Source organism: Micromonospora sp. DH14, assembly GCF_029809455.1.
Taxonomy (GTDB): domain Bacteria; phylum Actinomycetota; class Actinomycetes; order Mycobacteriales; family Micromonosporaceae; genus Micromonospora; species Micromonospora parva.
Map to the genome: position 1 here is coordinate 735261 of NZ_JARVKT010000001.1, position 115343 is coordinate 850603.

Sequence of the window (115343 nt, forward strand, 5' to 3'; positions counted from 1 at the left end):
CAGTCGAGCACGGCTGAGAACTGCGGCCGACCCACGCCGGTCATCATCCGGGTGGTGCACATCGCGCCGGGGCCGACGCCGACCTTGATGATGTCCGCCCCCGCCTCCACCAGGTCGCGTACGCCCTCGGCGGTGACCACGTTGCCGGCCGCCACCGGCACCCCCGGGTCCAGCTTGCGGACCGCCTGGAGTGCGGAGATCATCCGTGCCTGGTGGCCGTGCGCGGTGTCCACCACCAACGTGTCCACCCCCGCCTCCAGCAGCGCCGAGGCCTTGCCGGTCACGTCACCGTTGATTCCGACGGCGGCGGCGATCCGCAGCCGACCCCGGTCGTCCACGGCAGGCGTGTAGAGGGTGGCCCGCAACGCGCCCTGTCGGGTCAGCACCCCGACCAGCCGGCCCTCGGCGTCCACCACCGGGGCGAGTCGACGACGGCCCGCCGAGAGCAGATCGAAGCCGGTACGCGGATCCGAGTCCGCCGGGACGGTGTGCAGCTCGGTGGACATCACGTGCCGCAGCTGGGCGAATCGGTCCACGCCCGTGGTGTCCGCCTCGGTGACCACACCCATCGGCCGGCCGGCGTCGTCGACCACGATGACCGCACCGTGCGAGCGCTTGGGCAGCAGGTGGATGGCGTCGCCCACGGTGTCGGTCGGGCCGAGCGTGATCGGCGTGTCGTAGACGAGGTGGCGCTGTTTCACCCAGGCGACGACATTCGCCACCACCTCGATCGGGATGTCCTGCGGGATCACCGTGATGGCACCCCGGCGGGCGACCGTCTCCGCCATCCGCCGTCCGGCGACCGCCGTCATGTTCGACACCACCAACGGGATGGTGGTGCCGGTGCCGTCGCCGGTGGACAGGTCGACGTCGAGCCGGGAACCCAGGTCGGAGCGGGCCGGCGCCATGAAGACGTCGGTATAGGTCAGGTCGTGCGCGGGGACCGCGCCGTGAAGGAACCGCACCCGGCAATCATTCCCGCTCGCGGTCAGTTCCACCGCCGGTGGTCGTGGAAAACACTACCTCGACGTCCCGCTGTACTGGCAGCACTGGCGGCTGGAGTCGGATGTGCTGACCGCGCTGACCGCCGCCGTCCGCGCGGTCGCCACCGAAACCCTGCGTTGACCGCCCGTCGGGCGGGGGCTCAGGCGATGGTGCAGATGAGGGCTCCAGCGGTGATCACGGCACCGACCTCGGCACTGAGACCGCTGACCGTGCCCGCCTTGTGTGCGTGCAGCGGCTGCTCCATCTTCATCGCCTCCAACACCACGACCAGGTCACCCTCGGCCACGGTGTCGCCGTCCGCCACCGCGATCTTGACGATGGTGCCCTGCATCGGCGAGGTGAGCGTGTCGCCGCCGACCGGAGCGCCGGCCTTGGCGCCGCCGCCGCGCCGGGTCGGCTTGCGGGAGGCGGGTGCCGCGGTGGTCGTACTCCCGCCGAAGCCGGCGGGGAGGCTGACCTCGAGGCGCTTGCCGCCCACCTCGACCACGACGGTGTCGCGTTCGGCCGGCGCGTCGGCGGTGCCGGCGGCGGCGGTGAACGGCGGCACGGTGTTGTGGAACTCCGTCTCGATCCACCGGGTGTGCACTGTGAACGGCGCGGCGGTGAACGCCTCGTCCCGCACCACGAGCCGGTGGAACGGCAGCGCGGTGGCCATGCCGTCGAGGACCATCTCGTCCAGCGCGCGGCGGGCGCGCTCCAGCGCCTCGGTCCGCGTCTCACCCGTGATGATCACCTTGGCGAGCAGTGAGTCGAAGTTGCCGCCGATCACGTCGCCGGCCGAGATGCCGGTGTCGACCCGGACCCCCGGCCCGCTGGGCAGGCGCAGCGCGGTGACAGTGCCCGGGGCGGGCAGGAAGTTGCGGCCAGGGTCCTCGCCGTTGATCCGGAACTCGATCGCGTGCCCGCGCGGGGTCGGGTCCTCGGTGATCCGCAACTTCTCGCCGTCGGCGATCCGGAACTGCTCACGGACCAGGTCGATGCCGGCGGTCTCCTCGGTGACCGGGTGCTCGACCTGAAGGCGGGTGTTGACCTCCAGGAAGGAGATGGTGCCGTCGACGCCGACCAGGTATTCCACGGTGCCGGCACCGTGGTAGCCGGCTTCCCGGCAGATCGCCTTGGCGCTGTCGTGGATCTGGGCGCGCTGGGCGTCGGTGAGGAACGGCGCGGGCGCCTCCTCGACGAGCTTCTGGTGGCGTCGTTGCAACGAGCAGTCCCGGGTGCCCACCACGATCACGTTGCCGTGCTGATCGGCGAGGACCTGCGCCTCGACGTGCCGGGGCTGGTCGAGGTACCGCTCGACGAAGCACTCGCCCCGACCGAACGCGGCGACCGCCTCGCGGGTGGCCGACTCGAAGAGCTGCGGGATCTCCTCCATGGTGCGGGCCACCTTGAGGCCGCGACCACCGCCACCGAAGGCGGCCTTGATGGCGACCGGCAGGCCGTGGTCGACGGCGAACGCCATCACCTCGTCCGGGCTGCCCACCGGGTCCGGGGTGCCCGGGACCAGCGGCGCGCCGGCCCGTTGGGCGATGTGCCGGGCGGTGACCTTGTCACCCAGGTCGCGGATGGCCTGCGGGGTGGGGCCGATCCAGGTCAGCCCGGCGTCGATGACGGCCTGGGCGAAGTCGGCGTTCTCACTGAGGAAGCCATAACCCGGGTGTACGGCGTCGGCGCCGGCCCGAGCGGCGACGTCGAGCAGCTTGTCGATGCGCAGGTAGGTCTCGGTCGCGCTGTCCCCGCCGAGCGCGTACGCCTCGTCCGCGAGGGTGGCGTGCAGGGCGTCGCGGTCGGAGTCCGCGTAGACGGCGACGCTGCCCAGGCCGGCGTCGCGGCACGCGCGGATCACCCGGACGGCGATCTCGCCGCGGTTGGCGATGAGTACCTTGCGCACCTTCGTGGCTCCTCCCGGGCAGGTTACTGACGGGGAGTGTATCGGCCGCCCACGGCGGCCCTAACGATCGCTCAGTGTGGGATGCCGCACTGCGCCCGCCACGGTTTAGTCAAACTTGGCTATTACGCTTGTCGGGTGTCTTCGACTCGGATGATGATTCTCGGTCTGGTGCGGTGGATGCAGCCCGTGCACGGTTACGACGTGCGCCGCGAGCTGCTGAGCTGGAGCGCCGACAAGTGGGCGAACGTGCAACCCGGATCGATCTATCACGCTCTGCGCAAGCTCACCGAGGAGGGGCTGCTCCGCGCCGTCGCGACCGAGCAGGTCGGCGCCCGGCCGGCGCGCACCACGTACGAGGTGACCCCCAAGGGGGAGGACGAGTTCGAGACGTTGCTGCGCAACCTGTGGTGGAACATCAGCGAGCCCGCCGACCCGTTCGTGGCGGCCTTCTGCTTCCTGCCGGCCATGCCGCGCGCCGAAGCGGCCGCGGCCCTGCGTAACCGGGCCAACCTGCTGCGCGCCGGCATCGAGTCGATGCGCGCCTCACTCGAGTCGGACTGGGTGCGCAACCGCAAGCCGGCGCACGTGGGCTGGATGTTCGAGCTGTGGTCGGCGCGGGCCGAGGCGGAGATGAGCTGGTGCGAGCGGATCGCGGAACGGATCGATTCCGGAGTGTCGTACCTGCCTGCTGAGCTGGATGAAGCGCAGGGTTGGTCGGGGTGGAGGGACGGTCGGGAGTCCCCCGACACGGAAGCAGAATAATCAACGTTGACTAGAAAAGTTATATCGCGTTAGCCTGCTGGCGGCACTGCGGGGGAGTGCGCCGTCCGGCGTCGTCCCACTCGACGGCCGGCGCTACCGGCCCGAACGACCAGGAGCAGAAATGATCGAGACCAGGGGGCTGCGGAAGTCGTTCCGCTCCCGCGCGGGTCGAGAGACGAAGACGGTGGACGCCGTGCGGGGCGTCGACCTCGACGTCGCCAAGGGCGAGATCTTTGGCTTCCTCGGCCCGAACGGCGCCGGCAAGACCACCACGCTGCGGATGCTCGCCACGCTGATCGAGCCAGATGGCGGCGAGGCCACCATCGCGGGCGCCGACCTGCGCAAGGACCCGGCCGAGGTGCGCCGCCGCATCGGGTACGTCCCGCAGGGCGGCAGCACCTGGGACGAGTCCACCGCCCGTGAGGAACTGGTGCTGCACGCCCGGATGTACGGCATCAGCAAGGCCGACGCGCAGCGCCGCGCCGCCCGCGCTCTGGACGCCTTCCAGCTCACCGAGTATGCCGACCGCAAGTGCAAGACCTACTCCGGCGGCCAGCGACGCCGGGTCGAGATCGCCCTCGGCATCATCCACGAGCCGAAGATCGTCTTCCTGGACGAGCCGACCACCGGCCTCGACCCGCAGAGCCGCGCCCACATGTGGGACGAGATCCGGCGGCTCCGCAGCGACGGCATGACCGTCTTCATCACCACGCACTACCTGGACGAGGCCGACGCGCTCTGCGACCGGATCGCGATCATGGACAACGGCGAGGTGGTGGCCGAGGGCACCCCGGCCGAGCTCAAGCGGGAGATCTCCGGAGACGTGGTGCTGGTCGGTCTCGACCTGGCCGCCACCCCGCAGGCCGCCCAGGCACTCGACGGCGAACCGTACGTCAACAAGCTGGAGACCGCCGACGAGGGCGGCCTGCGCCTCTACGTCGACGAGGGCGCCACCGCCATTCCGCAGGTGCTGCGCCGACTCGACCACGCCGGGCTGGAGCTGCGCTCGATCGAGCTGCACCGACCCAGCCTGGACGACGTCTTCCTCACCAAGACCGGCCGCTCGCTGCGCGAGTCCTGACCCCGGAGACGACTCTCATGAAATTCGCCCGTGACACCTGGCTGATCTTCCAGCGCCAGACCCTGCTCCTGCTGCGCAACCCGGTCTGGGTCTTCGTCGGCGTCTTCCAGCCGGTCATGTACCTGCTGCTCTTCGCCCCGCTACTGAAGCCCGCACTGAACGCCCCCACCCAGGCCGCCGCCTACAAGATCTTCGTGCCGGGCCTGCTGGTGCTGCTGGCCATCTTCGGCGGCCTGTTCCAGGGCTTCGGCCTGATCGCCGAGCTGCGAGCCGGCGTCATCGAACGCTCCCGGGTCACCCCGATCAGCCGGCTCGCCCTGCTGCTCGGCCGCTCACTGCGCGACGTGGTCTCGCTCATGGTGCAGGCGGTCATCATCACCCTGCTGGCGCTCCTGTTCGACCTGCGGGTGTTCATCGGTGACCTGCTGCTGGCGTACCTGATGCTCGCCCTGATCGCCCTCATGACCTCGGCCGTCTCCTACGGTGTCGCCCTCAAGGTCAAGAGCGAGGACGCGCTGGCCCCACTGATGAACACCGTGGCGCAGCCGGTGCTGCTGCTCTCCGGCATCCTGCTGCCGCTGACCTTCGCGCCCGGCTGGTTGCAGGGCATCGCCAACTGGAACCCGTTCTCCTGGGCGGTCGACGGCACCCGGGCACTGTTCGCCGGTGAACTGGGCAGCGACAAGGTCTGGCAGGGCCTCAGCATCACCGCGGTGCTCGCCGCGCTGGGCGTCTACTGGGCCGCCCGCCAGTTCGCCCGCAGCGTCCGCTGACACTCGTCGTTCCCGGAAATCGGGGTGTCCCTCGACAAGGGACACCCCGATTTCCGTGGCCGGCGGCTGGTGCCCGGCGTTGCCCGGCGCACGCTGGTTGCCGGCTTTTTAGTGGTTCTCGGCGGGCGGCGCGGCCGACGTTCGGCATTGCCGGGGCATGCTGGTTGCCGGCCTTTGGTAGCTGCCGGCGGGGTCGGCGGTCAGCGGACCCGGGCGAGGGTCAGGCCGTCCGCGATCGGCAGCATCACCGGGTCCACCCGTACGTCGGCGAGGACCTCGTCGTTGAACGCGGCAATGGCCCGGTCACCTTCGTCCTGCGGGGCGATGACCCGCCCACCACGCAGCACGTTGTCGACGGCGATCACCCCACCCGGGCGCATCCGGGGCACCAGCTCCGCCCAGTAGATCGGGTAACCGGTCTTGTCCGCGTCGATGAACGCGAAGTCCAGGTGCCGCTCGTGCGGCAACGCCCGCAGCCCGTCCGCGGCCGGGCCGATCCGCAGGTCGATCAGATCCTGCACGCCGGCCCGCGCCCAGTAGCGCCGGGCGATGCCGGTGAACTCCTCGGAGATGTCGAAACAGGTCAGTCGCCCGCCCTCGGGCAACCCACGGGCGATCGCCAGCGACGACAACCCGGTGAACGTGCCGACCTCGACGGCCTGCCGTACGTCGAGCAACCGGGTGAGGAACGTGAGGAACGCGGCCTGCTCCGGCGCCACCTGCATCGAGGCGTGCTCCGGCAGCACCGACCGGGTCTCCTCGGCCAGGTCGCGGATGATCTCGTCGGGCGGGGAGCCGTGTGCGACCAGATAGGCGTGCAGCTCGTGCGTGAGCGGGATCGACTTGGTGGTCATGACCGGACGTTACCGAGCGGCTCGACGGATTGGTCGCCCGCCACGACAGGTTGGCCGCCGGGTTCGACGGATTGGCCGCCCGCCACGACGGATTGGCCGCCCGGCTCGACCTTGGTCCACAGGTCGGTGATCCGCAGATCCAACTCGGCGAGGAGCCGGCGCAGCAGCGGCATCGACAACCCGACCACAGTCCCCGGGTCACCCTCGATCCGCTCCACGAACGGCCCACCCAACCCGTCGATCGTGAACGCGCCGGCCACCGCCAACGGCTCACCCGTGGCCACGTACGCGGCGATCTCGTCGTCGCTGATGTCGGCGAAATGGACCGTGGTCGACGCGACCGCCTCCGCCCGCCGCCCCTCATCAAGATCAATCAGGCAGTGCCCGCTGTGCAGCACGCCACTTCGCCCGCGCATCCGCCGCCACCGCCGGGTCGCGTCGGCCGCATCGTCAGGCTTCCCGAGGATCTCCCCGTCGAAGGCCAGCACCGAGTCGCAGCCGATCACCAACGTCCGCTGATCAGCGGTCGGCTTCAGCCGGCTCACCACCGCCTGCGCCTTCAGCCGCGCCAACTCCAGACACAGATCCTCGGCCCGCTCGGTCACCACGAGGGACTCGTCCACCCCGCTGACCAGCACCTCCGGCTCAACACCGGCAGCCTGGAGCAACTTACGACGGGCAGGGCTCGCTGAAGCGAGCACGAGGCGGAGCGGCAAAGTCTCAGACACGAGCCCGACGTTACCGCCCAACCCCCACCAGGCCCGACACCCCGCCCAGCGCCCCGCGCCGGCGCCTTGTCGCCCTGCGGCGTGGCGGCCGTCGTGGCCCCGGCGGTTCGACCGCCGGCACCCTTGATCCACTCGCCTTTCAGGAAAACGCGCTATCCCATCACCCCAGACACCGCGGTTTCCTGAAAGCCGAGTGGATCACCGCCTCGTTGACCAATCACCGACTGATTCTGGGCGGCGGATCATCACCACGACGGCGACGTCGCGCCATCACGACCCATCCCACCCCGACGGCCACGATCACCCCAAGAGTGGCCAGGCCGCGCACGGTCGAACCATCATCCTGACCACCCGGCTGAGCGGCAGCCGTCGTGGTCGGGCCAGCACCGGCCGGAGCGCTCACCGATTCAAACCCCAGCGGCGGTACGTCTGCCGTCAGCGCCGCCACAAGATCGATCACTCCATAGCCGTACTCGTCGTCGCGCCCAGGAGGGCCCTTGTCGACGGCGGTAGCCGTGAGCCGGTGCGCCACCTCTCGCGCCGGCAGGTAGGGGTACTTCGACCTGACCAGTGCAGCCGCGCCCGCCACGATCGCCGTCGCACTGGAAGTGCCCGTCCCCTTCGAGTACTTTCCGCCGTAGCTGGTGCTGTAGATATCGACCGCAGGGGCGACCACATCGATCTTCGGCCCGGTGACCGAGATGGCAGCATGTCGGCCCGCGCGATCGACACCCCCAACCGCGATAACACCCTCTTCACTGGCCGGGTACCGAACATTGGTGTCGGGGGGTGAATTGCCTGCAGCGGCCACCACTACGATATTGGCATTCTGCGCTGCTTTTATCGCTTGCTGAAGCCGTATGCTGGCACCGGCGACCGCTGAAATGCTGATAACGTCGGCGCCTCTGGCGATGGCGAACTCAATTCCAAATGCGAGTGCATCAGGGTCGCCTACGTCATTAGAGGGAGTGTCCATTATTGGAAGGATCTTTGCTTTCGGTGCAATTCCGAGAGCGCCTCGGCTGTGTGTCCTTCCATGGGCAGCGACCAGGCCGGCCATTGAAGTCCCGTGACTATCTCGATCCTGGCGGCCATCGCCACTTCCCCCAGGAATAACGTCGGTTCCTGACAGTAGATTCTCGTGGAGGTCAGGATGAGGGTCAACGCCGGTGTCCGGCACCGCGACAATCACTCCGGATCCTTGGCTAAATCGATGCGCTTGCTCAATTTGAAGGTATGGCAGATGCCACTGATCGCCTCGTATTAGGTCGGCATCTTGAGGTGGAACGAACAAGCTGGCAGAAAGCAGGGTTCCGGCTATAGCGAGTCTTGTTGCGCCTACCAAGAGCGACCCAATCACCTGTTAAAGCCAATTGCTGGACCCGGATCGATTGGATTATCCCTGTCTGGAGGTCGAACTACCGGAGGGACGCCTTGGTCAGTCTCCCAAGGATTATCCGGGTCCCAATGCCGCGATCTCTCGTCACTTCCTGCTTCCGGCCCCGAGCGGCTGCCAGTGCCAGAAAACCCGGGTGCACCGCCAATCGGAAAGCCACTCGTGATTCCGTTGAGACTCCGTCCTCCGCCTGGCCGACTTCCAGCTGAACCGGTGGGCGCTGTCCCAGCACCACCGCCTCCAATTACCCCGCCGATCGGGTTGACTCTTCTGGGAGTGCCAGAGTTGTTGACTGGATTGCCTAAAGATGATCCCGGGACACCGCCGATTAATCCTCCACTGAAAGGGGATGGGCGGGCTGGCTGGACGGAATGTGCGCCGCCTGTATCCGTGGCCCCGCTTATTGGCTTTGAGAGGTTCCCGGGCTGGCTCGCTTTAATGGGAGGCGGCGTAGGTGAGCCAATGGGAGCGGGTAGCGGCTTTGGTGGCATGTCGGGGCTGATGGCGGTTGGTGAGGCATTACTTCCCGGTGCTTGGATAACTGGCGCGGTAGCCCCAGTGGGCGGCGAGGGGACTCCGGCAGTAGCTCCCCCGAGAACTGGACCCATCCCCGAAGTCGCAGGGGTGCTCGGGATCATCCGCTGAGTACTGGCGCTGCGGATGGGAGTGGTGGCGCTAGCGGGCAGTGGTACCGGGACTATCGGCGGAATAGCAGGTGTCACATAACCGCCATACGCGTCGGGATCGTCTGGCTGCCGAACGCTTCTGGGTGCTGCTGGTGGTTTTTGGAGGGTTGCTTGGGCTTGTTGGAGTTCGCCGCTCAAGCTGAACATCATCGACCGGGCCCGCACGTTCAGCTGTTCCAGTTCCCCATCGGCAACAGTCGGCTGAGTGGCCCGGTTGCCCATCACCGCCTTCGGGTCGGCGACCATCGCCTCGTACGCCTGTTTCTGCTGGTACTTGGTCGCGTACTCCTCATGGATCTTGCGGAGCGCGGCGCGGGTGGTGCCGATGGCCTGGGTTGCGGCGGAGAGGGCGGTGTAGTTCGCGGCGGCGGCGTCGTGGGTGCGTTGCACCTTGTCGATGAGTTCGTCGAGTTCGGCGAGGTACGTGCGGGAGGCGGCGCTGGTTTCGGGGGGCCATGCTGCGGCGAGGCCGCGCCGGTACTGCTGGAGGCGACCGAGGTGGGTTTGCGCGAGGTCGCAGACCTTGCGCCAGCCGGCGACCTGTTTCCAGTGGTTGGCGGTGTCGTGGTCTTGCAGGCAGGCCCACATGCTGTTGACGTCCATGAGTTGCCAGTCGGTGAGGCCGGTGGTCCGGCCGCTGCCCCGTTCGATCACGGCAGCACCACCGGCGGCTGGGCGTCGGGGCTGGTCGGGTCGGTCAGCACCGACGTGGGGCCGCCGGGCAGCATGTTCAAAGGGTTGGCGAGGGCTCGTTGCACGTCCACGACTCTGGCGGCGGTGAAGGCGTCGCTGTCGGCGTAGTGGGTGGCGACCTGGTCGGCGGCGGCGGCGAGGTGGCCGGTGGCGCCTCGGACGGCGTACACCATGTCGGCGGTGGCCTGCTGCGTCTCGTGGTGCGCGTGCAGGAAGGTGACCAGCTCGATGAAGGCGTCGCACGGGTTGGGCAGCTTCGCGGACATGTCTTCGGCGATGTACGACAGGTGCGGCGCGTAGTTGCTCTCGACGTCGGCGGCGAGCCGGTCGGCGAACTCTCTGAGCTGGCTGATGTCGGCTTCGATGCCGCCGTAACCGCGTAGCCAGGGTGCTGGCCGGTCCTCTTCGGGGATCATGGATCCTCCCTACCCGTAGCGGCACCGTTTCCCTGAGTGAGGTTAACGGCTCAACGCCACCCTGACAGCCCCCGTACGGCGGGTCTGGGGTCAGCGGGGCTGGCCGGTGGCGCGCCAGCCGCGGGAGCTGCCCGGTCGGCCGCTGCGCGCCCAGGCGGACGGGGCCGTCGGCGTGGGGACGGCGGCCGGGCGGGACCGGATGATGATCGCCCCCACCAGAGCGGCCAACTCCTCGGCGGTGGGCACGCCGCGGACGACCCGGAACAGCGGCTCTTCGGCAGACATGCCGTCAGGGTACGCCGCGCGAAGTTACCCGAAGCGCACAGTGGCGTGCCGGCGGTGTGAGCGTCAGCGGGTCCGGGTACCGTCTCACCGATGTCGAACGCGCTTCCCCAACTCGTCGCTGACCGATACCGGCTTCTGTCGCCGCTCGGCCAGGGCGGCATGGGCCGGGTGTGGAAGGCGCGCGACGAGGTGCTGCACCGGGACGTCGCCATCAAGGAGTTGGTGCCGCCGCCCGGTCTCACCGATGACGAGCGCCGCGAGATGCGCGAGCGCTCGCTGCGGGAGGCGCGGGCCATCGCCCGGCTCAACCACGCCAATGTCGTCCGCATCTTCGACGTGCTGCGCACCGACGGCGATCCGTGGATCGTCATGGAGTACGTGGCGTCGAAGTCGTTGCAGGACACGCTCGCCGAGGACGGCCCGGTTTCGGTGGCCCGCACGGTGGAGATCGGCCTGGGTGTGCTGGGCGCGCTCAGCGCCGCGCACAAGGCGGGCGTCATGCACCGTGACGTGAAGCCCGGCAACGTGCTGCTCGGCGAGGACGGCCGGGTGGTGCTGACCGATTTCGGTCTGGCCACGATCCCCGGCGACCCCAACGTGACCCGCACCGGCATGGTGCTCGGCTCGCCCGCGTACATCTCGCCGGAGCGGGCCCGGGACGGCACCGCCGGTCCGGAGGCCGACCTGTGGTCGTTGGGCGCGACGCTCTACGCGGCGGTCGAGGGCAAGTCGCCGTACGCCCGACCGTCGGCGATCGGCACCCTGGCCGCGTTGGCCACCGAGCCGATTCCGCCGCCGAAGAACGCCGGTCCGCTGAAGGCCGTCCTGAACGGGCTGCTGCGCAAGGACCCGAACGAGCGGATCACCGCCGAGGTGGCGGAGCGGCTGCTGCGCCGCGCCGGGGGCAAGCGGTCGCGCGGGATCTCACTGCTCGATGGCGTACGCCGGCCGGGGCCGAACGGTCCGCGCGAGCCGCGCCCGCCGCACGTGCCGGCGCCGCGACCTGCCGAGAGCGTCGACCAGCCGGTGTCGCCGCCGCCGGCCGCCGCCGCGAGCGCCTCGGCCGCCGCCACCAGTGCCGCTGATGCCACGCCGACGGCAGTGGTTTCTTCCGGTGCGGTAGCCGACCCGACCGCCGTGGTGTCCGCCGAGCCGACGGCCGTCCCGGCCGAGCCGACCGCCACTATCGACCGCCCGTCCGAGGCTGCCGCGTCCGGAGCCGCCGGGTCCGATACCGCCGCGTCCGGGGCCGAGCCGACCGCGACGGTCGCGGCCGCGCCCGACACGAGCGGCGACGGTACGACGAACGTCGACGACGAGCCGACGGTGGTCGACGGGCCGCCGGTGGCACCGGAGCAGCGCAAGCCGACCACGCCGACGTCGCTGATGCCGCCGGTGGGTCCGGCCGGCCGCGCGGCGGTGCCGCCCTCGGACGGCACGAAGCCGAACAACACCCGACGTAACGTGCTGATCGGGGCGCTGGTCGCGCTGCTGCTGATCGGCCTCGCGGTGGTCGTCCCGATGCTGACCAGCGGCGACGGCGACAAGACCCCGCAGGCCGACCCGACCGGTGCTGCCGCCACCTCGGCGCCCGCCCCGACCTCCGCTGCCGCGCCACCGCCGCCCACCACCGGTGCGCCGACGCCGTCGGCCTCAGCCACCCCCTCGGTCGACCCGAACGCGCTGCCGGCGGGCTGGAAGCTGCACAAGGATCCGGCCGGCTTCTCCCTGCCGCTGCCCGATGGTTGGGTGCGTAGCCAGGTCAACGGCAACACGGTCGTCTTCAACCAGTCCAATGGGCCGGGATTGCTGCTCGTGCAGTGGACCAACAGCCCGAAGAAGGACGCGGTCGCCGACTGGCGGGAGCAGGAGCCGAATCGCGCTAGCCGCGTCAAGAACTACCAGTACCTCAGCATCAAGAGCTGCGACTTCTGGAAGACATGCGGTGACTGGGAGTGGTTGGAGACCCGGGACGGGCAGCGGATCCACGTCCGCAACCGGGGGTTCGTGACGGCCAAGAACCGGGGCTACGCCCTGCGGTGGGAGATCGCGGAGAAGGACTGGCAGGCCAACCTGCCGAACTTCGACCGGATCGCCAAGGGTTTCGTGCCCGACCGTAAGGACTGAAACTCATTCGCATGACCTTCCGTCGTCGTGGGTAATTGACCTTCGACGACGGAAGGAGGCACGACATGGGTTACCGACGGAGGGACACTCGGCCCCGGCTGGCACTGTGGATGCTCGTGGCGCTCGGCGACGCGATTCTGCTGCTGGTCAGCGCGGGGGTTTCGGTGCTCGTCGCACTGCTCGGCGTCGTGATCGTTGCCGGCCTTGGCGTTGCTGCCTGGCGGATGACCCGCCGGGGCGCGCTGGCTCGTGAGGATGCCGTGGTGCCGGCCCTGACCCGACGGCGGGCCTGACCCGCACGCGGTGGCGTGGCGGCAGCCGGACCGATTGTCGACCGTGCTGTTGACCGTCGATCCCGCTGCCGCCAACGGCCCGGTCAGGTGTTGTTGGCCAACGCGATCAGGCGGCTCCGGTCGCCGTTCCAGTAGTTGCGGTCCACGTTGCCGCTGATCCCGGAGACCGCGCCGGTGCTGGTGTACTGCCAGAAGCTCCACACGGACGCGCCGGCCGGCAGGGCACCCGGGGTGCTCGACCAGCGGGCCAGCCAGAGCGGGTGGTTCGCCCACGGGCCGGTCCAGCTGCCGGTGCACTGGTTCCACCAGCTCGTGGTGGTGTAGATGACCGCGTACCGGCTGGTGCGGGAACGGTAGGTGTTCAGGAAGTCCTGGATCCAGTTGCGCATGCCGGTCGTGCTGAGGCCGTAGCAGTAGCCGCCGCTGTACGGGTTGCCCTCGATGTCGAGCGCGGCGGGCAGGGTGCGGCTGTCAGCGGACCAGGCGCCGCCGTTGGAGGCCAGGTAAGCAGCCTGGGTCGAGCCGGCGGAGATGTTCGGGCGGGCGAAGTGGTACGCCCCGCGGATCACCCCGGCGTTGTACGCGTTGACGTAGTTGGCGTTGAAGTTCGGGTCCTTGTAGCTGGTGCCCTCGGTCGCCTTGATGAAGGCGAACTGGATGCCCGCGTTGCGGACGCTGGTCCAGTTGATGCTGCCCTGGTAGCGGGACACGTCGATGCCGGGTGTGGTGGCTGCGGCCGCCGGTCCGGCGGTCGCTACCAGGGCCGCCGCCGCGGTGGCGAGGACGGTGAGGCCGGCCGCGAGTGCGCGGCGCAGCGTTGATGAGGTACGGGCCATGAGTGCCTCCAAGGACGTCGCTCTATCGACGTCCATCTTTGGAGGTAAGTGCCCTAGATCGCAAGGGCGGCTGAAAAAAGCTTCATCGATGGTTCATGAAGGTCCGCCGCCCGGGGTCCAACGGTTCAGCGCAGGGTGGCTGGGTCGAGCTGCCAGCGGAACGGCTCGACGACTGTCAGCGTCTCGCCGGGCTTGGCAACCTGGTCCTCGACGTAGTGCTCGCCGTCGAGCCGGAACAGCCGCAACGAGTGACCGTCCCCGTCCTGCTCGACCAGCAGGTACCACGGGATTCGCGCGATGGCGTAGAGCTGCATCTTGACCAGTCTGTCGGCGGCGGCGTTGCCGGGCGAGACGATCTCGCAGACGAGCAGCACCTCGGCAGCCTCCACCGCCGTGCCCTCGTCGTCGGTGTCCGCGACGACCACGTCGGGGATGGCGATCCGGTCCACCCCGAGCCGAACGTTGACCGCCTCGAAGACGAGCAGGGGTTGTGGTCGCACAGCTCGACGCAGGCTGTAGACGAGTTCCCACGACACCAACTGGTGCCGCTTGCTCGGGGCAGGGCTCACGATCAGGCTCCCGTCGAGCAGCTCGATCCGGTCCGGGGTTTCACCCAGGGCGAAGTAGTCGGCCTCGGTCCAGAGCCCGACGTGGTGTCCCAGGGGTTCCGCACTCATCAGCGCTCACCTCCCGCTTCACTCGCCACCCGATCAGTCTCACAGGATACGAGCCGGTGCCTCGGGAGCGACACGGAACGCCGCCGGTAGGCTCGCGCCCCATGATGTCGATCGACGGGCTGGGCGAGAAGTGGGACATGTTGTTCGGCGCGCAGCCGGACCCGCCCGCGCTGCTGGTGCTGATCACCGGGGCGGTGGCGCTGGTGGTGGTCTCCACCCGGCTGCCGTGGCGGATCGCCCGTAACGCCATCACCATCGCGCACGAGGGTGGGCACGCCCTCGTCGCCCTGCTCACCGGCCGCAAGCTGCGCGGCATCCGGCTGCACTCGGACACGTCGGGTCTGACGCTCTCCGCCGGTCGTCCCACCGGGCCGGGCATGATCCTCACCCTGCTCGCCGGATATGTCGCACCGCCGTTGGTCGGGCTGGCCGGCGCCTGGCTGCTCGGCGGCAACCGGATCACCCTGCTGCTCTGGGTGGCGGTGGCGCTGCTGCTGGCCATGCTCGTCATGATCCGCAACGCCTTCGGCGTGGTGTCGTTGCTGGTCACCGGCGCGCTGGTGTTCGCCGTCTCGTGGTACGCGACGCCGCAGGTCCAGGCCGCCTTCGCGTACACCGGGGTGTGGTTCCTGCTGCTCGGTGGGGTGCGGCCGGTGGTCGAGCTGCAACGGCTGCGTTCCCGGGGCCGGATGCCCGCCTCCGACGCCGACCAGCTCGCCGGGCTCACCCCGTTTCCGGCGTTCTTCTGGGTGAGCGTCTTCGCAGTGGTCAACCTGGCGGCGCTGATCGCCGGCGCGCTCCTGCTCGCCGGCCCGTTCCTCACCGATGCCGGCCTGACCAGCTGACGGAAGGCACGACGGCGCACCGGGCGGGTGGCGCGCGGGCGGGCAGAATGAGGCCCATGCGATACGTGATCATCGGGGCGGGCGCGGTCGGCGGCACCATCGGCGTACGGCTGGCCCAGGCTAACCGGGACGTGACAGTGGTGGCCCGCGGCGCCCACCTGGACGCGATCCGGACGCGGGGTCTGACCCTGCGGCAGCCCGACGGTGAGGTCACCGCCCGGCTCGCGGCGGTGGACCGGCCCGGTGACCAGCCGCTGCCAGCGGACACCGTGCTGATCCTCACCGTGAAGTCGCAGCACACCGCCGGCGCCCTGGCCGCCTGGGTGGACGCGCCGGTGGTCGGCGGCGGCACGGCCGGCGAACGTCTGCCGCTGGTGACCGCGCAGAACGGGGTGGCCAACGAACGGGCCGCGCTGCGGCTCTTCGCCGACGTGCACCCGGTCTGTGTCTGGCTGCCGGCCACCCACCTGGACCCGGGCGTGGTGGTCGCCAACGGGTACCCGCACCCCGGGATGCTCCACATCGGCCGGTACCCCGCAGGTGCCGACGACACCGACCGGGCGATCGCCGCCGACCTGACCGCCGCCGGCTTCGTCGCCCCGGTCCGCGCCGACGTGCTGCGCTGGAAGTACGGCAAGCTGCTCAGCAACCTCGGTAACGGCCTCCAGGCGCTGCTCGGCCGGGACATCCCGGACGCGCTGGCCGAGCGGGTACGTGCCGAGGGCGTGGCAGCGCTCGCCGCCGCCGGCATCGCGCACACCTCGCCGGAGGAGGAGAAGACCGAACGGGGCGACCTGGTCGGGCAGCGCCCCGTCGCCGGTGAGGACCGTTCCGGCGGCTCCACCTGGCAGAGCCTGGCCCGGGGCACCGGCTCGACCGAGGTCGACCACCTCAACGGGGAGATCGCGCTGCTCGGCCGGCTGCACGGCGTACCGACACCGGCCAACGTGGCGGTGCAGCGGGCCGTACGCCGGGCGGCCCGGGAGCGGATCGCGGCCGGCGCGTTCCCGCTCGCCGAGTTGGAGAAGATGGTCGCCTGACCGGGGCAACCGACCACCCCGCCCGGTGCGTGTTCCCAGCGACCGACACGGGGAGGTAGCTGGTGCCGGACGTCGACGGGTTCGACGAGTTCTACCGGGGGAGTCGACAACGACTCCTCGGGTTCGTCTACGCCCTCACCGGCGATCGGGGCGAGGCGCAGGACGCCGTGCAGGAGGCGTACGTCCGGGCGTGGCAGCGTTGGTCGACGGTCAGCGCGTACGACGACCCGGAGGCGTGGGTTCGGGTGGTGGCCAGTCGGATCGCGGTCAGCCGCTGGCGCAGTCTGCGGAGTAGGGCCCGTGCCTACCTGCGACACGGGGCCATCGAGAGCGTTCCCGGGCCGGGCACCGACACCGTCGCGGTGGTCGCCGCCCTGCGCCGGCTGCCCGAGGAGCAACGTGTCGCCATCGCCCTCTACTACCTGGTGGGTATGCCTGTCGCCGAGGTCGCCCGGGAGACCGCGGCCCCGGTGGGCACGGTGAAGGCCCGACTCTCCCGGGGGCGCGCTGCGCTCGCCGGTCTGCTCGCCGTCTCTGACCTGGAGGAGGCCACCGATGCGTGACGACCCGACCTTGGTCGAACAGATTCAGCGCGACCTGCAGGACGTGCGCTGGCTCGGCCCGGAGGAGATCCGTGCCCGGGCCCGTCGCCGCAGCCAGCGCAGGATCGTGGCGGCCACCGTCGTGCTGGCCCTCGCCGGGGTGTCCGCCGCCGCGGTCGCCGCGCCGAGGACATCTCCGCCGTCCACACCGGCCGCCTCGGCCGCGCCCGACGCCACGCCGACCCAGCACGAGATCACCACCGACGCCCTGCTCCAGCCGGCCGACCTGACGCGCCCGATCGAGGTGCAGCTCAGCCAGGCGGGCGTGGGGGAGCCGGTCCGGGTCGACGCGATGCTCGATCAGTGCCGGGCGAACCTGGGGCTGCCGGAGGGGTGGCGGTTCTCCCGCCTGTCCCGCTCACAGACCCTGATTCGGGCGCGTCCCGCCGGAACCGAGCCCGGCAACGCCGACGTCCTCGTGATGCAGGACGTCTACCGGATGGCAACACAGGACGAGGCGACGTTGGCCCTCGTGACCCTCCAGGGTCTGGTGGACCCGTGCGACGAGTGGCGCAGCCGCGGGCCGTACGAGCGGAAGGGGCAGACCGGTACGGCGGAGGCGGTGCACCGGTGGCAGGTCCGGCCGCTGGACTCTGGGGGGCAAGGCGGCGTCCTGCTGACACACACGGTTTCCCAGGCCCGGGACGTGAACACCGGCGCGACGCTCAACGACGAGACGCGCCCGACCAACACTGCGGTGGTGCAGGTCGGCGATCTCGTCTCGGTGCTCAGCCTCGGTCGCGACGGCACCGAGGGGGAACTCCAACAGTTCGCCGTCGCGGCCGTGGCGCGCCTGTGCCCGAATGCCAACGTCCCACCCCCGAACTGCTGAGGGCGCGGATCGAGGGAACCGGACCCCGCGTTACAGCGGGATGTTGCCGTGCTTCTTCGGCGGCAGGGTCTCCCGCTTGGTGCGCAGGACGCGCAGCGCCCGCACGATCTGGGTGCGCGTCTCGTGCGGCGGGATCACCGCGTCGACGTACCCGCGCTCGGCGGCCACGTACGGGTTGGCCAGGGTGTCCTCGTACTCGGCGATCTTCTCGGCCCGGACCGCCGCCGGGTCCTCGGCACCGGCCAGCTCGGAGCGGTAGAGGATGTTCACCGCGCCCTGCGCACCCATCACCGCGATCTGCGCGGTCGGCCAGGCGAAGTTCAGGTCCGCGCCGAGGTGCTTGGAGCCCATCACGTCGTACGCCCCGCCGTACGCCTTGCGGGTGATCACGGTGACCTTGGGGACGGTGGCCTCGGCGTACGCGTAGATGAGCTTGGCGCCCCGGCGGATGATGCCGTCCCACTCCTGGCCGGTGCCGGGCAGGAAGCCGGGTACGTCCACGAAGGTCAGCACCGGGATGTTGAACGCGTCGCAGGTGCGCACGAACCGGGCTGCCTTCTCCGAGGCGGCGATGTCCAGGGTGCCGGCGAAGTGCATGGGCTGGTTGGCGACCACACCGACCGGCCGCCCCTCGACCCGGCCGTAGCCGACCACGATGTTCTGCGCGTAGAGGGGCTGGACCTCAAGGAATTCCCCGTCGTCGAGGACGTGCTCGATGACGGTGTGGATGTCGTACGGCTGGTTGGCGGAGTCCGGGATGAGGGTGTCCAACTCCCGGTCCTCGTCGCTGACCTCAAGCGACGCGGGGGCCTCGACGACGACCGGCTCGTCGAGGTTGTTCGACGGCAGGTACGACAGCAGCGCCTTGACGTAGTCGACAGCGTCCTCCTCGTCGGTGGCGAGGTAGTGCGCGTTGCCGCTGCGGGAGTTGTGCGTGCGCGCGCCGCCCAACTCCTCCATGCCGACGTCCTCGCCGGTCACCGTCTTGATCACGTCGGGGCCGGTGATGAACATGTGCGAGGTCTGGTCGACCATCACGGTGAAGTCGGTGACCGCGGGGGAGTAGACCGCGCCGCCGGCGCAGGGGCCCATCACCAGCGAGATCTGCGGGATGACGCCGGAGGCCCGGACGTTGCGGAAGAAGATCTCACCGTAGAGGCCGAGCGAGACGACGCCCTCCTGGATGCGCGCGCCACCGGAGTCGTTGATGCCGACCACCGGGCAGCCGATCTTCATGGCCAGGTCCATCACCTTGACGATCTTCTCGCCGAAGACCTCGCCGAGCGAACCACCGAAGACCGTGAAGTCCTGGGCGAAGACGCACACCTGCCGGCCGTCCACCGTGCCGTAGCCGGTGACCACACCGTCGCCGTAGGGCCGGTTCTTCTCCAGCCCGAAGGCCGTGGACCGGTGCCGGGCCAGTTCGTCGAGTTCGACGAAGGAACCCTCGTCGAGCAGCATCTCGATCCGCTCGCGGGCGGTCTTCTTGCCGCGCGCGTGCTGCTTCTCCACGGCGCGGGCCGACCCGGCGTGCACCGCCTCGTCGACCCGGCGCTCCAGGTCCGCCAGCTTGCCCGCGGTGCTGTGCATGTTGGTCCCGGTCTCGGTAGTCACCCACGGAATATAACGATGGTTCAGGTGGGTGCCGCTGTGCAGTACGCCTCAGTGTCGATCAGGGCACCGCCGTAGGCTGGCGGAATGCCGGGTTCCCCGTACACCGATCTGGACCGGCCGCCGCTGTCGGCGGCCCGGCTGCGCCGCGCGTTGGTCGCGCCGAACGGGCCGTGGGCCCGGCTGGAGCTGCGCGCCGAGACCGGCTCCACCAACGCCGACGTGGCCGAGGCGGCCCGGACCGACGAGCCCGAGGGCCTGGTCGTGGTCGCCGAACGGCAGACCGCGGGTCGTGGTCGCCGTGGTCGGGTCTGGCAGTCGCCGGCCCGGGCCGGCATCGCGACGAGCGTGCTGCTGCGGCCCGGCGAGGCCGTGCCGGACCGCGGTTGGCTGCCGGCCGCACCCACGGGGTACGGGTGGCTGCCGTTGCTGGCCGGCGTGGCGCTGGTCGAGGCGGTGGCCCGGCTGGCCGAGCTGGAGGCCACCCTGAAGTGGCCGAACGACCTGTTGATCGACGACGCGAAGTGCGCGGGCGTGCTGGCCGAGGCGGTGCCCGGACGTACGCCGGAGCAACCGCCGGCCATCGTGCTGGGCATCGGGCTCAACGTGACGCTGCGCGCCGACGAGTTGCCGGTGAATCCGACCGGGCTGCCGGCCACCTCGCTCCAGCTGGCCGGCGCGGTGGCCACCGATCGGGATCCGCTGCTGCGGGCGCTGCTGCGGGCGGTCGCCGACTGGTACGACCGTTGGCGTTCGGCGGGCGGCGACGCGGTTGCCAGCGGCCTGCGCGACGCCTACCTGGCGGCCTGCGCGACGGTCGGCCGTGAGGTACGCGTCCTGCTCCCCAATGGCGACTCCCTGACCGGCACCGCCACCGGAGTGGACCCGGACGGCCAGCTCATCGTCACCGCCCCCACCGAAACCCGAGCCCTAGCAGCCGGCGACGTCCTACACCTCCGCTGACCCGCCCCACCCCAACCGCGCGATCTTGCACTTCCTGTCGCGGCACAAGGGGTGAAGCCACGTAACGGCGACCGGAAGTGCAAGATCGCGGAAGCTCGGGTGGGGGCCGCGTGGCGGATGTTGTGGTGGGGCTTGGGGGGTTTACCGTCTGCGCGTCTAGAAAATCGCGTTGGAGGTTCCCGTGGCGTTTCCTGAGGACGTGCTCACCGAGGACGAGCATGTCGTGCTGCACCTGCACCCGCACTGGAAGGCGTTGATCCGGCCGATCGCGGTGCTGGTGCTGGCCATCGCCGCGGTGGTGGTCGGCGTGGTCCTGTTGCCCGAGGGCAGCGGGGGTTCGATCGCGCTGGCCGTGATCGGGGCGATCGCCCTGGTCGCGGTGCTCTGGCTCGCGCTGTGGCCGTTCCTGGTCTGGCGCACCACCCACTACCTGTTCACGAACGAGCGGGTCCTGCTCCAGCAGGGTGTCTTCTCCCGGGACCGGCGGGACCTCCCGCTCGCCCGGGTCAACGACCACTCGATGAACCAGCGTTTCGTCGAGCGTCTGCTCGGCTGCGGAACGCTCACCATCGAGTCGGCCGGTGAGCGCGGCCAGTCGGTGCTCTCCGACGTGCCGGACGTCGGAAAGGTGCAGACCACCCTGTACGAGTTGGTCGAGGCACAGCACGACAAGCACTCGCTGGGCGATGGCGAGATGCGCGACATGCTCGCCGACATGCAGGACGGCAAGTCGCTGCGCGACACCACCACCTGACCGGTGCGGTTGACACCCGCCCCCTGCCACGGTGTCGGGGGCGGGTCAATCGTGTCGTTGCGCCTCGGCGGAGCCGCTGATCTCCGCCGGGTCGCCCTCGGACGGCGCGGCGGCGGACGGGTCCGCCGCGCTCGGGCCGTCGGCGTGCCGATCAGCTCCTGGCAGGTCAGCTCCGGGCCGGTCAGCGTCGCCCGGGGCGGCTTCGACAGCTTCGGCTTCGGCGGGGTCGGCCTCGACCGGCCGGACGGCGAACCAACCACGGAAGCGGGTCCGCAGCACCTCCTGCTCGGGCCGGTCGTCCGGGCCGAGGCGCAGCATGGTGCCGGTGAGGCTGACGGTGCCGAGCCCGGGACGGGCGGTCGACGGTCGGGCACCCATCACGTCGACCCGTACGGCGAGCCGGTCGCCGGCCCGCACGGGGGCGAGCCACCGCAGCTCCTCCAGGCCGGGGGACGCGTCCGCGGCGGCCCGGGACAGCAGGTGGTCGACGTACGCGCGCATGAACAGGCTGACCGTGTAGAAACCGCTGGCGATCACACCGCCGTGCCGGCTCGCTGCGGCCAGGTCCGGGTCGACGTGGTACCACTGCGGGTCGAAGCGGCGGGCGAAGGCGACCATCTCGTCGGCGTCCACGGTGACCACGCCGAGGTCGACGGTCAGCCCCGGGACGAGGTCCTCGAAGAACAGCTCGGCTGGTTGCCCCGTGCCGGAGCGGGCGTCGGGTGAGGTCACCGGCGGGGCGCGCGACGGGTGCCGACGTGCAGTTCCGCGGCGAGTTCCGCGTCCAGGTCGGCGGCGGGGCTGACGCTCAGGTGCGGGGGCCGGCCCTGGGTGGGTGTGCCGGGCGGGTAGTCGGCGCGTTGTGCGGGCTCCGACTCCTCCAGCTCGGACACGGATTCCGCCAGCTCGGCGACCGGGTCCATCTCCGCCATGGTGTCCCACTCGTCGCGCGGGATGCTGTGCCAGGTGGACTGGGGCTTAACAGCCTCGTCCGCTGCTGGTGCGACCGGTTGGAAGACGAAGGTCCGGTAGGACCAGAACCGGAACAGCGTGGCCAGCATGACACCGACGGTCTTGGCCACGTTCAGCGCCAGCAGGCCGTGTACGCCGAGACCGTACTTGGCGGCTGCCACGGCACCCAGCTCAATGAGCAGGCCGGCACCGTTGAAAAGGAAGAAGAGCAGATATTCCCGACGAAGCGCCGATTTCGGGCGATCGCGGTACGTCCAGTGCCGATTCATGAGGTACGACGTGATGGTCGCGACGATGGTCGCGATCACGGTCGCCTTCAACTGACCATTGACGAAAACAGTCAGTGCGAGGGCATTGAACACCGCGTAATTGATGACGGTGTTGATGCCGCCGACGATGCCGAACTTGAGCGCCTCGTGGATGAACTTCTGCCAGCGCTCAGGCAGCAGACGGACAAGACGCATGCGAAACACCTTAGGGCAGTCGGTACGGCCGGTGATCACCGGCCGAACGAGGTGGGCGGCAGGTCACGCCCCGTGGTCACGGTCGGGATTCACCTGCGGAACGGTCGGGGTTCCCGCTTCGACGAAGACGAACCGCCGGTAGGACCAGAATCGGAACAGCGTGGCGAGCCCCGTGCCGACGATGTAGCTGGCGAGGTTGTCGGCGAGACGGGTCTGGAACACTGCCGGCCAGATGGCCCCCAGCCCGTAGCGGCTCAGCGCCAGGCAGGCGACGGTGATGCCGAGGCCGACCGCATTGAAGAAGAAGAAGAGCGCGTACTCGCGGGCCGCGTTGTTGCGCTGACGGTGCCGCCACGTCCAGAACCGGTTGCCCACGAAGGCGACGGTGGCCGCGATCACTGTGGAGATCGTCTTCGCGGTCAGCTCCTCGACGCCGTGCCTGCTCGTCAGGTAGTTGAAGAGCGCGAAGTCGATGAGGAAGGCGAAACCACCCACGGTGGCGAACTTGCTCAGCTCGCGGAGGAGATGACCGAAGCGGTCGAGCAGTGTGCCGACGAGACCCCGTCGGGTCTGCGGGGAACCCGGTTGTTCCCCGGTCATCGTGGCGGCCACGCAGGGGAGCCTACCGGCTGCCGGCCAGTCAGAGGGGTAGCAACGGCGAGCAGGCGCGGTGTCCCGGAGGGGCCCAGCGTCTGCGTACGTGACCACTGCACAGAGCGTAGCCAATTGGGAGGACTGAGCCGCTGCGGAACGGGAATCCTCGCACCGGTCGGCGGGGCAGGTCCACGGCCCGACCGCAACAAGCCGCCGCCAGGGTGCACAACAAGATTTGCGTGAAACTGCGCGGGAAAGCGGGTATCAGCTCGTGATGCCGCAGCGAGGCCGTAGCTTGTGCAGTTCTTCACAACCTGTCCCACTGACTCGGAAGGCTGCCCGGTTTACGCTGAGGCCAATCCCAGGTTTCCACGAAGGCGACGCTTCGCGCCGCCGAGTCTCGTGCATCCCATAGATCGGTCAGCGTCGACCACAAGGAGATGTGTCATGGTTGCTCCGGCTGTTGTGCGGGGAATCGATCAGGCCCCGACGTCCCACCCGAAACTGCTCGCCTGGGTCCGTGAGGTCGCAGAACTGACCACCCCCGACCGTGTCGTCTGGGTGGACGGGTCCGACGAGGAGTGGCGCCGCCTCACCGATGAGCTGGTCGAGGCCGGCACTCTGATCCGGCTCAACCCCGAGAAGAAGCCCAACTCGTTCTACGCGCGCACCGACCCGACGGACGTGGCCCGGGTCGAGGAGCGCACCTACATCTGTTCCGTCGACGAGGCGGATGCCGGCCCCACCAACAACTGGATGGCGCCGGCCGAGATGAAGCGGACGATGACGGAGTTGTACCGGGGCTCCATGCGCGGTCGCACCATGTACGTCATCCCGTTCGTCATGGGCCCGGTGGAGGCCGAGTCCCCGATGTTCGGTGTGGAGATCACCGACAGCCCGTACGTGGTCGCCTCCATGCGGATCATGACTCGGATGGGCGCCCGGGTCCTTGAGGCCATGGGCGACGACGCGGACTTCGTGCACGCGCTGCACTCCATCGGCGCCCCGCTCGCCCCCGGCCAGGAGGATGTCGCCTGGCCGTGCAACGACACCAAGTACATCTCGCACTTCCCGGAGACCCGGGAGATCTGGTCGTACGGCTCGGGTTACGGCGGCAACTCGCTGCTGGGCAAGAAGTGCTACTCGTTGCGGATCGCCAGCGTGATGGGCCGGGACGAGGGCTGGCTCGCCGAGCACATGCTGATCCTGAAGATCACCTCGCCGGAGGGCCGGGTCTACCACATCGCCGGCGCGTTCCCGTCGGCCTGCGGCAAGACCAACCTCGCCATGGTGGAGCCGACGATCCCCGGCTGGAAGGTCGAGACCATCGGCGACGACATCGCCTGGATGCGGTTCGGCCCGGACGGCCGCCTCTACGCGGTCAACCCCGAGTACGGCCTCTTCGGTGTCGCGCCCGGCACCGACTGGAAGACCAACGCCAACGCCATGCGCACCCTGGACCGGGGCAACTCGATCTTCACCAACGTCGGCCTCACCGACGACGGTGACATCTGGTGGGAGGGCATGGGTGAGCCGCCGGCGCACCTGATCGACTGGAAGGGCAACGACTGGACGCCGGAGAGCGACAGCCTCTCGTCCCACGCGAACAGCCGGTTCTGCACCCCGATCACGCAGTGCCCGATCCTCGCCGACGAGTACTTCGACCCGAACGGCGTTCCGATCGACGCGATCCTCTTCGGTGGACGCCGTAAGGACACCGTCCCGCTGGTGACCGAGGCCCGCGACTGGGTGCACGGCGTCTACATGGGTGCCACGCTCTCCTCGGAGACGACCGCCGCCGCGTCCGGCGCGGTCGGCGTGGTCCGCCGGGACCCGATGGCGATGCTGCCGTTCATCGGCTACCACGCCGGTGACTACTTCCGGCACTGGATCGAGATGGGCAAGGGCACCGACGGCGACGAGGCGAAGCTGCCGAAGATCTACTACGTCAACTGGTTCCGCAAGGACCCGGACGGTTCGTTCCTCTGGCCCGGCTTCGGCGAGAACTCCCGGGTGCTCAAGTGGATCGTGGAGCGGATCGAGGGCACCGCCGACGCGGTCGAGACGCCGGTCGGCATGGTTCCCGCGCCGGACGCCCTGGACGTCGAGGGCCTGGACATGACCCCGGAGGATGTCCGGATCGCGCTGAAGGTCGACCCGGACGAGTGGCGCAACGAGCTTCCGATGATCACCGAGTGGTTCGAGAAGTTCGGTGACAAGCTGCCCGGCGTGCTCTGGGCCGAGCTGGACGCTCTGCGCGCGCGCCTGGACGCCGAACAGCCGCAGCGGTAGGTGTGAACGAGGCCCTTCGCGGGCAACATCGGATTTCATGAGGACGGCCGCCGAGACCCAGGTCCGGCGGCCGTCCGCCGTCCGGGTGCTCATCATCCTGCTGGCCACGACGGCGGCGGCCACCGTCGTGGTCGAGCTGCTCAATTGGTGGTACGCCCCGGAGCAGGGTTTCGGGTTGGCCGTCCGGACCGGCTGGGCCCTGCTGCGCTCGTTCGGTTTCCTGCTGCTGATCGGGCACGTGCAACGGGGTCGTACGGTGGCCCGCCCGTTCGGGCTGATCCTCGCGGTCACCACGATCTTCGCTGTCGGCCGGCTCATCGTGCCCCGGCAGGGGGTGCCGCCGTTGCCCGGCCTGCTCGGTTTCGCGATCCTCACGGCGCTCTGTGTCGCGGTGGTCTGGCTGCTCTACCGCTCGTCGGCGTTGGCCGGGCACCTGGTGCGGCACCGTCCGCGTCTCGTCATCGACCGGGACGGCATCTCCTGGCGGGAGACCCCGCCCCGCCGACCGCAGGCCAGCGCCTGGTTGTTGACCAGTCGGGTGGCGGCCTTCACCTACAGCCCGTTGATGCTGGTGCCGGCGCTGGTGGCCGGGGGCTCCATCCTGGACGGTCGGCTGACCGCGGTGCCGGCCGTGCTGTTCTGGTTCGGCGCTGGCATCACGGCCAGCTACGCCGTGCTGTTCTGCACCGCGTTCCTGATGCGGGGCAAGGACTGGGCCCGTGGCCTGCTGATCGTCGTCACGGTGGCCGTACTCGCAGTGGATCTGCCGCTGTGCTGGTGGCTGCTCGGGGTCGACGGCCTGGTCCGCGACGGCGGCCCCCTGGTCGCGGCGGCACTGTTGACCCTGTACGGCCTGCGCCGCGCCGCCCGCGCCCCCGATGCCGCCCAACCCCAACCCCAACCCCAACCCTGACCGCGGCCAGCCCCGCATCCATCCCGCTGGCTGGCTGGCGGCCGGTGAGCGCAGGCCCGGTCACGGCCCAGGCCCGGTCACGGCCCATTCCCCCCTTTGCTCTGCACCTCTATAAGCGACAGTGGCGGACGGTAACCGTCGCGTCCGCGGGTGCAGAGCAAAGGAGGGCGGTGAGACCTGTCGGTCCAGTGCGGGAACGATCTTCTCGGGCGGGCAGGGGGCAGGATGGCGGGTGGCGTCGGTCACAGCGATCGGCGTCGGGGCGGCTGCGGAGATCGTCGGTGTGGCTGGCCGGAGGGCCGACCAGGTCGCCTGGCGGGAGCGGCCGCGCCGCGTCGGACTGGAGGGAGGCGCGCGGTGGACGACGAGTTCGACGTGGTGGTGGTGGGGGCGGGGCCGGCCGGCGCGGCAGCGGCGCTGACCGCGCGCCGGGCCGGTGCCAGCGTGCTGCTGCTGGACCGGGCCGACTTCCCCCGGGACAAGGCGTGTGGTGACGGGATCGCCGCGCACTCGGTGGACGTGCTCACCGAGCTGGGGGTGACCGAGGCGGTGGCGGGTTACGCGCCGTTGCCGGCGCTCCGCATGATCTCGCCGGGGGGCGGTGCGGTGGCCCGGGCGCTGCCCCGACCCGCGTACACAGTGCCCCGGGAGGTTTTCGACGCGCGGCTGGTGGCGGCCGCGGTGGCCGCCGGCGCGCAGCTGCGCCGGCACACCGTGCGCCAGGTCGAGCCACGAGCCGACCGGGTGGTGCTCGACGGGCAGGTGTCCGGGCGGGTGGTGATCGGCGCGGACGGCGCCGGCTCGGTGGTGCGTCGGGCGCTCGGCCATCCGCAGAACCCCGACCGGCACCTCGCGCTGGCCATCCGGGGGTACGCCCCGGCGCTGCCCGGCCCGTCCGAGCAGCTCATCGTGACCTCGAAGGCGCGTTGGCCGGCGTACGCATGGTCCTTTCCGATCGGTGACGGACGGGCGAACGTCGGATACGGGGAGGTCCTGCGCGGTGAGCCGCTGAGCCGGGCGTACCTGCTGGACCGGCTGGCCGCGCTGCTACCCGGCACCGACCTGGCGACGGTGACCGCGTTGCGGGCCCATCACCTGCCGCTCTCCACGCACCGGCCTTCGCCGGGGCGGGGGCGCACGCTGCTGGCCGGGGACGCCCTGTCGCTGATCAACCCGTTCACCGGGGAGGGGATCTTCTACGCGTTGCTCTCCGGCGCGCTGGCCGGGTCGGCGGCGGCCCGGTCGCCCGAGGACGCCGCCGGCCACTACGCCAACGGGTTGCGTCGCCGTCTCGGCACCCACCTGCGGCACAGTTCGGTCGCTGCCTGGTTGGCCCGGCGACGCCGGGTGGTGGACGCGGCGGTCCGGGCGGCCCGTCGGGACGACCGGGTCTTCTACGACGTGGTCGAGTTGGGGCTGGGTGACGGACGCCTCACCGCTCGTACGCTCGCGATGATCGGCATCGGTCTGGGCGGCGGGGATGGGGCTCCGAGGCGGTGAACTGGCGCAAGGGTCGCTACGCTGCTAGGTGATGACGCTGCGGAACCTTATCTACTCCGTGTACGAGCGCCGGCTCACGGCGAAGCTCGCCGGTAAGCCCGTGCCCCGCCATGTCGGGGTGATGTGCGACGGCAACCGCCGCTGGGCGCGGGAGATGGGCTTCGTCGACCCGAACGACGGGCACCGGGTCGGCGCCGCGAAGATCAAGCATGTCCTCGCCTGGTGCGACCAGGCTGGCGTCGGGCACGTGACCCTCTACCTGCTGGCCACCGACAACCTGCGTCGCCCGGCGAGCGAGCTGGATCCACTGGTGAAGATCATTGAGGATCTGGTGGTGGAGCTGGCCGAGGAGGGCAACCCCTGGCGGCTGCGCATGGTCGGTGCGCTCGACCTGCTGCCGGCGCAGACCGCGGCGGCGCTCAAGGGCGCCGAGGAACGCACCCTCGACCGCAGCGGAGGGGCGGAGGTGAACATCGCGGTGGGCTACGGCGGTCGGCGGGAGATCACCGACGCGGTCCGCTCCCTGCTGCTGGAACACGCAGCGGCCGGCGGCACCCTTGAGGAGCTGGCCGAGGTGCTGGACGTCGAGCACATCAGCGAGCACCTCTACACGCGCGGCCAGCCCGACCCTGACCTGGTCATCCGCACCAGCGGTGAGCAGCGGCTCTCCGACTTCATGCTGTGGCAGTCCGCGCACTCGGAGTTCTACTTCTGCGAGCTCAACTGGCCGGATTTCCGGCACATCGACTTCCTGCGGGCCCTGCGCTCGTACGCCACCAGGCAACGCCGCTACGGCACCTGACCGGGCGGCGACGCCGTCGGTCGCCGCTCGGTCAAGGCAGGCCGGCACAGGGCAGGCCGGTCAGGGCAGGTGGGTCAGCGCCCGGGTGAGGAAGTCGCCCAGGGCGGCCGGCGACTCGATCGTCAGGTCGGCGGCGTTGGCCACCTCATGTCCGGTCTCCGAGTTGGCCACCGCCACGCACACGCCGAGGAAGTCCGGATCGGCGGCGGCGCGAGCGCGCAGCGCGGCGAAGGCCTTGATGTCGGAGACGTCGTCGCCGAAGTACCAGGCGCCGGTGGCGCCCTTGATCGCCTCGCCGATGACCATTCCCTTGTCCCGGTCGACCGGCGGCTTGAGCTCCAGCACCATCCGCCCGGCCTGCGAACGCAACCCCAGGCGGTCGGCCTGCGCCTGCCCCCACTGCTGCACGGTCGGGCCGAGTTGCGGGGCGGTACGCCAGTGCAGCGCGACCGAGAGCCGCTTGTACTCCACCAGCGTGCCGGGAGGCAGCTCCGCCCGGGCCAGGTCGGCCAGCTCGGCCATTGTCGGAACCCAGGGCAGCGCGGCCGGTTCGGTGACGGTCTCCCCGCCGGAGTGGCTGTGCTCCAGCCCGTAGAGACCGTAGAGGTCCACGCCGGCGAGCCCGCCGAGCTGGTCCCGAAGGAACTCGACGGGTCGGGCGGAGACGATCGCGACCCGCTGCACGACCGGGGCGAGCGCCTCGATCGCGGCCAACGCGTTCGGAGCCGGGCGTACCGCGGTCGGATCGTCGTCGACGGGCGCGAGCGTTCCGTCGAAGTCGAAGAAGAGCACGGTCCCGGCCGCCCGGCTGGCGGTTGCCCGCCAGGCCTGGTCGGCGTCCAACGGGGTTTTCGGCTGCTGATTGCCCAGATTCAACGGCGGCACGCGCGTCAGCGTACCCCGGCGATCCAGGCTCATTCCTGGCCGAGCGGACCCGTTGCGCGGTAGGCGATCAGCGTTCGGCAGCTCCTCGTCCGCGCCGGCCGAACGGCACCACCGCTGCCTCCTGGCCGTGGCTCAACAGGTAACCCTCCACGAACCCGGTGTTCCGATCGCCGGTGTGGTGTTCGATCTCGTTGAGCCGGGCCACCAGGAACTCGGTGAGCGCGCTGATCCGGTTGTTCAGGCGCTCGTGCAGCTCGGCGACGACGGCCAGGACGACCGCGGTGCCGGCGGTGATGAGCGCAAAGAGGTTGACGAGCAGCGGAAGCTGCCCGCCGTCGACCACGAGGGTCACTGTGTTGCCGGTCACCCACAGTGTCACCGACACCGTTGCGACCACGACTGCCAACCACTTCAGGGTCATGGACAGACCCCTCCTTCTGTCCCGCAGGGCTGGGTTCGGCCTTGTCCCGTCCCCCCGCCGATGACGAGCCCAAGCAGTACGAATAGGGACGCTAGCGTGCCCGTTCCAACCCCGGAGGTAAACGAATGAACCTGACCAGGCGTTCTTTCGCTATCTGAGGAACTAGCCTGCCCGATTACCCCTTTTTCGGACATCGACCGGCAACGTTGGGCGGTATGCGAGGTATCTGATGGTTTCGCGGATGTGGAACTTCTCCGCGTCCGACACCTGCGGATCGACCAGTCGGCGCAGCAGCGCCTCGACGTCGGGGTCCATCGGAGGGGCGGCCTGGCCGGTGCGGGGGCCGGTCGCGGTGCGGTCCCAGCCGAGGGCGGCGAAGGCGGCGGCCGGGTTCAGGCCCAACCCCTCGCAGAAGGCGACCACCCGTTCGGCCTCCGGGTCGCTGGCCCAGTCGCCCCGGACCCAGCGGTTGATGGTCTGCCGGGAGACGCCGGTGCGCCGGGACACCTCGGTGCCGCTCCAGGCTCGGGTCGCCCGTGCCTCGTCCAGGGCCCGTCGGACGAAGGTGGCGAAGGCGATCTTCCGCGCATTGGCCGTCTCGGTCACTCCGTGACGGTACGGCCAGCCGACGGAGGGTGGGTACGCCGGCTCGCCACTGTCACGCAGACGTGACGAGGAGTTCGGATTTCCGGTAAACGAGTCAGTGCCACTGTTGAGGGGTGTCACGCGGGCAGAATAGATGAACGTAGTGGCAAACGTAACCGGACGAAAAGCTGATACTGTCACGTCCATGGGACAATCTACGGTGTGTCACGTGCATGAGACGACTGGTGCTCACATGCGTCACGCCCCCGGTGCCAGGGGGCCGTGGTGACCGAGCTCGCCACCCGCGCCCAGGCCTTCGGGCTGATCGCCGAGGGGGTCGCCGCGGGGCTGACCGCCCCCTGGCGCCTCTACCTCGCCCGAGGCTGCCGCTACCTGTCGCTGAGCGTCGGCGATCGTGCCGAATGGAACGCCTGGCGTACCCATCTCGGTTGCCCCGAGCTGAGCGTCCGGGTCTACGACGCCGGCGGCGAGATCCGTCGGTCCTCGGTGGCCGAAGTCGTGCTGGACGGCTGCCGGATCAGCGTCGAGCTGGTCGAAGAGGTCAGCACGGACGACCTGGACCGACTGCTCGTCGCCGACCCCACCACGATCGAGCCGGAGGAGCGATGACCTGGCGTCCCGGCTGGGCCGGAGCTGCCCGATGAGCCCTTTTCTCGCGGTGTTCCTCGTCCTGGTGCTCGGCGCCACCAGCTACGCGGCCGGGCGGTTGCACGGGCAGCTCAGCTACCGCATCGGTTACCGCTTCGGCTACCGGCAGGGCTACTTCGACGGTGACCGGGGCGCCTGGAACCGGCGTCGTCGGGACGCCCAGGCGGCCATCGCCTCGGCCCTGTCGGTCTCGCCTGCGGGGGTGGTCCGCTCCGCTGGTGCCGTCGCCCGCCCCGGCACCACGTACACCGGCTCGTCGTTCAGCGCGCCGGCCGCCCCGATCACCGGGCGGCACCCGACCGGCACGCTCGTCCGACGGACCGGTTGAGGTCGATCGGCGGGGTCCGCCCCGCCGACTGGTGCCACGAACGCGGTGCGTCGTCCGCGGCGGACACGCACCGTCGGGGTCACGTCAGACCGGTGACGGTGGCCCCAACCGGCCGGGATGCGCGCAGGGGGCATGCATCCCGGCCGGTTCCGCCGTGCCCGCGACGGTGCCTTTCGGCTGGTGGGGGCGTCGGCGCGGCGCTGTTCACGAGCGCGCCGTGGGAGATCCACGTTCGGCCTCTAGCCGGGAAGGTCCGGCGGGGCTAGCGTCTAGGCATGGCACGGGGTTCTCCCGAGCCAGCCGGTCCGCCCGGATCTGCGACCTCGCGCACGGGGTTCCGCATCCGACCCCGTGTCCCCGGGCACCGGAGGAGGCGGAACACGGGTGGCGGGTGCCCATCCGTCGGAGCAGGCCTGTGACGACTCGCCGTACCATCGCCGGTGCCGACCAGACCCCGGCCGCGACTGCCACGACCCGCCGCGCCACCAGGAGCCGCCGTTCGGCGGCCGCCGCGCCGGCCGACCCCAAGGAGCCACGACCAGCCGGCCAGGCCTTCGTCCTGGACACGTCGGTGCTGCTCTCCGATCCGGCGGCATTCCACCGGTTCGCGGAGCACGAGGTGGTGCTGCCTCTGGTGGTCATCACCGAGCTGGAGGGCAAGCGGCACCATCCGGAGCTGGGCTGGTTCGCCCGGCAGTCGCTGCGGATGCTCGACGACCTGCGGGTCCGGCATGGTCGACTCGACCACCCGGTGCCCGCCAACGACGTCGGCGGCACCCTGCGGGTGGAGCTGAACCACACCGACGACGGTGTCCTGCCGCCCGGGTTCCGCACCGAGAGCAACGACGCCCGGATCCTCTCCGTCGCGCTGAACCTCGCCGCCGAGGGGCGGGAGGTGACCCTGGTCAGCAAGGACATGCCGCTGCGGGTCAAGGCCGCCTCGGTGGGCCTGCGCGCCGACGAGTACCGCCACGGCCAGGCCAGTGACCCGACCTGGACCGGCATGTCGGAGCTGGAGTTGAGCGAGGAGCAGATCGGCCAGCTCTACGCCGGCGAGACGCTCGACCTCGACGAGGCGGCCGGGCTGCCCTGTCACACCGGTCTGGTGCTGCACTCGGCGCGTGGCTCGGCGCTCGGCCGGGTGCTGCCGGACAAGTCGGTGCGGCTGGTCCGGGGCGACCGGGAGGCGTTCGGGCTGCACGGTCGCTCGGCCGAGCAGCGGATCGCTCTCGACCTGCTGCTGGACGAGTCGATCGGGATCGTCTCGCTGGGCGGCCGGGCCGGCACCGGCAAGTCGGCGCTGGCGCTCTGCGCCGGGCTGGAGGCGGTGATGGAGCGCCGCCGGCACAAGAAGGTGATCGTGTTCCGCCCGCTGTACGCGGTAGGTGGCCAGGAGTTGGGCTACCTACCGGGCTCGGAGTCGGAGAAGATGTCGCCGTGGGCGCAGGCGGTCTTCGACACGCTCGGCGCGGTGGTGCACGAGAACGTGCTGGAGGAGGTCACCTCGCGGGGCATCCTGGAGGTGCTGCCGCTGACCCACATCCGGGGGCGCAGCCTGCACGACGCCTACGTGATCGTGGATGAGGCCCAGTCGCTGGAGCGCGGGGTGTTGTTGACGGTGCTGTCCCGGATCGGGCAGGGCTCGCGGGTGGTGCTCACCCACGACGTGGCCCAGCGGGACAATCTGCGGGTCGGTCGACACGACGGGGTGACGGCTGTCATCGAGGCGCTCAAGGGCCATCAGCTCTTCGCACACGTCACCCTCAGCCGTTCGGAGCGGTCGCCGATCGCCGCGATGGTCACCGACCTCCTGGAGGACATTCCGATCTGACGGGCGCTTTGCGGGGTTTCGTCCCTATTTTCAGTGTGGCCCAGATCACAAACGGCCCGGTCCGTTTCCCATCAGCCTCACTGTGCGCAATCGTGTCCCACGAGCGTCCACGCACCAGAGGAATCGTTGGTGATCGAACGTCGCGAAACGGACGACATCAGCGAAGATCGGTGCGTCAGCGCGACCGGCAACCGGTCGGGGCGCTCGTGGCACGGCTGACGGCCCACCTGCGGCCCGCGCCGCGCCACGTCCTTGCTCCCGACGAAGGGACCACTTCGTGAGTCGGCTGTGGAGCCGGTTGGGCGCCCGTACGGCTGCTGTAGCGCTGCTCTCCGTGGGCGTTGCCGGTGGCTTCTACCTGGGCGAAGACCGGGAAACCCAGCAACAGGGCCTGACCGACAAGGTCAGCGTCGAGGTCGACCGGGCCGACCTCGCGTACCAGCGTGAGCGGCAGGCCGCCCACCAGGTGCAGTTCTCCAAGCAACGCGCCGCCGAGTACCAGGCGAAGCTGCGGGCGAAGCAGGCCGCGAAGGAAGCCGCCGAGCGGGCACGCCAGGCCGAGGCCGCCGCGGCGTCGCGCAAACGTGAGCGCGCGGCCGCGAACGCGGCCGCCAAGCCGTACGACGGGCCGATCCCGGCGTCCTGCGCCGAGTACAGCGGCAACCGCAAGACCGGCTGCGCTCTGATGATCGACGCCGGCTTCGGCATCTCCGAGTTCCCCTGCCTGGAGAAGCTCTGGACCAAGGAGAGCGGCTGGAACCACAAGGCCAGCAACTCCTCGTCCGGTGCGTACGGCATCCCGCAGTCGCTGCCGGGCAGCAAGATGGGCTCCGTCGCGTCCGACTGGCGAACCAACCCAGCCACCCAGATCAAGTGGGGGTTGGGCTACATCAAGGGCAGGTACAAGACGCCCTGCGGTGCCTGGACCTACTTCCAGAACAACGGGCACTACTGACGCTCCCGACGCGGGGCGGGTGGGCGACCACCCGCCCCACTGTCGCGCGTACCCCGGTCGGGACGTGAGTGGCGGTCGGCCGCTTTTGCTGATAGCAGTTGTGGGGTGACCCTGCACCCGTCAAGCGGCGACCCGTTCCGGTTCGGCACCGAGGCGTTCTACGCCTCGCTCGGCCGGGCCTTCGTCGCCATGTGCGCGGTGGTCCCGTTCCTGTTCCTCATCGAGGCCGTCGACCAGGGGCTGGCGTTCGGCCTGGACGCCACCGCCGGCATCATCCCGCAACGCATCGACGGGCTGGACGGGGTCTTCTTCTCCCCGTTCCTGCACCACGGCTTCGACCACCTCTACAGCAACAGCATCCCGCTGATCCTGCTGGGCACCTTCGTCCTCGCCGCCGGCGCCCGCCGGTTCCTCTGGTCGACCCTGATCATCATCCTGGTCAGTGGGCTCGGCGTGTGGTTCACCGGCTCGCCCAACTCGGTGGTGGTCGGCGCCAGCGGTGTCATCTTCGGCTACCTGGGCATCCTGCTCACCCGGGGCATCGTCGAGCGCAGCTGGTGGAACTTCGCGGTCTTCCTCCTGGTCGGGCTGCTCTACGGCTGGCAACTGGTCGGCATCCTCCCCACCGACGAGCGGATCTCCTGGCAGGGCCACCTCTTCGGCCTGCTCGGCGGGGTGGTGGCGGCGATCCTGTTCCGGCGGCGGCGACCGGCGGTGGACGGCCCGGACTACTCAGGTTCCACGCTCAGCCTGCCCTGAGCCGATTCTCCGGCGCGCCTCTGGGACGTGCTTGCCCGACTGTCGTCGCCCGCCTACGGTCGAGATCAGCACGCGTTGATCCGTAAGCGGAAAGCGACGGTACGCCATGCGCGAGGTCGATGTCGCCGTGATCGGGGCCGGTCCGGCCGGCCTCTTCGCCGCGTACTACGCCGGGTTCCGAGGGCTGTCGGTGGCGGTGATCGACGCGTTGCCCGAGCCGGGTGGCCAGGTCACCGCCATGTACCCGGAGAAGCTGATCCTCGACGTCGCCGGCTTTCCCGCCGTCAAGGGCCGGGATCTGGTGGCCAACCTGGTGGCCCAGGCGGCGCCGTTCAATCCGCGGTACCTGCTCGGCACCCGGGCGGAGAAGCTCTCGTACGCCGACGGCCGACCGGTGCTGGGCCTGGCCGGCGGTGAGCAACTCACCTGCGGCGCGATAGTGGTCACCGGCGGGCTCGGCAGCTTCAGCCCTCGGCCGTTGCCGTGCGCCGACGGTGCCCCCGGGGCAGGGATCGTCTACTTCGTGACCGAGCCGACCGAGTTGGCCGATCGGGACGTGCTGATCGTCGGTGGTGGCGACTCCGCCTTCGACTGGGCGCTGGCCCTGCAACCGCTGGCCCGGTCGGTGACTCTCGTACACCGACGGGAGAAGTTCCGGGCGCACGCCTCGACGGTCGCCCGGGTGCTCGCGCTGCCGGTGCGGGTCGTGGTCAACGCCGAGGTCACCAGGCTGCTCGGGGACGGCACGGTGACCGGTGCCGAGGTGACGGTGCGCGGCGGCGCGACCGAGACCCTGCCGGTGGACGTCGTGGTGGCCGCCCTCGGTTTCACCGCCGACCTGGGCCCGCTCGCCGAGTGGGGGCTACGGCTGGACCGCCGCCACATCCTGGTGGACAGCGCGATGGCCACCAACCTGCCCCGGGTCTTTGCGGCGGGCGACATCACCGAGTACCCGGGCAAGGTCCGGCTGATCGCCACCGGCTTCGGTGAGGCGGCGACGGCGGTCAACAACGCGGCGGTGGCCATCGACCCGAGCGCCCACCTCTTCCCGGGGCACTCCTCCGACGCTGGCTGAGCGTCGGTACCGGACCCAGACCGACCCGGGGATTCCCGGTGCGCTGACGGCGACCGCCGAGGCCCTCCGCGGCCGGTCTGCCGATCTCTCAGCGGCGGGCCGGCGGGGCGAGCGCGGCGATCAGCACTGCCACCATGGTCAGCGCCGCCCCCAGCAGGGTGTTCACCCCGGGGTGCGAGGCCGCCGTGGGGAGGACCAGGTCCAGCAGGACGGCGCCGACGATCTGCCCGGCGATGGTGGCCAGTCCGAGCAGCAGCACACCGGTGAAGCGCACGATCGCGGCGGCGATCGCGATGAACACGATGCCGATCGGGCCGCCCAGGTAGAGCCACGGCTCGGTCGGCAGGTGGCCGCCGGGCCAGCCGCGTACGGCGATGTCGATCGCGAACGCGACCAGCAGGGTGACAGTGCCGACGGCGAAGTTGACGAGCGTGGCGGTCAACGCGCTGTCGGCCGCCGCCCGGACCCGACCGTTGACGGCCTGCTGCCAGGCGATGCCCACCCCGGCGAGCAGCGGCAGCAGAGCCAGCGCCAGCGCGCCCGGGTCGCCCAGTCGGTCACCGACCGCCAGGCAGACCGCCAACACGGTGAGCACCGCGCCGGCCAGCCGCTGCCGGGTGACCGGCTGCCGGCCGGTCGGCCCGATCCCGGCCCGGTCCACGACAAGGCTGCTGCCGGTCTGGCCGGCCACCACCGCCACGGTGAAGACCGCCACACCCAACGTGCCGATGGTGAGCCCCTGGGTGGCCACCAGGAACGCCCCGCACATGCCGCCGAGGCACTGCCACGGCCGCAGCGCGCCCGTCCGCAGGGCCCGCCGGGTCGCGGCCAGCCCGCGCCGGCCACCAGGGGTCGCGGGCACCAGCACCAGCAGCACCAGCAGGCCGAGGCCGAACGACACCACCGCGGCGGCGAAACCGTCCTCGAGGCGTACCCCCAGCTCGCCGTTGATCCGCGACTGCACCGCCACCGCGACCCCGGAGGCCGACGCCAACGCGACGCCGGTGATCCGGCGGGCGGCCGACAGGGTCTGCGGGGTCGCCGTGTCGGTGATTGTCACTCCTGTTCAGCCAGCGGACGACCATCGAAGTCGACAGCGGAGTAGAGCGCCAGCTTCTCCAGCCGGTGGTACGAGTCGATCACCCGGATGGTGCCGCTCTTCGAGCGCATCACGATCGACTGGGTGTACGCCCCGCCCGCCCGGTACCGCACGCCGCGCAGCAGGTCGCCGGAGGTGACCCCGGTCGCCACGAAGAAGCAGTTGTCGCCGGTGACGAGATCATCGGTGCCCAGCACCCGGTCCAGGTCGTGCCCGGCGGCGATCGCCTTCTCCCGCTCCTGCTCGTCGCGCGGCCAGAGCTTGGCCTGCATCGCACCGCCCATGCACTTGAGCGCGCACGCGGAGATGATGCCCTCCGGGGTGCCGCCGATGCCCATCAGCACGTCCACGTCCGACTCGCCCCGGGCGGCGGCGATGGAGCCGGCGATGTCGCCGTCGGAGATGAACCGGATACCCGCCCCGGCCCGGCGGATCTGCGTGACCAGGTCGTCGTGGCGGCTGCGGTCCAGCACGCAGACCGTCACCTCGGAGACGTCGGTGCCCTTGACCTTGGCGATCCGGCGCAGGTTCTCCGCCACCCCGGCGTTGATGTCGATCACGTCGGCGTACGCGGGCCCGACGGCGAGCTTCTCCATGTAGAACACGGCGCTGGGGTCGAACATCGCACCCCGCTCGGAGACGGCGAGCACCGCCACGGCGTTCGGCATGCCCTTGCTCATCAGGGTGGTGCCGTCCACCGGGTCGACGGCGACGTCCACCTCCGGGCCCGTGCCGTCGCCGACATGTTCGCCGTTGAAGAGCATCGGGGCGTTGTCCTTCTCGCCCTCGCCGATCACCACCACACCGCGCATCTGGATCGAGTTGATCAGCTTGCGCATGGCGTCGACAGCTGCTCCGTCGCCGCCCTCCTTGTCGCCCCGACCGACCCACCGGCCGGCGGCCATCGCCGCGGCCTCGGTGACCCGGACCAGGTCGAGGGCAAGGTTACGGTCGAGATCCTGTGGGATCCGCGTCCTGGTGTTCGTCATGACGGCTACTCCTCCTCGCGACGGTGCGGGGACGACCGGCCGTGGGGAGGCCCCCACCGCCGGCTTTGTCGCTGATCCTCACACGATGGCCGACGGGGCGTCGGCGCGGGGCGGTGATGGCCCGGATACCGCCGGTCGGGCGGCTGCGAAGATAGCGGGGTGGAACCCGCACAGCCAGCTGACCGCGTACCCGCCGACAGCACGCCGCCCGACGGTCAGCCGCCGGCCGACGTCCCCGCCGGTGGTGAGCCCGCCGCGACCGATCCGACCCCGACCCCGACCCCGACCCCGACCCCGACCCCGACCCCGCCGCCGGCGGCGGCCGGCAAGTCCGAGCGGTCGCCGAAGGACATGGCGATCTCGTTGCTGGTGCTGCTCGTCCCGATCGCGCTCCTGCTGGCGTTCTACCGGGGATTCCTCGGCGGCGACCAGGCCACCACCGTCGATCCGGCGCCCGCGATCGAACAGGCCCGGTCGGCGAACGTCTTCCCGGTGAGCCAGCCGCAGGGGCTCGGCTCCGACTGGAAGACGGTCAGCGCCCGCTACCAGACCGTCGAGAACGGCGCGAACCTGCGGCTCGGCTACCTCACCCCGGAGGGGCGCGGCGTCCAACTGCTGCAGAGCAGCGTCCCGGCGGATCGTCTGCTCCCCGCCGAGCTGACCAGCCAGGGCCAGCCGCAGGGCCCCACCGAGCTGGCCGGGCGCACCTGGCAGCTCTACACCGCCCGGGGCAACCAACAGGCGCTGGTCCTGCTGGAGCCGACCCGCACGGTGATCGTCGTCGGCGACGCCCGGGACAACGAACTACGCGAACTGGCCGGCTCACTGCGCTGAGGGGACCTCGGCGATCGATGGACCCGCCGGCGCCGAATCTGGGCAACCAGCCCGAAGGGTGATTGTCCGACGCGTCGACAGGGAACAAGGAGGGGGTGATCCGGGCGCGCTGCTCGGCCCGGATCGCGCGACGCAGCCGACGGTGCTGCTGCGTCGCCCGGTTTCCGGCGCCGCCAAGGTCGTCGGGTGACCCCCTTGGGAGACACGTATGACTGTTCGACGACTTGGCGCCGGCCTGGTAGCCGCCGCTCTGATCACGCCCGCACTGGCCGCCTGCGCCAGCGGAACCGGCACCACCGGATCGACGCCGTCCCCGACGGTGACGGCGTCCGGCGCGGCGAGCCCGTCCGGTGCCCCGGTGGCGGGCGACGCCAAGCAGGCACTGCTCGACTCCACCAAGGAGATCAGCAACGGGAACTTCCGGTTCACGCTGGCCGGCGCCGGCTCGACGGCGGAGGGGCTGGTGCACCAGCCGAGCCAGAGCGCGGCGTTGAAGATCGCCATCGGTGGTCCCTCGTCCGACCTGGCGATGAAGCTCGACGTGATCCACTACAAGCCGGACAGCTGGGTCAAGCTGGAGCTGACCGGCCCCACCGCCAACGGCCTGCCCGCCATCAAGCAGCTCAACCTCGGCAAGTACCAGCACCTGGACCAGAACCGGATCAAGGGCAACCGCAACCTCGGCTTCGACTTCGACAAGGTCGACCCGGCCGGCAGCGCGGTGCTCACCCAGGGCATCACCGAGGTCCGCAGCACCGGCACCGGCACGTACGCCGGCACCATCGACGTCACCAAGGCCGCCGAGGCGGGCTCGTTGAACGCCGCCACGATCGCCGCGCTCGGCACCCAGGCGAAGACCGTCCCGTTCACCGCGAAGGTGGACCCGCAGGGCCGGCTCAGTGAGCTGGTGCTGCAACTGCCGGCCGCCGGGCAGACCGCCGCCCAGGAGATCAAGATGACGTACTCCGACTACGGTGCCGCCACCGCCGCGCAGAAGCCGCCGGCGGACCAGGTCGTCGAGGCGCCGGCCGAGCTGTACAGCCTGTTCAACTGACCTGCCCCGGTGGGGCGGCTCCGGCCGCCCCACCGCGGTCCCAGCCGCCGCGGCCACGGTCCCCGTGGCCCGCTGCGGCTCCAGTCGTCCCGGCTGCGGTCAGGAAGCTGGTTCCTGCCGGGCGGCGTCGATCCGCGCCCGCGCGCCATCCAGCCAACGTTGGCAGATCACCGCCAGCGCCTCGCCGCGCTCCCAGAGCGCCAGCGACTCCTCCAGGGACGTGCCGCCGGCCTCCAGCCGCTCCACCACCGAGGCCAGCTCGGCGCGGGCCTGCTCGTAACTGAGCCGCTCGTCCGGCCCGGCCTTCGTGTCGTCAGTCATCGCGTTCATCTCAGCACACCCCTCCCCGCTGCGGCGCGTCGCCACTCAGCCATCGACTGTGGCGGCCAGCTCGCCGTCGGCCAGTCGTACCCGCAGCGGGTCGCCCTTGCCGACCTCCGCCGCCGCGCGGACCACCTGGCCGTCCGCGCGCTGCACGATCGCGTACCCCCGGTCGAGGGTGGCGGCGGGGGACAGGGCGCGCAGCCGCGCGAGGGTGTGCCGCAGGTCACCCTCGGCCGCGGTGAGCCGGTGCTCCAGGCATCGGCCGGCCCGCTGCCGCAGCGCGGTCAGCTCGGTCGCCCGGTGCTCCACCATCACCTGCGGCCGGGCCAGCACCGGCCGGGACCGCAGCCCGTCGAGCCGGTGCGTCTCCCGGTCGACCAGGTTGCGCACCGCCCGTTCGAGGCGGTGTCGGGCCTGACCGATGAGGCGTACCTCCTCGGTGAGGTCGGGGACGACCCGCTTGGCCGCGTCGGTCGGGGTGGAGGCGCGGACGTCGGCCACGTAGTCGATCAGTGGCGCGTCCGTCTCGTGGCCGATCGCGCTGACCACCGGCGTACGACAGCCGAACACCGCGCGGCAGAGCGCCTCGTCGGAGAAGGGCAGCAGGTCCTCGATGCCGCCGCCACCCCGGGCGATGATGATCACTTCGATGCTCGGGTCGGCGTCCAGCACCTTGAGCGCGTCGACGATCTGCGGGACCGCCGACGGGCCCTGCACGGCCACGTTGACCGTCCGGAACTCGACCGCCGGCCAGCGCCGTCGGGCGTTGGTCAGCACGTCCCGTTCGGCTGCCGAGGCGCGACCGGTGATGAGCCCGATCCGGCCGGGCAGGAAGGGCAGTCGGCGCTTGCGGGCGCGGTCGAAGAGTCCTTCGGCGGCGAGCAGCTTCTTGAGCTTCTCCAGCCGGGCCAGCAGTTCGCCGAGGCCCACCTGGCGGATCTCGTCGGCGCGCAGGCTCAGCGTGCCCCGGGCGGCGTAGAACTCCGGCTTGGCGTGCAGCACCACGCGGGCGCCTTCACGCAGCTCGGGTGCGCCGGCGTCCAGGACGTCCCGGTTGGTGGTGACGGTGAGGCTCAGGTCGGCCGACGGGTCGCGCAGGGTGAGGAAGACGGTGCTGGCTCCGGGGCGACGGCTGATCTGCGCCACCTGCCCGTCCACCCACACCCAGCCCAGCTTGGCGATCCAGGCCCCGACCTTCTGGCTGACCACCCGTACCGGCCAAGGCTCCTCAGCGCTGCTGGCCTGACCGCTCCCCACCCGTGCCCCACCCTCACTCACCCGCCCACCCTACGACCCACCCCATCCGGCTCGTCGATCATGAAGTTATTGCCCTCCGTGCCGGCGTGTCGGGGCAACAACTTCATGATCAACGCCGAGCGGGGGTGGGGTCGCGGCCCGCTGCCGGTGGGAAAGCCGGCACGTACGATGGGGTGGTGACTGAGGCTCAGGCGACTCACCGGACCGGCAAGCGCGTGCTCCTGGCCAAGCCCCGGGGCTACTGCGCGGGTGTCGACCGCGCGGTGCAGACCGTGGAGGAGGCGCTGAAGCTCTACGGTGCCCCCATCTACGTGCGCAAGCAGATCGTGCACAACAAGCACGTGGTGCAGACCCTGGAGGCCCAGGGCGCGATCTTCGTGGAGGAGAACGAGGAGGTGCCCGAGGGCGCCACCGTCATCTTCTCCGCGCACGGCGTGGCGCCGGAGGTGTACGAGCAGGCCAAGGCGCGTTCGCTGAAGGCGATCGACGCGACCTGCCCGCTGGTCACCAAGGTGCACCACGAGGCGCGGCGCTTCGCGGCCGAGGACTACGACATCCTGCTCATCGGCCACGAGGGGCACGAGGAGGTCATCGGCACCGCCGGTGAGGCGCCCGCGCACATCCAACTGGTGGACGGCCCGGACGACGCCGACAAGATCACCGTACGTGATCCGGAGAAGGTGGTCTGGCTCTCCCAGACCACGCTCTCGGTCGACGAGACGCTGGAGACGGTGGCCCGGCTCAAGAAGCGGCTGCCGCTGCTGCAGTCCCCGCCCAGTGACGACATCTGCTACGCCACCTCCAACCGGCAGCACGTGGTCAAGGAGATCGCCGCCGACTGCGACGTGGTGATCGTCGTCGGCTCGACGAACTCCTCCAACTCGGTGCGCCTGGTCGAGGTCGCCCTGGACGCCGGCGCCCGCGCCGGTCACCTGGTCGACTTCGCGCACGAGATCGACGACGCCTGGCTGGAAGGCGCCACCACTGTCGGTCTGACCTCGGGCGCGAGCGTCCCGGACGACCTGGTCCAGGAGGTGCTGGTCCACCTCGCCGCGCGCGGCTTCGCCGACGTGGAGGAGATCACCACCGCCAACGAGCGGCTCACGTTCTCGCTGCCGCAGGAGCTGAAGCGGGACATGAAGGCCGCCGCGGCGCGCGGCTGAACACGGGAACGAACTCGGGTCGGCGTACGTCAGATTCGGCATGAGGACTCTTCGGTTCGCCGTCTCCGCGCTTGCTGTCTGCGTGGCGCTGAGCGCCTGCGGCAACCAGGGTGGTGTGGGCGGCACACCAACCCCCACCCCGACGGGAGCGCAGCCGGTGACCAGCCAGCCCACGCCCACCCCGGACCCGACCGGCTCGCCGGAGACCGTCACCCCCACCGCGCGACCCGGGGTGAAGACTCCGAAACCGGGCGGCCCGAGCACGCCACCGGGCGTCGGGGCCACCACGCTGAGCGGCACCGTGCAGGGCGGCGTGGAGCCCGGCTGCGTCCTGCTCGACGGTTACCTGCTCCTCGGCGGCCCGCGCGACGTGCTGACCCCGGGCGCGCGGGTCGAGGTCACCGGTCGGGTGGAGCCCGGCATGATGACCACCTGCCAGCAGGGCACCCCGTTCGTCGTCACGTCCGCCCAACGCTCCTGAGCACCCACCCCTGACACGCAGGAGCCCGCCCCCGGACGTGGGGACGGGCTCCTGCCGTGTTACCAGCGGATCAGTTCACGGCCCCGATGGACACGTTGCCGCGACCCACGATCGCGCCCTCGGACGTGACGATCGCCAGTTCACCGGAGAGCTGACGCCCGTCGGCCGGCACGGCCACCGCGGTCACCGTGCCGGTGATGGTGGCCGACTCGCCGTGCATCAGCGGCACCGCGACGGCCGGGGCGGTGATCGTCCCCAGCGACGCGGACGCGAACGCGTCGTAGTAGTCGTAGGCGGTACTCGTCCCCGGCCCGTCGACCCCGTACGGCTCCACCACGACGCGGTAGGTGCCGGCGGGCGGGTTGGTCACCGTCACCGCCTCCTCCGAGTCGCCGTCGGCGGCCCGACCAACCTCGGTGGCACCCCGGTAGACGAACAGGTCCAGGTCGGCGCCCGCGTTGGCGGGGTTACCGATCCGGGCGGTGAACGTCGAGGTGCCCGCCGGGATCTCGACGGTCCACTCCTGGTTGGGGCCGCCCTCGGTGATGGTCGGACGCTCGGTGCGGACACCGGTCAGCGCGCCGCTGCGACCGCTGACCGAGACCGGACCGAAGGCGTTGGTCACGTTCCAGCTCACCGTGGTCGGCTCGCCGGCCTCGACGCTGGGCAGCTCGACCAGCGCCGGCTCGACAGTCAGGCCCTGCACCCGCACCTGGAGCTTGAACGGGTTGTTCAGCGCCGGGGACGTGCGCCGCGACTCCACCTCGATCTCCCAGACCCCGGGAAGCGGGTTCTGGTAGTCACGCTCCTGCGGCTTGCAGACGTTGACGTCGGAGAAGTTGGTGTAGCAGACGGTGCTCGTGGTGGCCTCCACCGGCACACCCAGCGGGTTGATCGCGATGAACCGGGTCTGCGAGCCGGTGGCGATCCCGGAGAGGTTCACCTGGAGGGCCTTGGCACCCTCCGGCACCGTCACGAAGTACGACGTGAAGCCGTTCCGGTCGACCGAGCCCTCGTTGGCGTACGAGAAGCTGGGCTTCTTCACGTCGTTCGAGGCCACCACCACCGTGGACACCTCGAAGTCGACCACGTTCGTGGCCGGATCGTCGATCCGCATGATCGCCCCGTGCGCGCCCTCGGTGGCCGGCTTGGCGGTGACGTCGATGGTGACGGCCTTGTTGAGCGGCAACGCGACGGTCTTCGGTGCTTTGAAGGTGCCGTCGTTGCCCTGCAACGTGACGTCGTGCCTGATGGTGCCGGCCGGGCCGCTGGTACGGGTGATCTTGACCGGGTAGGTCTTGGCCTGTCCGACCTTGTGACCGCCGTCGGCGGCGGCGCAACGGTTGTAGACGCCGGTGCCCCGACCGGGGTTCGGCACGAACTTCACACCGTTCCAGATGGTCAGCTGGTCGGACAGCGGGCTGCAGACCGGCGCGTCCGAGACGTACGACCGGGTTTCGACGCCCTGACGCAGCAGCTGCCAGGCGCCCGGCACGTTGACCATGCCGTAGCCCTGTGCGTACGTCGGCACGTCAGCGATCGGCTTGGCGGAGCTGAACAGCGCCCGCCGCAGCGCGGCCGGGCTGACGCCCCGGTCGGTGGCCTTGGCGGCCGACAGCAGCAGTGCGCCAGCGCCGGCGGTCTGCGGGGACGCCATCGACGTGCCGTTCAGCATCGCGTAGCCCGGGGGCAGCGCGTATCCGGCCTCGGGGACCGGGGCGCCGAGCTGCCAGGTCGGTGCGGTGGAGATGGCCGAACCGGGGGCGGCGATGTTCGGCTTGAAGCCGCCGTCCTCGCGCGGGCCACGGGAGGAGAAGTTGAACAGGGCGTTCTTCCTCCTGACGACCGAGCCGTAGTTGGTCAGCCAGGTGTCCTTGCTGATGGAGGCGGCAACGCTGATCACGTTGCTGGCCACCGACGGGTCGCCGACGGTGTTGAGACCCGGGCCGGAGTTGCCGGCCGAGATGACCAACTGCACGCCGTACGTCTCGATCAGTTCGTTGTAGAGGTTCGCCCGCGCGTTGTTGCCGTCGTTCAGGCCCGGCAGGCCACCGATCGACATGTTGACGATGTCGACGCCACGGTTGGCCACCAGGTCGATCATGCCGGTCGTGAGGGCCGCCGCGGTGCAGCCGCCGCCCCAGGAGCAGGCCCGGGCGGAGACCAGCTTGGCGCCAGGTGCCGCGCCGTCGAAGGCCCCGTTGCCGAGCATGTCGTTGGCGGCGGTGATGCCGGCGACGTGGGTGCCGTGGGTGCTCTCGACGATGCCGATGTTGACGTAGTCGTAGGTGCCCGGCAGCCCGATCGGCGTGGTGTTCACGTTCTTGCGGAACTCGACGACGAAGGGCTGCCGCTCGGCGACGGGCGTCGCCGGGTTGTCGGTGCCGAAGTAGCCGATGTCGTACTTCTCCTTGTACGGCCGCATGATCGGGTCGTCGGTGAAGTTGAGGTTCTGGTTGGCGTCCACCCGGATGTTGTTGGTGGCCGGGTCGTAGAGCACACCCCAGGTGTCGGTGGTGTCGCCGTCGCGGTTGACGTCACCCCGGGCGTCGCTGTTGGTGGTCACCGACTCGCTGAACAGGTTGAACCGGTACGTGCCGGCCGGTGCCGTCCAGGTGCCCCCGGCGATGGTGAACGACGGGCCGGCGACCTCGGCCTGCATCCGCCGCCAGGTGCTGTCCTCCAGCGGGTCGGTGGCGGTGACCCAGTCGACGATCTTGCGCTCGCCGGTGGTGGTCTGCTGCAGGGCCGGGTGGGCCAGGTCCACACCGGAGTCCATGATGCCGATCGTGACGCCCCGGCCGTCCCACTCCGGGTGGGCGTCGGTGAACTTGACAGCGCCGGTCTCGTTGGTCGGCATGTACGGGTTGTCCGCCCGGGTGGCCTCGCCCGGCGCCGCGACAGTGGCCTGCCGTGCGCCGGCGGTGCCGGCGGGGGTCTTCTCCGGTGCCGGGTCGGGCAGTTGGATGACCTCGTCCAGGTCGACGGCCGAGACACCGGGCAGCCGCGCCGCCGTGAGGGCCTTGTCGGTCGGGACCTTGGCCAGCACGAAGCCGACAGTGTCCTGCCGCTGGCTGACCGTCCCGCCGAGCTTGGCCAGGCTGTCGGCGACGTCCCCCGCCTCGCCCTTCTCGGTGGAGACGATCAGGGTGACGGTCGGGGCCTTCTTGGCCCTGGCCTCGCTGAGCAGTTTGGCGTCGTGAGCGCCCAGCGTCTCGGCGGCGGTGGCCGGGGAAGCGTCCGGTGTGGTGACGGGGGCGGCGGCCGCGGTGGCGGCACCACCCGCGACGGTCACGGCGCCAGCCGCGAGGACCGACGCGAAGAGCGCGGCGGAGGTACGCCGACGCAGATCTCGGGGTTTGCTCACGTTCTCTTTCCTCCAGAGAACAGGGCCCTCAGGGACAAGGGCGCGTGGGTGAGCAGAATCTTTCGGTGTATCGATGAACACTGTCACTACTGGTCAGTCCCTTGTGACCACTTCGTGACATGCATGCATACGCACTGTCACATGGGTGGTCAGCGGGTCGGGACCTCGTCGTCGGCCGGGTCGACCAGCTCGGGAGCCTGCGGCTGCCGGGGCGTCAACTCGACCTGCGCGGGCGTCGCCAACTCGTCGTCCGAGACGCCCAACTCGGCGAGCTTGCGGGCGCTGACCAGCACCCGGGCCTCCAGCGAGCCGACCGCCCGGTTGTAGGCGGTCACCGCGCCCGCCAACGAGGACCCGAGCTTGCCCACGTGGTCGCCCAGGGTGGACAACCGGCCGTACAGCTCCCGGGCGAGGGTGTGCACCGCCAGCGCGTTGCGGGCCAGTGCCTCCTGCCGCCAGGAGTAGGCGACAGTGCGGAGCAGGGCGACGAGCGTGGCCGGCGTGGCCAGCACCACGTTGCGGGTGAACGCGTGCTCCAGCAGCGTCGGGTCGCGCTGGAGCGCGACGTCGAGGAACGGGTCGGCGGGCACGAACAGCACCACGAACTCGGGCGCGTTGTCGAACGCCGACCAGTAGGACTTGGCCGCCAACGCGTCCACGTGCCCCCGCAGGTGCCGCGCGTGCGCGTCGAGGTGAGTGTCCCGGCCGCGCTCGTCGCGGGCCTCCATGGCGGTCAGGTACGCGTCGAACGGGGCCTTGGCGTCCACCACCACCGAGCGGCCACCGTGCAGTCGGACCACCAGATCCGGTCGGACGACCTGCTGGTCGGTGGCGGCGGTGACCTGCTCGGCGAAGTCGCAGTGCTCCAGCATGCCGGCGGCCTCGACGATCCGGCGCAGCTGGTGCTCGCCCCAGCGACCCCGCACCTGAGGTGCGCGCAGCGCCGCCACCAGCTGTTTCGTCTCGGTGCGCAGCTCACCGGAGACCGCGGTCATGGAGCGGACCTGCTCACGCAGCTCGGCGTACGCGTCGACGCGGTCGTGCTCCAGCTCGGCCACCCGCTGCTCGTAGCGGCGCAGGGTGTCGTGCAGCGGCGCGACCGCCCGGGCCACCGCCTCCTGGGACTGCGCGGTGGCCTCGTAGCTCAACGCCCGCATGGACTGCTCCAGCCGGCCCTCGCCCTCCCGGGTGGCGGCCAGGGTGGCGTCGAGGCGGGCGATGTCGGCCGCCGAGCGGGACCGGGCCGCGAGCCAGCCCACCGCCCCGCCGACACCGAGGCACACGATCACCAGGAGCAGCGTCGAGACGTCCATCACCGGAGCTTGCCAGACGGATACGACGTGACACCCGGGGGTACGTTCGATGACATGGAACTTCTGCTCTGCCTCGCCGTTGTGCTGGTCGGCGCGCTGGGCGCCGCCGCGCTCATCCGCGCCCAGGCCGGTGCCCGCCGGCGCACCGAGCTCGGCGACGCCCGCGCGGAGGCGCAGCGGTGGTACGAGCGCCTCGGCGGCCAGCTGATGAACCTGCACGGCGACGAGCCGGCGGTGCGCCAGGCGCTGGCCGACGCCGGTGAGCGGTACAACGCGGCGGGCTCCCAGCTGGAGCAGGCGTCCACGCCGCACCAGTTCGCGCTGGCCCGGGAGACCGCGCTGGAGGGGTTGGCGTACATCCGGGCGGCGCGTACGGCGCTGGGCATCGACCCGGGCCCCGAGCTGCCGACCCTGGCCGCCGCCCGGGGCGTGGGGCAGCTCACCAAGGAGCGCGAGGTCGACGTGCAGGGGCAGACCTTCCGGGCCGGGCCGCAACCCGGCCGGGAAACGCCCTACTACTACCCCGGTGGGCGTTATCAGGGTCGACCGGTGCCCGCCGGCTGGTATTCGACGCCGTGGTGGAAGACGGCGCTGGGCGCCGGGGCCGGCGTGCTCGGCGGCATCCTGATCGCCGACGCGCTCTTCTCACCCGCCTTCGCCGACCCCGGGTACGGCTACGACGCCGGCTACCAGGAGGGCTTCGGTGACGGTGTCGACCAGGGCGGCGACCAGGACTTCGGTGGCGGCGACCAGGGTGGGGACTTCGGCGGGGACTACGCCGGTGGGGACTTCGGCGGCGGCTTCGGCGGCGGTGACTTCGGCGGTGGTGACTTCGGGGGCGGCGACTTCTGAGCGTCGTTCCGCCGACCTACGAACGACGGGCCCCGGTCGCAGTGACCGGGGCCCGTCGTCGTACCTGCTGATCAGCCGGTGTTGCGCATTCCGGCGGCGATGCCGTTCACGGTGGTGAGCAGCGCGCGTTCCAGGGCGGTGCCGTCGCTCGGTGCGCGTCGACCACCCGGGGCGGTGGCGACGGCCCGCCCGGCGGCGCCCGACTCCCGGTACTGCCGCAGCAGCGCCACCTGCAGGTGGTGCAGCGGCTCCAGATAGGTGTCGCGGACGGCCAGGGTGCGCTGGAGCACCGGCGAGTTCTCCAGCAGGGCCGGTGAGGCGGTGACCGCCAGCACCTCCCGCTTGGTCAGCTCGTACTCCCGCTCGATCTGCTCGAAGATCGGGTGCAGCTTCTTCGGCACCAGCGTCTCGACGTACCGGCGGGCGATGCTCAGGTCGGTCTTGGTCAGCATCATCTCGACGTTCGACAGGAACGTGCGGAAGAAGTGCCAGTTGCGGTGCATCTCGGCCAACACGTCCGCCAGCCCTGCCTCGCGGGCGGCGGCCAGCCCGGAACCGACGCCGAACCAGCCCGGCACGATCTGCCGGGTCTGCGTCCAGCCGAACACCCACGGGATGGCCCGCAGCCCGGACAGCCCCGCGCCGGTGTTCGGGCGCTTCGCCGGCCGGGAGCCGATGTTCAACGCACCGAGCAGTTCGGTGGGGGTGGACGCCCAGAAGTACGCCGGCAGGTCCGGGTCCTCGACCAGCGACCGGTAGGACCGGAACGCCGACTCGGAGACCACGTCCATCGTCGCGTCCCAGCGCTCCAACATCTCGGCCGGCTGCCGGGGCGCGGTGTGCAGCAGGGTCGCCTGGAGCACCGCGGCGAGGGTCAGCTCCAGGTTCTCCCGGGCCAGCGAGGGCAGGGTGTACTTGTCGGAGATCACCTCGCCCTGCTCGGTCACCTTGATCGCGCCGTCCATCGTGCCGTACGGCTGCGCCAGGATCGCCTCGTGCGTCGGCCCGCCACCACGCCCGACCGTGCCACCCCGGCCGTGGAAGAGCCGCAGGTGCACGCCGTGCCGGGCGGCCACGTCGCGCAGCGCGCGCTGCGCCCGGTGGATCGACCACTGGCTGGTGGTGATCCCGGCCTCCTTGTTCGAGTCGGAGTAGCCGAGCATGACCTCCTGCACGTCGCCGCGGGCGGTCACCAGCGCCCGGTACGCGGGCAGTGACAGCAACTCGTCAAGGAGCTCACCGCCGGCGTTCAGCTCGGCCGGGGTCTCCAGCAGTGGCACGAACCCGATCCGGGCCCGCCCGCTGTGCACGTCCACCAGGCCGGCCTCGCGGGCCAGCACCACGGCGGCCAGCACGTCGTCGACGCCCAGGGTCATCGAGATGATGTACGACTCGATCACCTCGGCGCCGAACCGGTCCTGTGCCTCCCGGATGGTGCCGAACACGTCGAACGTCTTGCGGGCCGGCTCGGTGAGCGACGTGTCCAGCGTGGACAGCGGTCGGCGGCCGGTCAGCTCGTCGGCGAGCAGCTTGGTGCGTTCCAGCCGGGTCAGCGCCGGGTAGTCGGAGACCTCGCCGACCGCCTCGTAGAGCTGCGCGAGCACCGCGTGGTGCGCCTCGGCGTGCTCCCGGACATCCATGGTGGCCAGGTGCAGGCCGAACGCGGAGACCGTACGGATGGTGGAGGCCAGCCGGCCGACAGCGGTGAGCTGCCCGGAGTTGCGGGCCAACGAGGCGCGCAGCAGGTCCAGGTCGGCGACCAGCTCGGCGGAGCCCCGGTAGTCCCGACCGGGCACGTGCGCGGTGCCCTGACGCAACCGCAGCCGGGTGTTGGCGAGCTTCGCCTTCACGCAGCGCGCCTTGAGCCGGTACGGCTCCTCCGCGTTGACCCGGCGGAAACGCTGCGCCACCTCGGGCAGCGCGTCCAGGTCGGCGGCGAGGCTGGCGGAGAGGTCCAGGGACACCCCGCGCAGTCGGCGGGACACCGAGACCTCGTTGATCAGGTGGTCCATCGCCTTCTCGGTGGCGGCGATGCCGTGCTCGTGTTGGATGGTCAGCACCTCGCGGGTGACCGCCGGGGTGACGAACGGGTTGCCGTCGCGGTCGCCGCCGATCCAGGTGCCGAAGCTCAACGGCCGGGCCGTCGGTGAGGTCTCCACGCCGAGCGTGCGCAGCGTGTCGGCCAGGTCGTCGAGCACCTGCGGGGCGGCCTCCGCGTACAGGTCGCGCAGGTAGTAGATCGCGTTGCGGGCCTCGTCGGTCGGGTCCGGCCGGTCGAGCCGCAGCTCGTCGGTCTGCCACATCAGGTCGAGCAGCTCGGCCAACCGGCGGTTGGCCGGGCCCTCGTCGCTGGCGCCGTAGAGGATCGCGTTGGCGGTCTCGGTGTCCAACTCGTCGGCGATCGCCCGCAGCTTGGACAGGATCGACCGACGGGCCGCCTCGGTCGGGTGCGCGGTGAAGACCGGTCGTACCGCGAGCCGGCGAGCGGCGTTGGCGATCTCCTCGGCCGGCACGCCCCGCTCGGCGATCATCTTGGCGGCCTGGTCCAGCCAACCGCCCTGCACCGCGCGGCGGCGGCGCAGATCCCGGGCGCGGTGCACCTGCTCGGTGATGTTGGCCAGGTGGAAGTAGGTGGAGAAGGCGCGGGCCAACTTGGTGCCGGTGGTCACGTCGAGCCCGCCGAGGCGCTGCGCGGCCGCCGGGGCGTCGCTGCGGACCTGGGCGCGGATCTCCTCGACGAGGTCGAGCAGCGGGCGACCCTCTTGGCGGGCCAGGGTCTGGCCGAGCAGGGTGCCGAGTCGGCGGATGTCGGCGCGCAGTGCGGCGTCCGGGCCGTCGTGGTCGTGCTGGTCGGTCACGATGCGCTCCCTTGCGTGGATACGAAGGACAGCGCTGTCCGACTTACTGGATGGTATCCGCGCGGACCGGATGTTCGGAGGGCCCCCGGGTGATCCACTGCTTCCGGACGTGTGTTTTGCGGCGTGATCTCAACCACCATGATCGGTCCGCGCGGGCAGACGGGTGGTGTGCGCCGGGACCGGAACATGGGCCGCTACTGAGCAAATTTTCTTCAAGACGCGGCGGCCCGACGGCCCGAGGATGGTTCCTGCCGGACCGGACTCCGTCCTGGCGACGGGGGCACGCGGGCCTGTTCGGGGAGGCCCGACGCCCCCGGTCGCGCGTGCTCGAGGAACGCCGCAGGTCCGCGGAGGGGCCTCCTCGACGGTGTCCGCACCCGCCGACGGGTCAGCCCGACCCGGTCCGGGTCTCGCCAGTGGGGGTGAGCAACCGGCGCAGGCGGGCCGGTGGATGGCCCACCTGCTCCCGGACCGTCCGGGTCAGGTGTGCCTGGTCGGCGAACCCGTACTCGGTGGCCAACGCACCGAGCGGACGACCGTCGGGCTCGGCGAGCGTGTCCAGCACCGCCCGTACCCGCAGCCGGTTCCGGTAACTGGTCAGGCTGCTGCCGGTCATCCGGTGGAAGACCCGGCTGAGGTGGTGCGGCGAGCTGCCCACCTCCCGGGCGACCTCGTCCAGGCTGAGCGTGAAACCGGAGTTGGCCAGCACCTCCCGGGCCCGGTCGGCCAACCGCCGGTGGGCGACCAGCGTCGCCGGTCGACGGCGGACCGCCGGGTCGAGCCCCTCGTCCGCGCCGAGCGGACTGTGCCGCAGCAGGTGGGTCAGGAACCGGTGCAACCGCTCGGCCATCTCGAAGCCGTCCAGCCCGCGCCGGAAATCCGCCACCAGAAGCCGGTGCGCCAGGTCCAGCGCCGCGTCGGAGGATCCGGACCACCCACCCCGGTCCAGCCAACCCTCCGCGTCCGGGCGGGCCGCGAGCACCACCGGGTCGATCTCCAGGCAGGTGAACGAGTCACCGCAGCCGAACGGGTGGGCCACGGCGAGTTCGTCGCCGGGGCGGGTGAGCAGCACCGAGGTGGCGTCGGAGAGCTCGACCCGACCGTTGAGCCGACGCCGGTACGCCCCGGAGCGGCCCAGGATGACCTTGTGCTGGTCCACGACGGTGGACTCCGTCCAGCCGTGGTCCTCCACGATGCACCGCGCCTGGTAGACGAGCAGCCCCTCCGGGTGCCCCAGCACCCGCCACCGGGCGGGTGTGGTGCGGCGACGCGGATCACTGCCGATTCCATCGGCGGGCATCGTTCCCTCCCCAGAGGTGACGGTGGTGGGTCAGGTGTCGCTGGTGTCGGGCCTCAGATGCCAGCGGCGACGACGGCGAAGGCGCGAACGGGGAAGGTGCCCATGCCGGCCACCATCGGCGGGGCCGCCGTGAACCGGAACCCGCTCGGCGGCAACGCGCCCAGGCCGGTCAGGTGCTCCACGATCGGGATGCCGGCGGCGAGCAGCGCGCTGTGCGCGGGGCGTACGCCGGCGGCCGCCGGGCTCATGTCGTCGATGTTGATCGAGTCGATGCCGACCAGCGCCGCCCCAGCCTCGACAAGCGCCTGGGCGGCGTCCCCGGTCAGGTACGGCGCCTCCGGCGCGCCGTACCGCTCGGTGCCGAAGTGCGCATCCCACCCGGTGTGCAGCAACACCGCCCGACCGGCCACCTCGTACGGGGCCAGCATGAGCCGGTCAACCGCGCGGATGCCGGCCGGCACCCGGACCACCACCCCCGGTAGGTCGGCGAGACGGTCCAGCGACACGGCGGTCAGTTCGTCCCGGCCGGCCCAGCGGTGGGCGGGCGTGTCCAGGTACGTGCCGGTGTTGGCGATCATGTCGATTCGGGCCACGTGGAATTCGGTGCCCGGGGCGTACCGCTCCCGGGAGGCGGCGAAGGTCAACCAGTCGGTGATCCGGGGGCCCGGCCAACCCGGCAGGGTGGTCATCCCGTCGCTGATCACGTGGCTCAGCTCGACCAGCCGGCGGGCGGGCGTCGGCTGATCGACGGCCACGCCCCGGCCGCCCTTGTGCGGTTCCTCGATGATCGTCTTGGCGCTGATCCGAACCTCGGCCACCATCAGTAGCCCGAGGTGCCGGACGAACAACGCCGCCAGGTCGTCGTCGCTGATCTCCCGACCGGGAATGTCCAGCCGGAACCCCTCGGTACGCAGCCCGCCGCCGTTGGCGAAGCTCACCTCCGCGTCGAACTGTGCCCGCCACTGCTCACCCATCCCGAAACCCGACCACGCCAGCCGCCACCCGGTCAAGATCCGCTGCGAGGGCTGGTGGCGCCGGGCGGCGCGGTCCCAAGATCTCGCAATATCCAGGATGTAGTGGCATCGGCGCGTCGCTGAGGCCACTACATCCTGGTTCGAGCACGATCTTCAGCGCGGGGCGCGGGGCGCGGGGCGCGGGGCGCGGGGCGCGGGGCGGCGTGGACCTGGGCGGAAGGGGGTGACTGTCGGTCGACGGGGCTAGGCTTGTTGTCGTGCACCCCCCGTCCGACTGGACGAGGGGCCGCCGTCGTGTGTGCGTCGACTCCCCGGGAAGGATTCCCTTGCTCACCGGTCTGTTTTCCGCCGCCCTGGCCGACCCCGGGCTGGCCCGGGCGCGTGACCTGGCGCGCTCCGGTGCCGCCCAGGTAGACGGCCTCGACATCACCGCTCCGGCGGCGCTGCGCCCGTTCGCCGTCGCGGCTGTCGCCGCTGACAACGACGGGGCTGGGCGCCCGGTGCTCGCGGTGACCGCCACCACCCGAGAGGCCGACGACCTGGCCGCCGCGCTCGGCGGGCTGCTGCCGGCCGAACAGGTCGTGGTCTTCCCCTCCTGGGAGACGCTGCCGCACGAGCGGCTCTCGCCACGTTCGGACACCGTGGGTCGACGGCTGGCCGTGCTGCGCCGCCTCGCGCACCCCGAGTCGGCCGACGCGCACGGCCGGACCGGGCCGCTGCGGGTGGTCGTGGCCCCGGTGCGTTCACTGCTCCAGCCCCAGCTCAAAGGGCTCGGTGACCTGGAGCCGGTGCAGCTCGCCGCAGGCGAGGAGGCGGACCTGGAAGAGGTCGCCCGCCGGTTGATCGACATGGCGTACGCCCGGGTCGACCTGGTCACCAAGCGCGGCGAGTTCGCGGTCCGCGGCGGCATCCTGGACGTCTTCCCGCCCACCGACGAGCACCCGTCCCGGGTCGAGTTCTGGGGCGACGAGGTGGAGGAGATCCGCACCTTCGCCGTCGCCGACCAGCGGACCATCGAGCAGGTCCCGCTGCTGTGGGCGCCGCCGTGTCGTGAGCTGCTGCTCACCCCGGCGGTGCGCGACCGGGCCGCCGTCCTCGCCGAGCAGCACCCCGAGTTGGCCGAGATCCTCGACAAGCTGGCCGAGGGCATCCCGGTGGAGGGGATGGAGTCACTGGCCCCGGTGCTGGTCGGTCCCGACTCGCTGGAGCTGCTGCTGGACGCCATGCCGGCCGGCACCCACGTCCTGCTCTGCGACCCGGAGCGGATCCGCACGAGGGCGCACGACCTGGTGCGTACCTCGGAGGAGTTCTTGCAGGCCAGTTGGGCCGCCGCCGCGGTCGGCGGCCAGGCCCCGGTGGACGTCGGCGCCGCCGCCTTCCGCACCCTCGGCGAGGTACGCGCCGCCGCCGGCAAGCTCGGCCAGCCGTGGTGGACGCTGTCCCCGTTCGGTCTGGTGGAGGGCGAGACGGCCGAGACGCGGCAGCCCTGGGAGGACGCGCCGGAGCAGGCCGCCGTCAGCCCGGACGACGCCATCGCGGTGACCCTCTCCGCTCAGCCGGCACCGCTCTACCACGGTGAGACCTCGCGGGTCGTCGAGGACCTCAAGCGTTGGTCCGGCGACGGCTGGTCGATCGCGCTGGTCTTCGAGGGGCACGGCCCCGCCCAGCGGGCGGTGGAGGTGCTGCGCGACGCCGGCCTGGGCGCCCGGTTGGTGCAGGAGGTGCCGACCGCGCCCGTCCCCGGCGAGCTGGTGGTCACCTGCGGCGCGCTGGGCAGCGGGTTCGTCGACGAGGCGTCCCGCTTCGTGCTGCTCACCGGCAATGACGTGACGGGCGGTCGGGGCACCTCGACGCGGGACATGCGCAAGATGCCGAGCCGGCGGCGCAACACCATCGACCCGCTTGAGCTCAAGGCCGGCGACTTCGTGGTGCACGAGCAGCACGGCATCGGCCGCTACGTCGAGCTGGTGCAGCGCACCGTCAACGGCGCCAGCCGGGAATACCTGGTCATCGAGTACGCGGCCAGCAAGCGGGGCCAGCCCGGCGACCGGTTGTTCGTCCCCACCGACCAGCTCGACCAGCTCTCCCGTTACGTGGGCGGTGAGCAGCCGACCCTGCACAAGATGGGCGGCTCGGACTGGCAGAAGTCCAAGGCCCGGGCCCGCAAGGCGGTCCGGGAGATCGCCGCGCAGCTCATCCAGCTCTACGCCGCCCGCAAGGCGTCCAAGGGTCACTCGTTCGGCCCGGACACGCCGTGGCAGCGGGAGCTGGAGGACGCCTTCCCGTGGCAGGAGACGCCGGACCAGCTCGCCGCGATCGAGGAGGTCAAGCGGGACATGGAGCAGACCGTCCCGATGGACCGGCTGATCTGCGGCGACGTCGGCTACGGCAAGACCGAGATCGCGGTCCGGGCGGCGTTCAAGGCGGTGCAGGACGGTAAGCAGGTGGCGGTGCTGGTGCCGACCACCCTGCTGGTGCAGCAGCACTACAACACGTTCGCCGAGCGGATGAGCCAGTTCCCGGTCCAGATCCGGCAGCTGTCGCGGTTCCAGACGGCGAAGGAGACCGAGCGGACGTTGGAGATGGTCGCCGACGGCACCGTCGACATCGTCATCGGCACCCACCGGCTGCTCCAGACCGCCACCCGCTTCAAGCAGCTGGGTCTGGTGATCGTCGACGAGGAGCAGCGCTTCGGTGTGGAGCACAAGGAGCACCTGAAGACGCTGCGCGCGTCGGTCGACGTGCTGAGCATGTCGGCCACCCCGATCCCGCGCACCCTGGAGATGGCGATCACCGGCATCCGGGAGATGTCCACCATCGCCACGCCACCGGAGGAGCGGCACCCGGTGCTCACCTTCGTCGGCGCGCAGGACGACCGGCAGGTGGCCGCGTCCATCCACCGTGAGCTGCTCCGCGACGGGCAGGTCTTCTACCTGCACAACCGGGTCGAGTCGATCGACCGGGCGGCACGGCGGCTGCGGGAGCTGGTGCCCGAGGCGCGGGTAGCGGTGGCGCACGGCCAGATGACCGAGGACGCCCTGGAGAAGGTCATGGTCGGCTTCTGGGAGAAGGAGTTCGACGTCCTGGTCTGCACCACGATCGTCGAGTCGGGCATCGACATCCCGAACGCCAACACCCTGATCGTGGAGCGGGCCGACCTGCTCGGGCTGGCCCAGCTGCACCAGATCCGGGGCCGGGTGGGCCGGGGTCGGGAGCGGGCGTACGCGTACTTCCTCTACCCGCCGGAGAAGCCGCTGACCGAGCACGCCCACGAGCGGTTGGCGACCATCGCCCAGCACACCGAGTTGGGCGCCGGCATGTACGTGGCCATGAAGGACCTGGAGATCCGGGGCGCCGGCAACCTGCTCGGTGGCGAGCAGTCCGGCCACATCGAGGGTGTCGGCTTCGACCTGTACGTGCGGATGGTCGGCGAGGCGGTCTCCGCGTTCAAGGGTGAGCGGCCGGAGGAGGAGACCGACGTCAAGATCGACCTGCCGGTCGACGCGCACCTGCCGCACGACTACGTGAGCGTGGAGCGGCTGCGCCTGGAGATGTACCGCAAGCTCGCCGAGGCGCGCGACGAGGAGCGGTTGGGCGAGGTCATCGCCGAGATGACCGACCGGTACGGCGAGCCGCCGGCCCCGGTGCAGAACCTGGTGGAGGTGGCCCGGTTCCGCCTGTTGGCCCGCCGCTACGGCCTGACCGACGTGTCCATGCAGGGCAAGCACGTCCGCTTCGGGCCGTTGCCGTTGCCGGACTCGAAGCAGATGCGGCTCAAGCGTTACCACCCGGATGCCGTCTACAAGCAGGCCACCGACCAGGTCAGCGTGCCCCGACCGACCACCCGGCGGATCGGCGGCGAGCCGCTGCGGGACCAGGCGCTGCTGCAGTGGTGTGCGCAACTGCTCTCCGATGTGCTCGGTGCTCCCGCACCGCTCGCCGTCGCGGCGGGTTGAGGCGGGTCCGCGGTGTGGTGGGGGCCGTCACAGCCTGGGGGAGGGCATGAGAGAGTGACGGGTATGCGTGCTCGCCGTGTGATCGCCGCCGCCAGCGTCGCGGCCCTGGGTGTCCTCTCCCTCGCTGCCTGCGGCAAGTCCGCACCGAACATCGCCGCCTATGTCGGTGACACCGCCTATTCCGTGGACCGGGTCGACGCGATCTACGACGACGCGCAGACGAAGTACGGCGACGCCGTCCGGCGGGAGGCCGGTCAGGCGGGGGCGACGCCGTCTCCGGAGCAGTTGCGCGCGGCGGTGACCCGTCAGGACGTGGTCAACCTGCTGGTCAGCCTGGACCTCGGCAAGCGGGTGGCCGCGGCGAAGAACATCCAGGTGCCCGACGAGGTCAGCCCGCAGCAGCTTGAGCAGAACCTGCGGGTGCCGGCGAGCACCGAGTACGCCAAGCTCTGGGGTGACTGGATCGACCTGCTCCAGGTGCTCAACCAGCAGCTCCCGCCGGCCGAGCTGAGCGACGATTCGCTGATGGCCGTCTACGACGCCCTGACCAAGACCGGGGCGATCGACGCCGGGATGTCGGTGGCCAACGTCCGTCAGGCTTTCGGCGACGGCGGCTTCGTGCGCAGCGCCACCGCCCTCAGCACCGCGCTCGAGGAAGAGGCGCGCCGGGTCGACGTCACGATCAACCCACGCTACCGGGCGGTGGGCGTGCCGTCGGTGGTGAGCACCGGCCAGTCGCTGGTCTTCTACTCGCTGCCGTACATCAACGAGGCCGGCCCGGTCACTGACATCTCCACCCCGGAGCCGCTGCCGTCGAGCGGCGCGCCGGGCGACGAGGCTCCCGCACCGGAGCAGGGCACGGCCAGCTGAGCATGTCGGCACGGATCGTCCTGCTGGTCACCTCACCCCGGCTGCCGGCCGGCCTGTTGACCTCCGCGGCCTGGGACGTCGTACGCCAGCACCCGGTGTTGACCGGCTCGGACGGTGAGCTGGTCACGGCCGTGCGTCAGGCGGGCGCCGAGGTCACTGTGGTGGACGGCCCGGCCACGCAGCCGTTGCTGGACGCGGTGGCGGCGCACGGCACCGTGGTGTGGTTGGCCGGTCCGACGGGTGACGAGGCGCTGGCCCGGGAGTTGGGTCTGCGGCTGGCCCGGCAACCGGGGTTGGCCGAGATGGAGCTGATGTACGGCTCGTGGGATCCGCCGGGTGCCCGGCTGCTCGACGCGGTGGCCGTGCTGGACCGGCTGGCCTCGCCGGGTGGCGACCCGTGGAAGCGGGCGCAGACGCACCGCAGCCTCGCCGGTTACCTGCTGGAGGAGAGCTACGAGGCGTACGACGCGATCAGCGCCGACGACACCGACGCGCTGCGCGAGGAGCTGGGCGACGTGTTGTTGCAGGTGGTGCTGCACGCGCGGCTCGCCGAGGAGTTGCCCGAGGATGAGCGGTGGTCCATCGACGACGTGGCCGGTGGTCTGGTCGACAAGATGATCCGGCGTAATCCGCACGTCTTCGCCGGTGCCGAGGTGGGCACCCTGGAGGAGATCACCGAGAACTGGGAGCGGATCAAGCGCGCGGAGAAGGCGCGGAGTTCGGTGCTGGACGGCGTGGCCCTGAGTCAGCCCGCGCTGGCCCTGGCGGCGCAGATCCTGGACCGTGCCGCCCGCCGGGGCATCGAGGTTGCGCCGCCGCTGCCCGACGCCCAACCGGACGCCGAAGCGAGGCTGGGAGCCAGCCTGCTGGCCACGGTCGCGGCGGCCCGCGAGGCGGGCCTGGACCCCGAAGCCGCCCTCCGCCGCGCCACCCTGGCCCACGCCCAATCCATCCGGACCGCCGAACCCCCACCACCAGACCCGCGTTGACCACGAAGTTGTTGCCCCGACACGCCGGGGCGAACGGCAACAACTTCATGATCGACGGAACGGGGCGGAACCGGCCGACCACGCTGGGGCGGTCGGTAGGGTGGGCGGGTGGAAGCGTTTGGGGTGCTGGCTGAGCGGGTCGTCGAGGCGTTGCTGGAGTCGCGGCCGGGGGTCGCCACCGCCGCCGGGGACCACCGGTTCGACGACCGGCTGCCGGACCTGTCCGCCGACGGGTTGACCGCCGACCGGGCGATGCTCTCCGACGCGGCCAACGCGCTGTCCGAACTGGACCCGGACTCCCTCGACGTCGACGAACAGGTCGACCACGCGCTGCTCACCTCATTCGTGGACCGGGAGCTGTTCGAGCTGACCGAGATCCGGTCGCACGAGTGGGATCCGCTGCGGCACAACCCCGGCCCGCTGCTGCACCCGCTGCTGGCCCGCCCGTACGCCCCCGCCGAGGTGCGGCTGACCCAACTGGCCGGCCGGCTCGCCGCCGTACCGGACGCCCTCGCCACTGCCCGCGCGACGCTGCGGGACATGCCGCGGATCCACGCGGAGACGGCCGTCGGGCAGTTCACCGGCACGGCCGCGCTGATCCGCGACGAGCTGCCGGCGCTGCTCGCCCAGGCGCCGAGCCAGCTCGACCGGGTCGAGCCGGCGGCCACCGCCGCGATCGCCGCGCTGGACGAGTTCGTCGCCTGGCTCCGGGCCGGCCTGGCCGCCGATGCCGGCCCCGGCCGTGACCCGCGACTGGGCCGACGTCGCTGGGAGGCCCGGCTCTGGCACACCCTCGACACCGAGCTGGGCGCCGCCGAGATCCAACGGCGCGCGTGGGCCAACCTGGACCGGGTCACCGCCGAGATCCGTGAGGCGGCCGTCGAGCTGGTCGGCGGGCCTGCCGACGACCAGTCCGTACGGCGGGCGCTGGACCTGCTCGCCGCCGAGCACCCGGACGACGCGACGATCGTCGAGCTGGCCGCAGTGACACTGGACGAGGCCACCGACTTCGTCCGCGCACACGACCTGGTCACCCTGGTCGACGACCGGTGCGTGATCCAGGAGATGCCGGAGTTCGCCAGGGGCGTCGCGGTGGCGTACTGCGACGCGCCCGGCCCGCTGGAGACCGCCGCCGTGCCGACCTTCTACTGCATCGCGCCCACCCCGTCGGACTGGCCGGCGCACCGGGTCGAGTCGTTCTACCGCGAATACAACGACCACATGATCCGCAACCTGACGGTGCACGAGGCGATGCCGGGGCACTTCCTCCAACTCGCCCACGCACGCCGCTACGTCGGTGGCACCCGGGTCCGCGCGCTCGCCGAGTCCGGCCCGTTCATCGAGGGCTGGGCGGTCTACGCGGAGGAGGTGATGACGGGTCTCGGCTTCGGTGGTCTGCCGGTGCGGTTGCAGCAGCTCAAGATGCAGCTACGGATGACCATCAACGCGTTGCTCGACCAGTTGGTGCACGCCGAGGACCTGCCCGAGGCCGAGGCGATGGCGTTGATGACCGGGCGCGGCTTCCAGGAGGAGGGCGAGGCGGCCGGCAAGTGGCGGCGCGCCCAACTCACCTCGACCCAGCTGTCCACCTACTTCGTCGGCTACAGCGAGGTGGCCGACATCGCCGCCGCCCGCCCGGACGGGGTGTCGGTCCGCGACTGGCACGACGCGATGCTCGCCCACGACTGCCCGCCCCCGCGCCACCTGCGCACCCTGCTCGGTCTCTGAGCAACACCGGCGCCCGCGCCGTCACCGCGTCCCGCCTCAAGATCCGCACAACTTCTCGGATGTTGCTGCTTCCAGCGCCCCGGAGGCAGCAACATCCCCGAACTTGTGCGGATCTTGAAAGCTGTGCACCGCACCGCGCCGCCTGGCGCTCACCGTCGCGTCGATCATCCAGCGCGAGATGGAGTACGCGGCCAGCAGTTCCGCCGGCAGCGCATCCAAGCCGAACCACTGAACCTGGGTCAGCTCCCGGTCACAGGTGGTGCCGATCTCGAAGGACTACGGCGGCGGCCAGCGCGGCGGACAAGGGCCGGGCCCGTCGGGTCGGGTCAGGAGCCGCCGGGGCGGCGGTCGACGACGCCGGCACCGGCGGGTGGCTCGAACGCGCCCTCGTCGACGGTCGCGGAGTAGTCGCTCAACGCCAGCTCCACCGGCTTGCCGTCGACCGGCCCGGTGAAGCTGCCGAGCACGCCCTCGGTGGTCACGCAGGCGGTGAAGTCGCCGGACGAGCTCTCCACCGCCACGCAGGCGGCGTGGTGCCCGGCGACTGTGGTGTCGCTCTGCTTGATGACCGCCTGCGGGTCGAGCGCGGCGGCGGTGAGCAGGCCGACCACCACCGGCGGCGTGACGAGGCCCTGCCGGTTGGCCTCACCGAACAGCGTCACGGTGGGCTTGCTGCCCGGGGTCGGCGGGGCGATCAGCGTGCACTCCGGGCGGGCGCCGGTTGTCGTGCACCGGGTGATGGCGTCCGGGGTGACGGTGAGTTGCCCGCCCGGGTAGGTGTACGTGGATCGCGCCGGGTCCTGTGCCTGCACGATCGCGGCGCGCTGGCCGCCGGGCAACTGGTAGGTGGCCGAGTAGGTCAACTCCAGTGCCCGGTCGAGCCGGGCGGCGAGATCGTTGACGAGTTCCGAGCGGCCCATGGCGACTCCGGCGTCCTCGAATGTCTGACAGCCGGTGACCGTGAGCGACGCGATGACCGACACGGCGAGCATGCGGAGGGTGGTCGAGGCGGCGGGCATGGCGACCAGCCTGGTGGATTTGGTCCGCGCAGCGCAAACCCGTTGCCGGTTGACGCCCGGAAATCCGGGAATGTCCGTCAACGCGGGGTGACCCGGGTGCGCGGGCGACGCCGTGCCCGTTCGCGCCGCCCGATACGCTGCGTTCAACACCTGCCTCAGCCGCACCGTCGCGGCCCACCCACGGACCGGATAACAACAACGAGGAGCGACTTAGTGGCAACCATCGAGGGAATCGTCGCCCGGGAGATTCTCGACTCGCGGGGCAACCCGACGGTCGAGGTCGAGGTCGGTCTGGACGACGGCACGGTAGCCCGCGCCGCCGTGCCCTCCGGCGCCTCCACCGGCGCCTTCGAGGCGATCGAGCTGCGCGACGGTGACGCCGACCGCTACCAGGGCAAGGGCGTGGAGAAGGCGGTCTCCAACGTCGAAGACAAGATCGTCGACCAGATCATCGGGTACGAGGCCAGCGAGCAGCGGCTGATCGACCAGAAGATGCTCGACATCGACGGCACCGACAGCAAGTCGGAGCTGGGCGCGAACGCCATCCTGGGGGTCTCCCTGGCGGTGGCGAAGGCCGCTGCCGGCAGCGCCGAGCTGAGCCTCTTCCGCTACCTGGGCGGCCCGAACGCGCACCTCCTGCCCGTGCCGATGATGAACATCCTCAACGGTGGCGCGCACGCCGACTCGAACGTCGACATCCAGGAGTTCATGATCGCGCCGATCGGCGCGCCCACCTTCCGGGAGGCGCTGCGCTCGGGCGCGGAGGTCTACCACGCGCTGAAGTCGGTGCTGAAGAAGAAGGGCCTCTCCACCGGGCTCGGCGACGAGGGTGGCTTCGCGCCGAATCTGCCGACGAACGCGGCGGCCCTGGACCTGATCGCCGAGGCGGTCGAGAAGGCCGGTTACCGGCTCGGCACCGACATCGTGTTCGCGCTCGACGTGGCGGCCACGGAGTTCTTCGACAACGGCACCTACACCTTCGAGGGCGCCGCGAAGTCCGCCGAGGAGATGAGCACCTACTACACGAAGCTGGCCGACGAGTACCCGATCGTGTCGATCGAGGACCCGCTGGCCGAGGACGACTGGAGCGGTTGGCAGACGCTGACCGCCTCGATCGGTGACCGGGTGCAGATCGTCGGTGACGACCTGTTCGTGACCAACCCGCAGCGCATCGCCCGCGGCATCGCGGAGAAGGCGGCGAACGCGGTCCTCGTCAAGGTCAACCAGATCGGTTCGCTGACCGAGACCCTGGACGCGGTGGACCTGGCCCACCGGGCCGGCTTCAAGTGCATGATGAGCCACCGCTCCGGCGAGACCGAGGACACCACCATCGCCGACCTGGCGGTGGCCACCGGCTGCGGCCAGATCAAGACCGGTGCGCCGGCCCGTTCGGACCGGGTCGCCAAGTACAACCAGCTGCTCCGGATCGAGGAGGAGCTGGCCGACGCGGCGCGCTACGCCGGCGCCGGCGCGTTCCCGCGCTACCGTTCGGCCTGAGACGCACGAAGCCTCGGGGGAGGGGTGTGACGATGCAGCAGCGCCGCACACCGGGTGGTCAGCGTCCCGCCCGCCGGCCGGGTCAGTCCGGTCGGCCGGGCGGTGGTCGCGCCACGCGGGGGTCGGTCCGGGAGGCCGGCGTACGCGCCGAGCCGCGTGCCGCCGGTCGGGCGCCGGGTGCTGCCCGGGGCGCCGAGGGTGTGCGCTCCGCGAATCGTCCGGCCGCCGCTCGGCGTACCGCCGCCGGTGGTGCCGTCAAGCGGCTCGCCGCACCTCACCCCCGTCGCTTCACCGGCCGGGCCACCGTGCTGTTCGCGGTCCTGATCGCGCTCGCCCTGGCCTACACCTACCCGGTCCGCGTCTACCTGGACCAGCAGGCCGACATCGAGCGGATGGAGGCCGCCCAGGCGGCGCAGGAGGCGGAGATCGCCAAGCTCGCCGCCGAGGCGGCCAACTGGAAAGACGACGAGTTCATCAAGACGCAGGCCCGGGAGCGGTTCTTCATGGGCGAGCCGGGCGAGAAGATGATGGTGGTGCTGCACGACCCGGAGGGTGCCGCCCGGGACGCCGGGAAGCCGGCCGGCTCGGCCGCCCCGGCCGGGCCGGTGACCTGGTACGACACGCTCTGGTCGAGCGTGCAGGCGGCGGACAGCCAGCAGCCGGGCAAGTGAGCCACCGACCACCGCACCGCACCGCACCAGGAGAGATGGCACCGTGACTGTCGTACCACCGTCGGAGCCGGCGGCGGATTCCGTACCCCTGCCGCAGCGTGAGCCGGCCACCGAGGCCGACCTGGCCGCGGTGGCCGCGCAGCTGGGCCGGACGCCCCGCGGCACCCGGGCGGTCGCCCACCGGTGCCCGTGCGGCCTGCCGGACGTGGTGGAGACGACCCCCCGCCTCGCCGACGGCACCCCGTTCCCGACCCTCTACTACCTGACCTGCCCCCGGGCCACCGCGGCGTGCAGCCGACTGGAGTCGGCGGGGCTGATGAAGGAGATGGCGGACCGGCTGACGACGGACCCGGAGTTGGCGGCCCACTACCGTGCGGCGCACGAGGACTACCTCACCCGCCGGGAGGCGATCGGCGAGGTGCCGGAGATCGCCGGCATCTCGGCCGGCGGGATGCCGGGCCGGGTGAAGTGCCTGCACGTGCACCTGGGCCACGCGCTGGGCGCCGGCCCCGGGGTGAACCCGTTCGGCGACGAGACGTTGGAGCTGGTCGAGCCCTGGTGGTCGACGGGGCCGTGCGTGGACGTGCCGGCGGGCGAATGAGCGCGCCGACCGCGGATCAGATCACCGTACGGCGGGCGCGCACCGGGGACGTGCGGGGCATCCGGCGACTCGTCGACACCTACACCGACGACCGGCGGCTGCTGAGCAAGGCCACCGTCACCCTCTTCGAGGACGTGCAGGAGTTCCGGGTCGCGGTCCGGGCCGGGGACGACGCCGTGGTCGGCTGCGGCGCGCTGCACGTCATGTGGGAGGACCTGGCGGAGATCCGCACGGTGGCGGTGGACCCGTCCTGCCGGGGCCGGCGGATCGGTCACCGGCTGGTCGGTGAGCTGATCGACGCGGCCCGGGAGTTGGGCGTGGCCCGCATCTTCGTGCTCACCTTCGAGACCCGGTTCTTCGCGTCGTTCGGCTTCCGTGAGATCGACGGCGCGCCGGTGCCGCAGCCGGTCTACGAGCAGCTGCTGCGGTCGTACGACGAGGGCGTCGCGGAGTTCCTGGACCTGGAGCGGGTCAAGCCGAACACGCTGGGCAACACCCGGATGCTGCTGCGCCTGTGATCAGCCCTTGCGGGGGTGGGCGGCGAAGAAGTCCCACATCAGGTCGGTGGCGGACAGCCCGGCGGAGGTCGCGGCGAGTTGGCCTGCTGTCGCGCCCGGCCAACTGTGACCCATGTCGGCGAGGGTGTAGACGCTGACCTCGCTGCCGTCCGCGCAGCCCGCCACCGTGTGCGTCACACCCCGCACCCCGGATGCCTTCGGGCTGGGCCGGCAGTTGAGCCGCTGCTGCCAGGTCCGCATCCCGGTCTCGAAGGTCGAGGCGTACCGGTCCTGACCGCCGATGAAGGTGATCACGGAGACCGGGCTCTTCGGCACGTAGCTGTCGGCCGTGGTCAACTCGCCGCTGTAACCACCACTGACCACCCCGATCGCGGCTCCCGCATCGCGGAGCCGGTGCCGGGATAGAAGTGCAGCGCGATGACCAGTGCGGATGACCGGGTCGGGTCGTACCCCGCCGGCGCGTGCAGCAGATAGGTACGGTCGAGCCCGTTGTGTTTCAGGGTGAGCTGGTGGTCGCCGGCCGCCGGTCGTTCGCTCGACGCGGACGGCGCGGCTGGCGGGGTCGACGAGGGTTGCCCCCGCTCACTACAAGCTGCGGCCACGACCATGAGGCAAAGCCCCGTCAACACTGCCACCGATCGCCGCACGCCGGTCACCCCCCGTCGACCCCGCCGTCCACACTGGAGATCCTCCGGCCGGTAAACAACCCTTTCGGTCCTGGCCGAAGGCGGGCAGGCTGTTGTCATGCTTCGCCTCCAGCTCGGGCCGGCCGACCTGTGCCGGGTGCGGTTCGCCGACCGGCTGCATCCGGTCGGGACCGCGCTGCTGGCCGGTCAGTGGCTGCGCGATCCCACGGTCGCGGCGCTGGCGCCGACGCTGGCCGAGCGGGCGGCGGCGGCCGAGGGCACGGCTGCCGCCCAGGCTGCCACCGCGATCCTGCGGCACCTGCTGCCCGATCGGGGGCGGCTGCCGGACTTCGTCACACCCTTCGACGGTCTGGAGTCGGTGGAGGCCGGTCTGGAGGCGATCCGGGCCACCCCGGCCCGGCGGGTCCGCGCCGAGGTCACCATGGCGTACGCGGACACGTCGGTGAGCCCGCTGCGGCGGCGGTTCGCGGCGGCCGACCCGGAGGTGCTGGACCTGTTCGGCGGGGCCGTGCGGACCTGGTTCGGCGCGGTGCTCGAACCGCACTGGGCGGAGCTGACGTCCGCGTACCACCAGCAGGTGGCGGCTGCCAGTCAGCGGTTGGCGCAGCATGGTCTGGCCAGCCTCTTCGCCGGTCTGCACCCGGGGATCCGGTGGCGGGAGCCGGTGCTGGAGGTGCGCACGTGGTGGGACGGTGACCTTCCCGGCACCGGCCACGGGATGATCCTGCTGCCCTCCCCGCTGGCCGGGCCACGCCCCCGGGTGCTGGTCGAGCAGGGTCACCCGGTCCTACTCGTCTATCCGGTGGTCATGCCCACGCTCGGGGCCTGCACCGACCACGATTCGCTCGGTCGGCTGCTCGGCGTCACCCGGGCGCTGGTGCTGCGCCGGCTGGCGGCCGGCGGCGGGTTGACCACCACCGTGTTGTCCCAGGCGGTCGGGATCAGTCTCTCCTCGGCCTCGGAGCACGCCTGTGCGCTGCGGGCGGCCGGTCTGGTGGCCAGCGCGCGGGAGGGCGGGTCCGTTCGACATCACCTGACCGCGCTCGGGGCGGAGTTGTTGCGGGGCCCGTCGGGCGACCCCCGCGAGTCGTGGCCCACGGCCGGCCAAGCCGGCGGGTGACCGCCGGTCCTGCCGTAAGGTTGCTGCCGTGACGACGCGTGTGGCGGCCATCGACTGCGGGACCAACTCGATCCGACTGCTGGTCGCCGACCTGCCCGAGGCCTCGGCCGGGCCGCAGGCGCCGCTTGTCGACCTGACCCGGCGGATGGAGATCGTCCGGCTGGGGCAGGGCGTGGACCGCACCGGCCGACTGGCGCCGGAGGCGATCGAGCGGACCCGGGTGGCGTTGGCGTCGTACGCCGCCGACATCGAGAAGCTGGGTGCCCAGCGGGTGCGCATGTGCGCCACCTCGGCCTCCCGCGATGCCGCGAACGCCGCCGACTTCACCGCGATGGTGCGGGCCACCCTCGGTGTCGAGCCCGAGGTGGTCAGCGGGGACGAGGAGGCCCGGCTGTCGTTCACCGGCGCCGTGCGCGGGCTGCCCGCCGACGCGAAGGAGCCGGTCCTGGTCGTCGACATCGGTGGTGGTTCCACCGAGTTCGTGGTGGGTGACCGGGCCGCCGGGGTGCGGTCGGCGATCTCGGTGGACATCGGCTGTGTCCGGATGACCGAGCGGCACCTGCCCGGTGACCCGCCGACGCCCGAGCAGGTCGCGGCCGCGCAGGCCGACATCGCGGCGGTGGTGGACCGGGCGCTCGCCGTGGTGCCCGGTCGTGAGGCGGCCACCCTGGTCGGCCTCGCCGGGTCGGTCACCACTGTGGTCGCGCTCGCGCAGGGCCTGCGGGAGTACGACCCGGAGCGCATCCACCACGCCCGGGTGTCGTACGAGGAGGTCGCCCGGGTGACCGCTGAGCTGCTGGGTCAGACCCGCGAGCAGCGGTTGGCGAACCCGGTGATGCACCCGGGCCGGGCCGACGTGATCGGCGCGGGCGCGCTGGTGCTTCGAGTGATCATGGAGCGGGCCGGGATGCCGTCGGTGGTCGCGTCCGAGCACGACATCCTCGACGGCATCGCCTGGAGCCTCCAGCCGGCCACGCGCTAGCCGGCTCGATCAACTCGCCTTTCTTGAAGTCGCGGTGTCCGGGTGCCTCGGATGCCCCGACTTCCTGAAAACCGAGTCGATCAACCTTCCGCGCGCCTGACCGGCTCGGCGTGTTGAGGCGGATTCGTTGACGCTATTTCGCATTGCACAGTAGTGTGCAATGCGTGGACACCACACAGCTGCTGAAGGGCGTGCTCGACATGGCCGTCCTGGCCGTGCTCCGGGAGGAGGACGGCTACGGTTACGACATCCTGCGCCGGTTGCGCGAGGCCGGCCTGGAGGAGGTCGGCGACGCCTCGGTCTACGGGACGCTGCGTCGCCTCTTCGCCGCCGGCCTGCTCACCACCTATGTGGTGCCGAGCGAATCCGGGCCGCACCGCAAGTACTACTCACTCAACGCCGCGGGGCGCGACCAACTGACCCGCTCCGGCAAGCTCTGGCGCTCGTTCGCCACCACCATGGACAGTCTGCTCGACGATCGGGGGATGGCGGCATGACCGTCACGGAGCAGGAGATCACCGACTACGTGGCGCGGGTCCGGGCCGCTCTGGCCGACCTGCCGACCGCGCAACGCGACGAGCTGACCGAGGACCTCGCCGACCACCTCACCGAGGTCGCCGCCGAGGCCGAGGGCACCCTCCTCGAGCGACTGGGCGAGCCCGAGACGTACGCCGCCGAGCTGCGCGCCGCGGCCGGCGCCGCACCGGGCGGCGGGCGCAACCTCGACCAGCGGGTGGCCACCGCGATGGCCCGGGTCCGCGGCCGGCTGCGCACCCTGGACACCCGTCTCGGCCCACCCCTGGGGTACGCGACGGCCAGCGACTTCCTGCACCTGCTGCGCCCCGGCTGGTGGGTGCTCCGGGGCTACCTGGCGGCGATGCTGGTCACCGTGATCAGCACCGGCGGCAGCTTCGGGTTGCTGCCGAGGTTCGGCGGTGAGTTGCTCGCCGGCATGATCATGCTGATCGGTTTCGTGGTCGCCTCCATCTGGATCGGCCGCCGCTCGGCTCAGCTGACCCGCTGGCCGCGCTCGGCAGTGCAGGTCGGCAGCGTGGTGCTGGTGATCTTCGCGTTCGCCGCGCTGATGCAGGCCGAGGACCGGATGCGCTACGGCGACTACGGCTACGACCAGACCTCGGTCGACAGCCAGTACGACCGGGTCCGGGACGTCTTCGTCTACGACAGCGAGGGCCGACTGGTGGAGAACGCCCGACTCTTCGACCAGAACGGCAATCCGATCCGGCTCGGCTATCCGGACTGCTCGGAAGAGGTCTATGACAGGCCGAACCTGCGGGCGTACCCGTACTGCCCGGAGCAGGCGCCCTTCGTGCCCCGCGCGCCGGGCGCACCCCTCCCGCCCGGTTCATCGACCAGCACCCCGGACCCGACCAGCACGCCGCTGCCAGCCGGTACGCCCACCGCAGTGCCGCCGAGCGGGACACCAACCCCCACCCCGACCCGCTGAGCCGAGGTGTGAACTGGATCATGCGGGTGAAGCTGGGAAATAGCTGAACGGACGAGGCGAGCGGGACGGCACCGAAAATCAATGATCGTTACGGTGTCGTCTGCTCATCAACCCCTCGGAAGGAACCCCCGTGTCAGAGCAGGTCGCACCGCCCCCCGCGTCCGACGCCGCAACCCCTGAGCCGGCCGTCGAGACGCCGCAAGCGGCCGCGCCGCAGCAGCCCGCTGGCGAGTCGCCGCAGGCGACCGAGCCGCAGCCAGCCGAGCCGAAGGCGGAGAAGTCCGTTGGTAGGAAGGTCCTCGGCATCGTCGGTGCGGTCCTCGCCGTCGTCGTCATCGCCGGCCTGAAGTTCGGCGTCGCCTCGGCGATCGGCAACTACTTCAACAAGGACGAGACCGCGGACGCCAAGACCGGCGACTGCATCGCCGAGCTGCCCGAGATCACCGGCACCGAGCAGGAGGAGGTCGACGGCGCCAAGGTCGTCGAGTGCACCTCCACCGACGCGGCGTACAACGTGGTCGGTCGGGTGGACGGCCAGAGCGAGGCTCAGGCCAAGGCCGACACCACCTGCACCCAGTTCTTCAAGGAGGGCGAGGAGGGGTACATCTTCTCCAGCATCGAGCCGGGCAAGACGGGCTACGTGCTCTGCCTGACCAAGAAGGTCTGACCAGAGCGGCGGACCGGTGTCGACGGCGGCGGGATGTTCCCCGCCGCCGTCGGCGTACCCGGAGTCACCAGGGGGCGAACAGGAGGTGAATGCCACTGTTCCGGCGTCTTCCCGACGGCCGCGTGGCGTGGCAGGCTACCGGCACGTAGGACCACTGGGCGACCAGCCAACGATGACTGACCGCTAGGAGGACGGCCCATGGGCGAAATGGTGAGCTACCGCAGCAACGGGGGCACGAGCGAGGGGTATCTCGCGATACCCGCCAGCGGCACGGCCAGCCCCGCCGTCATCGTCATTCAGGAATGGTGGGGTCTGGTCCCGCACATCCGGTCGGTGGCCGACCGGTTCGCCGAGGCCGGTTTCGTGGCCCTCGCCCCGGACTTCTACCACGGTGAGACGACCAGCGAGCCGGACGAGGCGCAGCGGCTGCTGCTGGCGATGCGGATGGACGAGGCGGCGAAGGACATCGCCGGAGCGGCCGACTATCTCGCCGGGCGGCCCGAGGTCACCGGTAAGGTCGGTGCCGTGGGCTTCTGCGCCGGTGGCAGCCTGGCCCTCTGGTCGGCCACCATCTCCGAGCGGATCGTCGCCACCGCCGGGTTCTATCCCGTGCTGCCCTGGGAGTCGATGCGCCCCGACTGGGCCGACTACGCCGGAAAGGCGGCGGTCATCCACTGCTCCGAAGAGGACGGCACCTCGACCGCCGAGGGCGTACAGACCGCCCGTCGGGCCATCGAGGAGGCCGGCGGTGACTGCCACCTCTACGACTACCCGGGCACCTCGCACGCCTTCTTCAACGACGACCGGCCGGAGGCGTTCGACCAGCGCGCCGCCGCCAGCGCCTGGGCCCGCACCCTGGAACTCTTCCGGGCCAAGCTTGGCTGAGACCCGTACCCCCGAACAGGTGGTCGCCCGCGCAGCGCGGGCGACCGACCTGGCCGACCTCGACGCGGCGGTGAGCGACTGTTTCGCCTGCCCACGGCTGGTCCGGTGGCGGGAGGAGGTCGCCCGCACCCGCCGGGCCGCCTTCCGCGACCAGGAGTACTGGGGTCGGCCGGTGCCGGGCTTCGGCACCTCGGACGCGCGGATCGCCATCCTCGGGTTGGCGCCCGCCGCGCACGGTGGCAACCGCACCGGCCGGATCTTCACCGGTGACCGGTCGGGTGACGTGCTGTTCGCCGCGCTGCACCGGGCCGGGCTGGCCAACCAGCCGACGAGCGTCGCCGCCGACGACGGGCTCGCCCTGCGGGACCTGCGGGTCTTCTCAGCCGTCCGGTGCGCGCCACCGGACAACAAGCCGACCCCGGCGGAACGGGACACCTGCGCGCCCTGGCTGCACCGTGAGGTCGCGTTGATCCGGCCCACGCTGCGGGTCGTGGTCGCGCTGGGCGCGTTCGCCTGGGCCGCGTGGTGGCCGGTGCTCCGCGCGGTGTACGGGCAGCGCCCGCCCAGCCCGCGACCGGCGTTCGGTCATGGGGCACACTGGTCCGGCACGGACGCCCCGGACTTGCTGGGCTGCTACCACGTCAGTCAGCAGAACACCTTCACCGGGCGGTTGACACCAGGGATGTTGGACGACGTCTTCGGCCAGGCTAGACAGTTGGCCGGAGTGGACTGAGACGACGCGTGGGGTGGTGGCGATGACAGACGGAACCCGCCCGCCCGCGCCCGCGCCGTCGGCCGAGCCGGCGCTGAGTCCGGTGCTCGGCCTGCTCCGCCGGTGGTGGCCGGTCGGCGCGGTCGCCGTCCTGCTCGCCGGTGCCGCGCTGGCGTCCGCCCACTCGTCGATCGGGGCCAGTCGGATCCCACCGGCCGCGGACAACGTTCCCTGGGTTCCGGAGTACCCGACCGTCGAGCCGTCACCGTCCATCCCGATCGAGCCACGCGACGCGGGCGAGGCCACCCAGGCGCACATTCCGGAGTGGGTCGGCAAGGTGGCCGTGGCCCTGCTCGGGCTGGCCATCCTGGCCGCGCTCGGCTACCTCTGCTGGGTCCTGGTCCGGGGCGCGCTGCGCCGCACCACCCGGGCGCTACCGGCGCAGCGGGGCCGTCGTACCGCCGAGGGCACCGCCCGCGAGGTCGTCGCCGCCCTCGACGCCGGCCTGGTGGAACTCGACGACCGGGACACCGACCCCCGGGTGGCGGTGATCGCCTGCTGGGTGCGGCTGGAGGAGACCGCCGCCACGGCCGGTGTGCCGAGGCTCGCCGGGGACACCCCCACCGACCTGGTCAGCCGCCTGTTGCAGGGCGACCCGGAGGCGGGCGTGCCGGCCATCGCCAGCACCGACGTGCTGGCCGAGTTCGCGCACGTCTACCGGGAGGCCCGGTACGCCACCCACCCGGTCGACGAACGCACCCGGGACCAGGCCCGCGCCGCACTTCGCCGGCTGCGCGGAGAACTCACCGCGGTGGTGACCCCATGAGCAGCACCAGCATCGACGATCTGCTCGCGTTCGAGGAGGAGGCCGCGCCAACCGGTCCGGGGGCGCGCGACTCCCGCTGGCGTCCAATGCTGCGTTCGCTCGCCTGGGCCGCCGCGCTGGTCGCGGTCCTGCTCGTCGGCCTCCGCGCGGTGGGCCTCCAGGTCTCGCTGCCGGTACTGATCGCCGGGGTGCTCGCCGTGCTGGCGGTGCGCCGGGTCACCGCACTGCTCGCGCCGCCGCCCCCGCCGCCCGGCGGTGCTCGGGTCGGCACCGGCGAGGAGGACGGCAACTACAACTGGGGTGCCCGGGACGCGCTGCGCAGCGCGATCAACAGGTGGGAGTGGCCGCTGGACTGGTCCTCGACCCGACCCGAACGGTTCACCGGGACGGTCCTGCCCCGGCTCGGTGAACTGGCCGACGAGCGGATGCGGCTGAAACACGGTGTGACCCGTGAGTCGGATCCCGCCCGCGCTCGTGCCCTGCTGGGTGAGCGCCTGTGGACGTTCCTGGAGACCCCGCCTCGCCGCACCCCGTCGCCGCGCGACCTCGCGGTGATCGTCGCCGAACTGGAGAGTATTTGATGAACGACGTGGACCGGAGCATTGCCCCCGCCGAGGTCGGGCACCTGGCCCGGGCGGTCCTGGATGCGGTCGGCACCGTCGTGGTCGGCAAACGGGACGCGTTGGAGTTGGTCCTCGCCGGCATCCTCGCCGGCGGGCACGTGCTCCTGGAGGACCTGCCGGGGCTCGGTAAGACGCTCACCGCCCGCTCGTTCGCCCAGGCGCTCGGGTTGGACTTCCGTCGGTTGCAGTTCACCCCCGACCTGCTCCCCGCCGACGTCACCGGCTCCTTCCTCTACGACCAGCGCAACGGCGACTTCAGCTTCCGGGCCGGCCCGGTCTTCACCAACCTGCTCCTCGCCGACGAGATCAACCGGACGCCGCCGAAGACCCAGTCCGCGCTGCTGGAGGCGATGCAGGAGAAGCAGGTGTCGGTGGAGGGGGTGACCTACAAGCTCGACGAGCCGTTCCACGTGCTGGCCACCGCCAACCCCATCGAGTACGAGGGCACCTACCCGCTGCCCGAGGCGCAGCTCGACCGGTTCCTGCTGCGGGTCTCGTTCGGGTACCCGCAGCACGAAGAGGAGTGGGAGGTGCTGCGCCGCCGGATGGGCCGTCGCCGGGAGGAGGCGGACATCAAGCCGGTGGTCGACGCGGCGACGCTGCGGGCCATGCAGGCCGCGCTGGAGGACGTGGTGGTGGAGGACTCCATCGGCCGCTACATCGTGTCGCTCACCGCGGCCACCCGGGAGCACCCGTCGGTGCTGGTCGGCGCCTCACCTCGTGGTTCGCTGGCGTTGCTGCTGCTGGCCCGGGTCCGCGCGGTGTTCGCCGGCCGGGACTACGTGGTGCCGGAGGACGTCAAGTCGGTGGCCGCGCCCGCCCTGGCACACCGGATCACCCTGCGCCCGGAGATGTGGTTGCGCCGGGTCGACCCGGCGTTCGTGGTGGGCGAGGTGCTGGAGGCGACTCCCGCCCCGGCCAGTGGCGCACTGCCCAGCTACGCCGCCGGCGGGCCCCGGCACTGATGACCGGACCGACAGTGCCGAGGGCCACCGAAGCGGAACCGGCCGCCGGTTGGGCGCCCACCCCTGCGCTCGGCCGCGCGGTGCTGCTCGCCGGCCTGCTGCTGGTGGCCGGCGTGCTGCTGGGTCGGGTGGACCTGATCGTGCTGGCCGCCCCGTTCGCGCTGGGCACCGCGTACGCGTTGCGTCGACGGCCCACGGCGCTGCCCCAGGTGTGGATCACCCAGGGTGACGGCGGGCCGCTTGTCGAGGGCGGTGACGTGGCGGCGGCGGTGAGCGTCGGCAACCCGGACACTGTCGACTACGACCTGGTGGTGATGCGGTCCCGGGTGTCGCCGTGGCTGCGGATCGACCGGGCCGGCTTCGCCCGCGACGAGGCCGCCGACGACGGGACACAGGGTGCCGCCCCGGCGACCGGGGTGACCGCTCCGGGTAACAACGGTGGCCGTTCCGTCGCCGACCGACCGTTCGTGACCTCGGTGCCGGTTGGTGCCGCGGTGGACCTTGACTTGGCCGGCAAGGCGCTGCGCTGGGGCCGGCACCCGATTGGCCCCGCCGGTGCCCGGGTCTCCACGGCGGGCGGTCTGCTGGTCTCCCGGGCGGTGATCACCGAGCCGGTCCGGGTGCGGGTGTACCCGCGTACCGAGCCGTTCGAGGCGGTGGAGGCGATGCCCCGCGCCGCCGGCCTGGTCGGGGCCCACCACTCCCGCCGACCCGGAGAGGGCGGCGAGCTGGCCGGCGTACGCGTCTTCGCCCCCGGTGACCGGCTGCGCCGCATCGACTGGCGGGTCTCGTTGCGGGCCCGGCAGCTGCACGTGGCCGCCACCCTCTCCGACCGGGACGCGGAGGTGGTGGTGCTGCTCGACGTGCTCGCCGAGGCGGGCCGCTCCGGTGGGGTGGACGGCGCCGCCTCGGTGCTGGACACCACCGTCCGGGCCACCGCCGCGATCGCCGAGCACTACCTGCACCGTGGCGACCGGGTCTCCCTGCTGGAGTACGGGCCGGCGGCCCGCCGGCTCCGGCCGGCCGCCGGGCGGCGGCAGTACCTCACCGTCCTGGAGTGGCTGCTCGACGTCCGGGTGCACGCGTCCGCGCACGAGCCGTACGACCAGGTCTTCGGGCCGCAGCTGCTCTCCTCGGACGCGTTGGTGGTGGTGCTCACCCCGCTGCTGGACGAACGGTCGGCGCAGATGCTCGCCCGGTTGGCTCGCGGCGGGCGGTTCGTGGTGGCGGTCGACACGTTGCCGACGGACCTGGCGTCGCCGAAGGACCGGGGCTGGGCCGAGGTGGCGTACCGGCTGTGGCGCCTGGACCGGGAGATCATGATCGGGCAGCTCCGCGAGCACGGCGTACCGGTGGTGCGCTGGGCGGGCGCCGGCAGTCTGGACCAGGTGCTGAGGGACGTGGCGCGGTTGGCGACGGCCCCAAGGGTGGGTGGCCGGTGAGCGCGAGGAGTGAGCTTGCGAGCCCCGCAGTCGCGAACGGAAGGCGGCAGCGGTGAGCGAAAGGTCAGTGCGGTGAACCCGGTGGTGGAGCGGGCTCGGGCGACGCGGAACGCCGTCGCCCGGATCAGCGTCGCCCCGCTGCTGGTGCGGGCGGCGATCTTCGTCATCGTGCTTGCCGGGTTCGCCCTGGCGTTTCCGGCGGAGGTGCTTTCCGGCCGGCCGATCCTCTTCCTGGCGTTCGCCGCCCTGTTGCCCGCGTTCGGGCCGCGGCGGCTGTGGGCGACCTTCACGTCGTTGGTCACGGTCGGGGGTTGGCTGCTCGCCACCGACGGGTACGGCCGTCCGGTCGCGCTCTGGCGGCTGCTGGCCGTCGCGGCCCTGCTCTATCTGGGGCACACCCTCTGCGCGCTGGCCGCGCTGTTGCCCTACGACGCGGTGGTCGACCCGGAGTTGATCAGCCGTTGGTTGGTGCGGTCGGCCGCCGTGCTGTTGGGTGCCGCCGTGTTGGGCGTGCTGCTGTTGCAGGCGGCGGGGACGGGTGGGGGAGCCGGATACCAGTGGGTCACCGTGCTGGGGTTGCTGGTGGCGGTGGGGACGGCAGCGTTGCTCGGTTGGCTGCTGCGGCGTCGGTGACCGCTGTGACCTGAGGGTTACGCAGGTCACATGGGTTGTGCTCCGTCACAGATGGGGGGCGCGAGCGGGATTACCTGAGCCGGCCGGGGAAAGATAGCCAACGTGAATCCGAAGCGGATCCTTGTGGTTGGTGCCGGGCACGTCGGTCTGTACGCCGCCCTGCGCCTGTCGAAGAAGCTCAGCTCCCGTGAGGCTGAGGTCATGGTGGTGGACCCCCAACCCCACATGACCTATCAGCCGTTCCTGCCCGAGGCGGCGGCGGGCAACATCTCCCCGCGGCACTCCGTGGTGCCGCTGCGGCGGGAGTTGCGCCGGTGCAAGATGGTGGCCGGCACGGTCACGCGGATCGAGCACGACCGCAAGGTGGCCACCGTGCAGCCGATCAGCGGCCCGGCCCGGGAGATCACCTACGACCACGTGATCGTGGCCCCGGGTTCGGTCTCCCGCACCCTGCCGATTCCCGGCCTGCACGAGCAGGGCATCGGGTTCAAGACCATCGGTGAGGCGATCTACCTGCGCAACCACGTGCTGGATCGGCTCGACGTGGCGGCTGCCACGCCGGATCCGGACGTCCGCCGCTCGGCGCTGACCTTCACCTTCGTCGGTGGTGGGTACGCCGGCATCGAGGCGCTCGCCGAGATGGAGGACATGGCTCGCGACGCCCTGCGCTACTACCCGGAGCTCAAGCAGGACGAGGTTCGGTGGGTGCTGGTCGAGGCGACCCAGCGGGTGCTGCCCGAGGTCGACCGGGACATGGGCGCCTACACCGTGCAGCAGCTGCTGAAGCGGAACATGGACATCCGGCTGGACACCCGGCTCGAGTCCTGCGTCGACGGGGTGGTCAAGCTCTCCGACGGTGACAGCTTCCGCTCCGACACGATCGTCTGGACGGCCGGTGTGAAGCCGTCGCCGATGCTGGACGCGACCGACTTCCCGCGCGACGACCGTCGGCGGATCACCTGCCTGCCCACCCTTCAGGTGGTCGACGGTGACCAGGTGGTCGAGGGTGCCTGGAGCGCCGGTGACTGCGCCGCCGTTCCGGACCTCACGAAGGAGCCGGGCAACTTCTGCTCGCCGAGCGCCCAGCACGCGGTGCGTCAGGCCGCCCGGATGGCCGACAACATCGTGGCCGTGGTCCGGGGCCGTGAGCCGGTGAACTACAAGCACAAGCACGTCGGCAGCGTGGCGAGCCTCGGCCTGCACAAGGGCGTGGCCCAGGTGTACGGGATCAAGATGACCGGTTGGCCGGCCTGGGTGATGCACCGGACGTACCACATGAGCCGGATCCCGTCGTTCAACCGCAAGGTCCGCGTGGTGGTGGACTGGTCGCTGGCGTTCTTCCTCAAGCGTGAGGTGGTCGCCCTGGGTCAGTTGCACGACCCGCGCGAGGAGTTCGTCGAGGCATCCCAGCCCGTCGGCGCGCCCCGCGTCTGACCCAGACCCCAGACCCACTAACCCCGTCGATCTTGCACTTTCGGATGCTGTGATGCGCCTTTTGGTCCGTCTTGTCCGAGCGGAAAGTGCAAGATCGGCGGGGTTTTGGGTCTCGTGAGGCGTGGTCAGACCCGCCAGGTCCAGGCGTCGGCGATGCGGGTGGGCGGGCCGTAGAGCTGTTCCAGGGTTGCCCGCAGGCTCTCCGCGTGCGGAGCGTCGTCGGTCAGCGCCACACAGGAGGCACCCCAGAAGTCCGCGTCGCGGGCGGCCTGGCGGCGCTGCTCATCGCCGATGGCCGGTTGGTCGCCGCGCCGGGCGACATCGGCGAGCAGTGCGGAGGTGGGCTGTTTGAAGGTGCCCATCGCCGCGGCGCCGCGCCTTCCGTACGGGCCGATGAAGAAGCCTTCCGGCAGCCCGAAAGCGGCGTCGGCGGCGGTCGCCCAGCGCATCGGCCAGGGCTCCTTCGGCGTCGGCAACGGCACCGGGACCAGCATCCCGCCCGGTGGTACGCACTGCCGCCAGTGGCCGCCGCTGATGAATGTCGGCACGGCTGGTCGTCCGGCGGTGGGCAGCGGGGTCGGGAAGAGCGGCAGCAGCGCCACCCCGACGGCCAGTGGCACCAGCCGTCGTGCCCGACCGGTGCTGCCCAGAGCCCGGTCGACAGCGAGCACCAGCAGCGTCGCGACGATCGGCAGCAGCGCCAACGCGAACCGCATCGGCAACGCCCCGTCCACCACCGGCAGCCCTCCGATCACTGCGTACGGGCCGGGGACCGCCGTCCTGGTGCCGCCGAACACCACCTCGGGGCCGAGCGAGAGCGCCCCCATCACCAGGCCTGCCACGACGCAGGCGAAGATCAGCCGGCGTCGCCCGGCCCAGATCGCGCAGGCCGCGGTGACCAGCAGCAGTGGCCAGCCGAGGAACGTGTTGTACTCGGCGGGGCCGGTGGTCAGCCGGGCCGATTCGTCGCTGCCGGCCACCGACAGTGGGGAGAGGGTCCACCAACTGCTCAGGTCGGCGGAGAAGTAGGCCGGGGTGAACATCCCGTCGGCGACTCCCTGCGGCCCGGCGAACTGGAACCACAGCGGATAGCCCAGCACCAGCAGCGCGAGCCCGGCGGTGATCGCCAACCCTGCGGCGAACCCGGGGAGCGCCCGGCGGGCCAGGTCCCGGTCCACCACGGCGTAGCTGATCGCCATCACCAGCAGCGTGATCGCGGCGAGGAAGAGCACCTCCTCGCCGATGAAGACCTGCGCGGTGACCGCGCCGGCCAGCCCCGCCGCGGAGGTGAACAACCGTCGACGGTCCGGCCCGGTGGCGCCGGTCCCGTCGGGTGTCCCGGGCCCCGGGTCGGCCGCCCGCAGCAGCCGGACCACCAGCCAGACGATCACCGGCACCAGCCACTGGGCGGTCATGTGCAGGTGACTGTTGGTCTGCGAGACCATGCCGGGTCCGAAGCCGCACAGCCCGCCGCCGAGTGCGGCGGCCAACCGGCGGGCGCGCAGCGTCCGATGGAACAGCAGGTACCAGGCGAGCGCGGTGCCGGCGAGGTTGCCGGCGGCGATCAGCGCGAAGGTGACCGGTGCGCCCAGCAGCAGGGTGACCGGCGCGAAGATGACACCCAGCGCGATCACCGTGGTGTTGGCCATCAGGTTGACCCCGTCGGGGGCGTTGAGCCGGTCGGTGAGCAGGTCGAAGTCGCCGAGCAGCGCGCGGGCGTCCACCGCCAGGAACCACTCGTAGAGGGTCTGGTCCTCCGGGTTGAGCGCCAGGGTGCGGGCTCCCGGGTCGGGCCACAGCCCGTGGGTGAGCCAACCGGCCAGCGCCACGAAGATCAGAGCGGCCAGCAGATCCGCCCGGTGACGGCGGACGGCGGCCAGCAGCCGGGTGGCCCGGGGCCGGCGGTTGACCTGATCGGCGAGGCGGAATGCCTGCTCAGGGGCGGCGTCGGGGGCCGTGGGGGCTGCGCTGCTCACGGCATCGACCCTAATGTGGCCAGGCCGGCGGGGTACGCCGGGTCGCCGCAGACCGGCTACGGTGACATTGCACCAGGCGTGTCGGCGCGCCGGTGTCACTCGCCCGGGTGGTGGAACGGCAGACACGGCCGCCTTAAAAGCGGCTGCCGAAAGGCGTGCGGGTTCGACCCCCGCCCCGGGCACCGGTCGACCTCACCCATTCTCATTCGTGATCTCCAAGACGTGACTGCGCCGTTTACTCTTGGAGGGCACGTTCACGTGCACACGACCCCCTGAGGGAGGCCAGACAGTGAAGACCTCGAACCCGGTGCTCGCCCGGCTCGGCCAGGCGGCCGAGCGGGAGCGCTCCGCCGGGTACGCCCCGGCCGGGCCGTACGGACAGCCCGGCATTCCCCAGCAGTACCCGTCCCAGGCCGGTTACCCGGCCGCGCCGCCGACCGTGGCGCCGATGACCGTCGACGACGTGGTCGTCAAGACGGTCGCTCTGCTCGGCATCCTCGGCATCACCGCCGCGGCCGCCTGGGTGCTCGTGCCCGACGCGCTGGTCGGTACCGCCTGGATCGGCGCGGCGGTCGTCGGCCTGGTCCTCGGCTTGATCATCTCGTTCTCCCGGATGGCCAACCCGGCGCTCGTGATCGCGTACGCGGTCGTCGAGGGTGTCTTCGTCGGCATGGTCAGCAAGGCGTTCGAGACGGCCTACGACGGCATCGTGCTCCAGGCCGCCGCGGCCAGCTTCGGCATCTTCTTCCTGATGGCGATGCTCTACCGGGCGAAGGTCATCCGGGCCACCCCGGCCTTCGTCAAGGGCATGATCGCCGTGATGGTCGGTCTCTTCGCCGTCATGATGATCAACCTGGTGCTGGCGCTGTTCGGCGTCAACACCGGCCTGCGTGACGGCAGCCCGCTGGCCATCGGCTTCAGCCTGGTCTGCATCGTGGTCGCCTCGCTGAGCTTCGTGCTCAGCTTCAAGGAGATCGAGGACGGCGTCCGGATGGGCCTGCCCCAGCGCTACTCCTGGACGGCCGCGTTCGGCATCCTGGTCAGCCTGGTCTGGCTCTACATCGAGATCCTGCGCCTGCTGAGCTACTTCCAGGGCGACGACTGACCTCGTCCGCACTGCGACCGGCGCCCGCCTCCAACGTCGTTGGGGGCGGGCGCCGTCGTCCGCGCCGTTTCCCCGCCGCCGCCGGCCCGCCCGGGGCAGAGTGACTGCGAGGCTTTGACACAAGCCCTGGGGTACGCGGGCGGAGGAGGCGACGGTGCGCAGCAACAACCCGGTGCTCAACCGGCTGGACGAGGCCGGTCGGGTGGAGGCCCGGGTGCTCGGCTCCCGTGACGTCGAGCCGATGACCGTCGACGACGTGGTGGTCCGTACCGTCGGGTTGCTGCTGGTGACCGGCGTCGCCGCGGCGGTGCCCTGGGCGGTGATTCCCGACGCCGTGTGGTTGGGCGCCGCGCTGGCCGGCAGCGCGCTCGCCTCGATCGCGCTGGTCCTGGTCATCTCGTTGCGGGGAATCACCAACCCGGTGCCGATCGTCGGCTACGCCATCCTGCAGGGCCTGCTGCTGGGGGTGGCGAGCCGCACCTTCGAGCAGGTCTATCCGGGCATCGTGGTGCAGGCGGTGGCCGGCACCTTCGGCGTCTTCCTCGGCATGGCGGTGCTGTACCGGGCACGGGTGATCCGGGCGACGCCCCGGCTGGCCCGCCTGGTGATCGGCACCCTGCTCGGCATCGCCGTGCTCAGCGTGCTCAACCTGGTGTCGTACCTGATCACCGGGCGGCCGGGCCTGGCGGGCTACAGCGTCAGCGGGGAGGTCGGCTGGGTGCCGTACGCCATCTCGGTGGTGGCCATCATCGCCGGGGCGTTCAGTTTCATCCTCGACTTCGATCTCGTCGAGCGTTCGGTGCGCGACGGTCGAGCCCGTCGCTACGCGTGGCTGAGCGCGTTCGGCCTGCTCACCGGGTTGGTCTTCCTCTACTGGCAGCTGCTGCGGCTGCTCAGTTACCTGCGCCGCTGACCGGCCCGACCCGGCGCGGTCGGTGCCGGCCGTAGACTCGGCGGCGATGAGCGCAGCGGAGTTGGACAAGGCCGTGCGGTTGCTGGTCGGTCAGATCGCGCACTGGCAGCAGCCGCGGTGGGCGGCGGCCGCGACCGCCGGCAACGTGTCCCGCGCCGACCTCGTGCACCGCCTGGTGCAGGAGGTCGCCAACCTGGCGGCCGACGCCGAGGGGCAGCCCCGGCGGGTGGTGCCCCGGCTCGACAACGACCTGGCCCTGCCCGACCAGCTGCGGGTGGTCACAGCGGACCTGTTGGCCGCCGACCCGGGGGCCGAGGCGCTGACCCGGGCCGCCGCCGAGGTGACGGCGACCCGCGGCGCGCTCTGAGGGCGGCTCAGAGCCGTTCGAGCACCATGGCCATGCCCTGACCGCCGCCCACGCACATGGTTTCCAGACCGATGGTCTTGTCGTGCCACTCCAGCGCGTTGAGCAGGGTGCCGGTGATCCGCGCGCCGGTCATGCCGAACGGGTGGCCGACAGCGATGGCCCCACCCATCACGTTCAGCTTCTCCTCGGGGATGCCCAGCTGGCGGTAGGAGGGGATGACCTGCGCGGCGAACGCCTCGTTGATCTCGACGAGGTCGACGTCGTCGATCGTCATACCGGCTCGGCGCAGCGCCTGCCGGGACGCCTCGACCGGCCCGAGACCCATGATCTCCGGCGACAGGGCGGTCACACCGGTCGAGACGATCCGGGCCAGCGGGGTGATCCCGAGCTCCTCGGCCCGCTGGGCGCTCATCACCACCACTGCTGCCGCACCGTCGTTGAGCGGGCAGCAGTTGCCGGCGGTGATCCGACCGTCCGGGCGGAACACCGGCTTCAGACCGGCGACCGCGTCGAGGGTGACGCCGGCCCGGGGACCGTCGTCGGTGCTCACCACCATGCCGTCCGGCGTGGTGACCGGGGTGATCTCCCGGGCCCAGAAGCCGTCGGCGATGGCCTTCTCGGCGAGGTTCTGGCTGCGTACGCCGAACTCGTCCATGTCGGCGCGGGTGACGTCGTACACCTGGGCCAGGTTCTCCGCGGTCTGCCCCATGGTGAGGTAGATGTCGGGCAGCTCACCGGCCTCGCGCGGGTCGGACCACACCTCGGCGCCGCCCTGCGCGCGGCGCTTCGAGCGCTCGCCGGCCGCCGCGAAGCGCGGGTTCTCCCAGCCGCCGCCGACCAGTGCCTGCGCCTCGGGCGGCAGCCCGTCGGAGCTGCCCCGGGCGTAGCGGGAGACCATCTCCACGCCGGCGGAGACGAACACGTCGCCCTCGCCGGCCCGGATCGCGTGCATCGCCATCCGGGTGGTCTGCAACGAGGAGGCGCAGTAGCGGGTCAGCGTGGCACCGGGGACAGTGTCCAGGCCGAGGAGGGTGGACACCACCCGGGCCATGTTGAAGCCCTGTTCGCCGCCGGGCAGGCCGCACCCGAGGTAGAGGTCGTCGATCGTGGTCGGATCGAGCGCGGGGATCTTGTCCAGCGCGGCTCGGACGATGGTCGCGGCGAGGTCGTCGGAGCGGACGTCGCGCAGGGAACCCTTGTGCGCCCGGCCGATGGGGGAGCGGGCGGTGGCGACGATGACGGCGTCGCGGGACGACTCAATCGGCATGGACCAACGTTAACCCGCCGGTAACATGCGCGGAAGAAGCCGGCACAGCGGGAAATGTCACCAGTGGCCGGCGACGATCTAGCGCCGGGTGGTGGCCGCCGCCGCCGCGACGATGGCGGGCAGCAGCGCGTGCGCCCACACCCGGTAACCATCGGCGGAGGGGTGGAAACGGTCCGGGCAGAGCGTCCCCGCATCGGCCCGGAACACCGGCCCGGTCTCGGTGCCCAGGTCGACCACCGAGCCGCCCGCCTGCAACACGGCGCTGGTCTGCGCGCGGGCCACCCGACGCCCGGACCAGCCGACCACCTGGCGCAGCGGAGGAGCGATCGCACGCACCGCGCCGAGGTCGGGGCAGGTGCCCACGACCACCTCGACACGCGCCTCACGCAGCCGGTGCACCGCGGCACCGAGGTAGGCCGCCGCGTCGGCGGGCCGGCGCAGCCCGGTGGCGTCGTTCGCGCCGATCAGGATCAACGCCACGTCGGGCCGCTCACCGAGCAGGGCCCGGGCCACCTGGGTGGCGAGGTCGGTCGAGCGGGACCCGGACACGCCGACGCTGGACAGGTGCACCCGGCGGCCGGTCGGGCCCTCGGCGAGCAGGTTGGCCAACTGCCCGCCGATGGTGTCCTCCAGCCGGTCCACACCGACACCGAGTGCCGACGAGTCGCCCAGCAGCACCAGTCGCAGCGGAGGAGCGCCCGCCCGGCCGATCGTGGCACGCAGGGCCAGGCCCAGCTCCGGTTGGGCGTAGCGTCGGTGCCGGGCGACGAACGCCTCACCGGCGAGGACGGCGGCGCCCCCGACAGTGCCGGCGAGCAGCGAGAACGCCGCCGCCCGACCCAGTCGGCCGGCGAGGCCGGAGGTCACGCTCCGCGCGCTGCGCTCGTTCATGCCAGTCCCTCCACTGTCGAGGTGTCCGAGGCGGACCCGTGCTGCGGCACCGCACCGACACCGAAGAACGCCCGTCGGCGCAACTGCGCCCACCGGCCGGCCGGCCCTCGGTCGCGGCCCCGCACCTGGACGCCGCTGACCTCCGTGCCGGCGTGTCGGGCCGCCTCCTGCGCGGCCTCCGGCAGCGACCGTACGCCGTCGCCGCGCATCGGTGTGGCCCGTCGTTCCGGGGTCGCGCCGAGGGCGGAGAGCATCGTCGGCAGGAGCGCGGCGGCAGCCATCGCGTACCCCTCGGCGGAGGGATGGAACCGGTCCCAGGCGAACATCCGGGTCGGCTCGGCCGCGAACCGGGGGCCGAGCAGGTCACCGAGGGAGACCGTCCAGCCGCCCGCCTCGACCACTGCCACCGTCTGGGCGGCGGCGAGCTGGCGGCTCCAGCGGTGCGCCAGCCAGCGCAACGGTGGCTGGATCGGGCGGATCGCGCCCAGGTCGGGGCAGGTGCCGACGACCACCTCGCACCCGGCGTCGCGCAGGGTGTGCACCGCCTCGACCAGGTAGCGCACCGCGAGGCCGCGCGGGGTGCGGTTGGTGATGTCGTTGCCGCCGATGAGGATCACCGCGATGTCGGGCCGGCACTCCAGCGCCGCCTCCACCTGGTGGCGTAGCGCCGCCGAGATGGCGCCGACCACCGCGAAGCGGTGCAGCTGCACCGGCCGGTGCAGTCGACGGGACAGGCCGGTGGCGAGCAGCGCCCCGGGCGTCTCCCGGCGGCGGTGCACGCCGTAGCCGGCCGCCGACGAGTCACCGAGCACCACCATGGTGAGCGCCGGGCCGGGGAACTTCGCGCCGTACATCCCATCGCAGCGGGGTGGCGGCGCCTCGGCCATCGGGATGGTCCGTCGAGCCTGCCGGGCCTGGCCGACCAGCACCCCGCCGGTCGCCACCGCGGCCGCCGCGGTGGCGCCTGTCCCGATGGCTGCCAGCCGGACGAGCCGCCGGGCCTGCCGCCAGCGTTCACTACCGGGTACGACGGAATCTGCCACCCCCATACCGCGACATTATCGCGCTGGTCCGACACCCCGCTGTCGTCGTGACGGCACCCGGGTGCCTGGAACCCGACGCGACGGGGTATCTGAATGGGAGAGGCCGGCCGACTTGCGCCGACCCGCCACGCTGATCCGGCGGAGAGGAGCGCGACGATGGGTAAGACACTGAAACGCAGCGCGGCGTTCACGGCCCTGGCGCGGGCCCTGGCGGCGGGGGCGCGCAACGGGCCGTCGATCGGCACCCGGTTGGCCGCGTTGCCCCGGATGATCCGGGCCACCGCCAAGGGGGAGTACGACGGCGGCCTTCGGCTGGCCCTGATGACCGCGGCGACGGCGTACATCGTCTCGCCGATCGACCTGCTCCCGGAGATCCCGTTGGCGATCTTCGGGCTGGCCGACGACGCCGTCATGGTCACGTGGCTGGCCGGCAGCGTGCTCGCCGAAACCGATCGCTTCCTGGAGTGGGAGGCCCGTCGCAGCTCGGTCATCCCCGGGGGGTTGGTGCCCTGACGACACGTACGCTGGGCGGCGAGGAACCGTCTTCCCGGTCGCCACCGTCGGCGCCGCAACGAAGGGCACACCGTGCAGTACTACGACAACGTCGTCGACATGATCGGAAACACCCCGCTGGTGCGTCTGCGTAACGTCACCGAGGGCATCCAGGCCACCGTGCTGGCCAAGGTGGAGTACGTCAACCCGGGCGGTTCGGTGAAGGACCGGATCGCGCTGCGGATGGTGGAGGACGCCGAGGCTGCCGGTCTGCTCAAGCCCGGCGGCACCATCGTCGAGCCGACCAGTGGCAACACCGGTGTCGGGTTGGCCCTGGTGGCCCAGCTCAAGGGCTACCGGTGTGTGTTCGTCTGCCCCGACAAGGTCAGCCAGGACAAGCAGGACGTGCTCCGGGCGTACGGCGCCGAGGTGGTGGTCTGCCCGACCGCCGTCGCGCCGGAGGACCCGCGCTCGTACTACAACGTCTCCGACCGGCTGACCCGGGAGATCCCCGGCGCCTGGAAGCCCAACCAGTACAGCAACCCGGCCAACCCCCGCTCGCACTACGAGACCACCGGCCCGGAGCTGTGGAAGCAGACCGAGGGTGGGCTCACCCACTTCGTGGCCGGCGTCGGCACCGGCGGCACGATCTCCGGCATCGGGCGGTACCTCAAGGAGGCGTCCGAGGGCCGGGTCCGGATCATCGGGGCGGACCCGGAGGGTTCGGTCTACTCCGGCGGTACCGGCCGTCCGTACCTGGTCGAGGGCGTCGGTGAGGACTTCTGGCCGGAGACGTACGACCGGGGCGTCGCGGACGAGATCGTGGAGGTCTCCGACAAGGCGTCGTTCGAGATGACCCGGCGACTGGCCCGCGAGGAGGGGCTGCTGGTCGGCGGTTCCTGCGGGATGGCGGTGGTCGCCGCGCTGGAGGTCGCCCGCCGGGCCGGCCCGGACGACGTGGTGGTGGTGCTGCTGCCCGACGGCGGCCGGGGCTACCTGTCGAAGATCTTCAACGACTCGTGGATGGCCCGGTACGGCTTCCTCGACAACTCCGGCGCCGAGCCGACGGTGGCCGACGCGCTGGCCAGCAAGCCGGGCGGGCTGCCTGAGCTGGTGCACGTGCACCCGACCGAGACGGTCCGCGACGCGATCGACTACATGCGCGAGTACGGCGTCTCGCAGCTGCCGGTGCTCAAGGCCGAGCCGCCTGTGGTGACCGGTGAGGTCGCCGGCTCGATCGCCGAGCGGGACCTGCTCGACGCGCTGTTCACCGGTCAGGCTCACCTGCACGACACCATCGAGCGGCACATGGGCGACCCGCTGCCGATGATCGGTGGTGGTCAGCCGGTGAGCGAGGCGGTCGGCATGCTGGAGAAGTCCGACGCGGCGCTGGTCCTGGTCGACGGCAAGCCCAAGGGCGTCCTGACCCGCCAGGACCTCCTGGCCCACCTGGGAGCCCACTGAGTCCCCGTCCCGGTGCCCCGTCTGCGGGCGGGGTGCCGGGCCACCCTGTCGCGCCCTTTGCTCTGCATACGCATACGCACCACCCGTGGTCACGACACCGCTGGTGCTTATTGGTAAGCAGAGCAAAGGCGCGGGCGAGGACTGCTCAGAGAGGGCGGGCGTAGCGGACCTGTGGGGTGAGGGCCGTGCCGATGTGCTCCTCGCGTTCGATGCCCGTTGACGTCCAGCCGCCGCGCTCGTAGAAGGAGCGGGCGTGGGCGTTGTCCCGGAGCACCCAGAGCACCGCGCGACGCCACCCCCTGGCACGCATGGCGTCCAGGGCGTCCACCATCAGCGCGCGACCGACGCCCCGGCCCTGCTCGCGCGGGTCCAGGTGGATCGCGTTGAGCAGCCCGGTGGCGGGGTCGTCCTCGTCGTCCGGGCCCAGGTGGCTGAACCCGACCAGCACTCCGGTCCGCTCGGCCACTGTCATCCGGTGGGTGTCCCGCTCCCACAGCCACCGCTCGACCCAGTACCGACCCATCGCCTCCGGTGTCGGGTCGGCCAGCGCCTCGGCCGGCAGGAACGCGGAGTACGCGGCGACCCGGGAGCGTTGGTGCAGGGCCCCCACCGCCATCAGATCGCCTCCGGTCGCGGAGCGGAGCGTGATGGTCACCCGGCCGAGGCTACCCGGCGCGGCGGAAGCTGCACCGTGGTCAGATCCTCGGCGACGATCAGCTCACCGTCGAAGTGCGCGCGCGCCTCGTCGTGGAACCGGCGCGGGTCGCTGTAGCGCTGGGAGAAGTGGGTGAGCACGAGTCGGCGTACCCCGGACTCGGTCGCCACCCGGGCGGCCTGTGCCGCGGTCAGGTGGCCGACCTCGGCGGCCAACGCGGCCTCCGACTCCAGGAACGTCGACTCGATGACCAGCAGGTCGGCGTGCTCGGCGAGGGCGTAGACCCCGTCGCAGAGGCCGGTGTCCATCACGAACGCGAACCGCTGCCCCGGTCGGGGCACGCTCACCTCGGCCCGGGTGACGCGGCGTCCGTCGAGGTCGAGGTGCCCGACGCGGATCAGCTCGCCGACGGCCGGGCCGACGATGCCGTACGCGGCCAGCTTCTCCGGCAGCATCCGGTGCCCGTCCGGCTCGACCAGCCGGTAGCCGTACGTCTCGATGGGGTGCCGGAGCCGGCGGGCCTCCAGCGTGCCGCAGCGCAGGGCGATGCGCTGCCCGTCGGCCTCGATGGGCTCGACCAGCAGTTCGGCGGTCTCGTAGAAGGAGGTGGCGTGCCGCAGCCGGGCGAAGTATTCGGCGCCGCCGGCCGGAAAGTGCACGGCTACCGGGTGCGCCACCCGGTCCAGGGAGAGCCGTTGGATGGTGCCGGGCAGGCCGAGGCAGTGGTCGCCGTGGAAGTGGGTGACGCAGATCCGGGTCAGGTCGGTGGCGGTGACCGTGGTGTGCAGGAGTTGGCGCTGGCTGCCCTCGCCCGGGTCGAAGAGGATCACCTCGTCGTCCCAGCGCAGCACGTACCCGTTGTGGTTGCGCTGACGGGTCGGTGCCTGGCTGGCCGTCCCCAGGACCACCAACTCGCGCATGGACATGGCCACTCCTGCGGATATGCAGCGACCCCCGGGGCGCTCCGCGCTGTCGCACGGGCCGGCTGGACTGGGCCGGCGCCCCGGGGGTCGGGTGGCTGCCTGGAATTCGCCGCACCGCTGCCACACGGTCTCGACGATGGTGCTGTTGCCCGCCTCGCGGCGGGCCGATCACTGTCGAGGACAGCGGCTAGCTGACAGCCACCTCACGAGTCCGATTGCTATACAAGTCTGGACCACCTCCTTTCACGTGTACGGCCACGTTATCGAGTTCTCGTCGGGCTCGGCAACGGATTTCGATCACAGGGCCGAACGGGAATGCCCGCGCTGGTCAGCCGCCGACGCGGGCGACGCCGACCGGGCAGCTCAGGCCGTTCGGGCCGTGGTTGCAGTACCCGTTCGGGTTCTTGGTCGGCGCCAGGTACTGCTGGTGGTAGTCCTCGGCGAAGTAGTAGCTGTCGAGCGGGGCGATCTCGGTGGTGATCTCACCCTTGCCGGCGCGCGTCACGATCGGCTGGAACGCGTCCCGGGACGACTCGGCGATGGCCCGCTGCTGGTCGTTGGTCGTGTAGATCGCCGAGCGGTACTGGGTGCCGACGTCGTTGCCCTGGCGCATGCCCTGGGTCGGGTCGTGGTTCTCCCAGAAGACCTTCAGCAGATCCTCATAGTTGATCTTGCTGGGGTCGTACACGACCTGGACGACCTCGGCGTGCCCGGTCCGGCCGGAGCAGGTCTCCTCGTACGTCGGGTTCTTGGTGATGCCACCCGCGTAACCGGCGGAGGTGGTGTAGACACCGGGCAGCGTCCAGAACAGCCGCTCGGCGCCCCAGAAGCAACCCATGCCGAAGACCGCCACCTGAAGGCCCTCCGGGAACGGGCCCTTCAACGGGGTGCCCAGCACCTCGTGGCGGTCAGCGACCGGCATGGCGATCGGGCGGCCCGGCAGGGCCTGGTCGGGCGTCACCATTTCGGCCTTCATACGGCGCAGAAACACGGTGGGGATCTCCTCTCGTACCACTCGCAGCGTGCAACACCAGAGAGTCCTGCTTCCTTACCCGCGTGACAGTGACTCAGGCCCCGGCCGGGAACGCCGCCGCCACCCGGTCCGCGTAGCTCTGGGCCTCGGTGTCGTCGACGTACCGGGTGCGCGGCCAGAAGAAGCCCCGCAACCCGTCGCCCTTGGTCCGCGGGACCACGTGGGTGTGCAGGTGGGGCACCGATTGGGACACCTTGTTGTTCATCGCCACGAACGTCCCACCGGCGCCCAGGGCGGTCTCCACCGCCACCGCCAGCCGCTGGACCAGGGCGAAGTAGCCGGGCAGCAGGTCGGCCGGCAACTCCGCCAGCGTCACCAGGTGCGCCCGGGGCACCACCAGCACGTGCCCCTTGAACACCGGCCGGGTGTCCAGGAACGCCACCCCGTCCGGGGTGTCGGCCACCCGGAACGCCGGCACCTCGCCCGTCACGATCCCGCAGAACACGCAACCGCTCATCGGGCCAGGCTATGCCGACGCCGCTGGCGGCCCGGCGTCCGCCCGGGAGCGCGGGTTCCGTTCCAGCCCTCTCCGACAGGGCACTAGCCTCACCAGAATGAGTCACGGCTTCGAGACGCTCGCCATTCACGCCGGCCAGGACCCTGAGGCCCGCACCGGCGCGGTGATCCCACCGATCTACCAGACCAGCACGTACGCCCAGGACGCCGTCGGCGCACCCCGCCTCGGCTACGAGTACAGCCGGTCCGGCAACCCGACCCGGGACGCGCTCCAGGAGTGCCTGGCGGCGCTGGAGGGCGGGCCGGTGGGGCTCGCCTTCGCCAGCGGCCTGGCGGCGGAGGACACCCTGCTGCGGGCCGTGTGCCAGCCCGGTGACCACGTGGTGATCCCGGACGACGCGTACGGCGGCACGTACCGGCTCTTCGCCCGGGTCGCCCAGCGCTGGGGCCTGGAGTTCACCCCGGCCAAGGTCTCCGACCCGGCCGCGATCCGGGCGGCCGTGCAGCCCGGTCGCACGAAGATCGTCTGGGTGGAGACGCCGACCAACCCGCTGCTCGGCATCGCCGACATCGCCGCCCTGGCCGCCGTGGCACACGACGCGGGCGCCCTGCTGGTGGTGGACAACACCTTCGCCTCGCCGTACCTCCAGCAGCCGATCGCCTTCGGCGCCGACGTGGTGGTGCACTCCACCACCAAGTACATCGGTGGGCACTCCGACGTGGTCGGTGGCGCGCTGGTCGTCGCCGACGCCGGTCTCGGTGAGGAGCTGCGCTACCACCAGAACGCGATGGGCGCGGTCAACGGCCCGTTCGACGCCTGGCTCACCCTGCGGGGCATCAAGACCCTCGGGGTACGCATGGACCGGCACTGCGACAACGCCGAGCGGCTCGCCGGGTACCTCGACGGGCACGCCAAGGTCGCCCAGGTGATCTATCCGGGGCTGCCCTCGCACCCCGGTCACGAGGTGGCCGCCAAGCAGATGCGCCGGTTCGGCGGCATGATCTCGTTCCGCGCCGCCGGTGGTGAGGAGCACGCCGTGGACATCTGCAACCGGGCCAAGCTCTTCGTGCTCGCCGAATCGCTGGGCGGCGTGGAATCCCTGATCGAGCACCCGGGCCGGATGACACACGCAAGTGCTGCCGGCTCGCCGCTTGAAGTTCCCGGCGATCTCGTGCGACTGTCTGTCGGCATCGAGACGGTCGACGACCTACTCGCCGATCTGGAGCAGGCGCTGGGCTGACCGCTGGGGAAGGATGGCCGTGCAGGACATCATGGCGACCTGGGTCGGAGCGACCGCCAAGCAGATCGCCCGGGGCGTACGCCGAGGTGACGTCTCGGCGACCCAGGTCGTCGCCGACCACCTCGAGTACATCTCCCGAGCCGACCGTGAGCTGGCCGCGTTCCGCGCCGTTCGCGGCGGTGAGGCGATCACCGAGGCGGAGAAGGTCGACGAGCAGGAGGACCTGGCGAACCTGCCGCTGGCCGGGGTTCCGGTGGCGGTCAAGGAGAACACCCCGGTCGCCGGCCTGCCCACCTGGAACGGGTCGGCCGCCGCCCGCACCGACGTCGCGGAGGCCGACCACGAGGTGGTGCGTCGGCTGCGCGGCGCCGGCGCGGTGATCCTCGGCGTGACCCGGATGCCGGAGCTGGGGCTGTGGGCACTCACCGACGACGACAGCGCGGTGACCCGTAACCCGTGGGACAGCACGCGTACCCCTGGTGGGTCCTCGGGCGGTTCGGCCGCCGCGGTCGCCGCCGGGCTGGTGCCGATCGCGCACGCCAACGACGGTCTCGGCTCGATCCGGATTCCCGCGGCCTGCTGTGGGCTGGTCGGGCTCAAGCCCGGCCGGGGCGTGGTCCCCTGCCAGCTCGGTGCCGACGACTGGTTCGGTCTCACCGAGCACGGCATGCTGACCAGCACGGTCGCCGACGCGGCGGTCGGCTTCTCGGTGCTCGCCGGCCGGCGCCCCGAGAAGCTCGTCCCGCCGCAGCGGTTGCGGGTGGGCGTCTCGTTGCGGTCCCCGGTGCGCGGTGTCGCGCCGGACGCGCCGAACCGGGACGCGGTCGCCGCCGCCGGTCGGCTCCTCGCCGCGGCCGGGCACGACACGGTGCCGGCGGACCCGGTCTACCCCACCGCGCTCGGCCTTCAGGGCATCGCCACCTGGCTGGCCGCGGCCGCCACCGACGTCCGGGCGTCCGGCCTGGACCGGCGCGGTCTGCAACGGCGTACCCGGCGGCACGTCGCGCTGGGCGAGTGGGCGCAGCGCCGCGGCTACGTGCGGGAGGCGGACCGGGTGGCCTGGCGGCAACGGTCGGTCGACTTCTTCACCGACCACTCGGTCGACCTGCTGCTCACCCCGGCGCTGGCCAGCGCGCCACCGGAGGCGGCCCGCTGGTCGGAGCGGTCCTGGCGGGCGAACATGTCCGCCAACATCCGGTACGCCCCGTACGCCGCGCCCTGGAACATCGCCGGCCTGCCGGCGGTCGTCGTGCCCGTCGGTCGCCGCCCGGACGGCCTGCCGGTCGCCGTGCAGCTGGTCGGTCCGCCCGGCTCGGAGCTGCTGCTGCTCGGTGTGGCCGGCCAGTTCGAGATGGCCGCCCCGTGGACACGCCACGCACCCGGCTACCCCCGGGTCGGAACGGGGTCGCCGACCTCCGCATGATCGTCTACGGTGTGCGCGCATCGTCGCGTGGACCGGGGGACACCAATGCGCTGCCAGACCTGCGGGGACGCCATGTCCCCCGAAAACCAGTACTGCCCGCGGTGCTTCACGCCGCTCGGCCAGCCCGCCGTCACGCCAGGGCTACCGACGTACCGGGTACGCGGGATCGGCCTGGCGGCGATCGTCGCCGTCGGCGTGACCGCCGTGCTCTACCTGGCGGTGGTGCTGTCCTCGCTGATCGGCATGGTGCTGGCCCGGCGGGCTATGGCCAACGAGAACCCGGACCTGCTTCGCCTCGCGGCGATCATCGTCGCGGTGATGGCGCTGATCATGACGGTGGTACACCTCACCGCCGCCGTACTGGTGATCATCTGGACCTGGCGGGCCCGCAAGAACACCGACGCCTTCCCCGGCGCCGAGCCGGCCTTCGGGCCCGGCTGGGCGATCGCCGGCTGGCTGGTGCCCTTCGCGAACTTCGTGGTGCCGGCCCGGGTCGTGGCGGCAGTGGCCCGGGACAGCCTCTGGCGGCGGGCCACGCCAGCGATCGTGGCCGTCTGGTGGTGCTCCTGGCTGGTGTTCAGCGTCGGTGAGCGGCTCGCCAGCCGCGCCGACGACCGGGCGTACGAGAAGCTGCCGGAGATCCCGTTCGACGACGCCGGCTACCAGGCGTACGCCGACCTGTACCAGGACTCCCTGCTTCGCAGCGCGCTGCCCGCGCTGGGCTGTGTGATCGCGGCGGTGACGCTGATCCTGCTGATCCGACGGATCTCCGCTGCCCAGGAGGCCCGGATCGCCGGCGCCACCCCGCAGTGGCCGACCGGCCCGGTCTGGCCGGCCCAAACCTGGCCCGCCGCTGCGGCGGCTCAACCCGCCATGGAGGTGCCGGGGGCCGCACCAACTTCGTGATCCACTCGGGATTCATGAAGTCGCGTTGTCCGGGCGGCCCGGATACCGCGTTTTTCAGGATCCCGAGTGGATCAACCCGGTCCGGTCGGCCGCGCCCGGTCGGCCGCGCCCGGTTGGCCCGCGCCCGGTTGGCCCGCGCCCGGTTGGCCCGCGCCCCGGTTGGCCCGGGCCCCGGTTGGCCTGGCCCGTGGGTTGGTCGGGGAGCGCGGGTGGCACGATCGGGGCATGACGGAACTGGTCGGTCTCGACGACGTGCGGGCCGCACGGGAGTTGCTCGCCGGGGTCACCCGCACCACCCCGCTGGAGCCCTCCCGCCCGCTCAGCGCGGCCCTGGGCGGGCCAACCTGGCTCAAGTGCGAGAACGTGCAGCGCGCCGGCTCGTACAAGGTCCGGGGCGCGTACGTGCGGATCTCGCGGTTGTCGGCGGCGGAGCGGGAGCGCGGCGTGGTCGCGGCCAGCGCGGGCAACCACGCGCAGGGCGTGGCCCTCGCCGCCGGCCTGGTCGGCACGCACGCCACCGTCTTCATGCCGGTCAACGCGCCGCTGCCGAAGGTGGCCGCCACCAAGGGGTACGGCGCGCAGGTCGAGCTGGCCGGGAACACCGTCGACGAGTCGCTCGTCGCCGCGCACACGTACGCCGAGCGCACCGGCGCGGTCCTGATCCACCCGTTCGACCACGCCGACGTGATCGCCGGGCAGGGCACTGTGGCGCTGGAGATCCTCGAACAGTGCCCGGACGTGAAGACGATCATCACCGGGGTGGGTGGCGGCGGTCTGATCTCGGGCATGGCGGTCGCCGCCAAGGCACTGCGACCGGACGTCCGGATCATCGGTGTGCAGGCGGCCGGCGCGGCGGCGTTCCCGCCCTCACTGGTGGCCGGGGAACCGGTCCGGCTGCCCGCCTTCGCCACCATCGCCGACGGCATCGCGGTCGGCCGGCCCGGCGAGATCACCTTCAACCACGTGCGCAAGCTGGTCGACGAGATCGTCACCGTCTCCGAGGAGGACATCTCCCGGGCCCTGCTGATGTTGCTGGAGCGCGGCAAGCAGGTGGTCGAGCCGGCCGGGGCGGTCGGGGTCGCCGCGCTGCTGGCCGGCGTGGTCGAGGTGGAGACGCCGGTGGTCGCCGTGCTCTCCGGCGGCAACATCGACCCGTTGCTGATGCTGCGGGTGATCGAGCACGGGTTGGCCGCCGCGGGTCGCTACCTGCGGGTGACGGTCCGTTGTTCGGACCGGCCGGGGCAGCTCGCGTCATTGCTCAGCCAGATCGCCGAGCACCGGGCCAACGTGGTCGACGTGGAGCATCAGCGGGCCAACCCGCACCTCGGCCTTGGCGAGGTGGAGGTGGCGCTGTCGGTGGAGACCCGGGGTGTCGAACACTCGGACACGCTGATCAGCGCCCTGCGGGCCAGCGGCTACCAGGTGGTCTTCGCAGCCGAGGCGTGACACCGGTAGGTGCCACGCCTCGGATACGCGGTGTCTCGGTGCCGGCCTCGGTCAACCCGGCCGGCCGCTGTCGGCGACGGGTCAGCCGGAGAACGGCTCGAAGCTGACCACCGTCACCTTGATGTCGGCGCCGCTGGGCGCCGTGTAGGTGCAGGTCTGCCCGGCTCGCCCGCCCAGGATCGCCTTGCCCAGCGCGGATTCGGGGCTGTAGACGGTCAGGTCGGTCGTGGCCGCGATCTCCCGGGAACCGAGCAGGAACGTCTCGGTGTCATTGGTGTCGTCGTCGAAGTAGATCGTCACCACCATGCCCGGCGACACCGCGTCGGCGGACGGGGCCTCGCCGACCTTCGCGGTGCGCAGCAGCTCCTGCAGGTAGCGGATGCGCCCCTCGGCCTTGCCCTGCTCCTCGCGGGCGGCGTGGTAGCCGCCGTTCTCCCGCAGGTCGCCCTCCTCGCGCCGAGCGTTGATCTCGGCTGCGATCGCCGGACGGTTGGCGATGTGCTCGTCGAGCTCGGCCTGGAGGCGGTCGTACGCGTCCTGGGACAGCCAGGTGGCGGGCGCCTCGTTGCCAGTGGACACAGGCGTTCTCCTCAGTTGTGCGTGGCTGGCTGACAGGTGAACTACCAAGTTACCAGTGCGGTACGACACAGGGGTGTCGGCCATCACCGCCGGTGTCCGGATCCGACACCCGCGGTAGGCGCTCGATCGACAGCGTTTCCGGTGCTGTTCGGGCAGCTCAGGACGGTGATTGGCAGCGCAGGACCTCGCCGATGAACGGCCGCGCGGTGGTGGCCAGGCGGTGCCGGGTCGTGACGTGCCGATCCCCGGGGGCGGCGGTCACGGTGACCTGTTCGCGGGCCACCTCGGCGCCGGCACGGTCCCGGGCCCGCAGCACGCAGACCGCCGAGCCACCCGGCGGGACGGTCACCCGGAAGTGGACGAGCACCTGCTTGTCCGTGATGTCGGTGTACGTGATCACCTGGGCGTCGTAGACCGGATCGCCGTACTGCCGGTAGAGCCGAAACGAGATCACGGTCAGCGTCGCCACCAGCGCCAGCAGCGCCAGCGCGGCCAGCAGCGTACGGCGGCGCTTGCCGCCCGGTGCCCGACGCCGGCCGTAGCGCCCGGCCGGGAATTCCGGCGCAGCTGGTGAAATTGTGGCGTGCGTCTCGGTCACCGGCGGGTATCTCCTGGCGTTGTTGTCGGCGGCATCGGCAAGAATGACAGAGCCCCATCCTCCCACCCGGTCCAGCGGCAGGAATGGCAGGTCATGCCTGGCGCTACTGGCCGGCGACAGGGTGCGGCGAGAAGATCCCGGCAGGTCAGCCGGTTGAGCCCGGTCGGGTCCACCGTCCGGCACAGACGAGGAGCGCCGAAGTTGGCAGAGCAACTGCGTCTCATGGCCGTGCACGCGCACCCGGACGACGAGTCGAGCAAGGGCGCGGCGACGACGGCGAAGTATGTCGCTCAGGGGGTGGACGTCCTGGTCGTGACGTGCACGGGCGGCGAGCGCGGGAGCGTGCTCAACCCCAAGCTCGACCGGCCCGACGTGTGGGCCAACATCGGTGAGATCCGGCGGGCCGAGATGGACGCCGCGCGGGCGATCCTCGGTGTCGACCAGGCCTGGCTGGGCTTCGTCGACTCGGGCCTGCCCGAGGGTGACCCGTTGCCGCCGCTGCCCGAGGGCTGTTTCGCCCTTCAGGACGTCGAGGTCGCCGCGGGGCCGTTGGTGCGGCTGATGCGTGAGTTCCGTCCGCATGTCGTGACCACGTACGACGAGGAGGGTGGCTACCCGCACCCGGACCACATCATGTGTCACAAGGTGAGCGTGGCCGCCTTCGAAGCCGCCGGTGACCCGGAGCGCTACCCGGAGCTGGGCGCGCCCTGGCAGCCGCTGAAGCTCTACTACGACATCGGCTTCTCCAAGGGCAAGATCATGGCGCTGCACGAGGGCATGCTGGCCGCCGGCCTGGAATCGCCCTACGAGGAGTGGCTCAAGCGGTGGGAGGACCGGCCCGACAAGGGCCCCCGGATCACCACCCGGGTGGAGTGCGCCGACTACTTCCCGGTCCGCGATGACGCGCTGCGCGCCCACGCGACCCAGGTCGACCCGGACGGCTTCTGGTTCCACGTGCCGATGGAGTTGCAGAAACGCGCCTGGCCGACTGAGGATTACGAGCTGGCCCGCTCGATGGTCGACAGTCCGCTGCCCGAGTCTGATCTCTTCGCGGGGGTGCGGGAGACGGCGCACGCGCGCTGATTCCCGGCAGGGCTACCCTGATTACCAACCGCACTTCGGAGGAACGCCATGCTGACCGCTGCCCAGGTGCTCGCGGAGAACAACTTCGGGGACACCCGCACGGGTGGTCTGGCCGGGCCGATGGGCCTGTTCCTCATCCTGCTGCTGGCCACCGCGACCATCCTGCTGATCCGCAACATGAACTCTCGGCTGCGCCGTCTGCCGGACCGTTTCCCCCAGCAGTCCGGGGCGGCCGACCCGACCAGGGCCGATGCGTCAGTCGTCGATCCGACAGACGGGACCGGGGGGCGGGATTCATCCACGCCCGCTCCCAACGGGCACCAGCAGCACCTGAACGGGTAGCCGGCGCATGAATCACGCCGAACCGGGTGGTCGCCCCCTGTTGCGGCCACCCGGTTTGGCTTAGCCTTCCGCCGGGGGGACCAAAAGTCTCCGAGCCGTGTGCGGGAGGGGGCGCCGATGACCAGCACAGCACCGGCCGCCCGCCGCGACGTCGGTCGGTCGGCTGACGGGGGAGGTCGATGACCTCCGGTCCGGCCGACGACCCGTTCGATCGGCTCGGGGTGCGTGGCACACCGGGCCGGTTGCTCGTGCTCACCGCCGCCGTCACGTTGACCGCTCTGGCCGCCGCGGTGGTCGGGTTGACCCTCCCGGTCCGGCTGCCGGCCGACGACCCCCTCGGCGGTCCGGCCCGCTTCGGCATCGCCGTCGCCGTCCTGGCCCTCGCCCAGCTCGCCCGGCTGCGGTTCCGCTCGCCAGCGGGTATGGTCAGCATCACCTGGGGTGAGGCGGCCCTGATCGTCTGCCTCTACCTGACCCCCGCCGGCTGGCTCCCGTCCGCCACGCTGCTCGGCACCGGGCTGGCCTGGACGATCCTGTCACTGCACAACGACCGCCGTCCGGCCCTGGAAATCGTCCGGATCGCCGCGTCGCTCGCCGCCGCGTCGGCACTGGCGGTGTCCGTGACCACCGCGCTCGGGCGGCCGCTGCTCTCCGCGCCCACCCCGATGCTGGCGCTGGCCGTGATCGCCGGTTCGGTGACGTACCTCCTGGTGACCGCCTGGCTCGGCGGCGTGACGGTGGGTCTGCGGCACGGGCTGCCCATCGGGCCGCCGCTGCTCGCCGCGCTGCGCGGCAAGTTGCTGATGTTCGTCGGCAACGTGGCGGTCGGCCTCGTGGTGGTCGCGCTGCTGGAGCTCGACCCGCGCTGGTTGCTGTTGCTGCCGCCGCTGCTGTGGCTGCTGCAGCAGACCTACCGTTACCGGCTGCGCTCGGATCAGGAGCGCCGCACCTGGCGGGCCTTCGCCGAGGCCACCGCGGCCCTCAACCAGCTCGACGAGCGGGGGGTGGCCAGCGCGGCGGTCACCGGAGCGCTGACGCTGTTCAACGCCGAACTCGTGGACGTCGACGTGGCCCGGCCCGACGGCCGGTGGCACCGCTACCGGGGCGACGCCGGCGGTCAACTGGTCGACCGCGAGACCGGCCCACCGGAACAGTCCGAACCGGACGAGCACGAGCTGAGCCGGGCGCTGTCGGTCGGCGCCGCGCCGGTCGGTCGGCTGCGGGTGCGGTTCCCCCGCTCGGCCCCGCCCACCGCCCGGGAACGCGACGCGGTGGCCGCGTTCGGCGACGCGCTCGCCGCCGCGCTGCACGACGCCGCAACCCACCGCGAGCTGCGGTTGGTGACCGCCCGTTCGTCGTACGACGCGGTGCACGACCCGCTCACCGGGCTCGCCAACCGGGCGGCACTGCTGAGCAGGGGCGACCAGTCGCTGCGACAGCTCAGCCACGACCACCCGGTGGCGCTGCTGCTGCTGGACATCAACCAGTTCAAGGAAGTCAACGACACTCTCGGTCATGCGGCGGGCGACCAGCTGCTGCGGCTGACCGCGAACCGACTCAACGCGCTGGTCCGCACCGGGGATCTGCTCGGCCGACTCGGCGGTGACGAGTTCGCCCTCCTGCTCACGGCGGTGCCGGTGCTCGGCGACCGGGCCGCCCCGATGGCCCACGCGCTGCGCCAGGCCCGCGAGATCGCCGAGCGGCTGGCCGCACCGACCGAGGTGGCCGGCGTACGGATGTCCATCGAGGTCTCGGTCGGTGTGGTGGTGGCCGCCGCCGGCACCGCTGACCTGACCGAGCTGCTGCGTCGGGCCGACATCGCGATGTACCAGGCCAAGGAGGGCGGCGGCAACGTCGCCGCGTACGACGGCGCGCGCGACGCGGCCAGCACCGACCAGCTCGCCCTGCTGGCCGAGCTACGTGAGGCGTTGACTGTCGACGATCAGCTGGTGCTGGCACTGCAACCGGCGGTCGACCTGGCCACTGGTGCGCCGACCGGGGTGGAGGCGCTGATCCGGTGGCAGCATCCCCGGCGGGGGTGGCTGAACCCGGCCGACTTCATTCGGCCGGTGGAGAACAGCGAGCAGCTCGGCACCTTCACCCGCTACGTGCTGAACAAGGCGCTCAGCGTGGCCGCCGGCTGGGCCCGGGAGGGGTTGGACGTCCCGATCTCGGTCAACCTGTCGGCGCGCAGCCTGCTGGACCCCCGGTTGCCGGTGGAGATCGCCGACGCGTTGCGCCGCCACCAGGTGCCGCCGCACCGGCTCGTCCTGGAGATCACCGAGACGGTGGTGATGAGCGAGCTGGAGGTCATCGACGAGGTGTTGGCGACGCTGAGGTCGATGGGCGTACAACTCGCCGTCGACGACTTCGGCACCGGCTTCTCGTCGTTGACGTTCCTCACCCGGATCGCCGTGGACGAGCTGAAGGTGGACCGTTCCTTCGTCATCCGGATGGCCGACTCGCCGGAGGCCGCCGCGATCGTCCGGACGACGGTGGGCCTCGCCCATGAGCTGGGGCTACGGGTGGTCGCCGAAGGGGTCGAGACCGCCGAGCAACGGATGGCCCTGGCCGAGCTGGGTTGCACCTCCGCACAGGGCTACCACTTCTTCAAGCCGATGCCGGCGGACAAGATCGGCGCGGTGCTGGGGTCGCTGCGCGACTCGGCGGAGTCGAACGTGTTCCGGCTCCGCGCCGACGGCGCATCCTGACCTCGAGCAGAGGGGGTTAACAGGTTCTGCGTAGCTGAGTGCGCTTGCGGAACCGGACACTGAGGCGTAAGTTCCCTGCAGTAAGCGGAGCTGCCCGGCTTGGCCGGTGCTGCCGAGGCGCACTAGCACTCTGCCCAGACAGAGCAGTGCCCCGGGCGGCATGCATAGCAGAGGCGGACCCGGGGCTTACATGTCCGACTCTACCACGCCACCCCTCGCAGTAACCGTGTTCGGACGGAGTGATGAGCATGAGCGCCGACGACCTGCCGGACTGGATCCGCCGGGCGTTCTCCGTCCCGCGACTGAACCCGTACCTGACCGAGAGCGGGCAGGCCGCAGACAAGGCGGTGGAACTCTATTGGTGGAACATCGAGGTGTCGGCCGCCTTCTACGGACCGCTGCACTGCCTCGAAGTCGCGCTCAGGAATGCGTTGCATGACCAACTCTGCCGGCGATTCGGTCGATCGGACTGGTGGGCGTCGGCGACGGTCCCTCTGACCGATCACGGCATTCGGCTGGTGACCGACGCCGTACTGAAGTGCCGCCGCAGGGGGCTGACGCCGCCGTCAGCGGACGACGTCGTCGCCGAATTGAGTTTCGGCTTCTGGGTGTCCCTGCTCAGCAACCGCCGTGGTTCCTCATACGACCGCTTGCTTTGGGTTCCGACGCTGCACCTTGCTTTCCCGCATCACTCCGGCCGACGGGATGAACTGCATGCGGCGTTCGAGACGATGCGGTTACTCCGGAACAGGATCATGCACTACGAACCAATCCACCATCGTGACCTGGCTGCCGACCGTCGCAAGCTCTATTACCTGTTGGGTGCAATGGATCCCGTACTGGCAAAGGAGATCCGAGGGCTGGATCGAGTCGAAGCGGTCCTCGCGCGCCGTCGAGACGTCCATTCGCGTGTAGCGCGGCCGGACCTCTGAGGCTCGCATGGACAGCACGGAACCAGGTCTCGTTTCTCGATCTGACATTGCACGTCTGGCTGGCGTGGAACGTCCGGCCGTCACGAACTGGCAGCGTCGGTACGCCGACTTCCCGAGGCCGCTCGAGACGGCTCAGGGTCAGTTGTTCCAACGGAACGAGGTTGCTGCCTGGCTCTCTCGACGTCCAATTCCGGTACGGGCGCTTCGCGATGACGAACTTCCGGGCACCACGTACGGCAGTCGTATGGAACCCGGTGCCCAACGCAAAGTTCATAGACAAGATTCGGCACCCGAACGCGGTCGGCGACTGGTGGAGGGGCTCGGCGGCCTCACGGCGCAGCTGCCCCGATCGGCGACCCGCGATGGTGTGTATTGGCACGTGGTCCTGGCGCTCGTATTCCTACGCCGATTCTCGCTGAAGGGGTGGCTTCATCTCGCTGCGGCAGTCGACCGGCCGGACTTGCTGAGCAATCGCATTGCCGACGCGTGCGTTGATGCCGGTCTAGCCGAATCTACGAGGGTTTCTGAGCGGCTGGCGGACGTGCAGCCGGCAGTTCGGCACGCTGTGAGCCGTGCAATCAACCTCTTGGAGACGGTGGCCGCGGATTCCTCTGCTCTCACCGCTGGCTTCGACCATGCGCTCGAGCGGCTCGGCGATGACATGAGTTATCAGTTCTTCACGCCGCGATCGGTCGCCCGGCTGATCACGGAGCTGGTCGGCCCGATTCCCGCCGGTTCACGCTGTCTCGATCCTTACTGCCGGGCCGGTGAACTTCTCGTCGAACTCGACCGCGTGGCTGGGGGCCACGATTCAGCCCAGATCGTCGTACGCGGTTCGCACCCCGAGCCGTTTCTCGTGGAGCTGGCCACGATGAACCTCGCCATGCATGGTGCCAGTGCCTTGGTGTCGAGGTTGGAGCTGGCCTCGCCGGCAATACCAGTCGACGAGCGGTTCGACGTGGTGGTATCGAACCCGCCCTTTGGGTCGCTGCGGGAGCCCGCGGGGGTGAAGCGGCGGTATGGCCCCTCCCGCCGAATGGAGTTCAACTGGTTGCAAATCGTCGTCGAATCGCTTGACGGGCAGGGGCGGGGATGTGTGGTCATGCCCAATGGCGCGGCTTTCTCCCTCGGCTCCCGAGAGCAGGAAATTCGGCGATCCCTCGTCGAGGACGGAGCGCTCACCGCCGTGGTGGCCCTGCCGATGCAGCTCTTCCGGGAAACCTCGATCGGGGTAACGCTGTGGCTGGTTCAGCGGCCCGCGGGGCGGAGCGAGGAGGTGCTTTTCATCGATGCGCAGCAGTTGGGCAGCATGTCCACGCGGACGCGCCGAGAGCTGACCTCGCAGGATATCCAGAGAATCGCACAGGAGCATCGCCGATGGCGATTGGCCCGGCGGACCGACCGGGATTTCGTGCCGCGCGCAGGCTTCAGTGCCACCGCCACGGCAGCTGCCATTGCCGAGCAGGGCTATTCACTGTATCCGCAAAGCTACGTGGAGCCTGAGTTGTCCGCAGTGGACAATGACTCCGAGGTGGACTTTCCGATGCTCGCGGAAGAGTTGGTTCGGTTGACAGATTCGGCAGCCGAAATCGACGCCGACGTCCGCGAGATGCTTCGGGGGTTCGGCGGACGATGAGCTTGCTCGGTGTCGTGCCTGAGGGCTGGGCAGAGTCACGTCTGGGGGACGTTGCCGATATCCGCTCCGGGCCTTCGGGGGCGGCAGTGCGGCCACATGATCGGAGCCCAGATGGCGTGGGCATGATTGCCCCGAAGGACGTTCGGGACGGCCGAGTCCAGACGGACGCCGTCAGCCGTGTCCGTGCCGACGTGGCTGCCACCCTTGCGTCCTACACCGTCGTCGTAGACGACATCCTTGTTACCCGAACCGGCACAGTCGGTCGACTCGCCTGGATTCCGGCAACCTGCGACGGGTGGCTCTTCTCGACCGGAATGATGAGAGTGCGGCCGTACCAGGTGGTGTCGCGGTACCTCGCCTACTACTTGGCGCTGCCCGAGGCACAGGAGTGGGTGCGACGGCGAGCCCGGGGTACGGCTGTGCCGTCGATCAGCGCCGCAGTGCTCGCCGGCCTGCCGGTCATGCTTCCGCCCCATCACTATCAGCAAGAGGTCGCCGGTGCTCTCGCGCTATTGGATGAGCAGGCCGAAGTCCACGACGCACTGAGCCGGCTGGCAGGTAGGACCCGGGACCGGTTGGCCGGAATGCTGATGCGAGGCGAAAGCCCTGGGCGGCTCGCGCCTCCTGGGTAACTTTGTCGTGCCTGTCGCAGCGGGGCTGGCTATGGTCGTCAGGTGAACCGACTCGTCGACGCCACCAGCCCGTACCTGCTCCAGCACGCCGACAACCCGGTCGACTGGTGGCAGTGGTCGGACGAGGCGTTCGCCGAGGCGAAGCGCCGGGACGTCCCGGTGCTCATCTCGGTGGGTTACGCAGCTTGTCACTGGTGCCATGTGATGGCGCACGAGTCGTTCGAGAACGCGCAGGTCGGCGCCCTGATGAACGACAACTTCGTGTCGATCAAGGTGGACCGGGAGGAGCGCCCGGACGTGGACGCGGTCTACATGACCGCGACCCAGGCGATGACCGGCCAGGGCGGTTGGCCGATGACCGTCTTCGCCACCCCGGACGGCACCCCGTTCTTCTGCGGCACCTACTTCCCGCGACCCAACTTCATCCAACTGCTCGAGTCGGTCGCCACCGCCTGGCGGGAGCAGCGCGAGGCGGTGCTCGGCCAGGGCGCCGCCGTGGTCGAGGCGATCGGCGGCGCGCAGGCCGTGGGCGGCCCCACCGCCCCGCTGGACGCCCCGCTGCTCGACGCCGCGGCCGCCAAGCTGGCCAGCGAGTACGACGCCACGAACGGCGGGTTCGGCGGGGCCCCGAAGTTCCCGCCGCACATGAACCTGCTCTTCCTGCTGCGCCACCACCAGCGCACCGGCGACCCGACCAGCCTGGAGATCACCCGGCACACCGCCGAGGCGATGGCCCGGGGCGGCATCTACGACCAGCTCGCGGGCGGCTTCGCCCGCTACTCGGTGGACGCGCACTGGACGGTGCCGCACTTCGAGAAGATGCTCTACGACAACGCGCTGCTGCTGCGGGTCTACACCCAGCTGTGGCGACTCACCGGCGACCCACTGGCCCGCCGGGTGGCCCGGGACACCGCCCGGTTCCTCGCCGACGAGCTGCATCGGCCGGGGCAGGGGTTCGCGTCCGCGCTGGACGCCGACACCGAGGGCGTCGAAGGGCTCACCTACGCCTGGACGCCCACCCAACTCGTCGAGGCGTTGGGCGAGGAGGACGGCCGGTTCGCCGCCGACCTGTTCACCGTCACCGACAAGGGGACCTTCGAACACGGCATGAGCGTGCTGCGGCTCGCCCGGGACGTGGACGACGCGGCGCCCGAGGTGCGTGCCCGCTGGCAGCAGGTGGTCGGACAGCTGCTCGCCGCCCGGGACACCCGCCCGCAGCCGGCCCTCGACGACAAGGTGGTGGCCGCCTGGAACGGCCTGGCGATCACCGCTCTCGCCGAGTTCCAGCAGGTCGCCGCCGGGAACGTGTCCCCGCAGGACGCGGACGCCAACCTGATGGACGGCATCACCATCGTCGCCGACGGGGCGATGCGTCAGGCCGCCGAGCACCTGGCCACCGTGCACCTGGTGGACGGCCGGCTGCGCCGTGTCTCCCGGGACGGCAAGGTCGGCGAGCCGGCCGGTGTCCTGGAGGACTACGGCTGTGTGGCCGAGGCCTTCTGCGCCCTGCACCAGCTCACCGGCGAGGGCCGCTGGCTCACCGTGGCCGGCGAGCTGCTGGACACCGCCCTGGCGCGTTTCGCCGCCCCCGGTGGGGCCTTCTACGACACCGCCGACGACGCGGAACGGCTCGTCGCCCGCCCGGCCGACCCGACCGACAACGCCACCCCGTCGGGGCGGTCGGCGTTGATCGCCGGGCTGGTGGCGTACTCGGCGCTGACCGGGGAGACGCGTTACCGGGAGGCAGCCGAAGCGGCCCTCGGCACTGTCGCGCCGATCGTTGGGCAGCACCCCCGGTTCACCGGGTACGCGGCCATGGTCGGCGAGGCGTTGCTCTCCGGGCCGTACGAGATCGCCGTGGTCACCGACGACCCGGCCGGCGACCCGCTGGTGACCGCCGCCCGCCGGCACGCCCCACCCGGAGCGGTGGTTGTCGCCGGGCGGCCGGACCAGCCGGGTGTGCCGCTGCTCGCCGACCGTCCGCTGGTCGAGGGACGCTCCGCCGCGTACGTCTGCCGGGGTTTCGTCTGCCAACGGCCGGTCACCTCCGTCGAGGAGCTGATTGCCGAGCTGGGCTGACCGCACGGCCACGCCCGGTAGTCGCCGGCGCCGCCCGCCGGCTGGTTCTCCCCGCGCCCGCGCAGGTTGATCGCCGGCCCTCCGGGTGGGCGCGTCGGCGGCCCGGATAGGCTGGCCGCGCTATGGATTCCCGTACCGGTCTGCCAGTTGTCGGCATGGTGGGTGGCGGCCAGTTGGCCCGGATGACCCACCAGGCCGCGATCGCCCTCGGCCAGTCACTGCGTGTGCTCGCGACCGCCCCTGACGACGGTGCGGCGCTGGTCGCCGCCGACGTCCAGTACGGCGACCACACCGACCTGGCCGCCCTGCGTACCTTCGCCAAGGGCTGCGACGTCGTCACCTTCGACCACGAGCATGTGCCCTCCGAGCACATCCGCACGCTGGCCGCGGAAGGGGTGCCCCTCTACCCGCCGGCGGACGCGCTGCTGCACGCCCAGGACAAGCAGGTCATGCGGGAACGCCTGACCGAGCTGGGCGCGCCCAACCCGGCCTGGCGGCCGGTGGGGGAGCCCGCCGACCTCGTCGGCTTCGGCGAGCAGGTCGGCTGGCCGGTGGTGCTGAAGGCGGCCCGGGGCGGGTACGACGGTCGGGGCGTCTGGATGGTCGACGACGCCGCTCAGGCCACCGAGCTGGCAACCACGCTGCTCGCTGGCGGCACCCGGCTGATCGTGGAGGAGCGGGTGGCGCTGCGACGGGAGCTGGCCGTGCAGGTGGCCCGCTCGCCGTTCGGTCAGGTGGCCGCGTACCCGGTGGTGGAGACGGTGCAGCGCGACGGCATCAACGTGGAGGTGCTGGCCCCGGCGCCCGGCCTGGACGAGGAGCTGGCGGTCTCCGCCCAGCAGCTCGCCATCGACCTGGCCACCGCGCTCGGGGTGATCGGTCTGCTGGCCGTGGAGCTGTTCGAGGTGCGCGACGACGCCGGTCGCCCGGCGATCGTGGTCAACGAACTGGCGATGCGTCCGCACAACTCCGGGCACTGGACCATCGAGGGTGCCCGGACCTCGCAGTTCGAGCAGCACCTGCGGGCCGTGCTGGACTACCCGATGGGTGACACCGCGTTGACCGCCCCGGTGGTGGTGTCGGCGAACGTGCTCGGCGGTGAGCCGGGCGGGATGTCGATCGACGAGCGGTTGCACCACCTCTTCGCGGCCGAGCCGGGTGCCAAGGTGCACCTGTACGGCAAGCAGGTGCGACCCGGCCGCAAGATCGGGCACGTCACGGTGCTCGGCGACGACCTGGACGACCTGCGGGCGCGGGCGGCACGGGCCGCGCGCTGGCTGCGCGAGGGCCAGGAGTGAGCGACGATTCCGCCGACGACGAGAGGGCCGCAGTGAGCACGGTTGGGCTGATCATGGGCAGCGACTCGGACTGGCCGACCATGCGGGCCGCCGCCGAGGTGATGGACGACTTCGGCGTGACGTACGAGGTGCGGGTCATCTCGGCGCACCGGACTCCGGTCGCGATGATCGAGTACGGGCGCGACGCCGCCGACCGGGGTCTCAAGGTGATCATCGCGGGGGCCGGGGGTGCCGCTGCGCTGCCCGGCATGGTCGCCTCGGTGACGCCGCTGCCGGTGATCGGGGTGCCGGTGCCGCTGAAGCACCTCGACGGCATGGACTCGCTGCTGTCCATCGTGCAGATGCCGGCCGGGGTTCCGGTCGCCACCGTGTCGATCGGCAACGCCCGTAACGCCGGCCTCCTGGCCGTACGGATCCTCGGTGCCACCGACGAGGACCTGCGCGCCAAGATGACGACCTACCAGCAGAACCTGGAGAAGCTGGTGGCGGACAAGGAAACCGCCCTCCAGGCCACCCTGCGCTAAGCCAGCCGACCCGTGGGCCGTCATCGACAGGCGAGCCGTGCCCACTCACCCTGCCCACTCACGCACCCCGCCGTGACCCTCCGCTTCATCTCATGCCGCGCAGGGCGGTCTGTAGGCGTTCCTGGGCGCGGCGGCGGCGCTCGTTGCTCGCGCCGAGCACCAGCAGCAGGATGCCCACCGGGATCAGCGCCAGCCACGGGCCGAGGCTGAACAGGGCGTGGATCGCCGTGATCGCGGTGACCGACGCGCCGACGATCACCGGGGCCTGCTGCCGACTGGACGAGCCGAAGATCAGCACCGCGACCGCGCCGAGCAGCAGCAGCATCTGCCGCATCGTGCTGGACTCGGTGGCCAGCACGATGGCGAGCGTCGGCAGGAACGCCGCGACCAGCGCCGGACCGTACGCCACCCAACTGCTCATGTCCGGTCGGTGGCGCAGCTCCAGGACGCCGACGAGCAGGGCCAGCGCGGCGAACGGCAGCGTGTACGCCTCGGGGAGCGCCACGTCGGCGACCCGCATCAGGATCCACCACGCGGTGATCTCACAGAGCACCACCGCCCAGAACAGGATCCGGCGTTCCACCGGCCGACGGCCGGGGCGAGTCGCCGCCACGCCGAGGACAGCGCCCCAGGCGGCCAGTAGGGCGGCGATGTGCCGGGGCGAGTCGAAGGCGAGCGCCAACGCGATCAGCGCGGCGGCGTAGCCGGTCCACTCCACGGTGGAGGCTTCCCGCTGCGACTCGGGGCGGCGCAGCCGGGGCAGGGTGGCGGCGAGCACCTGGAGGACGGCGCCGACGGCCAGCACCCCGAACGCGGACCAGACCGCCGCCAGCCCGGCGACCAGGCCGGCGGTGAGCACGAAGAGCTGCGCCATCAGTGAGGCGAAGAGCCAGCCGAGGATGCGCGCCCGCTGGGTGGTGCCGTACAGCGCCGCCACCGCGCCCACCCCGACCGCGCTGCCGAGGGTGAACAGGGTCATCTGCCGGTCGGCCAGGCTGCCGGCGAGCCCGGCGCTGCCACCGGCCAGACCGATGGCGAACACCAGCACCCGGGCCAGCCGCAGCGAGCGGGCCCGCTCGACCAGCGGCGGTGGTGGGGTCAGCGCGAGACCGAGCATCGCGATGGTGAAGACGGAGAGCGCGGCGATGGTGCTGGCGGGCCAGCCCTGGCCCAGCGCGATGGGTGCGATCAGCAGCGTGACGGCTGCCCCGGGCAACACCACCGGCACGGCCCGGGAGCGTCGTCCGCCGCTGAACCCGGTGGCGGCCAGCGCGGCGGTCGCAGTGAGCAGCAGCGCCGTCAGCACGTGGGTCGGATCGACCACGTCCGGCGGCGGGGTGAGCAGCCCCGGTGGCGGGCCCTGCCAGATCCGGGTCAGTGTGCGGTGCGGCTCGACGAGGGCGGTGATCAGCGCCGGCCCGATCGAGGCGAGCGCCAGGGCGGTCGGTAGCGCTGCGGCGGCCAACGCGCCGGCGGCCGGGTTGACCCGCCACCGTCGTCGCTCCGGGTCGTCCGGCAGCCGCCGTAGGGCGCCGTCGAGTCGTACCGCCCAGCGCCGGACCGGCTGGGCGGCGCCGGTGGGCGGCACGGTGGCCGCGCGGATCAGCTCGGCCAGCACACCGAGCAGGGCGGCGGCGGCCGCGTAGACGCCGGCGGCAAGGCCGGTGGGGATGGCGGCGAGGGCGCTGATGGTGGCCCCGCCGACCACCGCCACGCTGACCCAGGGCAGATATTGCGGCACCTGTCGCCGCACCGCTGCCACGGCGGCCAGGCCGAGGCTGGTGGCCGCCAGCGCGGCGGTCAGCACCACCTGCGCCGAGTGTTCGAACTCGGCGGACAGCGCCGCCACCGCACCGGGCAGGGCCAGCAGGGCGGCACCGATCGCCGCGCCGCCGATCTGCGCCAGGTGGGGCGGCATCCCCTCGGTGTCGATGTCGGTGACCTGGGGGTCGGCGAGAACGCGGGCCAGCGTGGCCACCACCACGCCGATCAGCGCGATGCTGCCCAGCGCCAGGGCTGTGGTCCACGGGCGGACCAGCCCGGCTCCGGCGGCGTGCAGCGCGACGACCCCGGCCACTGTGGCCCGGGACAGCCCGGCGCGCGCCTCCTCGGTGGCCACCGCGGCCATGCCGAACACGGTGGCGACCATTCCGCCGACCAGGACCGGCGACCACCAGGCCAGATCGAACGCGGCCGGCGCGCCGATGGTGGCGAGCACCACCGCCACCCCGGACACGTCCCAGCGCCACGGCGGTGGGAGCAGAATGCCGGCGGCGAGGGCCAGCAGCGCCAGCGCGATCGGCGCCTGCCAGGTGGCACCGCCGACGGGGGCGGCCGGCCAGTCGCTCAGGTCGCCCCTCCAGATGGGGCCGGGGGTGGCCAGCACGCCGACCCCACCGCGCACCGCCGACCAGCCGGCGAGCACCCCGATCAGGGCACCGCCGACGGTGAGGCCGAGGATCGGTCCGCGTCGCCACTCCTCGGGCATGCTGCGGGCGCCCACGGCGACCACCAGGAGCAGGGCCGCGGCCACCGCCAGCTGTGCACCCGGGGCGAGGACCGCCCCGATCCGTACCAGGGTGGCGATCAGGGCGGTGGTGACCGCCGCGGCGGCCAGGTCCGAGCCGTCGAGGGTGAGGTCGGCGCGACGGCCGGCGTCGATGGAGGGGGCCAGGAAGAGCAGGACCGCGGCGACCAGCAGGAGCGCGCCGACCCAGGCGTCGGCGACGGTCGCGCCGGGCGCCCCGAACGCGGCGGCGGTGACCACCAGCGCGCCCAGCCCGGTGCCGACCGACAGCGGCGCGGGGATGTGGCGCTGGGAGACCTGCACGACGGCGGCGTAGCCGAGGGTCACACAGACCGCCAGGAAGCTGGCCGCCAGGATCGGGACTGTCACCTCTCGCAGGCTCGCCGGAGTGGGGGTCGGGTCCTTCGGCATGGTCGCGGCCACGAACGCGGCCACCGCGCCGGGAAGCGCGAACGCGGCGCCACCGGCGGCCCAGGCGGTGATCGTGTCGGCTGCGGCCGAGGCGATCCGGATCCGGGGTGCCAGCGCGACCAGCGTGCCGGCCGCGAACAGGGTGATCAGGACCGCGGCCGTGAGGGTGGGGCTGGACAGGCTGGCGCCCGCACCGAACAGGCCGACCACTGCCGCCCCGACGGCGTGCGCCAGAGCGGCCCGGTCGGTGCGGGCGGAGAGCCCGATGACCCCGATGCCGATCGCGGTGACCACCATCGGCCACGGTGCCGTCGCCCAGCCGAGACCGAACGAGGCCGGCACGGCGAGCGCGGTCAGCGCCGCTCCGGCCACCGCGAACTCCCGGCGGATCTCGGTGGGCAGGGCCAGCACCGCCGCGATGGTGAGCAGGAACGCGGCCCCCGCGAGCTGCCAGCCGGTCGGCCCGACGGCGGCGGCCAACTCGCCCGGGTACCGGCTGAGGTCCGGGTCCCAGGCGGGCAGCGCCGCCCGTACCGGTGCCACCCCGGCGCGGAGCGCGCCACCGGCGACCACCAGACCGCTGACGGTCAGGGCCACCGCGGACGCGATCTGCGGGCCACGGCGGGCCGCCTCCGGGACGGCGCGTACCGCCAGCCCGGTCACCGTGATGACCGCCGCGATCAGCAGCAGCGCCCGACCGGGGAGAGCCACCGAGGCGATGCGGCTGAGCGCGCCGATCACGGCCAGGGTGACGACGCCGGCCGCCACGTCGGGCAGCGGCGGGCGACGCAGCACCAGCGCGCCGGCCAGCCCGATCAGGGCGGCCAGCAGCAGCACCACCCCGGCGCCGGTCGCGGTCGGCACGGCCTGTGCCCGCAGCAGGGCGGTGACCGCGTACGCCAACGCGACGGCGACCGCCAGAGCGTGCAGCAACCAGGTCAGCTCCGGCAGGCCGGGCACCGGGCGGGCCGGCTCCGGGTCGGCGGAGCCCGCGCCGGCGTCGATCAGCTCGGCGGCCTCCTCCGGGTCGCCCTCCGGCCGGCTCTCGGCATCACGTCGGCGGGGCGCCGACGGCGCTCCCGGCGATGGCAGGTCCTGCCGGACGGGGCGTTCGACTGTCACGCTGGAGCGGGCCAGGCCGAGGTTGACGAGGGCGACCATCGCCAGCACCAGTGCCCAGCCGCCCGGGCCGGTGATCTGGTCGTACGCGAGCAGAGGCAGCACCGGCTGCGCGGCGAGCACCGTCGCGAAGCGGGGCGCGCGCAGACCCGTCCAACGGGCGTACCCGAACGCGACGACGGCGGTGACCGCGAAGATCACCCCGGCGAAGACGGTGCCGGAGCCGCTGTCGGCGCCGATCAGGTCCACCGCCCAGAGGGCGTTGCCGGCGAGCGGCACCAGCAGCAGGCCGACGGCGGCGATGGTCTCGGCTGTCGAGGTGAGCCCGCGCCGGGCCAGCGCCGGCGGGGCCAGCAGCATCAGCACTGTGGCCAGCAGCAGGATGCCCAGCCGGGCCAGCGCGTCCATCGAACTGGTGGCCACCGCGGCGAAGACCACCGCGGCCACGCCGAGCAGCAGCGCACCCAACCCGAGAGGGATGTTCTGCACCTCGCGTGAGGAGGCCTCTGGCGGGTTTTCCGGGTCGTCCACGTCCAGCCAGGTGGCCCGGGGCGGGGGCGGCGGATCCTCCGGGGCGGTCGGAGCGCCCTGGCGGGGCACCCGGGGCGGCGCGCCCATGGTGGCTGTCGGTGGCCGCCGGCCGGGACGGCGGCGCAGCACCCGGCGTGGCCGGGTGGCCTGCTTGATGCGCTCCTCGCCGGCGTGGGCGAGGATGTCCCGCTGGAAGAGCGCGGCCTGCATCTTGGCGGCGATCTGCCGCTGCTCGCGCGCGATGGCGGCGTCGCGCGCCTTCATCTCCGCTATCGAACGCTCAATGTCGGCCAGGTGCTCGACCCACTGTGGTTGATCTGCCCCACAGTGCGGGCATCGGACGGCCGGCTTGATCTCCCGGCCGCACGAGGAGCATTGAAAGGTCGCCACGACACCCCTCCACCCGCACTGTGGACTCCCACTGTCGCAGCATGCCCAAAGCTGGCGCGGATTTCGACTCTTGTCGGCGGGTCCGGGGCAAACAACGACACCGGCCGGCCATCGAGATGCTCGATGACCGGCCGGTGGGCGTCGGTTCCGTCAGGGGCGGCCCATGCCCCGGTACTCCCAGCCGGCCTGGGTCCACAGTGCCGGGTCGAGGCAGTTGCGGCCGTCGACGACCTTGCGGCCCTTGACGAACTCGCCCAGGGCGACCGGGTCGGCGTTGCGGAAGTCGGCCCACTCGGTGAGCACGCAGACCAGGTCGGCGTCGGTGACGGCCTCGTTCATGCTGGCCTCGTAGGTCAGCTCGGGAACGGCGCGGCGGGCGTTCTCGGTGCCCTGCGGGTCGTACACGTGCACGTCCGCGCCGGCCTTCTGCAGCAGCGCGGCGACGGCGAGCGCCGGGGCGTCGCGGACGTCGTCGGTGTTGGGCTTGAAGGTGGCGCCGAGCACGGCGATCCGGGTGCCGGCGAAGTCCGGGCCGGCCGGGCCGGAGCGGCGGCCGAGCAGGTCCGCGGCGAGCTGAAGCACCCGGGTACGTCGGCGCAGGTTGATCAGGTCGACCTCGTGCAGGAAGCGCAGCGCCTCACCGGCGCCCAGCTCCTGGGCGCGGGCCTGGAAGGCCCGGATGTCCTTGGGCAGGCAGGCGCCGCCGAAGCCGAGGCCGGCCTGGAGGAACCGGTTGCCGATGCGCGGGTCGTAGCCGATCGCGCGGGCCAGTTGGGTGACGTCGCCACCGGAGGCCTCGCAGACCTCGGCCATCGCGTTGATGAAGGAGATCTTGGTGGCCAGGAAGGCGTTCGCGGCGACCTTGACCAGCTCGGCGGTGGAGAAGTCGGTGACCACCAGGGGTACCTCGCGGTCCTCCGTGGCGGCCAGGTCGAACACGCCCTTGTGGGCGGCGTAGAGCATGCCGTTGGCCCACTCGCTCTTGACGCCGACCACGATCCGGTTGGGCCGCAGGACGTCGTCGACGGCGAAGCCCTCCTGGAGGAACTCGGGGCTCCACGCCACCTCGACGTTCAGGCCGTCGGGGGTGTGCTTGTCGACGAGCTGCTCGACCCACTCGGCGGTGCCGACCGGCACGGTGGACTTGCCGACGATCAGGGCCTTGCGGGTCAGGTGCTGCGCGAGGCCGGTGACCGACGCCTCGACGTACGACAGGTCGGCGCCCATGCCGTCGGCCCGCTGCGGGGTGCCCACGCAGATGAAGTGCACGTCACCGAAGTCGGCGGTCTCGGCGATGTCGGTGCTGAACCGGAGCCGGCCGGCGGCCAGGTTGCGCCGCAGCAGCTCGTCCAGGCCGGGCTCGTGGATCGGCACCTGGCCCGCGTTCAGCTTTGCGATCTTGTCGGCGTCGACGTCGAAGCCGAGGACCTCGTACCCCAGTTCCGCGTAGCAGATGGCGTACGTCGCACCGAGGTAACCAGTTCCCAGGAAGGTCACCCGCGGCCGGGGAGCGCCCGAGGGCGGAGTCACCGCGGCGATGGCGGGGGTCGGCTGGATGGTGGGGTAGGGGATCGTCACGCCTGTCTTCTCCGCTCGCGCTGGCCTAGCTCACTGTCTCGGTCTTCATCATCGCTGAGCGCGTCGGGTGCACCATCTTGCCCATGCCTACGCGCCGGTAACATCACCTGAACTGCAGTCGCTAGTCTTCAGTCTGCGCGGTCGGCGGTCAGGAGTCGTCACAGACTGCGCATGATAGCGGTGAAGGGGAGGGCCGAGATGGCCGCAGGGGAGTCGTTCGACGTCTACCGGTTGCCCGATGAGCACCAGGCGATCCGGGAATCGGTGCGTGAGGTCTGCGCCGCGAAGGTGGCTCCGCACGCCGCCGAGGCCGACGAGACCGGGGAGTTTCCCAAGGCGTCCTACGACGCGTTGCGGGCGGCTGACTTCCACGCACCGCACATCCCGGAGGAGTTCGGCGGCGCGGGGGCGGATGCGCTGGCCACCGCCATTGTGATCGAGGAGGTGGCCCGTGCCTGCGCG

General features: G+C 71.4%; 107 protein-coding genes, 1 tRNA gene and 1 pseudogene (2 of these 109 cut by a window edge). 68 read left to right on the top strand and 41 right to left on the bottom strand.

The window, feature by feature from the left end; genetic code table 11:
- Window positions 1–965, bottom strand: the 5' portion of a protein-coding gene (locus QCZ28_RS03510; protein WP_279515174.1) for a GuaB1 family IMP dehydrogenase-related protein. 475 nt of this gene lie to the left of the window's left edge; only the first 965 of its 1440 coding nucleotides appear in the window; it begins with the start codon at window positions 963–965; its stop codon lies off the left edge, out of view.
- 58 nt (window positions 966–1023) lie between these two features.
- Between QCZ28_RS03510 and QCZ28_RS34485 the strand changes: the two are divergent.
- Window positions 1024–1125, top strand: a pseudogene (locus QCZ28_RS34485) (ArgP/LysG family DNA-binding transcriptional regulator); the annotation flags it as partial.
- Window positions 1126–1144: 19 nt separating this feature from the next.
- On the opposite strand, the gene QCZ28_RS03515 reads toward QCZ28_RS34485, so the two are convergent.
- Window positions 1145–2896 carry a biotin carboxylase N-terminal domain-containing protein gene (locus QCZ28_RS03515; RefSeq protein WP_279515175.1) on the bottom strand — a complete coding sequence of 584 codons (1752 nt, stop codon included), beginning with the start codon at window positions 2894–2896 and terminating at the stop codon, window positions 1145–1147.
- A gap of 150 nt (window positions 2897–3046) precedes the next feature.
- Between QCZ28_RS03515 and QCZ28_RS03520 the strand changes: the two genes are divergently transcribed.
- The 3 genes from QCZ28_RS03520 to QCZ28_RS03530 all read left to right on the top strand — a co-directional run bounded on the left by QCZ28_RS03520 (window position 3047) and on the right by QCZ28_RS03530 (window position 5512).
- Window positions 3047–3658: a PadR family transcriptional regulator gene (locus QCZ28_RS03520; protein WP_279515301.1), complete on the top strand. Its 612-nt coding sequence runs from the start codon at window positions 3047–3049 to the stop codon at window positions 3656–3658.
- Between the two features lie 121 nt (window positions 3659–3779).
- Complete coding sequence (locus tag QCZ28_RS03525; protein ID WP_030328919.1) at window positions 3780–4739, top strand: daunorubicin resistance protein DrrA family ABC transporter ATP-binding protein; 960 nt, start codon at window positions 3780–3782, stop codon at window positions 4737–4739.
- Between the two features lie 17 nt (window positions 4740–4756).
- Window positions 4757–5512, top strand: coding sequence for an ABC transporter permease (locus QCZ28_RS03530; RefSeq protein WP_279515176.1), 756 nt, complete (start codon window positions 4757–4759; stop codon window positions 5510–5512).
- 200 nt (window positions 5513–5712) lie between these two features.
- Here QCZ28_RS03530 and QCZ28_RS03535 read toward each other — a convergent pair whose 3' ends face one another.
- From QCZ28_RS03535 to QCZ28_RS03560, 5 genes are all read right to left on the bottom strand, one after another.
- Window positions 5713–6366, bottom strand: a complete 654-nt coding sequence (locus QCZ28_RS03535) for an O-methyltransferase (RefSeq protein ID WP_279515177.1) — start codon at window positions 6364–6366, stop codon at window positions 5713–5715.
- Window positions 6363–7094, bottom strand: a complete 732-nt coding sequence (locus tag QCZ28_RS03540; RefSeq protein ID WP_279515178.1) for a Maf family protein — start codon at window positions 7092–7094, stop codon at window positions 6363–6365. The genes QCZ28_RS03535 and QCZ28_RS03540 overlap by 4 nt, the downstream gene beginning before the upstream one ends.
- A gap of 217 nt (window positions 7095–7311) precedes the next feature.
- The gene (gene mycP / locus QCZ28_RS03545) at window positions 7312–8439 is read right to left on the bottom strand and encodes a type VII secretion-associated serine protease mycosin (RefSeq protein ID WP_279515302.1); all 1128 of its coding nucleotides are present in this window, start codon (window positions 8437–8439) and stop codon (window positions 7312–7314) included.
- A 1387-nt stretch (window positions 8440–9826) separates the two neighbouring features.
- Complete coding sequence (locus tag QCZ28_RS03555) at window positions 9827–10285, bottom strand: hypothetical protein (protein ID WP_279515179.1); 459 nt, start codon at window positions 10283–10285, stop codon at window positions 9827–9829.
- Between the two features lie 90 nt (window positions 10286–10375).
- Window positions 10376–10570 carry an acyl-CoA carboxylase subunit epsilon gene (locus QCZ28_RS03560; RefSeq protein ID WP_279515180.1) on the bottom strand — a complete coding sequence of 65 codons (195 nt, stop codon included), beginning with the start codon at window positions 10568–10570 and terminating at the stop codon, window positions 10376–10378.
- Between the two features lie 90 nt (window positions 10571–10660).
- Between QCZ28_RS03560 and QCZ28_RS03565 the strand changes: the two genes are divergently transcribed.
- Window positions 10661–12697, top strand: a complete 2037-nt coding sequence (locus QCZ28_RS03565; RefSeq protein ID WP_279515181.1) for a serine/threonine-protein kinase — start codon at window positions 10661–10663, stop codon at window positions 12695–12697.
- A gap of 65 nt (window positions 12698–12762) precedes the next feature.
- Complete coding sequence (locus tag QCZ28_RS03570) at window positions 12763–12990, top strand: hypothetical protein (RefSeq protein WP_279515182.1); 228 nt, start codon at window positions 12763–12765, stop codon at window positions 12988–12990.
- An 83-nt stretch (window positions 12991–13073) separates the two neighbouring features.
- Here the strand turns inward: QCZ28_RS03570 and QCZ28_RS03575 are convergent, their stop codons facing one another.
- Window positions 13074–13826, bottom strand: coding sequence for a GH25 family lysozyme (locus tag QCZ28_RS03575; protein ID WP_279515304.1), 753 nt, complete (start codon window positions 13824–13826; stop codon window positions 13074–13076).
- 125 nt (window positions 13827–13951) lie between these two features.
- Window positions 13952–14503: a Uma2 family endonuclease gene (locus QCZ28_RS03580; protein ID WP_279515183.1), complete on the bottom strand. Its 552-nt coding sequence runs from the start codon at window positions 14501–14503 to the stop codon at window positions 13952–13954.
- Between the two features lie 101 nt (window positions 14504–14604).
- Here QCZ28_RS03580 and QCZ28_RS03585 point away from each other — a divergent pair, with 101 nt between their 5' ends.
- From QCZ28_RS03585 to QCZ28_RS03600, 4 genes are all read left to right on the top strand, one after another.
- Complete coding sequence (locus tag QCZ28_RS03585) at window positions 14605–15348, top strand: M50 family metallopeptidase (RefSeq protein WP_279515184.1); 744 nt, start codon at window positions 14605–14607, stop codon at window positions 15346–15348.
- Between the two features lie 56 nt (window positions 15349–15404).
- Window positions 15405–16388 carry a 2-dehydropantoate 2-reductase N-terminal domain-containing protein gene (locus QCZ28_RS03590; RefSeq protein WP_279515185.1) on the top strand — a complete coding sequence of 328 codons (984 nt, stop codon included), beginning with the start codon at window positions 15405–15407 and terminating at the stop codon, window positions 16386–16388.
- Window positions 16389–16450: 62 nt separating this feature from the next.
- Window positions 16451–16951, top strand: coding sequence for a SigE family RNA polymerase sigma factor (locus QCZ28_RS03595; RefSeq protein ID WP_210860075.1), 501 nt, complete (start codon window positions 16451–16453; stop codon window positions 16949–16951).
- Window positions 16944–17822 (top strand): hypothetical protein, encoded by an 879-nt coding sequence (locus QCZ28_RS03600; RefSeq protein ID WP_279515186.1) that lies wholly within the window; start codon window positions 16944–16946, stop codon window positions 17820–17822. Before QCZ28_RS03595 ends, QCZ28_RS03600 begins: the two co-directional genes overlap by 8 nt.
- A gap of 30 nt (window positions 17823–17852) precedes the next feature.
- Here the strand turns inward: QCZ28_RS03600 and QCZ28_RS03605 are convergent, their stop codons facing one another.
- Window positions 17853–19436, bottom strand: coding sequence for an acyl-CoA carboxylase subunit beta (locus QCZ28_RS03605; RefSeq protein ID WP_279515187.1), 1584 nt, complete (start codon window positions 19434–19436; stop codon window positions 17853–17855).
- 84 nt (window positions 19437–19520) lie between these two features.
- Between QCZ28_RS03605 and QCZ28_RS03610 the strand changes: the two genes are divergently transcribed.
- A complete protein-coding gene (locus QCZ28_RS03610; protein WP_279515188.1) occupies window positions 19521–20396 on the top strand; it encodes a biotin--[acetyl-CoA-carboxylase] ligase in 876 nt (291 codons plus the stop codon).
- Between the two features lie 181 nt (window positions 20397–20577).
- Window positions 20578–21150 (top strand): PH domain-containing protein, encoded by a 573-nt coding sequence (locus QCZ28_RS03615; protein WP_279515189.1) that lies wholly within the window; start codon window positions 20578–20580, stop codon window positions 21148–21150.
- Between the two features lie 45 nt (window positions 21151–21195).
- Here QCZ28_RS03615 and QCZ28_RS03620 read toward each other — a convergent pair whose 3' ends face one another.
- The 3 genes from QCZ28_RS03620 to QCZ28_RS03630 all read right to left on the bottom strand — a co-directional run bounded on the left by QCZ28_RS03620 (window position 21196) and on the right by QCZ28_RS03630 (window position 23186).
- Window positions 21196–21882 (bottom strand): MaoC/PaaZ C-terminal domain-containing protein, encoded by a 687-nt coding sequence (locus QCZ28_RS03620; RefSeq protein ID WP_279515190.1) that lies wholly within the window; start codon window positions 21880–21882, stop codon window positions 21196–21198.
- Window positions 21879–22586 carry a GtrA family protein gene (locus tag QCZ28_RS03625; protein WP_279515305.1) on the bottom strand — a complete coding sequence of 236 codons (708 nt, stop codon included), beginning with the start codon at window positions 22584–22586 and terminating at the stop codon, window positions 21879–21881. The genes QCZ28_RS03620 and QCZ28_RS03625 overlap by 4 nt, the downstream gene beginning before the upstream one ends.
- A 63-nt stretch (window positions 22587–22649) precedes the next feature.
- Window positions 22650–23186: a GtrA family protein gene (locus QCZ28_RS03630; protein WP_030328876.1), complete on the bottom strand. Its 537-nt coding sequence runs from the start codon at window positions 23184–23186 to the stop codon at window positions 22650–22652.
- A gap of 441 nt (window positions 23187–23627) precedes the next feature.
- Between QCZ28_RS03630 and QCZ28_RS03635 the strand changes: the two genes are divergently transcribed.
- From QCZ28_RS03635 to QCZ28_RS03650, 4 genes are all read left to right on the top strand, one after another.
- Window positions 23628–25472, top strand: a complete 1845-nt coding sequence (locus QCZ28_RS03635; RefSeq protein WP_279515191.1) for a phosphoenolpyruvate carboxykinase (GTP) — start codon at window positions 23628–23630, stop codon at window positions 25470–25472.
- Between the two features lie 37 nt (window positions 25473–25509).
- The gene (locus QCZ28_RS03640) at window positions 25510–26385 is read left to right on the top strand and encodes a hypothetical protein (RefSeq protein ID WP_279515192.1); all 876 of its coding nucleotides are present in this window, start codon (window positions 25510–25512) and stop codon (window positions 26383–26385) included.
- Window positions 26386–26742: 357 nt separating this feature from the next.
- Window positions 26743–27885, top strand: coding sequence for a geranylgeranyl reductase family protein (locus QCZ28_RS03645; RefSeq protein WP_279515193.1), 1143 nt, complete (start codon window positions 26743–26745; stop codon window positions 27883–27885).
- Between the two features lie 31 nt (window positions 27886–27916).
- On the top strand, window positions 27917–28687 hold the full coding sequence (locus tag QCZ28_RS03650; protein WP_279515194.1) for an isoprenyl transferase: 771 nt from the start codon (window positions 27917–27919) through the stop codon (window positions 28685–28687).
- A gap of 60 nt (window positions 28688–28747) precedes the next feature.
- Here the strand turns inward: QCZ28_RS03650 and otsB are convergent, their stop codons facing one another.
- The 3 genes from otsB to QCZ28_RS03665 form a co-directional block, all read right to left on the bottom strand.
- Window positions 28748–29572 carry a trehalose-phosphatase gene (gene otsB, locus QCZ28_RS03655; RefSeq protein WP_279515195.1) on the bottom strand — a complete coding sequence of 275 codons (825 nt, stop codon included), beginning with the start codon at window positions 29570–29572 and terminating at the stop codon, window positions 28748–28750.
- Between the two features lie 67 nt (window positions 29573–29639).
- Entirely contained in the window at window positions 29640–29993 is a 354-nt protein-coding gene (locus QCZ28_RS03660; protein WP_030328864.1) for a hypothetical protein, read from the bottom strand.
- A gap of 162 nt (window positions 29994–30155) precedes the next feature.
- The gene (locus tag QCZ28_RS03665) at window positions 30156–30599 is read right to left on the bottom strand and encodes an XRE family transcriptional regulator (RefSeq protein ID WP_279515196.1); all 444 of its coding nucleotides are present in this window, start codon (window positions 30597–30599) and stop codon (window positions 30156–30158) included.
- A 264-nt stretch (window positions 30600–30863) separates the two neighbouring features.
- On the opposite strand from QCZ28_RS03665, the gene QCZ28_RS03670 reads away from it, so the two are divergent.
- From QCZ28_RS03670 to QCZ28_RS03695, 6 genes are all read left to right on the top strand, one after another.
- A complete protein-coding gene (locus QCZ28_RS03670) occupies window positions 30864–31208 on the top strand; it encodes a hypothetical protein (protein ID WP_030328857.1) in 345 nt (114 codons plus the stop codon).
- A 31-nt stretch (window positions 31209–31239) separates the two neighbouring features.
- Entirely contained in the window at window positions 31240–31575 is a 336-nt protein-coding gene (locus QCZ28_RS03675) for a hypothetical protein (protein ID WP_030328854.1), read from the top strand.
- A gap of 415 nt (window positions 31576–31990) precedes the next feature.
- The gene (locus tag QCZ28_RS03680; protein WP_030328848.1) at window positions 31991–33406 is read left to right on the top strand and encodes a PhoH family protein; all 1416 of its coding nucleotides are present in this window, start codon (window positions 31991–31993) and stop codon (window positions 33404–33406) included.
- A 277-nt stretch (window positions 33407–33683) separates the two neighbouring features.
- A complete protein-coding gene (locus QCZ28_RS03685) occupies window positions 33684–34361 on the top strand; it encodes a lytic transglycosylase domain-containing protein (RefSeq protein WP_030328842.1) in 678 nt (225 codons plus the stop codon).
- 105 nt (window positions 34362–34466) lie between these two features.
- Window positions 34467–35120, top strand: coding sequence for a rhomboid family intramembrane serine protease (locus QCZ28_RS03690; protein WP_030328841.1), 654 nt, complete (start codon window positions 34467–34469; stop codon window positions 35118–35120).
- 106 nt (window positions 35121–35226) lie between these two features.
- Window positions 35227–36195, top strand: a complete 969-nt coding sequence (locus QCZ28_RS03695; protein ID WP_279515197.1) for an NAD(P)/FAD-dependent oxidoreductase — start codon at window positions 35227–35229, stop codon at window positions 36193–36195.
- An 88-nt stretch (window positions 36196–36283) separates the two neighbouring features.
- Here the strand turns inward: QCZ28_RS03695 and QCZ28_RS03700 are convergent, their stop codons facing one another.
- The gene (locus QCZ28_RS03700) at window positions 36284–37249 is read right to left on the bottom strand and encodes a DMT family transporter (RefSeq protein ID WP_279515306.1); all 966 of its coding nucleotides are present in this window, start codon (window positions 37247–37249) and stop codon (window positions 36284–36286) included.
- A 2-nt stretch (window positions 37250–37251) separates the two neighbouring features.
- A complete protein-coding gene (gene glpX, locus QCZ28_RS03705) occupies window positions 37252–38283 on the bottom strand; it encodes a class II fructose-bisphosphatase (protein ID WP_030328833.1) in 1032 nt (343 codons plus the stop codon).
- Between the two features lie 159 nt (window positions 38284–38442).
- Here glpX and QCZ28_RS03710 point away from each other — a divergent pair, with 159 nt between their 5' ends.
- Complete coding sequence (locus QCZ28_RS03710) at window positions 38443–39117, top strand: DUF4245 domain-containing protein (protein ID WP_279515198.1); 675 nt, start codon at window positions 38443–38445, stop codon at window positions 39115–39117.
- 208 nt (window positions 39118–39325) lie between these two features.
- The gene (locus QCZ28_RS03715) at window positions 39326–40171 is read left to right on the top strand and encodes a hypothetical protein (RefSeq protein WP_279515199.1); all 846 of its coding nucleotides are present in this window, start codon (window positions 39326–39328) and stop codon (window positions 40169–40171) included.
- A 99-nt stretch (window positions 40172–40270) separates the two neighbouring features.
- Here QCZ28_RS03715 and QCZ28_RS03720 read toward each other — a convergent pair whose 3' ends face one another.
- Window positions 40271–40492, bottom strand: a complete 222-nt coding sequence (locus QCZ28_RS03720; RefSeq protein WP_030328827.1) for an exodeoxyribonuclease VII small subunit — start codon at window positions 40490–40492, stop codon at window positions 40271–40273.
- 45 nt (window positions 40493–40537) lie between these two features.
- On the bottom strand, window positions 40538–41704 hold the full coding sequence (gene xseA, locus QCZ28_RS03725; protein ID WP_347815082.1) for an exodeoxyribonuclease VII large subunit: 1167 nt from the start codon (window positions 41702–41704) through the stop codon (window positions 40538–40540).
- Between the two features lie 224 nt (window positions 41705–41928).
- Between xseA and QCZ28_RS03730 the strand changes: the two genes are divergently transcribed.
- Together QCZ28_RS03730 and QCZ28_RS03735 are read left to right on the top strand one after the other, a co-directional pair.
- Window positions 41929–42915: a 4-hydroxy-3-methylbut-2-enyl diphosphate reductase gene (locus QCZ28_RS03730; protein WP_124770510.1), complete on the top strand. Its 987-nt coding sequence runs from the start codon at window positions 41929–41931 to the stop codon at window positions 42913–42915.
- 40 nt (window positions 42916–42955) lie between these two features.
- Window positions 42956–43396 (top strand): hypothetical protein, encoded by a 441-nt coding sequence (locus tag QCZ28_RS03735; protein ID WP_279515201.1) that lies wholly within the window; start codon window positions 42956–42958, stop codon window positions 43394–43396.
- 70 nt (window positions 43397–43466) lie between these two features.
- Here the strand turns inward: QCZ28_RS03735 and QCZ28_RS03740 are convergent, their stop codons facing one another.
- Window positions 43467–46763 (bottom strand): S8 family serine peptidase, encoded by a 3297-nt coding sequence (locus QCZ28_RS03740; protein WP_279515202.1) that lies wholly within the window; start codon window positions 46761–46763, stop codon window positions 43467–43469.
- A gap of 149 nt (window positions 46764–46912) precedes the next feature.
- Complete coding sequence (locus QCZ28_RS03745; protein WP_279515203.1) at window positions 46913–48076, bottom strand: DNA recombination protein RmuC; 1164 nt, start codon at window positions 48074–48076, stop codon at window positions 46913–46915.
- Between the two features lie 54 nt (window positions 48077–48130).
- Between QCZ28_RS03745 and QCZ28_RS03750 the strand changes: the two genes are divergently transcribed.
- Entirely contained in the window at window positions 48131–48928 is a 798-nt protein-coding gene (locus tag QCZ28_RS03750; protein ID WP_279515204.1) for a hypothetical protein, read from the top strand.
- A gap of 71 nt (window positions 48929–48999) precedes the next feature.
- On the opposite strand, the gene ppc is transcribed toward QCZ28_RS03750, so the two are convergent.
- The 3 genes from ppc to QCZ28_RS03765 all read right to left on the bottom strand — a co-directional run bounded on the left by ppc (window position 49000) and on the right by QCZ28_RS03765 (window position 54060).
- Entirely contained in the window at window positions 49000–51786 is a 2787-nt protein-coding gene (gene ppc / locus QCZ28_RS03755) for a phosphoenolpyruvate carboxylase (protein ID WP_279515205.1), read from the bottom strand.
- A gap of 388 nt (window positions 51787–52174) precedes the next feature.
- Complete coding sequence (locus tag QCZ28_RS03760; protein ID WP_279515206.1) at window positions 52175–53086, bottom strand: AraC family transcriptional regulator; 912 nt, start codon at window positions 53084–53086, stop codon at window positions 52175–52177.
- A gap of 53 nt (window positions 53087–53139) precedes the next feature.
- Window positions 53140–54060, bottom strand: a complete 921-nt coding sequence (locus QCZ28_RS03765) for a cyclase family protein (protein WP_279515207.1) — start codon at window positions 54058–54060, stop codon at window positions 53140–53142.
- Window positions 54061–54386: 326 nt separating this feature from the next.
- Between QCZ28_RS03765 and mfd the strand changes: the two genes are divergently transcribed.
- From mfd to QCZ28_RS03785, 4 genes are all read left to right on the top strand, one after another.
- Window positions 54387–58016: a transcription-repair coupling factor gene (gene mfd, locus QCZ28_RS03770; protein WP_279515208.1), complete on the top strand. Its 3630-nt coding sequence runs from the start codon at window positions 54387–54389 to the stop codon at window positions 58014–58016.
- Window positions 58017–58079: 63 nt separating this feature from the next.
- Complete coding sequence (locus tag QCZ28_RS03775) at window positions 58080–58886, top strand: hypothetical protein (RefSeq protein WP_279515209.1); 807 nt, start codon at window positions 58080–58082, stop codon at window positions 58884–58886.
- A gap of 2 nt (window positions 58887–58888) precedes the next feature.
- A complete protein-coding gene (locus QCZ28_RS03780) occupies window positions 58889–59875 on the top strand; it encodes a nucleoside triphosphate pyrophosphohydrolase (protein WP_279515210.1) in 987 nt (328 codons plus the stop codon).
- Window positions 59876–59983: 108 nt separating this feature from the next.
- Window positions 59984–61603: a DUF885 domain-containing protein gene (locus QCZ28_RS03785; RefSeq protein WP_279515211.1), complete on the top strand. Its 1620-nt coding sequence runs from the start codon at window positions 59984–59986 to the stop codon at window positions 61601–61603.
- A gap of 36 nt (window positions 61604–61639) precedes the next feature.
- Here QCZ28_RS03785 and QCZ28_RS03790 read toward each other — a convergent pair whose 3' ends face one another.
- Window positions 61640–61822 (bottom strand): hypothetical protein, encoded by a 183-nt coding sequence (locus QCZ28_RS03790; RefSeq protein WP_279515212.1) that lies wholly within the window; start codon window positions 61820–61822, stop codon window positions 61640–61642.
- A gap of 107 nt (window positions 61823–61929) precedes the next feature.
- Window positions 61930–62622, bottom strand: coding sequence for a hypothetical protein (locus QCZ28_RS03795; RefSeq protein WP_279515213.1), 693 nt, complete (start codon window positions 62620–62622; stop codon window positions 61930–61932).
- A 213-nt stretch (window positions 62623–62835) separates the two neighbouring features.
- Between QCZ28_RS03795 and eno the strand changes: the two genes are divergently transcribed.
- From eno to QCZ28_RS03815, 4 genes are read left to right on the top strand one after another with little or no spacing between them, the layout of a single operon-like run.
- Window positions 62836–64119 carry a phosphopyruvate hydratase gene (gene eno / locus QCZ28_RS03800; RefSeq protein WP_030328795.1) on the top strand — a complete coding sequence of 428 codons (1284 nt, stop codon included), beginning with the start codon at window positions 62836–62838 and terminating at the stop codon, window positions 64117–64119.
- A 32-nt stretch (window positions 64120–64151) separates the two neighbouring features.
- On the top strand, window positions 64152–64790 hold the full coding sequence (locus tag QCZ28_RS03805; protein WP_279515214.1) for a septum formation initiator family protein: 639 nt from the start codon (window positions 64152–64154) through the stop codon (window positions 64788–64790).
- A 43-nt stretch (window positions 64791–64833) separates the two neighbouring features.
- On the top strand, window positions 64834–65391 hold the full coding sequence (locus QCZ28_RS03810; RefSeq protein ID WP_124774478.1) for a DUF501 domain-containing protein: 558 nt from the start codon (window positions 64834–64836) through the stop codon (window positions 65389–65391).
- A complete protein-coding gene (locus QCZ28_RS03815) occupies window positions 65388–65909 on the top strand; it encodes an amino-acid N-acetyltransferase (RefSeq protein ID WP_279515215.1) in 522 nt (173 codons plus the stop codon). Before QCZ28_RS03810 ends, QCZ28_RS03815 begins: the two co-directional genes overlap by 4 nt.
- On the opposite strand, the gene QCZ28_RS03820 is transcribed toward QCZ28_RS03815, so the two are convergent.
- Both QCZ28_RS03820 and QCZ28_RS03825 read right to left on the bottom strand, forming a co-directional pair.
- Window positions 65910–66245: a hypothetical protein gene (locus QCZ28_RS03820; RefSeq protein ID WP_279515216.1), complete on the bottom strand. Its 336-nt coding sequence runs from the start codon at window positions 66243–66245 to the stop codon at window positions 65910–65912.
- The gene (locus QCZ28_RS03825) at window positions 66242–66511 is read right to left on the bottom strand and encodes a hypothetical protein (protein ID WP_279515217.1); all 270 of its coding nucleotides are present in this window, start codon (window positions 66509–66511) and stop codon (window positions 66242–66244) included. Before QCZ28_RS03825 ends, QCZ28_RS03820 begins: the two co-directional genes overlap by 4 nt.
- A 142-nt stretch (window positions 66512–66653) precedes the next feature.
- Here QCZ28_RS03825 and QCZ28_RS03830 point away from each other — a divergent pair, with 142 nt between their 5' ends.
- From QCZ28_RS03830 to QCZ28_RS03890, 13 genes are all read left to right on the top strand, one after another.
- Entirely contained in the window at window positions 66654–67676 is a 1023-nt protein-coding gene (locus QCZ28_RS03830) for a helix-turn-helix transcriptional regulator (protein WP_279515218.1), read from the top strand.
- Between the two features lie 40 nt (window positions 67677–67716).
- A complete protein-coding gene (locus QCZ28_RS03835) occupies window positions 67717–68658 on the top strand; it encodes a Ppx/GppA phosphatase family protein (RefSeq protein WP_279515307.1) in 942 nt (313 codons plus the stop codon).
- Between the two features lie 164 nt (window positions 68659–68822).
- Entirely contained in the window at window positions 68823–69155 is a 333-nt protein-coding gene (locus QCZ28_RS03840; RefSeq protein ID WP_030328782.1) for a PadR family transcriptional regulator, read from the top strand.
- On the top strand, window positions 69152–70123 hold the full coding sequence (locus QCZ28_RS03845; protein ID WP_279515219.1) for a hypothetical protein: 972 nt from the start codon (window positions 69152–69154) through the stop codon (window positions 70121–70123). Before QCZ28_RS03840 ends, QCZ28_RS03845 begins: the two co-directional genes overlap by 4 nt.
- A gap of 130 nt (window positions 70124–70253) precedes the next feature.
- Window positions 70254–70790 (top strand): hypothetical protein, encoded by a 537-nt coding sequence (locus QCZ28_RS03850; RefSeq protein WP_279515220.1) that lies wholly within the window; start codon window positions 70254–70256, stop codon window positions 70788–70790.
- A gap of 198 nt (window positions 70791–70988) precedes the next feature.
- The gene (locus QCZ28_RS03855) at window positions 70989–71675 is read left to right on the top strand and encodes a dienelactone hydrolase family protein (RefSeq protein WP_030328776.1); all 687 of its coding nucleotides are present in this window, start codon (window positions 70989–70991) and stop codon (window positions 71673–71675) included.
- A 19-nt stretch (window positions 71676–71694) separates the two neighbouring features.
- Window positions 71695–72408: a uracil-DNA glycosylase gene (locus tag QCZ28_RS03860; protein ID WP_279515308.1), complete on the top strand. Its 714-nt coding sequence runs from the start codon at window positions 71695–71697 to the stop codon at window positions 72406–72408.
- Between the two features lie 22 nt (window positions 72409–72430).
- Window positions 72431–73213: a DUF4129 domain-containing protein gene (locus QCZ28_RS03865; protein WP_279515221.1), complete on the top strand. Its 783-nt coding sequence runs from the start codon at window positions 72431–72433 to the stop codon at window positions 73211–73213.
- Window positions 73210–73794 (top strand): hypothetical protein, encoded by a 585-nt coding sequence (locus tag QCZ28_RS03870; RefSeq protein WP_279515222.1) that lies wholly within the window; start codon window positions 73210–73212, stop codon window positions 73792–73794. The genes QCZ28_RS03865 and QCZ28_RS03870 overlap by 4 nt, the downstream gene beginning before the upstream one ends.
- Window positions 73794–74801, top strand: a complete 1008-nt coding sequence (locus QCZ28_RS03875; protein ID WP_279515223.1) for a MoxR family ATPase — start codon at window positions 73794–73796, stop codon at window positions 74799–74801. The genes QCZ28_RS03870 and QCZ28_RS03875 overlap by 1 nt, the downstream gene beginning before the upstream one ends.
- Window positions 74801–76243, top strand: a complete 1443-nt coding sequence (locus QCZ28_RS03880) for a DUF58 domain-containing protein (protein ID WP_279515224.1) — start codon at window positions 74801–74803, stop codon at window positions 76241–76243. The genes QCZ28_RS03875 and QCZ28_RS03880 overlap by 1 nt, the downstream gene beginning before the upstream one ends.
- A gap of 72 nt (window positions 76244–76315) precedes the next feature.
- Complete coding sequence (locus QCZ28_RS03885) at window positions 76316–76876, top strand: hypothetical protein (RefSeq protein WP_279515225.1); 561 nt, start codon at window positions 76316–76318, stop codon at window positions 76874–76876.
- 102 nt (window positions 76877–76978) lie between these two features.
- Window positions 76979–78310, top strand: a complete 1332-nt coding sequence (locus tag QCZ28_RS03890; protein WP_279515226.1) for an NAD(P)/FAD-dependent oxidoreductase — start codon at window positions 76979–76981, stop codon at window positions 78308–78310.
- 125 nt (window positions 78311–78435) lie between these two features.
- Here QCZ28_RS03890 and QCZ28_RS03895 read toward each other — a convergent pair whose 3' ends face one another.
- Entirely contained in the window at window positions 78436–80286 is a 1851-nt protein-coding gene (locus tag QCZ28_RS03895; protein ID WP_279515227.1) for a hypothetical protein, read from the bottom strand.
- Between the two features lie 101 nt (window positions 80287–80387).
- Between QCZ28_RS03895 and QCZ28_RS03900 the strand changes: the two genes are divergently transcribed.
- From QCZ28_RS03900 to QCZ28_RS03915, 4 genes are all read left to right on the top strand, one after another.
- Window positions 80388–80468 (top strand) — tRNA-Leu (locus QCZ28_RS03900).
- 107 nt (window positions 80469–80575) lie between these two features.
- Entirely contained in the window at window positions 80576–81391 is an 816-nt protein-coding gene (locus QCZ28_RS03905) for a Bax inhibitor-1/YccA family protein (protein WP_030328756.1), read from the top strand.
- Between the two features lie 154 nt (window positions 81392–81545).
- Window positions 81546–82304 carry a Bax inhibitor-1/YccA family protein gene (locus QCZ28_RS03910; protein ID WP_279515228.1) on the top strand — a complete coding sequence of 253 codons (759 nt, stop codon included), beginning with the start codon at window positions 81546–81548 and terminating at the stop codon, window positions 82302–82304.
- A gap of 46 nt (window positions 82305–82350) precedes the next feature.
- The gene (locus QCZ28_RS03915) at window positions 82351–82671 is read left to right on the top strand and encodes a hypothetical protein (protein WP_279515229.1); all 321 of its coding nucleotides are present in this window, start codon (window positions 82351–82353) and stop codon (window positions 82669–82671) included.
- Between the two features lie 7 nt (window positions 82672–82678).
- Here the strand turns inward: QCZ28_RS03915 and QCZ28_RS03920 are convergent, their stop codons facing one another.
- The 3 genes from QCZ28_RS03920 to QCZ28_RS03930 all read right to left on the bottom strand — a co-directional run bounded on the left by QCZ28_RS03920 (window position 82679) and on the right by QCZ28_RS03930 (window position 85878).
- Window positions 82679–83938 carry an acetyl-CoA C-acetyltransferase gene (locus QCZ28_RS03920; RefSeq protein WP_279515230.1) on the bottom strand — a complete coding sequence of 420 codons (1260 nt, stop codon included), beginning with the start codon at window positions 83936–83938 and terminating at the stop codon, window positions 82679–82681.
- A 78-nt stretch (window positions 83939–84016) separates the two neighbouring features.
- Window positions 84017–84829 carry an SGNH/GDSL hydrolase family protein gene (locus tag QCZ28_RS03925; protein WP_210858126.1) on the bottom strand — a complete coding sequence of 271 codons (813 nt, stop codon included), beginning with the start codon at window positions 84827–84829 and terminating at the stop codon, window positions 84017–84019.
- Entirely contained in the window at window positions 84826–85878 is a 1053-nt protein-coding gene (locus tag QCZ28_RS03930; protein ID WP_279515231.1) for an SGNH/GDSL hydrolase family protein, read from the bottom strand. Before QCZ28_RS03930 ends, QCZ28_RS03925 begins: the two co-directional genes overlap by 4 nt.
- 150 nt (window positions 85879–86028) lie before the next feature.
- Here QCZ28_RS03930 and QCZ28_RS03935 point away from each other — a divergent pair, with 150 nt between their 5' ends.
- Together QCZ28_RS03935 and QCZ28_RS03940 are read left to right on the top strand one after the other, a co-directional pair.
- Window positions 86029–86385, top strand: a complete 357-nt coding sequence (locus QCZ28_RS03935) for a YkvA family protein (protein ID WP_030328742.1) — start codon at window positions 86029–86031, stop codon at window positions 86383–86385.
- A gap of 72 nt (window positions 86386–86457) precedes the next feature.
- Entirely contained in the window at window positions 86458–87828 is a 1371-nt protein-coding gene (locus tag QCZ28_RS03940; RefSeq protein ID WP_279515232.1) for a cystathionine beta-synthase, read from the top strand.
- Window positions 87829–87973: 145 nt separating this feature from the next.
- Here the strand turns inward: QCZ28_RS03940 and QCZ28_RS03945 are convergent, their stop codons facing one another.
- From QCZ28_RS03945 to QCZ28_RS03960, 4 genes are all read right to left on the bottom strand, one after another.
- On the bottom strand, window positions 87974–88483 hold the full coding sequence (locus QCZ28_RS03945; RefSeq protein WP_279515233.1) for a GNAT family N-acetyltransferase: 510 nt from the start codon (window positions 88481–88483) through the stop codon (window positions 87974–87976).
- Window positions 88480–89409, bottom strand: a complete 930-nt coding sequence (locus QCZ28_RS03950; RefSeq protein ID WP_279515234.1) for a ribonuclease Z — start codon at window positions 89407–89409, stop codon at window positions 88480–88482. Before QCZ28_RS03950 ends, QCZ28_RS03945 begins: the two co-directional genes overlap by 4 nt.
- Window positions 89410–89734: 325 nt before the next feature.
- Window positions 89735–90397: a peptide-methionine (S)-S-oxide reductase MsrA gene (gene msrA / locus QCZ28_RS03955; protein WP_279515235.1), complete on the bottom strand. Its 663-nt coding sequence runs from the start codon at window positions 90395–90397 to the stop codon at window positions 89735–89737.
- A 76-nt stretch (window positions 90398–90473) separates the two neighbouring features.
- Window positions 90474–90896, bottom strand: a complete 423-nt coding sequence (locus tag QCZ28_RS03960) for an HIT family protein (RefSeq protein WP_279515236.1) — start codon at window positions 90894–90896, stop codon at window positions 90474–90476.
- Window positions 90897–90993: 97 nt separating this feature from the next.
- Here QCZ28_RS03960 and QCZ28_RS03965 point away from each other — a divergent pair, with 97 nt between their 5' ends.
- The 4 genes from QCZ28_RS03965 (at window position 90994) to ilvA (ending at window position 95911) form a co-directional block, all read left to right on the top strand.
- Window positions 90994–92136 (top strand): cystathionine gamma-synthase, encoded by a 1143-nt coding sequence (locus QCZ28_RS03965; RefSeq protein WP_279515237.1) that lies wholly within the window; start codon window positions 90994–90996, stop codon window positions 92134–92136.
- A 13-nt stretch (window positions 92137–92149) separates the two neighbouring features.
- A complete protein-coding gene (locus tag QCZ28_RS03970) occupies window positions 92150–93559 on the top strand; it encodes an amidase family protein (RefSeq protein ID WP_279515238.1) in 1410 nt (469 codons plus the stop codon).
- A 72-nt stretch (window positions 93560–93631) separates the two neighbouring features.
- On the top strand, window positions 93632–94465 hold the full coding sequence (locus tag QCZ28_RS03975; protein ID WP_279515239.1) for a DUF4328 domain-containing protein: 834 nt from the start codon (window positions 93632–93634) through the stop codon (window positions 94463–94465).
- Between the two features lie 225 nt (window positions 94466–94690).
- A complete protein-coding gene (gene ilvA, locus QCZ28_RS03980) occupies window positions 94691–95911 on the top strand; it encodes a threonine ammonia-lyase (RefSeq protein ID WP_279515240.1) in 1221 nt (406 codons plus the stop codon).
- A gap of 81 nt (window positions 95912–95992) precedes the next feature.
- On the opposite strand, the gene greA is transcribed toward ilvA, so the two are convergent.
- Window positions 95993–96490, bottom strand: coding sequence for a transcription elongation factor GreA (greA, locus tag QCZ28_RS03985; protein WP_030337948.1), 498 nt, complete (start codon window positions 96488–96490; stop codon window positions 95993–95995).
- Window positions 96491–96647: 157 nt separating this feature from the next.
- Window positions 96648–97088 carry a DUF4307 domain-containing protein gene (locus QCZ28_RS03990; protein ID WP_210860908.1) on the bottom strand — a complete coding sequence of 147 codons (441 nt, stop codon included), beginning with the start codon at window positions 97086–97088 and terminating at the stop codon, window positions 96648–96650.
- Window positions 97089–97289: 201 nt separating this feature from the next.
- Here QCZ28_RS03990 and mca point away from each other — a divergent pair, with 201 nt between their 5' ends.
- From mca to purE, 9 genes are all read left to right on the top strand, one after another.
- Window positions 97290–98171 (top strand): mycothiol conjugate amidase Mca, encoded by an 882-nt coding sequence (mca, locus tag QCZ28_RS03995; RefSeq protein WP_238683187.1) that lies wholly within the window; start codon window positions 97290–97292, stop codon window positions 98169–98171.
- A gap of 48 nt (window positions 98172–98219) precedes the next feature.
- Window positions 98220–98513, top strand: coding sequence for a hypothetical protein (locus QCZ28_RS04000; RefSeq protein ID WP_030337951.1), 294 nt, complete (start codon window positions 98220–98222; stop codon window positions 98511–98513).
- A 179-nt stretch (window positions 98514–98692) separates the two neighbouring features.
- Window positions 98693–101224: a bifunctional diguanylate cyclase/phosphodiesterase gene (locus QCZ28_RS04005; RefSeq protein WP_279515241.1), complete on the top strand. Its 2532-nt coding sequence runs from the start codon at window positions 98693–98695 to the stop codon at window positions 101222–101224.
- Between the two features lie 248 nt (window positions 101225–101472).
- Entirely contained in the window at window positions 101473–102156 is a 684-nt protein-coding gene (locus QCZ28_RS04010) for a hypothetical protein (RefSeq protein ID WP_279515242.1), read from the top strand.
- 379 nt (window positions 102157–102535) lie between these two features.
- Window positions 102536–103792, top strand: coding sequence for an N-6 DNA methylase (locus QCZ28_RS04015; protein ID WP_279515243.1), 1257 nt, complete (start codon window positions 102536–102538; stop codon window positions 103790–103792).
- Complete coding sequence (locus tag QCZ28_RS04020) at window positions 103789–104424, top strand: restriction endonuclease subunit S (protein ID WP_279515244.1); 636 nt, start codon at window positions 103789–103791, stop codon at window positions 104422–104424. The genes QCZ28_RS04015 and QCZ28_RS04020 overlap by 4 nt, the downstream gene beginning before the upstream one ends.
- Window positions 104425–104466: 42 nt before the next feature.
- Complete coding sequence (locus tag QCZ28_RS04025) at window positions 104467–106503, top strand: thioredoxin domain-containing protein (RefSeq protein WP_279515245.1); 2037 nt, start codon at window positions 104467–104469, stop codon at window positions 106501–106503.
- Window positions 106504–106625: 122 nt separating this feature from the next.
- Entirely contained in the window at window positions 106626–107801 is a 1176-nt protein-coding gene (locus QCZ28_RS04030) for a 5-(carboxyamino)imidazole ribonucleotide synthase (RefSeq protein WP_279515246.1), read from the top strand.
- Between the two features lie 32 nt (window positions 107802–107833).
- Window positions 107834–108325 (top strand): 5-(carboxyamino)imidazole ribonucleotide mutase, encoded by a 492-nt coding sequence (gene purE, locus QCZ28_RS04035; RefSeq protein ID WP_279515309.1) that lies wholly within the window; start codon window positions 107834–107836, stop codon window positions 108323–108325.
- Between the two features lie 85 nt (window positions 108326–108410).
- Here purE and QCZ28_RS04040 read toward each other — a convergent pair whose 3' ends face one another.
- Both QCZ28_RS04040 and QCZ28_RS04045 read right to left on the bottom strand, forming a co-directional pair.
- A complete protein-coding gene (locus tag QCZ28_RS04040; protein WP_279515247.1) occupies window positions 108411–113303 on the bottom strand; it encodes a permease in 4893 nt (1630 codons plus the stop codon).
- 150 nt (window positions 113304–113453) lie between these two features.
- Window positions 113454–114881, bottom strand: a complete 1428-nt coding sequence (locus tag QCZ28_RS04045) for a UDP-glucose/GDP-mannose dehydrogenase family protein (RefSeq protein ID WP_279515248.1) — start codon at window positions 114879–114881, stop codon at window positions 113454–113456.
- A 198-nt stretch (window positions 114882–115079) separates the two neighbouring features.
- On the opposite strand from QCZ28_RS04045, the gene QCZ28_RS04050 reads away from it, so the two are divergent.
- Window positions 115080–115343 carry the 5' portion of an acyl-CoA dehydrogenase family protein gene (locus QCZ28_RS04050; RefSeq protein WP_279515249.1) on the top strand. Its footprint extends 906 nt past the window's final position, so only the first 264 of its 1170 coding nucleotides appear in the window; its start codon is at window positions 115080–115082; its stop codon lies off the right edge, out of view.

Excerpts from the sequence above, each read along its gene's own strand:
- QCZ28_RS03805 (WP_279515214.1), top strand. The coding sequence starts at position 64,152 with ATGCAGCAGCGCCGCACACCGGGTGGTCAGCGTCCCGCCCGCCGGCCG.
- QCZ28_RS03915 (WP_279515229.1), top strand. The coding sequence starts at position 82,351 with ATGAGCGCAGCGGAGTTGGACAAGGCCGTGCGGTTGCTGGTCGGTCAG.
- QCZ28_RS03660 (WP_030328864.1), bottom strand. The coding sequence starts at position 29,993 with ATGACCCTGAAGTGGTTGGCAGTCGTGGTCGCAACGGTGTCGGTGACA.
- QCZ28_RS03815 (WP_279515215.1), top strand. The coding sequence starts at position 65,388 with ATGAGCGCGCCGACCGCGGATCAGATCACCGTACGGCGGGCGCGCACC.
- QCZ28_RS03760 (WP_279515206.1), bottom strand. The coding sequence starts at position 53,086 with ATGCCCGCCGATGGAATCGGCAGTGATCCGCGTCGCCGCACCACACCC.
- QCZ28_RS03555 (WP_279515179.1), bottom strand. The coding sequence starts at position 10,285 with ATGATCCCCGAAGAGGACCGGCCAGCACCCTGGCTACGCGGTTACGGC.
- QCZ28_RS03640 (WP_279515192.1), top strand. The coding sequence starts at position 25,510 with ATGAGGACGGCCGCCGAGACCCAGGTCCGGCGGCCGTCCGCCGTCCGG.
- QCZ28_RS03965 (WP_279515237.1), top strand. The coding sequence starts at position 90,994 with ATGAGTCACGGCTTCGAGACGCTCGCCATTCACGCCGGCCAGGACCCT.
- QCZ28_RS03780 (WP_279515210.1), top strand. The coding sequence starts at position 58,889 with ATGTCGGCACGGATCGTCCTGCTGGTCACCTCACCCCGGCTGCCGGCC.
- QCZ28_RS03720 (WP_030328827.1), bottom strand. The coding sequence starts at position 40,492 with ATGACTGACGACACGAAGGCCGGGCCGGACGAGCGGCTCAGTTACGAG.
- QCZ28_RS03590 (WP_279515185.1), top strand. The coding sequence starts at position 15,405 with ATGCGATACGTGATCATCGGGGCGGGCGCGGTCGGCGGCACCATCGGC.
- QCZ28_RS03735 (WP_279515201.1), top strand. The coding sequence starts at position 42,956 with ATGAGGACTCTTCGGTTCGCCGTCTCCGCGCTTGCTGTCTGCGTGGCG.
- QCZ28_RS03675 (WP_030328854.1), top strand. The coding sequence starts at position 31,240 with ATGAGCCCTTTTCTCGCGGTGTTCCTCGTCCTGGTGCTCGGCGCCACC.
- QCZ28_RS03870 (WP_279515222.1), top strand. The coding sequence starts at position 73,210 with ATGAGCAGCACCAGCATCGACGATCTGCTCGCGTTCGAGGAGGAGGCC.
- QCZ28_RS04010 (WP_279515242.1), top strand. The coding sequence starts at position 101,473 with ATGAGCGCCGACGACCTGCCGGACTGGATCCGCCGGGCGTTCTCCGTC.
- QCZ28_RS04030 (WP_279515246.1), top strand. The coding sequence starts at position 106,626 with ATGGATTCCCGTACCGGTCTGCCAGTTGTCGGCATGGTGGGTGGCGGC.
- QCZ28_RS03560 (WP_279515180.1), bottom strand. The coding sequence starts at position 10,570 with ATGTCTGCCGAAGAGCCGCTGTTCCGGGTCGTCCGCGGCGTGCCCACC.
- QCZ28_RS03855 (WP_030328776.1), top strand. The coding sequence starts at position 70,989 with ATGGGCGAAATGGTGAGCTACCGCAGCAACGGGGGCACGAGCGAGGGG.
- QCZ28_RS03795 (WP_279515213.1), bottom strand. The coding sequence starts at position 62,622 with ATGCCCGCCGCCTCGACCACCCTCCGCATGCTCGCCGTGTCGGTCATC.
- QCZ28_RS04020 (WP_279515244.1), top strand. The coding sequence starts at position 103,789 with ATGAGCTTGCTCGGTGTCGTGCCTGAGGGCTGGGCAGAGTCACGTCTG.
- QCZ28_RS03525 (WP_030328919.1), top strand. The coding sequence starts at position 3,780 with ATGATCGAGACCAGGGGGCTGCGGAAGTCGTTCCGCTCCCGCGCGGGT.
- QCZ28_RS03970 (WP_279515238.1), top strand. The coding sequence starts at position 92,150 with ATGGCCGTGCAGGACATCATGGCGACCTGGGTCGGAGCGACCGCCAAG.
- QCZ28_RS03530 (WP_279515176.1), top strand. The coding sequence starts at position 4,757 with ATGAAATTCGCCCGTGACACCTGGCTGATCTTCCAGCGCCAGACCCTG.
- QCZ28_RS03610 (WP_279515188.1), top strand. The coding sequence starts at position 19,521 with ATGCCGGGTTCCCCGTACACCGATCTGGACCGGCCGCCGCTGTCGGCG.
- QCZ28_RS03650 (WP_279515194.1), top strand. The coding sequence starts at position 27,917 with ATGACGCTGCGGAACCTTATCTACTCCGTGTACGAGCGCCGGCTCACG.
- QCZ28_RS03695 (WP_279515197.1), top strand. The coding sequence starts at position 35,227 with ATGCGCGAGGTCGATGTCGCCGTGATCGGGGCCGGTCCGGCCGGCCTC.
- QCZ28_RS04000 (WP_030337951.1), top strand. The coding sequence starts at position 98,220 with ATGCTGACCGCTGCCCAGGTGCTCGCGGAGAACAACTTCGGGGACACC.
- QCZ28_RS03520 (WP_279515301.1), top strand. The coding sequence starts at position 3,047 with ATGATGATTCTCGGTCTGGTGCGGTGGATGCAGCCCGTGCACGGTTAC.
- QCZ28_RS03935 (WP_030328742.1), top strand. The coding sequence starts at position 86,029 with ATGGGTAAGACACTGAAACGCAGCGCGGCGTTCACGGCCCTGGCGCGG.
- QCZ28_RS03715 (WP_279515199.1), top strand. The coding sequence starts at position 39,326 with ATGACTGTTCGACGACTTGGCGCCGGCCTGGTAGCCGCCGCTCTGATC.
- QCZ28_RS03580 (WP_279515183.1), bottom strand. The coding sequence starts at position 14,503 with ATGAGTGCGGAACCCCTGGGACACCACGTCGGGCTCTGGACCGAGGCC.
- glpX (WP_030328833.1), bottom strand. The coding sequence starts at position 38,283 with ATGACGAACACCAGGACGCGGATCCCACAGGATCTCGACCGTAACCTT.
- QCZ28_RS03950 (WP_279515234.1), bottom strand. The coding sequence starts at position 89,409 with ATGTCCATGCGCGAGTTGGTGGTCCTGGGGACGGCCAGCCAGGCACCG.
- QCZ28_RS04005 (WP_279515241.1), top strand. The coding sequence starts at position 98,693 with ATGACCTCCGGTCCGGCCGACGACCCGTTCGATCGGCTCGGGGTGCGT.
- QCZ28_RS03625 (WP_279515305.1), bottom strand. The coding sequence starts at position 22,586 with ATGCGTCTTGTCCGTCTGCTGCCTGAGCGCTGGCAGAAGTTCATCCAC.
- QCZ28_RS03975 (WP_279515239.1), top strand. The coding sequence starts at position 93,632 with ATGTCCCCCGAAAACCAGTACTGCCCGCGGTGCTTCACGCCGCTCGGC.
- QCZ28_RS03920 (WP_279515230.1), bottom strand. The coding sequence starts at position 83,938 with ATGCCGATTGAGTCGTCCCGCGACGCCGTCATCGTCGCCACCGCCCGC.
- QCZ28_RS03585 (WP_279515184.1), top strand. The coding sequence starts at position 14,605 with ATGATGTCGATCGACGGGCTGGGCGAGAAGTGGGACATGTTGTTCGGC.
- QCZ28_RS03630 (WP_030328876.1), bottom strand. The coding sequence starts at position 23,186 with ATGACCGGGGAACAACCGGGTTCCCCGCAGACCCGACGGGGTCTCGTC.
- ilvA (WP_279515240.1), top strand. The coding sequence starts at position 94,691 with ATGACGGAACTGGTCGGTCTCGACGACGTGCGGGCCGCACGGGAGTTG.
- QCZ28_RS03925 (WP_210858126.1), bottom strand. The coding sequence starts at position 84,829 with ATGAACGAGCGCAGCGCGCGGAGCGTGACCTCCGGCCTCGCCGGCCGA.
- QCZ28_RS03930 (WP_279515231.1), bottom strand. The coding sequence starts at position 85,878 with ATGGGGGTGGCAGATTCCGTCGTACCCGGTAGTGAACGCTGGCGGCAG.
- QCZ28_RS03535 (WP_279515177.1), bottom strand. The coding sequence starts at position 6,366 with ATGACCACCAAGTCGATCCCGCTCACGCACGAGCTGCACGCCTATCTG.
- QCZ28_RS03635 (WP_279515191.1), top strand. The coding sequence starts at position 23,628 with ATGGTTGCTCCGGCTGTTGTGCGGGGAATCGATCAGGCCCCGACGTCC.
- QCZ28_RS03565 (WP_279515181.1), top strand. The coding sequence starts at position 10,661 with ATGTCGAACGCGCTTCCCCAACTCGTCGCTGACCGATACCGGCTTCTG.
- QCZ28_RS03570 (WP_279515182.1), top strand. The coding sequence starts at position 12,763 with ATGGGTTACCGACGGAGGGACACTCGGCCCCGGCTGGCACTGTGGATG.
- QCZ28_RS03775 (WP_279515209.1), top strand. The coding sequence starts at position 58,080 with ATGCGTGCTCGCCGTGTGATCGCCGCCGCCAGCGTCGCGGCCCTGGGT.
- QCZ28_RS03880 (WP_279515224.1), top strand. The coding sequence starts at position 74,801 with ATGACCGGACCGACAGTGCCGAGGGCCACCGAAGCGGAACCGGCCGCC.
- QCZ28_RS03875 (WP_279515223.1), top strand. The coding sequence starts at position 73,794 with ATGAACGACGTGGACCGGAGCATTGCCCCCGCCGAGGTCGGGCACCTG.
- QCZ28_RS03830 (WP_279515218.1), top strand. The coding sequence starts at position 66,654 with ATGCTTCGCCTCCAGCTCGGGCCGGCCGACCTGTGCCGGGTGCGGTTC.
- QCZ28_RS03960 (WP_279515236.1), bottom strand. The coding sequence starts at position 90,896 with ATGAGCGGTTGCGTGTTCTGCGGGATCGTGACGGGCGAGGTGCCGGCG.
- QCZ28_RS03765 (WP_279515207.1), bottom strand. The coding sequence starts at position 54,060 with ATGGGTGAGCAGTGGCGGGCACAGTTCGACGCGGAGGTGAGCTTCGCC.
- QCZ28_RS03845 (WP_279515219.1), top strand. The coding sequence starts at position 69,152 with ATGACCGTCACGGAGCAGGAGATCACCGACTACGTGGCGCGGGTCCGG.
- QCZ28_RS03575 (WP_279515304.1), bottom strand. The coding sequence starts at position 13,826 with ATGGCCCGTACCTCATCAACGCTGCGCCGCGCACTCGCGGCCGGCCTC.
- QCZ28_RS03865 (WP_279515221.1), top strand. The coding sequence starts at position 72,431 with ATGACAGACGGAACCCGCCCGCCCGCGCCCGCGCCGTCGGCCGAGCCG.
- QCZ28_RS03750 (WP_279515204.1), top strand. The coding sequence starts at position 48,131 with ATGGAACTTCTGCTCTGCCTCGCCGTTGTGCTGGTCGGCGCGCTGGGC.
- QCZ28_RS03600 (WP_279515186.1), top strand. The coding sequence starts at position 16,944 with ATGCGTGACGACCCGACCTTGGTCGAACAGATTCAGCGCGACCTGCAG.
- QCZ28_RS03745 (WP_279515203.1), bottom strand. The coding sequence starts at position 48,076 with ATGGACGTCTCGACGCTGCTCCTGGTGATCGTGTGCCTCGGTGTCGGC.